At 71.5% G+C, this 110151-nt stretch carries 58 protein-coding genes (1 of these 58 cut by a window edge); 38 read left to right on the top strand and 20 right to left on the bottom strand.

What is annotated here, in order from left to right; translation table 11 throughout:
- The 3 genes from J2Z30_RS36885 to J2Z30_RS36745 all read right to left on the bottom strand — a co-directional run.
- Positions 1-17480 (bottom strand): type I polyketide synthase (locus J2Z30_RS36885; protein ID WP_209468997.1); only part of this gene is annotated, 17480 nt, incomplete at its 3' end.
- Positions 17481-47987 (bottom strand): type I polyketide synthase, encoded by a 30507-nt coding sequence (locus tag J2Z30_RS51140; protein WP_281062796.1) that lies wholly within the window; start codon positions 47985-47987, stop codon positions 17481-17483.
- Between the two features lie 642 nt (positions 47988-48629).
- Positions 48630-48917 carry an acyl carrier protein gene (locus J2Z30_RS36745; RefSeq protein WP_052701171.1) on the bottom strand — a complete coding sequence of 96 codons (288 nt, stop codon included), beginning with the start codon at positions 48915-48917 and terminating at the stop codon, positions 48630-48632.
- A gap of 243 nt (positions 48918-49160) precedes the next feature.
- Between J2Z30_RS36745 and J2Z30_RS36740 the strand changes: the two genes are divergently transcribed.
- Positions 49161-50564, top strand: coding sequence for an MmgE/PrpD family protein (locus J2Z30_RS36740; protein ID WP_052701172.1), 1404 nt, complete (start codon positions 49161-49163; stop codon positions 50562-50564).
- Between the two features lie 6 nt (positions 50565-50570).
- Here J2Z30_RS36740 and J2Z30_RS36735 read toward each other — a convergent pair whose 3' ends face one another.
- Positions 50571-51842 (bottom strand): cytochrome P450, encoded by a 1272-nt coding sequence (locus J2Z30_RS36735; RefSeq protein ID WP_044567283.1) that lies wholly within the window; start codon positions 51840-51842, stop codon positions 50571-50573.
- 73 nt (positions 51843-51915) lie between these two features.
- Here J2Z30_RS36735 and J2Z30_RS51135 point away from each other — a divergent pair, with 73 nt between their 5' ends.
- From J2Z30_RS51135 to J2Z30_RS36725, 3 genes are all read left to right on the top strand, one after another.
- Positions 51916-52050 carry a hypothetical protein gene (locus J2Z30_RS51135; protein WP_281062795.1) on the top strand — a complete coding sequence of 45 codons (135 nt, stop codon included), beginning with the start codon at positions 51916-51918 and terminating at the stop codon, positions 52048-52050.
- Positions 52051-52093: 43 nt separating this feature from the next.
- Complete coding sequence (locus J2Z30_RS36730; RefSeq protein ID WP_044567286.1) at positions 52094-52870, top strand: alpha/beta fold hydrolase; 777 nt, start codon at positions 52094-52096, stop codon at positions 52868-52870.
- A 189-nt stretch (positions 52871-53059) separates the two neighbouring features.
- On the top strand, positions 53060-53857 hold the full coding sequence (locus tag J2Z30_RS36725; RefSeq protein WP_044567288.1) for a class I SAM-dependent methyltransferase: 798 nt from the start codon (positions 53060-53062) through the stop codon (positions 53855-53857).
- A 14-nt stretch (positions 53858-53871) separates the two neighbouring features.
- On the opposite strand, the gene J2Z30_RS36720 is transcribed toward J2Z30_RS36725, so the two are convergent.
- A complete protein-coding gene (locus J2Z30_RS36720; protein WP_078956450.1) occupies positions 53872-55107 on the bottom strand; it encodes an FAD-dependent oxidoreductase in 1236 nt (411 codons plus the stop codon).
- A 150-nt stretch (positions 55108-55257) separates the two neighbouring features.
- On the opposite strand from J2Z30_RS36720, the gene J2Z30_RS36715 reads away from it, so the two are divergent.
- On the top strand, positions 55258-56019 hold the full coding sequence (locus J2Z30_RS36715; RefSeq protein WP_044567290.1) for a TetR/AcrR family transcriptional regulator: 762 nt from the start codon (positions 55258-55260) through the stop codon (positions 56017-56019).
- 141 nt (positions 56020-56160) lie between these two features.
- Here the strand turns inward: J2Z30_RS36715 and J2Z30_RS36710 are convergent, their stop codons facing one another.
- The 3 genes from J2Z30_RS36710 to J2Z30_RS36700 form a co-directional block, all read right to left on the bottom strand.
- Positions 56161-57591, bottom strand: a complete 1431-nt coding sequence (locus J2Z30_RS36710) for an amidase (protein WP_078956451.1) — start codon at positions 57589-57591, stop codon at positions 56161-56163.
- A gap of 335 nt (positions 57592-57926) precedes the next feature.
- Positions 57927-58628, bottom strand: a complete 702-nt coding sequence (locus tag J2Z30_RS36705) for an IclR family transcriptional regulator (RefSeq protein ID WP_245388854.1) — start codon at positions 58626-58628, stop codon at positions 57927-57929.
- A gap of 204 nt (positions 58629-58832) precedes the next feature.
- Positions 58833-59903, bottom strand: a complete 1071-nt coding sequence (locus tag J2Z30_RS36700; RefSeq protein ID WP_044567292.1) for an oxidoreductase — start codon at positions 59901-59903, stop codon at positions 58833-58835.
- Positions 59904-60407: 504 nt separating this feature from the next.
- On the opposite strand from J2Z30_RS36700, the gene J2Z30_RS36695 reads away from it, so the two are divergent.
- Both J2Z30_RS36695 and J2Z30_RS36690 read left to right on the top strand, forming a co-directional pair.
- Positions 60408-61604 (top strand): dipeptidase, encoded by a 1197-nt coding sequence (locus tag J2Z30_RS36695; RefSeq protein ID WP_044567294.1) that lies wholly within the window; start codon positions 60408-60410, stop codon positions 61602-61604.
- Positions 61605-61676: 72 nt separating this feature from the next.
- Positions 61677-62996, top strand: a complete 1320-nt coding sequence (locus J2Z30_RS36690) for an MFS transporter (protein ID WP_209468996.1) — start codon at positions 61677-61679, stop codon at positions 62994-62996.
- A gap of 18 nt (positions 62997-63014) precedes the next feature.
- Here the strand turns inward: J2Z30_RS36690 and J2Z30_RS36685 are convergent, their stop codons facing one another.
- A complete protein-coding gene (locus tag J2Z30_RS36685; protein WP_044567298.1) occupies positions 63015-64832 on the bottom strand; it encodes a sensor histidine kinase in 1818 nt (605 codons plus the stop codon).
- A complete protein-coding gene (locus J2Z30_RS36680; protein ID WP_044567300.1) occupies positions 64822-65541 on the bottom strand; it encodes a response regulator transcription factor in 720 nt (239 codons plus the stop codon). The genes J2Z30_RS36685 and J2Z30_RS36680 overlap by 11 nt, the downstream gene beginning before the upstream one ends.
- 103 nt (positions 65542-65644) lie before the next feature.
- On the opposite strand from J2Z30_RS36680, the gene J2Z30_RS36675 reads away from it, so the two are divergent.
- From J2Z30_RS36675 to J2Z30_RS36630, 10 genes are all read left to right on the top strand, one after another.
- On the top strand, positions 65645-66268 hold the full coding sequence (locus J2Z30_RS36675) for a hypothetical protein (protein WP_209468995.1): 624 nt from the start codon (positions 65645-65647) through the stop codon (positions 66266-66268).
- Positions 66261-67382, top strand: a complete 1122-nt coding sequence (locus J2Z30_RS36670; RefSeq protein ID WP_044567302.1) for a peptidoglycan-binding protein — start codon at positions 66261-66263, stop codon at positions 67380-67382. Before J2Z30_RS36675 ends, J2Z30_RS36670 begins: the two co-directional genes overlap by 8 nt.
- 23 nt (positions 67383-67405) lie before the next feature.
- A complete protein-coding gene (locus J2Z30_RS36665; RefSeq protein ID WP_044580820.1) occupies positions 67406-68131 on the top strand; it encodes an ABC transporter ATP-binding protein in 726 nt (241 codons plus the stop codon).
- A complete protein-coding gene (locus J2Z30_RS36660; RefSeq protein ID WP_044567304.1) occupies positions 68128-69339 on the top strand; it encodes an ABC transporter permease in 1212 nt (403 codons plus the stop codon). The genes J2Z30_RS36665 and J2Z30_RS36660 overlap by 4 nt, the downstream gene beginning before the upstream one ends.
- 178 nt (positions 69340-69517) lie before the next feature.
- The gene (locus J2Z30_RS36655) at positions 69518-71857 is read left to right on the top strand and encodes a pentapeptide repeat-containing protein (RefSeq protein WP_044567306.1); all 2340 of its coding nucleotides are present in this window, start codon (positions 69518-69520) and stop codon (positions 71855-71857) included.
- A 245-nt stretch (positions 71858-72102) separates the two neighbouring features.
- A complete protein-coding gene (locus J2Z30_RS36650; protein WP_044567308.1) occupies positions 72103-73533 on the top strand; it encodes an MFS transporter in 1431 nt (476 codons plus the stop codon).
- 186 nt (positions 73534-73719) lie between these two features.
- Positions 73720-75297: an FGGY family carbohydrate kinase gene (locus tag J2Z30_RS36645; RefSeq protein WP_044567318.1), complete on the top strand. Its 1578-nt coding sequence runs from the start codon at positions 73720-73722 to the stop codon at positions 75295-75297.
- A 74-nt stretch (positions 75298-75371) separates the two neighbouring features.
- The gene (locus J2Z30_RS36640) at positions 75372-77045 is read left to right on the top strand and encodes a glycerol-3-phosphate dehydrogenase/oxidase (RefSeq protein ID WP_044567320.1); all 1674 of its coding nucleotides are present in this window, start codon (positions 75372-75374) and stop codon (positions 77043-77045) included.
- Positions 77042-78595: an FAD-binding oxidoreductase gene (locus J2Z30_RS36635; protein ID WP_044567321.1), complete on the top strand. Its 1554-nt coding sequence runs from the start codon at positions 77042-77044 to the stop codon at positions 78593-78595. Before J2Z30_RS36640 ends, J2Z30_RS36635 begins: the two co-directional genes overlap by 4 nt.
- Positions 78596-78641: 46 nt before the next feature.
- Entirely contained in the window at positions 78642-79304 is a 663-nt protein-coding gene (locus tag J2Z30_RS36630; protein ID WP_044567323.1) for a glycerol-3-phosphate responsive antiterminator, read from the top strand.
- A 16-nt stretch (positions 79305-79320) separates the two neighbouring features.
- On the opposite strand, the gene J2Z30_RS36625 is transcribed toward J2Z30_RS36630, so the two are convergent.
- Together J2Z30_RS36625 and J2Z30_RS36620 are read right to left on the bottom strand one after the other, a co-directional pair.
- A complete protein-coding gene (locus tag J2Z30_RS36625) occupies positions 79321-79716 on the bottom strand; it encodes a hypothetical protein (RefSeq protein ID WP_209468994.1) in 396 nt (131 codons plus the stop codon).
- 453 nt (positions 79717-80169) lie between these two features.
- Complete coding sequence (locus tag J2Z30_RS36620; protein ID WP_044567327.1) at positions 80170-80886, bottom strand: GntR family transcriptional regulator; 717 nt, start codon at positions 80884-80886, stop codon at positions 80170-80172.
- A 360-nt stretch (positions 80887-81246) separates the two neighbouring features.
- Here J2Z30_RS36620 and J2Z30_RS36615 point away from each other — a divergent pair, with 360 nt between their 5' ends.
- From J2Z30_RS36615 to J2Z30_RS36605, 3 genes are read left to right on the top strand one after another with little or no spacing between them, the layout of a single operon-like run.
- Entirely contained in the window at positions 81247-81420 is a 174-nt protein-coding gene (locus J2Z30_RS36615) for a hypothetical protein (protein ID WP_209468993.1), read from the top strand.
- Positions 81417-82289: a DUF427 domain-containing protein gene (locus J2Z30_RS36610; protein ID WP_044567330.1), complete on the top strand. Its 873-nt coding sequence runs from the start codon at positions 81417-81419 to the stop codon at positions 82287-82289. The genes J2Z30_RS36615 and J2Z30_RS36610 overlap by 4 nt, the downstream gene beginning before the upstream one ends.
- Before the next feature lie 42 nt (positions 82290-82331).
- Positions 82332-82925, top strand: coding sequence for a gamma carbonic anhydrase family protein (locus J2Z30_RS36605; protein WP_044567332.1), 594 nt, complete (start codon positions 82332-82334; stop codon positions 82923-82925).
- Positions 82926-82964: 39 nt separating this feature from the next.
- Here J2Z30_RS36605 and J2Z30_RS36600 read toward each other — a convergent pair whose 3' ends face one another.
- Complete coding sequence (locus J2Z30_RS36600) at positions 82965-84536, bottom strand: AbgT family transporter (RefSeq protein WP_044567334.1); 1572 nt, start codon at positions 84534-84536, stop codon at positions 82965-82967.
- On the bottom strand, positions 84536-85837 hold the full coding sequence (locus tag J2Z30_RS36595) for a metal-dependent hydrolase family protein (protein ID WP_044567336.1): 1302 nt from the start codon (positions 85835-85837) through the stop codon (positions 84536-84538). The genes J2Z30_RS36600 and J2Z30_RS36595 overlap by 1 nt, the downstream gene beginning before the upstream one ends.
- Before the next feature lie 124 nt (positions 85838-85961).
- Here J2Z30_RS36595 and J2Z30_RS36590 point away from each other — a divergent pair, with 124 nt between their 5' ends.
- The 3 genes from J2Z30_RS36590 to J2Z30_RS36580 all read left to right on the top strand — a co-directional run bounded on the left by J2Z30_RS36590 (position 85962) and on the right by J2Z30_RS36580 (position 89437).
- Positions 85962-87023 (top strand): Lrp/AsnC family transcriptional regulator, encoded by a 1062-nt coding sequence (locus tag J2Z30_RS36590; protein WP_044567338.1) that lies wholly within the window; start codon positions 85962-85964, stop codon positions 87021-87023.
- A gap of 135 nt (positions 87024-87158) precedes the next feature.
- A complete protein-coding gene (locus J2Z30_RS36585; protein WP_044567340.1) occupies positions 87159-88430 on the top strand; it encodes an O-antigen ligase family protein in 1272 nt (423 codons plus the stop codon).
- A gap of 206 nt (positions 88431-88636) precedes the next feature.
- Positions 88637-89437 (top strand): alpha/beta fold hydrolase, encoded by an 801-nt coding sequence (locus tag J2Z30_RS36580; RefSeq protein ID WP_044567341.1) that lies wholly within the window; start codon positions 88637-88639, stop codon positions 89435-89437.
- Here J2Z30_RS36580 and J2Z30_RS36575 read toward each other — a convergent pair.
- The 3 genes from J2Z30_RS36575 to J2Z30_RS36565 are packed head-to-tail and all read right to left on the bottom strand — an operon-like array spanning position 89406 to position 94108.
- Positions 89406-90923, bottom strand: coding sequence for a crotonobetainyl-CoA--carnitine CoA-transferase (locus tag J2Z30_RS36575; RefSeq protein ID WP_044567343.1), 1518 nt, complete (start codon positions 90921-90923; stop codon positions 89406-89408). The two genes, J2Z30_RS36580 and J2Z30_RS36575, sit on opposite strands and share 32 nt — an antisense overlap.
- On the bottom strand, positions 90920-93220 hold the full coding sequence (locus J2Z30_RS36570; protein ID WP_044567345.1) for a CaiB/BaiF CoA-transferase family protein: 2301 nt from the start codon (positions 93218-93220) through the stop codon (positions 90920-90922). The genes J2Z30_RS36575 and J2Z30_RS36570 overlap by 4 nt, the downstream gene beginning before the upstream one ends.
- An 18-nt stretch (positions 93221-93238) precedes the next feature.
- Complete coding sequence (locus tag J2Z30_RS36565) at positions 93239-94108, bottom strand: alpha/beta fold hydrolase (protein ID WP_107073234.1); 870 nt, start codon at positions 94106-94108, stop codon at positions 93239-93241.
- 144 nt (positions 94109-94252) lie between these two features.
- On the opposite strand from J2Z30_RS36565, the gene J2Z30_RS36560 reads away from it, so the two are divergent.
- Both J2Z30_RS36560 and J2Z30_RS36555 read left to right on the top strand, forming a co-directional pair.
- The gene (locus J2Z30_RS36560) at positions 94253-94729 is read left to right on the top strand and encodes an FAS1-like dehydratase domain-containing protein (RefSeq protein ID WP_044567347.1); all 477 of its coding nucleotides are present in this window, start codon (positions 94253-94255) and stop codon (positions 94727-94729) included.
- On the top strand, positions 94726-95124 hold the full coding sequence (locus J2Z30_RS36555; RefSeq protein ID WP_044567349.1) for a hotdog family protein: 399 nt from the start codon (positions 94726-94728) through the stop codon (positions 95122-95124). The genes J2Z30_RS36560 and J2Z30_RS36555 overlap by 4 nt, the downstream gene beginning before the upstream one ends.
- Positions 95125-95150: 26 nt before the next feature.
- Here J2Z30_RS36555 and J2Z30_RS36550 read toward each other — a convergent pair whose 3' ends face one another.
- Positions 95151-96104 (bottom strand): quinone oxidoreductase family protein, encoded by a 954-nt coding sequence (locus tag J2Z30_RS36550; RefSeq protein ID WP_044567351.1) that lies wholly within the window; start codon positions 96102-96104, stop codon positions 95151-95153.
- Between the two features lie 103 nt (positions 96105-96207).
- Entirely contained in the window at positions 96208-96429 is a 222-nt protein-coding gene (locus J2Z30_RS36545) for a hypothetical protein (protein WP_044567353.1), read from the bottom strand.
- 23 nt (positions 96430-96452) lie between these two features.
- On the opposite strand from J2Z30_RS36545, the gene J2Z30_RS36540 reads away from it, so the two are divergent.
- The 10 genes from J2Z30_RS36540 to J2Z30_RS36495 all read left to right on the top strand — a co-directional run bounded on the left by J2Z30_RS36540 (position 96453) and on the right by J2Z30_RS36495 (position 105243).
- Complete coding sequence (locus tag J2Z30_RS36540) at positions 96453-97694, top strand: aromatic ring-hydroxylating oxygenase subunit alpha (RefSeq protein WP_044567355.1); 1242 nt, start codon at positions 96453-96455, stop codon at positions 97692-97694.
- 114 nt (positions 97695-97808) lie between these two features.
- On the top strand, positions 97809-99158 hold the full coding sequence (locus J2Z30_RS36535; RefSeq protein WP_044567358.1) for a M20 family metallopeptidase: 1350 nt from the start codon (positions 97809-97811) through the stop codon (positions 99156-99158).
- Positions 99155-100117 (top strand): DODA-type extradiol aromatic ring-opening family dioxygenase, encoded by a 963-nt coding sequence (locus J2Z30_RS36530; RefSeq protein WP_044567361.1) that lies wholly within the window; start codon positions 99155-99157, stop codon positions 100115-100117. Before J2Z30_RS36535 ends, J2Z30_RS36530 begins: the two co-directional genes overlap by 4 nt.
- Positions 100114-100977 (top strand): alpha/beta fold hydrolase, encoded by an 864-nt coding sequence (locus J2Z30_RS36525; protein ID WP_044567362.1) that lies wholly within the window; start codon positions 100114-100116, stop codon positions 100975-100977. The genes J2Z30_RS36530 and J2Z30_RS36525 overlap by 4 nt, the downstream gene beginning before the upstream one ends.
- 16 nt (positions 100978-100993) lie before the next feature.
- Positions 100994-101776, top strand: coding sequence for an IclR family transcriptional regulator (locus J2Z30_RS36520; protein ID WP_044567363.1), 783 nt, complete (start codon positions 100994-100996; stop codon positions 101774-101776).
- The gene (locus J2Z30_RS36515) at positions 101773-102309 is read left to right on the top strand and encodes a MaoC family dehydratase N-terminal domain-containing protein (RefSeq protein WP_044567364.1); all 537 of its coding nucleotides are present in this window, start codon (positions 101773-101775) and stop codon (positions 102307-102309) included. The genes J2Z30_RS36520 and J2Z30_RS36515 overlap by 4 nt, the downstream gene beginning before the upstream one ends.
- Positions 102306-102701 (top strand): hotdog family protein, encoded by a 396-nt coding sequence (locus tag J2Z30_RS36510; protein WP_044567366.1) that lies wholly within the window; start codon positions 102306-102308, stop codon positions 102699-102701. Before J2Z30_RS36515 ends, J2Z30_RS36510 begins: the two co-directional genes overlap by 4 nt.
- A 234-nt stretch (positions 102702-102935) precedes the next feature.
- A complete protein-coding gene (locus J2Z30_RS36505) occupies positions 102936-103958 on the top strand; it encodes an NAD(P)/FAD-dependent oxidoreductase (RefSeq protein ID WP_044567369.1) in 1023 nt (340 codons plus the stop codon).
- Position 103959: 1 nt separating this feature from the next.
- Positions 103960-104280: a ferredoxin family protein gene (locus J2Z30_RS36500; RefSeq protein WP_044567370.1), complete on the top strand. Its 321-nt coding sequence runs from the start codon at positions 103960-103962 to the stop codon at positions 104278-104280.
- A 150-nt stretch (positions 104281-104430) separates the two neighbouring features.
- Positions 104431-105243 carry an IclR family transcriptional regulator gene (locus J2Z30_RS36495; protein WP_044567372.1) on the top strand — a complete coding sequence of 271 codons (813 nt, stop codon included), beginning with the start codon at positions 104431-104433 and terminating at the stop codon, positions 105241-105243.
- 3 nt (positions 105244-105246) lie between these two features.
- Here the strand turns inward: J2Z30_RS36495 and J2Z30_RS36490 are convergent, their stop codons facing one another.
- Entirely contained in the window at positions 105247-106464 is a 1218-nt protein-coding gene (locus J2Z30_RS36490) for an ROK family transcriptional regulator (protein WP_044567373.1), read from the bottom strand.
- Positions 106465-106780: 316 nt separating this feature from the next.
- On the opposite strand from J2Z30_RS36490, the gene J2Z30_RS36485 reads away from it, so the two are divergent.
- The 3 genes in view from J2Z30_RS36485 to J2Z30_RS36475 are tightly spaced (at most 43 nt apart) and all read left to right on the top strand, a layout consistent with a single transcriptional unit that may run on beyond the window.
- A complete protein-coding gene (locus J2Z30_RS36485) occupies positions 106781-107884 on the top strand; it encodes a Gfo/Idh/MocA family protein (protein ID WP_044567375.1) in 1104 nt (367 codons plus the stop codon).
- A 43-nt stretch (positions 107885-107927) separates the two neighbouring features.
- Positions 107928-108815: a sugar phosphate isomerase/epimerase family protein gene (locus J2Z30_RS36480; protein WP_044567377.1), complete on the top strand. Its 888-nt coding sequence runs from the start codon at positions 107928-107930 to the stop codon at positions 108813-108815.
- A gap of 28 nt (positions 108816-108843) precedes the next feature.
- Positions 108844-110151, top strand: partial view of an ABC transporter substrate-binding protein gene (locus J2Z30_RS36475; RefSeq protein ID WP_044567379.1) — the 5' portion only. 198 nt of this gene lie beyond the right edge of the window; the window shows 1308 of its 1506 coding nt (coding positions 1-1308); it begins with the start codon at positions 108844-108846; its stop codon lies beyond the right edge, outside the window.

Genomic DNA, 110151 nt, shown 5'->3' with positions numbered 1-110151 from the left:
GAATGGCCCACCACCGCCGACGGGACCACCCCCGCCGCTTCCCACACCTTGGCCAAGCCGACCATCATCACGAACAACGCGGGCTGAACAACCTCCACCCGCTCCAACTCGTCCCCGGACACCAGCGCATCCCGCAGGGGAAAGTCCACCAACGGCTCGCACTCGGCCACGAACTCGGCGAACACCGACGAACAGGCCAGCAGCTCACGGCCCATCCCCACCCACTGCGACCCCTGACCCGGGAACACGAAAGCCACATCGCTGCCCGACGCCGACGGCGTGCCCGGCTCGACCCGCACCAGAGCCTCGTCCAGCTCCGCACGGTCAACGCCCAGAACCACCGTCCGGTACTCCAGCCCGGCCCGGCCACCAGCCAACGCACCCGCCACATCCGCGATGTCGGCACCGGCCGGGACATCCGAGGCCAGCTGCCCCGCCAGCGCCGCCAGCCCCGCACCCGAACGGGCCGACAGGACCCACGGCACCACTCCGCCAGTCACCACCGGCCGGCCGGACGTGGGTCGCGCGGGAACCGGCTCCGGGGGCGCTTCGAGGATCACGTGAGCGTTGGTGCCGCTGATACCGAACGACGACACGCCTGCCCGCCTCGGACGCCCGTCGGACTCCCAGGCCCGTGGTTCGGTCAGCAGGCGCACATCCCCGGCCGTCCAGTCCACGTGCGGCGACGGCTCATCGGCGTGCAGCGTCGGTGGCAGCATTCCGTGCCGGAGTGCCTCGACCATCTTGATCACACCGGCCACACCGGCCGCCGCCTGAGCGTGCCCGATGTTCGACTTCACCGACCCGAGCCACAACGGCTGGTCCTCGGGCCGCTCCTGCCCGTAGGTCGCCAGCAACGCCTGCGCCTCGATCGGGTCTCCGAGCGTGGTCCCGGTCCCGTGTCCCTCGACCGCGTCCACATCGCCCGGGGTCAGCCGGGCATCGGCCAGCGCCCGGCGGATGACACGTTCCTGGGACGGGCCGTTCGGCGCCGACAGGCCGTTGGACGCGCCGTCCTGGTTCACCGCGCTGCCCCGCAGCACCGCCAGCACCGGGTGCCCGAGCCGTTGCGCTTCGGACAGCCGCTCCAGTACCACCACGCCAACGCCCTCGGACAAGGCCGTGCCGTCCGCCGTACCCGAAAACGCCTTGACCCGCCCGTCGCCCGCAAGGCCGCCCTGCAGCGCGAACTCCGAGATCGTCGTCGGGGTGGCCATGACGGTGACCCCGCCGGCCAGCGCCAACGAACATTCGCCGTTGCGCAGTGCCTGAGCGGCCAGGTGCATCGCCACCAGCGACGACGAACACGCCGTGTCCACCGTCACCGCCGGACCTTCCAGGCCGAACGCGAACGCCACCCGGCCGGACACGACGCTCGACGCGTTACCGGTGAGCCGGAAACTGCCCCCGTCGGCCTCGGAGAGCCGCCATGCGTAGTCCTGCAAGGACAGCCCGGCGAAGACACCGGTGTCGGAGCCGCGCATTCGCGAAGGGTCAAAACCCGCGCGTTCCAGGGCTTCCCAGGACACTTCGAGCAGCAGCCGCTGCTGCGGATCCATCGCCACCGCCTCACGCGGCGAGATCCCGAAGAACTCCGCATCGAAGTCCGCCGCACCGGACAGGAAACCGCCCACGCGCGAATACCCGGCGGGCTCCGTCTCCCAGCCGCGGTCGGCCGGGAAGTCGCCCATCGCGTCCGTGCCGCCGACGACGAGCTGCCACAGCTCCTCCGGCGAGGCGACCCCGCCCGGGAACCGGCAGGCCATCGACACCACCGCGACCGGCTCCCCCGCCGAACGCGTCGGCACCACTTCCCCGGCGGTCCCTTCCACGCCGAGTGCCTGCCGCAGCAGGTACTCGGCCAGAGCCTGCGGCGTCGGGTAGTCGAAGACCAGCGTGGCCGGCAGCGTCAGCCCGGACGCGGCGGCCAACCGGTTACGCAGCTCCACCGCGGTCAGCGAGTCGAAACCGAGATTACGGAACGCCTGTCCGGCCTCGATGCCGCTCGCGTCGCCGTGGCCGAGGACCACCGCGGCGTGCTCGCGCACCAGGTCCAGCAGGACGCGGGACCGCTCGCCCTCGCCCAGCCCGGCCAGGCGACGGGCCAGCTCACCGCCGCCGGTGCCGGCCGCAGCCGTCCGCCGCGGCGCACGGCCGAAGCCCAGGAGCACCGCCGGCATCGTCTGTCCGGCGGCGATCGCGCCGCGGACCGCGGCCACGTCCAAGCCGGTGGCGACCACGGGCGAGCCGACCCCCAGCGCCTGGTCGAACAGGCTCAGCGCCTGCTCGATCGGCAGCAGCGTGCCTCCTACGCGGGCCAGCCGGGCCAGGTCGACGTCGGTGACGCCGGCGCCGATCGTGCTGCGTTGCTCCCAGAAGCCCCAGGCGATCGAGACGGTGGGCCGGCCCTGAGCCCGCCGGTGCGCGGCCAGGGCGTCCAGGTAGGTGTTGGCCGCCGTGTAGTTGCCCTGCCCGGCACCGCCGAGCAGGCCCGACAGCGACGAGAAGAGCACGAACATCCGCAGTTTCCGGTCGGCCGTCGCCTCGTGCAGGTGCCGGGCCGAGACCGCCTTGGACGCCAGTACCCGGTCCAGCGACTGCTCCGTCAGTGAGGTCACCGGGGCGTCCTCGACCACTCCGGCCGCGTGGACCACGGCGGTCAGGTCGGGGAGGTCCGCGACGAGCGCGTCAACCACGGCGCGGTCGGCCAGGTCGGCCGCGACGATCCGTACGCGGGCCCCGGCCGCCTCGATGTCGGCGACCAGCTCGTCGGCGCCGGGCGCGTCCTCCCCCGACCGGCTGACGAGCACCAGGTCCCGGACCTCGTGCCGGACGGCCAGGTGCCGGGCGACCAGGCCGCCCAGCGTCCCGGTCCCGCCGGTCACCAGCACCGTGCCGTCCGGTCCGAGTACGGGGGCCGGCTCATCGCTGGAGGCCGCCCGGCGCAGCCGGGGCACCAGCACCGCACCATCACGCAGCGCCAGTTCCCTTTCCCCAGTGGCCAGGGCGGCGGAAACCATCGCCTCGGACTCGGGACGGCCATCGTCGTCGAGCAGGGCCAGGCCCGCGTCAGGGTGCTCGGCCATCGCCGAACGGACCAGGCCCCAAACGCCCGACACGGCCAGCCCGGCGACCGAATCACCCTCAACCGCGGCAACCGCATCACGCGTACGGAACGCCAGCCGCGATCCCGCCGGATGCTCATCGGCCAGCCAGGCCCGCACCAAGGCCAACGCCGCCGGTATGTCGACGGGCTCCGCCAAGGCAAACAGCGGCCCGTCCGTTTCCGCGGGTAGGTCCGGGCCCACGCGTACCCACTCCTGCACCGCCGAGCTGCCGGCGGACAGGCGTACCGGCGCCCATTCGAGGGCGAGCAGGCCCGCGCCCGCGCTCAGAGCCGGGGCCAGACGGCTCGCCTCGGCCGGCCGGGAGATCATCGCGCCGACCGATACCACCGGCTGGCCTTCGCCGTCGGCGGCGAGCAGGCTGACCGCGTCCGACCCGGCCGGGCTCAACCGCACCCGCAGCGCCGACGCCCCGGTCGCGTGCAGCCGCACATCGCGCCACGCGAACGGCAAACCGATCTCGTCACCTTCCCCGGCCGCCGTGAGCAGCACGTGCAGGGCGGCGTCCAGCAGCGCCGGGTGGATCCCGAACCCGTCCTGGCCTTCGCCGACGGCGGGCAGTTCCACTTCGGCGTACAGGTCCTCGCCGAGCCGCCAGGCCGCTTGCAGACCGCGGAACGCCGGGCCGTACTCGTACCCGCAAGCCGCCATGACGTCGTAGGCGTCACCGACAGCGAGAGCCTGCGCGCCGGCCGGAGGCCACTGCCCTTCGAGGCCTTCCACCATTCCGGCGGGATCGTCCAGGGACGCGGTGGCGTGCCGGATCCACTGCTCCCCGGTGCGAGAGAACACACTCGCCCGGCTGTCTTCGACTCGCACCTGGACATCCACCACGCCGTCCAGCACCAACGGCTGCTCGAACGTGATCTCCCCGATCGCCGGAAGGCCGGCCCGATCCCCGGCGTGCAACACCAGCTCGGCCAACGCTGCGCCGGGTGCCAGCACCGTGCCCGCCACTACGTGATCGCCGAGCCACGGGCTTGTCCCGGCCGACAGCCGCCCCGACCACACCCAGCCGGCGTCCTCGGCCAGCCGCACCGCGGACTCCAGCAGCGGGTGGCCTACCCTGCTCCGGCCGGTCCCGCCACCGGACGCCCAGTAGCGGCGGTGCTGGAACGGATACGTCGGCAAGGTGACCGGCTTGCCCCCGGTGATGAGGCGGGTCCAGTCCACCGCCGCGCCGTGAATCCACGCCTCGGCCAGAGACATCAGCAGACGCCGCTGACCACCATCGTCGCGACGCAGCGACCCAACCCCCCAACGCCCCTCAATCCCCGGCACCAGCACCGGATGCGGGGACACCTCCACGAACCCGGCCACCGGCATCGACGCCACGGTCTGCGCGAACCGCACCTGCTCCCGCAGATTCCGCCACCAATACGCGACATCCAGGCCCTCGGTATCCACCACCGAACCGGTCACCGCCGAATAGAACGGCACCCGGCCCGGCCGCGGCGACACCCGCACCGCCAGCAACTGCTCCCGCACCTGCTCCACCAACGGGTGATGACTCGCATAATCCACATCAACCCGACGAGCCCGGATCCCGGCCCCCTCACACCGCACCGCCAACGCGTCCAACGGCTCCGGCGCACCCGAGACCACCACCTGACCGGGCGCATTGACCGCCGCGATCACCAACCCATCGGCCAGCATGCCCTCAACCACCTCGGGAGCCGCCGAAACCGACAACATCCCGCCCGTACCCGCCAACGCCACCAGCGCCCGACCACGCGCGGTCACCAGCCCGAGGGCGTCCTCCAACGACAGAGCCCCCGCGAAACACGCCGCGGCCAGCTCACCCTGCGAATGGCCCACCACCGCCGACGGGACCACCCCCGCCGCTTCCCACACCTTGGCCAAGCCGACCATCATCACGAACAACGCCGGCTGGACCACCTCCACCCGCTCCAGGCCGACCCCGGAGACCAGCGCGTCGCGCAGCGGGAAGTCCACCAACGGCTCGCACTCGGCCACGAAATCGGCGAACACCGACGAACAGGCCAGCAGCTCACCGCCCATCCCCACCCACTGCGACCCCTGACCCGGGAACACGAAAGCCACACCAGTGCCCGACGCCGACGGCGCGCCCGGCTCGACCCGCACCAGAGCCGCGTCCAGCTCCTCAAGGTCGATGCCCAGAGCTACCGCCCGGTACTCCTGCCCGGCGCGGCCCCCCGCCAGCGACACCGCCACATCCGCGATGTCGGCCCCGGCCGGAACGTCCGACGCCAGCCGCGCCGCCAGCGCCCGCAGGCCCGCACCCGACCGGGCCGACAGCACCCACGGCACCACACCGCCCGTCACCACCGGCGCCGCGTCCGAGACTTGCTCCGGGAGCGGATCCGGGGCCTGTTCGAGGATCACGTGCGCGTTGGTCCCGCTGAGCCCGAACGCGGACACCCCCGCCCGCCGCGGGCGCCCGTCGGACTCCCACGGACGCGCCTCGGTCAGCAGCCGTACGTCGCCGGCTGTCCAGTCCACATGGTGCGACGGCTCACCCGCGTGCAGCGTTACCGGGAACACCCCGTGCCGCATCGCCTCGACCATCTTGATCACACCGGCGACACCGGCCGCGGCCTGGGTGTGGCCGATGTTGGACTTCACCGACCCCAGCCACAACGGCCGGTCCTCGGGCCGGTCCTGCCCATAGGTCGCCAGCAACGCCTGCGCCTCGATCGGATCCCCGAGAGTGGTTCCGGTCCCATGCGCTTCCGCCGTGTCCACTTCCGCGGCGGACAACCCCGCACTGGCCAGCGCGGCCCGGATCACTCTCTGCTGCGAGGGACCGTTGGGGGCCGACAGGCCGTTGGACGCCCCGTCCTGGTTCACCGCACTGCCGCGTAGCACGGCCAGCACCGGATGTCCGAGCCGTTGCGCCTCCGACAGCCGCTCCAGCACCAATACCCCGACGCCCTCGCCCCAGCCGGTGCCGTCCGCGTCGTCCGAGAACGGCTTGCACCGGCCATCGGACGCCAGCCCGCCCTGCAGTGCGAACTCCGCGAACGCCGCCGGGGTGGCCATCACCGCCGCGCCGCCCGCCAGCGCAAGTGAGCACTCGCCGTTACGCAGCGCCTGCGCGGCCAGGTGCATCGCCACCAGCGACGACGAACACGCGGTATCGATCGTGACCGCCGGACCCTCCAGGCCCAGCGCGTAGGACACCCGGCCCGACGCCACGCTCGTCGAGTAGCCCGTCAGCCGGAAACCGCTGCCATCGCCATCGGGCAGTTGCGAGCCGTAGCCCTGGTAGTACAGACCGGCGAAGACCCCGGTATCGGAGCCGCGCAGGCCCGAGGGGTCCAGGCCCGCACGTTCCAGCGCCTCCCAGGACACCTCGAGCAACAGCCGCTGCTGCGGATCCATCGCCACCGCCTCACGCGGCGACACCCCGAAGAACTCCGCATCGAAATCGGCAGCACCGGACAGGAAACCGCCCACCCGCGCATACCCCACCGATTCGGGTTCCCAGCCCCGGTCCGCCGGGAAGTCACCCATCGCGTCCACACCGTCGGCGACCAGCCGCCACAAGTCCTCCGGCGAGGACACCTCACCCGGGAAACGGCACGCCATCGACACGATCGCCACCGGCTCACCGGTCACCGCAGAGGCCGGGACGACCTCCGCGGCGGCCGGAGCCGCACCAGTCACCCGCGCCACCAGATACTCAGCCAGAACCCGGGGCGTCGGATAGTCGAAGACCAACGTGGCCGGCAACGCCAAACCGGACGCCGCCGCCAGCCGATTCCGCAACTCCACCGCCGTCAGCGAATCAAAACCAAGATCCCTAAACGCCCGGTCAGCAGAAACACCATCACCGAGGCCAAGCACCACAGCCGCATGCTCACGCACCAAATCCAGCACAACCCGCAGATGCTCCGCCGACGGCAACGCGACCAGACGACGAGCCAGCGCCCCACCACCAGCCCCGGCAACAGCCGCCCGCCGCGGCGCACGACCCAGACCAAGAAGCACCGACGGCACCGGCGAACCCGCCGCGATCGCACTCCGGACCGCACCCACATCCAGGCCCGCCGCCAGCACCGGCCGGCCGGTGCCCAGCGCCCGGTCCAGCAGACCCAGCGCCTGCTCGGTACCCAGAACCACACCACCGCCACGCGCCAGCCGAGCCCGGCCGGTGCTCGTGACCCCGGCGGTCATGACACTCGCTTGCTCCCACAGACCCCAGGCAATCGAGACCGCGGGCAGCCCGAGCGCCTTCCTGTGCTCGGCGAGTGCGTCCAGGTAGGTGTTGGCGGCCGCGTAGTTGCCCTGCCCCGGGTTGCCGAGCAGCCCCGCCAGGGACGAGAACAGCACGAACATCCGCAGGTCCACATGCTCGGTCGCCTGATGCAGATGCCAGGCGGCGTCCGCCTTGGCCGCCAGCACCCGGCCCAGTGACTCGCCGGTCAGCGAGGTCACCGACATGTCCTCGAGCACCCCGGCCGCGTGCACCACCCCGGCCAGCTCCGGGATGTCCGCCACCAGCGCGTCCGCCGCGGCACGCCGCGACAGGTCCGCCGCGACGATCCGCACCCGAGCTCCGGCCGCCTCCAGCTCGGCGGCGAGTTCGGCCGCGCCGGGCGCCTCCGGTCCCGACCGGCTGACCAGCACCAGGTCCCGTACCCCATGCCGGTCCACCAGATGCCGGGCGACCAGACCGCCCAGCGTCCCCGTCCCGCCGGTGATCAGCACCGTACCGTCGTCCACACCGGGCAGGCGCAGCACGATCTTGCCCACATGCCGGGCCTGGCTCATGTACCGCAGCGCCGCGCCCGCCCGCGCCACCGGCCACACCGTGACCGGCAGCGGCACGATCTGCTCCAGGATCTGCTGCCACTTCTCCGCGAGCCGCTCGGGAGCGAAGTCCCCCAAGTCGAACGGGACCTGCCGCGGGTCGCGGATGTCGGTCTTGCCCAGTTCCACGAACCGGCCGCCCTCGGCCAGCATCCCCAATGACGCGTCCAGCAGCTCCCCCGTCAGCGAGTTCAGCACCACGTCGACCTGGCCGAACTCAGCGGCGAAGTCCGCCGTACGCGAGGAAGCGATGCGTGTCACGCCCAGCGCCGCCACCGTGGCCTGCTTGGCCGGACTCGCCGTCGCGAACACCTCCGCCCCCGCCGCCAGTGCCAGATGCACGGCCGCCATGCCCACGCCGCCGGACGCCGCGTGGATCAGCACCCGGTCCCCCGGCCGCACCCGGCCCAGATCGAACAGGGCGTGATGAGCGGTCAGATACGCGGTCGGCGCCCCCGCCGCCTCGACGTCGCTCCACCCGTCCGGGATCGGCACCAGCGGCCGTGCGTCAACCACCGCCAGCGGGCCGAACGCCTGGAACATCCCCATCACCCGGGTGCCGACCGGAAGGCCGGTCACCTCCGGGCCGGCCTCGATCACGACGCCGGCGCCGTCGGTGCCGGGCGGCCGGGTGTCGTTCGGCAGCATGCCCAGCGCCGACAACAGGTCGCGGAAGTTCACCCCCGCCGCGCGGACCGCGATCCGGACCTCATGCGCTCCCAGCGGCCGCTCCGCGTCCGGCGCCGGGACAGCCCGTACCCCGTCCAGGTCACCGCCCGCAGCCCACTCCAGCCGCCACGCCTCCGGGCCGACCGGCGCTTCCAGACCTGCGGGAACAGGGCGCAGCCGGGGCACCAGCACCGCGCCGGCCCGCAAAGCCAGCTCCTTCTCACCGGTGGCCAGGGCCGGGGCGACGACCGCGTCGGACTCGGAGCGGCCGTCGTCGTCAAGCAGCACCAGACCCGCATCCGGGTGTTCGGACTGCGCCGAGCGGACCAGCCCCCAGATCCCCGACGACTCCAGCCCAGCGACCGTGTCGCCCTCAGCCGCCGCAACCGCCTCACGGGTACGGACCACCAGCCGCGATCCCGCCGGGTGACCGGCCTCCAGCCACGCCTGCACGAGGGCCAGCGCCCCTGGCAGGTCCGCGGGCTCGGCCATAGCGAATACCAGCTCGCCCGTCGCGTCGGGCAGGTCGAGCTCTGGGCCGACCTGGGCCCACGCCCGCTCCGGCGCCGGCCCGAGGCTGAGCGGCGCCCATTCCAGCGCCAGCAGGCCAGTGCCCGCGTCGGGACCGGCGAGCCGGCCGGTGTCCGCGGGGCGGGACATCATCGCACCGGCGGACACCACCGGCTTGCCGTCACCGTCGGCGGCGAGCAGGGAGAACGCGTCCGGACCGGCCGGGCTCAGCCGGACCCGCAGCGCCGATGCCCCGGTCGCGTGCAGCCGCACATCCCGCCACGCGAACGGCAGCAAGACCTCCTGGCCGCTTTCCTCGATCGCGGCGACAAGGAGGGCGTGCAGCGCGGCGTCCAGCAGCGCCGGATGGATCCCGAACCCGTCCTGGCCTTCACCGGCAGCGGGAAGCTCCACCTCGGCATACAAGTCCTCGCCGAGTCGCCAGGCCGCCTGAAGGCCCCGGAACGTCGGACCGTACTCATATCCACGACCGGCCATGACTTCGTAAGCGTCGCTGACGGCAAGGGCCTGCGCGCCGGCCGGGGGCCACTGCCCTTCGAGGCCTTCCACCATGCCGGAGGGGTCGGCCAGGGTCGCGATCGCGTGCCGGGTCCACTGCTCCCCCGTCCGGGAAAACACGGCCGCCTGACCGCCCTCCACCGAAACCTGCAGATCAACCGGACTGCCGTTCAGGACCAGAGGCTGCTCAAAGGTGATCTCCCCGATCGCTGGCAGCCCGGCCCGGTCACCGGCGTGCAACACCAGCTCCGCCAGCGCCGCCCCGGGCACCAGTACCGTCCCCGACACGGCGTGATCAGCCAGCCACGGGCTCGTCCCCGCCGACACCCGGCCCGACAACACCCAGCCCGCGTCCTCGGCCAGCCGCACCGCGCTGTCCAACAGCGGATGACCCGCGGTGCCCCGGCCCGTGCCGCCACCCGACGCCCAATAGCGGCGGTGCTGGAACGGATACGTCGGCAACGCCACCGGCTTCCCACCGGCTGTCAGACGGGTCCAATCCACCGCCGCGCCACGAGCCCACGCCTCGCCCAACGAGGCCAGCAAACGCCGCTGCCCACCGTCGTCACGACGCAGCGAACCGACGGCCCAACGCCCCTCGATCCCGGGCACCAGCACGGGATGCGGGCTCACTTCCACGAACCCGGCCACCGGCATCGCCGCCACGGTCTGCGCGAACTTCACCTGCTCCCGCAGATTCCGCCACCAGTACGTGACATCCAGGCCCTCGGTGTCCACCACGGTGCCGGTCACCGCCGAGTAGAACGGCACCCGGCCCGGACGCGGCGACACCCGCACCGCAAGCAGCTGCTCGCGCACCTGCTCCATGAGTGGGTGATGACTCGCGTAGTCGACATCCACACGCCGGGCCCGGATCCCGGCCGCCTCACACCGCGCCGCCAACGTGTCCAACGGCTCCGGCACACCGGAAACCACCACTTGAGCGGACGCGTTGACCGCCGCGATCCCCAGCCCGTCGGCCAGCATGCCCTCGACCACCTCGGGAGCCGCCGCAACCGACAACATCCCGCCGGTGCCCGCCAGCGCCACCAACGCCCGGCCCCGCGCGGTCACCAGGCTCAGGGCGTCCTCCAACGACAGCGCCCCCGCGAAACAGGCCGCGGCGATCTCGCCCTGCGAGTGGCCCACCACGGCCGACGGGACCACCCCCGCCGCTTCCCATGCTCGGGCCAGGCCGACCATCATCACGAACAGCGCGGGCTGGACCACCTCCACCCGGTCCAGCCCTGCCCCGGACACCAGCGCGTCCCGCAGCGGGAAGTCCACCAACGGCTCGCACTCGGCCACGAACTCGGCGAACACCGGCGAACAGGCCAGCAGCTCACGGCCCATACCGATCCACTGCGAACCCTGACCCGGGAACACGAAGGCCACATCAGCGCCCGATACCGCCGGCCCGGCCGACTCGACCCGGATCAGAGCCTCGTCCAGCTCCGGACGGTCAACGCCCAGAGCCACCGCCCGGTACTCCAGCCCCGCCCGGCCTCGCGCCAGCGCCCCCGCCACATCCGCGATGTCGGCCCCGGCCGGGACATCCGACGCCAGCCGCCCGGCCAGCGCCCGCAGCGCCGGGGCCGACCGGGCCGACAGCACCCACGGCACCACGGCGCCGGTCACCACCGGCTCCGCCGACGGGACCACGGCCGAAGCAGCGGGGGCTTCTTCGAGAATCACATGGGCGTTGGTGCCGCTGATACCGAACGACGACACCCCGGCCCGCCTCGGACGGTCCGCCGGCTCCCAAGGACGCGCCTCGGCCAGCAGCCGCACCTCGCCGGCCGACCACTCCACATGCGGCGACGGCTCATCGGCGTGCAGCGTCGGCGGCAGCATCTCGTGCCGCATCGCCTCGACCATCTTGATCACACCGGCCACGCCGGCCGCGGCCTGGGTGTGGCCGATGTTCGACTTCACCGACCCCAGCCACAACGGCCGCTCCTCGGGCCGCTCCTGCCCGTACGTCGCCAGCAACGCCTGGGCCTCGATCGGGTCACCCAGCGCCGTCCCGGTCCCGTGCGCCTCCGTCACGTCCACGTCGGAAGGAGAAAGCCGCGCGTCGGCCAGCGCCCGCCGGATCACCCGCTCCTGGGACGGGCCGTTGGGGGCCGACAGGCCGTTGGACGCCCCGTCCTGGTTCACCGCGCTGCCGCGCAGCACCGCCAGCACCGGATGCCCGAGCCGCCGCGCCTCCGACAGACGCTCCAGCAGCACCACGCCGACACCTTCGCCCCAGCCCGTACCGTCGGCCGCGGCCGAGAACGGCTTGCACCGGCCGTCGGACGCCATTCCGCCCTGCCGCGTGAACTCGGCGAAAATCCCTTGCGTCGCCAGCACCGTCACGCCACCGGCCAGCGCCAGTGAGCACTCCCCGTTCCGCAGCGCCTGAGCCGCCAGGTGCATCGCCACCAACGACGACGAACACGCCGTATCGACCGTCACCGCCGGACCCTCAAGACCGAACGTGTACGCCACCCGGCCGGACGCCACGCTCGACGCGTTGCCCGTCATCCCGAACCCGCCCGCGCTCCCATCCGGCAGCCGCGAGCTGTAGTCCTGCATGGCCAATCCGGCGAAGACCCCGGTATCCGTGCCCTTCATCGCGGCCGGATCCAGACCGGCCCGTTCCAGCGCCTCCCAGGACACCTCGAGCAGCAGCCGCTGCTGCGGGTCCATCGCCACCGCCTCGCGCGGCGAGATCCCGAAGAACTCGGCGTCGAAGTCCGCCATGCCGGACAGGAAGCCGCCTATCTGCGCGTACTCCGCCGGATCCGTCTCCCAGCCGCGGTCCGCCGGGAACGCGCCCATCGCGTCCACGCCGTCCGCGACCAGTCGCCACAGATCCTCCGGCGACGCCACCCCGCCGGGGTAGCGGCACGCCATCGACACGATCGCGATCGGTTCACCGGCCGACCGTGCCGGCACCACCTCCGCCGAGGAGTCCGCCACCCCTGATACCCGCCGCAGCAGGTACTCGGCCAGGGCCTGCGCTGTCGGGTAGTCGAAGACCAGCGTGGCCGGCAACGCCAGCCCGGCCGTCGCGGCCAGCCGGTTACGCAACTCCACCGCCGTGAGCGAGCCGAAGCCGAGATCCCGGAACGCGCGGTCGGCCGGAATGCCACTGGCGTCGCGATGGCCGAGCACCAGGGCGGCCTGCTCGCGGACCAGATCCAGCAGGAAGCGGCGCTGCTCGGGAGCGGACCGGCTGCCGAGCTGACGGCCCAGTGCGCCGTTGTCCGCCACGCGGCGCGGAACGCGAACCAGACCGCGCAGCAGCGCCAGCTCGGGCAGGCCCGCGTCCACGCCGGCGCGAACAGCGGCAAGGTCCAGGCCCGCCGCCGACAGCGCGTCCCCGGCGGCCAGCGCGGCGTCGAACAGCCGCAGGGCGGTCTCGGTGGGCAGAGGTGCGCCACCGCGGGCGAGGCGGGCCCGGTCGGTCTCGCTGAGCCCGGTGGTGATGGTGCTGCGCTGCTCCCACAGGTACCACGCGATGGACACCGCCGGGCGGCCGGCGGCCCGGCGGTGCGCGGCGAGCGCGTCCAGGTAGGCGTTGGCGGCGGCGTAGTTGGCCTGTCCGGGGCTGCCGAGCAGGCCCGCGAGGGAGGAGAAGAGTACGAACGTGGTCAGGTCGCGATCCAACGTCGCCTCGTGCAGGTGCTGCGCGGAGACGGACTTGGCCGCGATGACCCGGGCCAGGGATTCGGGCGTCAGCGTCGCGAACAGGGTGTCCGCGATGAGGCCGGCCGTGTGCACGATGCCGGTCAGGTCGGGGATGTCGGCGACGAGCGCGTCGACGGCGGTGCGGTCGGCCAGGTCGGCGGCGACGACCCGTACGCGTGCTCCGGCGGCCTCCAGGTCGGCGGCCAGCGCATCGGCGCCGGGTGCGTCCGGGCCCGAGCGGCTGACCAGAACGAGGCTGCGCACCCCGTGCCGGGCGACGAGGTGCCGGGCGACCAGGCCGCCGAGCGTGCCGGTGCCGCCGGTGATCAGCATGGTGCCTTCGGTACCGGCGCCGCCGGCCTGCGTGGCCTGCTCGTCGGGGGGCGTCGGGCGCAGGCGCGGCATTCGGATCTCGCCGCGTCGTACCGCGAGTTCCGGTTCGCCGGAGGCGATGGCGGCGTGCCGGGCGGCGCTGGAAGCGTCGTGGCCGTCTTCGTCGAGCAGGATGAGCCCGGCATCGGGGTACTCCGCCCGTGCCGAACGCACCAGGCCCCAGACCGGTGCCTGGGCCAGGCCGGGCACCGCGTCGTCCGTCCCGGCCGCCACGGCCTCCCGGGTCGTCACCACCAGCCGTGACCCGGCCGGCCGGTCCGCCGCCACCCAGTCCTGCACGACGCCGAGCGCCCAGGCCACCGGGTCCTCGCCCTCGCACAGCGCGACCACCGTGCTCGGTTCCCCGTCCGGCGCGGCGACGGTCTCGCCCGGCCGGATCGTGCTCCACTCCGGAGACTCGCCCGCCGACACCGGTACGGGCTCCCAGCGCAGGCTGAGCAGCCGGCCGCGGCCGCGGGTGAACTCATCGGCCGTTGTCCGGCGGGTGCTCATCGCCCGGATCTGCAGGACCGGATCGCCGTGGCTGTCCACGGCCAGCAGCCCGGATCCGATCGAACGGGCCCGAATCTGCCGGGCACCGACGGCGAACAGCCGTACGCCCTCCCAGCGCTGGGGCACCTCGTCCGGGCCCAGGTTCAGCGCGGCCTGAAGCAATCCGGGGTGGATGCCGAACCCGTCCTGCTCCTCGTCGGTTTCCATCTGCACGAAGACGTCCCGACCGTCGGGCCCGGACGGCGGATCTTCGGCAAGATCGTCGGTCAGGGTCGCGGTGGCGTGCCGGATCCACAACTCCTCACCGACCGGCCGTGAGCTGACCGTGGCGTGCTCGCCGCGCACGCTGATCTGCAGATCGACCGCCTCGCGCTCCTCGCGCTCCGGCAGCACCAGGGGGCGCTCGAACGTGATCTGCTCGATCGCCGGCCGGCCGGCGCGCTCGCCGGCGAACAGCACCAGTTCGGCAAGCGCCGCCGCCGGCAACGCCGTGACGCCCGGCAGCTCGTGGTCGGCCGGCCACGACGCACTCGCGCCGGAAAGCCGACCGGTGAACAACCACTCGTCCGAGTCGGCCAGGGTGACCACCGCGGCCAGCAGCGGATGTGCCGCCGCCGCCAGGCCGGCGGCCCCCAGACCGGTCACTGCGCCAGATCCGGCCGGCCAGTAGCGGCGGTGCTGGAACGGGTACGTCGGCAACGCCACCCGACGGCCGGCCGGGACCAGGCGAGTCCAGTCCACCGCCGCGCCATGAGTCCACGCGTCGGCCAGGCCCTTCAGCAGACGACGTGCCCCCGCGTCCTCGTGCTCGGCCAGGCCGGCCGCCCACACCCCGTTCTCGTCGCCGTCGTAGACCGCAGCCGACAACACCGTGTCCGGGCCGAGCTCGAGGAACCCGGCGATACCCCGCTCGTGCAGGAACCGGACCACGTCGTGGAACCGGACCGTGCCTACCGCCTGCTCCACCCAGTGCCCCGGGTCGCCGAGCACATCCGCGCCCGCGACGGCACCGGTGACCGCCGAGACCAACGGGATCTGCGGCTCAGTGAACCGGATTCCCGTCACTACCCGCGCGAGCTCGTCGGCTATCGGGCGCATCAGCGGGGAATGGAACGCGTGACTGACCTCCAGCCAGTGCACCTTCCGGCCGGCCAGCCGCCCTATCGCCTCCTCGACCGCCTCCCGTTCTCCGGAGAGCACCACCGCCGACGAGCTGTTCACCGCCGCCACCGCGACCCGGTCCTCCAGACCGGACAGATCCACTTCCCGTACGCCGGCCTGCACCGCCGCCATCGCCCCGCCCGACGGCAACGCCTGCATCAACGCACCTCGCGCCACCAACAGACGCACCGCGTCTTCCAGCGACACCGCACCCGCCACATACGCGGCCGTCACCTCACCGACCGAATGACCGGCAACAAAATCAGGCTTCGAACCGGCCGCCTGCGCCACCGCGGCAAGCGCCGCTTCAAAGGCGAACACCGCCACTTGGGTAAAACCGGTCTGGTGCACCTCGGCGCCGGAGAACATCACTTCCCGCAATGAACGGCCCAGCAAGGGATCCGCCACCGCGCACACCTCATCCAGCACCGCCGCGAAAACCGGCGAGCATCCCGCCAGTTCCCGGCCCATGCCGACCCACTGCGACCCTTGGCCCGGGAAGACCCACGCCACCGGACCCCGCGTCACTGCCCCGGCCGACTCCACCGCCGCCAGACCCTGCTGCAGTTCCTCACGGTCAGCGCCCAAGACCACCGCGCGGAATTCCAGCCCCGCGCGGCCCGACGCGAGCGACCCCGCCACATCCGCGATGTCGGCCCCGGCCGGGACATCCGACGCCAGCCGGCCTGCCAGCGCCCGCAACCCCGCATCCGACCGCGCCGACAGCACCCACGGCACCACACCACCGGTCACCACCGGATCCGCCGACGGGGCCGGGGCCGCCTGAGCGGGAGCTTCTTCGAGGATGACGTGTGCGTTGGTGCCGCTGATCCCGAACGATGACACTCCCGCCCGCCGGGGACGCCCCTCGGCCTCCCACGAGCGCGCCTCGGTGAGCAGCCGTACATCGCCGGTCGCCCAGTCCACGTGCGGGGACGCCTCGCCCGCGTGCAGCGTCGCCGGCAGCGTCCCGTGCCGCATCGCCTCGACCATCTTGATCACACCGGCGACACCGGCCGCCGCCTGAGTGTGCCCGAAGTTGGACTTCACCGAGCCCAGCCACAACGGCCGGTCCTCGGGCCGTTCCTGCCCGTAGGTCGCCAGCAATGCCTGGGCCTCGATCGGGTCCCCGAGCGTGGTCCCGGTCCCGTGCCCCTCGACGGCGTCCACATCGGAGGTCGACAGCCTCGCGCCGGCCAACGCCGCCCGGATCACCCGCTCTTGGGACGGCCCGTTGGGAGCCGACAGGCCGTTACTCGCGCCGTCCTGGTTCACCGCGCTGCCCCGCAACACCGCCAAGACCGGATGCCCGAGCCGCTGCGCCTCCGACAGCCGCTCCAGCACCAGCACCCCGACGCCCTCGCCCCAGCCGGTGCCGTCGGCTCCGGCCGAGAACGCCTTGCACCGGCCATCGGACGCCAGCCCGCCCTGCCTCGCGAACTCCGTGAACGCCGCCGGGGTGGACATCACCGTCACGCCCCCGGCCAGCGCCAGCGAGCATTCCCCGTTACGCAGCGCCTGAGCGGCCAGGTGCATCGCCACCAGCGACGACGAACACGCCGTGTCGATCGTGATCGCCGGGCCCTCCAGGCCGAACGTGTAGGCCACGCGGCCGGACGCCACGCTCGACGCGTTGCCGGTCAGCCCGTACCCGCCCGCGTGACTGTCGGACAGCCGCGATTCGTAGTCCTGGTAGTACATGCCGACGAAGACCCCGGTGTCGGAACCGCGCAGGCTCGAGGGGTCCAGGCCCACGCGTTCCAGCGCCTCCCAGGACACCTCGAGCAATTGCCGCTGCTGCGGGTCCATCGCCAGCGCCTCACGCGGCGAGATCCCGAAGAACTCGGCATCGAAGTCCGGCGCGCCGGACAGGAAGCCGCCTTCGCTCACGTACTCGGACGGCTCGGTCTCCCAGCCCCGGTCGGCCGGAAACGGTGACACGGCGTCGGTGCCGTCGGCGACCAGCCGCCACAGGTCCTCCGGAGACGCGACGCCGCCCGGGTAGCGGCAGGCCATGGCCACAAGCGCGATCGGCTCGTGGGCCCGCTCCTCGACCGAACGCAGCTGTTGCCTGGTGCGATGCAGGTCGGCGGCGACCAGCCGCAGGTATTCCGCGAGTTCCTGTTCGGTCGCCATCTATTCCACCTCGCTGGAGCCGGCCTCGTCGCCGTATTCCTCGGCGACGAGCTGGATCACCTGATCGATGCTCGCGGACATTATGTGGTCCGCCATGCTTGTCTCATCCGGCTTGTCGTGATCGTCAAGCCGCCACAGCAGCGCCTTCAGCCGGTTGCGCACCTCGGTACGCAGCGGCGCGTCGTCCGCCGCCAGCCCATCGAGCGCCGCCTCGACCTCGTCAAGACCGCCGAGTACGGGCACCGGGGCCGGAGCGGCCTTCACCTCGGCCGGGGCCACACCGGTCACCTGGGCCAGCAGATACTCGGCCAGCACTTGCGGCGTCGGGTAGTCGAAGACCAGCGTGGCCGACAACGCCAGCCCGGACGCCGCCGCCAGCCGGTTACGCAGTTCCACCGCCGTCAGCGAGTCGAAGCCCAGATCCCGGAACGCCCGGTCAGCGGGGACACCCGCGCCCTCGCCATCACCATCACCGTGGCCGAGGACCACAGCGGCGTGTTCACGCACGAGTTCCAACAGGACAAGGGACCGCTCGGCCTCACCCAGACCACCCAGCCGACGGGCCAACGCACTGGTAGAGCCTGCGGCGGCGGCCGCGATGGCGCGACGTGGCGGACGGCCCAGGCCGAGCAGCACCGTCGGTACCGGCGTCCCGGCCGCGATCACACCCCGGACCGCACTCACATCCAAGCCCGCCGCCACCACCGGCCGGCCGATACTCAACGCCCGGTCCAGCAGGCCCAGCGCCTGCTCGGTACCCAGCAGCACACCGCCGCCTCGCGCCAGCCGCGCCCGGTCCGTCTCGGTCAACGTGCCGGTCATGCCACTCGCCTGGTCCCACAAGCCCCAAGCAATCGACACCGCGGGCAATCCAAGCGCCGTCCGATGCGCGGCGAGGGCATCCAGATAGGTGTTGGCCGCCGCATAGTTGCCCTGCCCCGCACCGCCCAGCAGCCCGGACAGGGAGGAGAACAGCACGAACATCCGCAGGTCCAGATCCCGCGTCGCCTCGTGCAGGTGCCAGGCGGCGTCCGCCTTGGCGGCCACCACCCGCCCCAGCGACTCCCCGGTCAGCGACGTCACCGGCATGTCCTGAAGTGCCCCAGCCGCGTGCACCACTCCGGCCAGCCCCGGGATGTCCGCCACCAGCGCGTCCACCGCGGAACGCTGCGACAGGTCCGCCGCGACGATCCGCACCCGCGCCCCGAGCTCCTCCAACCCGGCGGCGAGTTCGTCGGCGCCGGAGGCGTCCGGCCCCGACCGGCTGGCCAGCACCAGATCCCGTATCCCGTACCGGTCCACCAGATGCCGGGCGACCAGACCGCCCAGCGTTCCGGTGCCGCCGGTGATCAGCACCGCACCGTCGCCCTTGCCGGGCAGGCGCAGCACGATCTTGCCCACATGGCGGGCCTGACTCATGAACCGCAACGCCGCACCCGCCTGAGTGGCCGGGAACACCGTGACCGGCAACGGGACCGCCGTCTCCAGAACCCGCTCCCACATCACGGCAACCCGATCCGGATCCAAGTCCCCCAGATCGAAGGGGACCTGACGCGGATCACGGATATCGATCTTGCCCAGCTCCACGAACCGGCCACCCTCGGCCAGCATCCCCAGCGACGCGTCCAACAACTCCCCGGTCAACGAGTTCAACACCACGTCGACCTGGCCGAACTCAGCCGCGAAGTCCGCCGTACGCGAGGAAGCGATGCGTGTCACGCCCAGCGCCGCCACCGCCGCCTGCTTGGCCGGACTCGCCGTCGCGAACACCTCCGCCCCCGCCGCCAACGCCAGATGTACCGCCGCCATCCCCACACCACCGGCCGCAGCATGAATCAGCACCCGGTCCCCCGGTTGCACCCGGCCCAGATCGAACAACGCGTGATAAGCGGTCAGATACGCGATCGGCGCTGCCGCCGCCTCGACATCGCTCCACTCGTCCGGGATCGGCACCATCAGCCGCGCATCGACCACCGCCAACGGGCCGAACCAGGGGAACAGCCCCATCACCCGCATGCCGGGCACCAGACCGTCCACCCCAGGACCGACCTCGACCACCACCCCGGCGCCCTCACCGCCCGGTTGCCGGGAGTCGGCGGGGAGCATATCCAGGCCCTTCAGCACATCGCGGAAGTTCACCCCGGTCGCACGGACCGCGACCCGCACCTCGTACGCCCCCAGCGGCCGCTCGGCGTCCGGGGCCGGCACCGCCCGCACCCCGTCCAGGTCACCGCCCGCAGCCCACTCCAACCGCCACGCACCCGGACCGGCCGGCAACTCCAACCCACCCGAGATCGCACGCAGGCGGGGCACCAGCACCGCCCCCGCCCGCAACGCGATCTCCTTCTCCCCGGTGGCCAGGGCGGCGCCAAGGGACTCAGCGGATTCGGGGCCACCGTCATCGTCGAGCAGCACCAGACCCGCATCCGGATGCTCGGACTGCGCCGAACGCACCAGCCCCCACACGCCCGACGACTCCAGCCCAGCGACCATGTCACCCTCGACCGCAGCAACCGCCGCACGGGTACGGACCGCCAGCCGCGACCCCGCCGGATACGCGGCCTCCAGCCACGCCTGCACCAGCGCCAGCGCCCCGGGCAGATCCGCGGGCTCAGCCCAGGCAAGCACCGGCTCGTCCGTGGCCTCAGGCAGATCCAGCTCCGGGCCCACCCGCACCCAGGCCTGCTCCGAAGCCGATCCCAGGCTCAACGGCGCCCATTCCAGCGACAGCAGCCCCGCGCCCGTACTAGGCCCGGCGAGCTGGCTGGCATCGGCCGGGCGGGAAACCATCGCCGCCGCCGACACCACCGGCTGACCCTCACCATCGACGGCCAGCAGAGAAAACGCATCCGACCCGGCCGGGCTCAACCGCACCCGCAACGCCGACGCACCGGTCGCATGCAACCGCACATCACGCCACGCGAACGGCAACCGCACCTCCTGACCGTCCTCCGCGGCGGTGATCAGGACGTGCAGAGCGGCGTCCAGTAGAGCCGGGTGGATCGCGAACCCGTCCTGGGCATCGTCTGCGGGCAGCTCGACCTCGGCATACAGGTCCTCACCGAGCCGCCAGGCCGCCTGCAGACCACGGAACATCGGCCCGTACTCATATCCGCGACCGGCCATGACGTCGTAGAGATCGCCGACAGGGAGGGCCTGGGCTCCGGCCGGGGGCCACTGCCCGTCCAGACCTTCCACCGTCCCGGCCGGATCGGCCAGGGTCGCGGTCGCGTGCCGGGCCCACTGCTCGCCGGTCCGGGAGAACACGGCCGCCTGGCCGCCCTCGACCGATACCTGCAGATCGACCGGGCCGCCGTTGAGAACAAGAGGCTGCTCGAAAGTGATCTCCCCGATGGCGGGTAGCCCGGCCCGGTCACCGGCGTGCAGCACCAACTCCGCCAACGCCGCACCGGGAACGAGCACCGTGCCCGACACCGCATGGTCGGCCAGCCACGGACTCGTCGCGGCCGACACCCGCCCCGACAACACCCAACCCGCATCCTCAGCCAACCGCACCACACTCTCCAACAACGGATGCCCGGCACTACCCCGACCCATCGCGCCGCAGGACGCCCAGTAGCGGCGGTGCTGGAAGGGATACGTCGGCAACACCACCCGACGACCGCTCGGAATCAGACGCGTCCACTCCACAGAAGCGCCATGAGCCCACGCCTCAGCCAGACCCGCCAGCAAACGACGAGCCCCCGCATCATCACGCTCAGCCAGACTCGCCGCCCACACCTGCGCCCCACCATCATGGACCACAGACGACAGGACCCTATCCGGGCCGATCTCAACAAACCCGGCAACGCCACGCTCATGCAGATAACGGACCACGTCGTGGAACCGGACCGTGCCAAGCGCCTGCTCGACCCAATAACCCGGGTCACCCAGCACCACCGCATCGGCCACGCCCCCGGTCACCGCCGACACCAACGGCACCCGCGGCTCCCCGAACCGGATCCCCGCCACCACCTGCACCAGCTCATCGGCAATCGGACGCATCAACGGAGAATGGAACGCATGGCTGACCTCCAGCCAACGCACCTTCCGACCCGCCAGCCGCCCTATCGCCTCCTCGACCGCCTCCCGATCACCAGAAAGAACCACCGCCGACGAACCATTCACCGCCGCCACCGCAACCCGGCCCTCCACACCGGCCAAATCCACCTCATGCTCCCCCGCCTGCACCGCCGCCATCGCCCCGCCCGACGGCAACGCCTGCATCAACGCACCCCGCGCCACCAACAGCCGCACCGCATCCTCAAGCGTCAGCACACCAGCCACAAACGCCGCCGTCACCTCACCCACCGAATGACCAGCCACAAAATCCGGCTTCAAACCGGCAGCCCGCGCCACCGCCGCCAAACCAGCCTCGAACGCGAACACCGCCACCTGCGTAAACGCCGTCTGGTGCACCTCAACCCCACTGAACATCACCTCCCGCAACGAACAGCCCAACAACGGATCCGCCACCGCACACACCTCGTCAAACACTGCCGCGAACACCGGCGAGCACTCCGCCAGCTCACGACCCATACCAGTCCACTGCGACCCCTGCCCCGGGAACACCCACGCCACCGGACCGCTGGTGACCGGTCCAGCCGCCTCTACGACCGCCAGACCCCGATCCAGCTCTTCGCGATCCGTCCCGAGCACCACCGCACGGAACTCCAGCCCCGCCCTCGACGCCGCCAACGACCCCGCCACATCAGCAATGTCGACCCCAGCCGGGACAACCGACACCAGCCGATCAGCCAACACCCGCAGCGCCACATCCGACCGCGCCGACAACACCCACGGCACCACACCACCCGTCACCACCGGCAGCGCCGACCGGGTCCGCACCGGCTCAGCGGGAGCTTCTTCGAGGATCACGTGAGCGTTCGTGCCGCTGATCCCGAACGCGGATACTCCTGCGCGCCGGGGGTGGTCCGCCGACTCCCATTCCTGCGCCTCGGTCAGCAGCCGTATATCACCGGCCGACCAGTCCACGTGCGGCGACGCCTCACCCGCGTGCAGCGTCGCCGGGAGCGCCCCGCGCTGCAGCGACTCGACCATCTTGATCACACCGGCGACACCGGCCGCCGCCTGGGTGTGGCCGATGTTGGACTTCACCGACCCGAGCCACAACGGCCGCTCCTCGGGCCGCTCCTGCCCATAGGTCGCCAGCAGTGCCTGCGCCTCGATCGGGTCCCCAAGCGTCGTCCCGGTCCCGTGCCCCTCGACCACGTCCACATCAGCCGGGGACAACCGGGCATCAGCCAGGGCCCGGCGAATGACACGTTCCTGCGACGGACCGTTCGGAGCCGACAGACCGTTCGACGCGCCGTCCTGATTCACCGCACTGCCCCGCAGCACCGCCAGCACCGGATGCCCGAGCCGCTGAGCCTCCGACAACCGCTCCAGCACCACCACACCGACACCCTCACCCCAGCCGGTGCCGTCCGCCTCGGCCGAAAACGGCTTGCACCGGCCATCGGCCGCCAGCCCGCCCTGCAAAGCGAACTCCGCGAACATCACCGGCGTCGCCATCACCGTCACGCCCCCGGCCAGCGCCAGCGAGCACTCGCCGTTGCGCAGCGCCTGCGCGGCCAGGTGCATCGCCACCAGCGACGACGAACACGCCGTATCCACCGTCACCGCGGGGCCTTCCAGGCCCAGCGCATACGACACCCGGCCCGACGCCACGCTCGGCGTGTTCCCCGTCAGCCAGTAACCGTCGGCCGCTCGTTGGGAAGCGAGCGCGGAACCGTAGTCCTGGGCGGATAGTCCGGCGAAGACACCGGTGTCGGAGCCGCGCAACTCCGAGGGGTCCAGGCCCGCGCGTTCCAGGGCTTCCCAGGACACTTCGAGCAACAGCCGCTGCTGCGGGTCCATCGCCACCGCCTCACGCGGCGACACCCCGAAGAACCCGGCATCGAAGTCCGCCGCACCGGACAGGAACCCGCCCACCCGCGCATACCCGGCAGACTCGGTCTCCCAGCCGCGGTCGGCCGGGAAGTCACCGACCGCGTCAACGCCCTCGGACACCAGCCGCCACAGATCCTCCGGCGAGGCCACCCCACCGGGGTAGCGGCACGCCATCGAAACCACCGCGATCGGTTCTCCCGTCGGCACCCTCTCTGTGACGACTGCCGTCGGCGTCGCGGCGGCCACGCCGGTCACCTGAGCCAGCAGATAATCGGCCAGCACCTGCGGTGTGGGGTAGTCGAAGACCAGCGTGGCCGGCAACGCGAACCCGGCCGCCACAGCCAGCCGGTTACGAAGCTCCACCGCCGTCAGCGAGTCGAAGCCCAGATCCCGGAACGCCCGCCCCGACTCCACACCGCCCACATCACCGTGGCCGAGAACGGCGGCGGCGTGTTCGCGTACCAGATCCAGCAGGACATGCGACCGCTCGGCCTCGCCCAGGCCGGCCAGCCGGCGGGCGAGGGTGCCCCCGCGCTGTGTGGCCGCGGCGGCCGGGCGGGGCACACGGACCAGATCGCCAAGCACCGACGGCAGCGCGTAGCCGGAAGTGACCGCATCGCGGACCGCGCCCACGTCAAGACCGGCCGCCACCACCGGCTCGCCACCGGCCACCGCCGCGTCCAGCAGCCGCAGCGCCTGCCCGGTGGGCAGCGCCACACCGCCGCCTCGCGCCAGCCGGGCCCGGTCCGTCTCGGTCAGCGTGCCGGTCATGCCACTCGCCTGCTCCCACAAGCCCCAAGCAATCGACACCGCGGGCAATCCAAGCGCCGTCCGATGCGCGGCGAGGGCATCCAGATAGGTGTTGGCCGCCGCGTAGTTGCCCTGTCCCGCACCGCCCAGCAGCCCGGACAGGGAGGAGAACAGCACGAACATCCGCAGGTCCAGATCCCGCGTCGCCTCGTGCAGGTGCCAGGCGGCGTCCGCCTTGGCGGCCACCACCCGCCCCAGCGACTCCCCGGTAAGCGACGTCACCGGCATGTCCTGAAGTACCCCAGCCGCGTGCACCACCCCGGCCAGCCCCGGGATGTCCGCCACCAGCGCGTCCACCGCGGAACGCTGCGACAGGTCCACCGCGACGATCCGCACCCGCGCCCCGAACTCCTCCAACCCGGCGGCGAGTTCGTCGGCGCCGGGGGCGTCCGGCCCCGACCGGCTGGCCAGCACCAGATCCCGTATCCCGTACCGGACCACCAGATGCCGGGCGACCAGGCCACCCAGCGTGCCGGTGCCGCCGGTGATCAGCGCCGCACCGTCGCCCACCCCCGGCAGGCGCAGCACGATCTTGCCCACATGCCGGGCCTGGCTCATGAACCGCAGCGCCGCACCCGCTTGGGCGGCCGGCCACACGGTGACGGGCAACGGGACGGCCGTCTCCAGGACCCGCTGCCACATCGCGGCAACCCGGTTGGGGTCCAAGTCCCCCAGGTCGAAGGGGACCTGACGCGGATCACGGATATCAATCTTGCCCAGCTCCACGAACCGGCCACCCTCGGCCAGCATCCCCAGCGAGGCGTCCAACAACTCCCCGGTCAACGAGTTGAGCACGACGTCGACTTGGCCGAACTCACTCGCGAAATCCGCCGTACGCGACGAAGCGATGTGCGTCACGCCCAGCTCTGCCACCGCGGCCTGCTTCGGCGGGCTCGCCGTCGCGAACACTTCGGCCCCCGCGGCCAACGCCAGCCGGACCGCCGCCATGCCGACCCCGCCCGACGCCGCGTGGATCAGCACCCGATCCCCTGAACGCACCCGGCCCAGATCGAACAACGCGTGATAGGCGGTCAGGTACGCGATCGGCGCTGCCGCCGCCTCGACATCGCTCCACTCGTCCGGGATCGGCACCATCAGCCGCGCGTCGGCCACCGCGAGCGATCCGAACCACGGGAACAATCCCATCACCCGCATGCCGGGCACCAGACCGGTCACCTCGGGGCCGACCTCGACCACGACCCCGGCACCCTCGCCGCCCGGTTGCCGGGAGTCGGCGGGGAGCATATCCAGGGCCTTCAGCACGTCGCGGAAGTTCACCCCGGTCGCGCGGACCGCGACCCGCACCTCGTACGCCCCCAGCGGCCGCTCGGCATCCGGGGCCGCAACCGCCTGTACCCCGTCCAGGTTCCCGCCGGCAGCCCACTCCAGGCGCCACGCTCCCGGACCCTGCGGGAGTTCCAACCTGCCCGGAACCGTGCGCAGGCGAGGCACCAACACGGCACCCGCCCGCAAGGCCAGTTCCTTTTCCCCCGTAGCCAGGGCGGCGGCGACGGCCTCAGCGGATTCGGGGCGGCCATCGTCGTCGAGCAACGCCAGGCCCGCGTCCGGATGTTCGGCCATCGCCGACCGCACCAGACCCCAGACCCCAGACCCCGTCAAACCAGCCACGGTGTCGCCCGCCGCGGCCGCGACCGCGTCACGGGTACGGACTGCCAGCCGCGACCCCGCCGGATACGCGGCCTCCAGCCACGCCTGCACCAGGGCCAGCGCCCCGGGCAGATCCGCGGGCTCAGCCCAGGCAAGCACCGGCTCGTCCGCCACCTCAGGCAGATCCAGCTCCGGGCCCACCCGCACCCAGGCCTGCTCCGATGCTGACCCCAGGCTCAACGGCGCCCATTCCAGCGACAGCAGCCCCGCACCCGTACTAGGCCCGGCGAGCTGGCTGGCATCGGCCGGACGGGAAACCATCGCCGCCGCCGACACCACCGGCTGACCCTCACCATCGACGGCCAGCAGAGAAAACGCATCCGACCCGGCCGGGCTCAACCGCACCCGCAACGCCGACGCACCCGTCGCAAGCAACCGCACATCACGCCACGCGAACGGCAACCCGATGGGACCACCGTCCTCGGCGGCGGCGATCAGGACGTGCAGAGCGGCGTCCAGTAGAGCCGGGTGGATCGCGAACCCGTCCTGGGTATCCTCTGCGGGCAGCTCGACCTCGGCATACAGATCCTCACCGAGCCGCCAAGCCGCCTGCAGACCACGGAACATCGGCCCGTACTCGTATCCGCGAGCCGCCATGACCTCGTAAGCGTCATCAAGGGGCAGTGGCTGCACGCCTTCCGGGGGCCACGGCCCGTCCAGGGTCGCGACCGTCCCGCTCGGGTCGGCCAGAGTCGCGCTGGCGTGCCGGGTCCACTGCTCCCCGGTACGGGAGAACACGGCCGCCTGGCCGCCCTCGACCGATACCTGCAGATCGACCGGGCCGCCGTTGAGGACAAGAGGCTGCTCGAAAGTGATCTCCCCGATCGCGGCAAGCCCCGCCCGGTCACCGGCGTGCAGCACCAACTCCGCCAACGCCGCGCCGGGAACCAGCACCGTCCCCGACACCGCATGGTCCGCCAGCCACGGACTCGTCGCGGCCGACACCCGCCCCGACAACACCCAACCCGCATCCTCAGCCAACCGCACCGCACTCTCCAACAACGGATGCCCGGCACTACCCCGACCCATCGCGCTACCCGACGCCCAATAACGGCGGTGCTGGAACGGATACGTCGGCAAAGTGACCAGGCCGCCCTGGGGAACCAGACGCGCCCAGTCCACCCCCGCCCCATGAACCCACGCCTCAGCCAGACCCGCCAACAGACGACGAGCCCCCGCATCATCACGCTCGACCAGACTCGCCGCCCACACCTGCGCCCCACCATCATGGACCACAGACGACAGGACCCTATCCGGGCCGATCTCCAGGAACCCGGCCGTCCCGCGAGCGTGCAGGAAGCGGACGACATCGTGGAACCGGACCGTGCCAAGCGCCTGCTCCACCCAATAACCCGGGTCACCCAGCACCACCGCATCGGCCACGCCCCCGGTCACCGCCGACACCAACGGCACCCGCGGCTCCCCGAACCGGATCCCCGCCACCACCTGTGCAAGCTCATCGGCAATCGGACGCATCAACGGAGAATGGAACGCATGGCTGACCTCCAGCCAACGCACCTTCCGACCCGCCAGCCGCCCTATCGCCTCCTCGACCGCCTCCCGGTCTCCGGAGAGCACCACCGCCGACGAGCTGTTCGCCGCGGCCACCGCAACCCGGCCCTCCAGACCGGCCAAATCCACCTCATGCTCCCCCGCCTGCACCGCCGCCATCGCCCCGCCCGACGGCAACGCCTGCATCAACGCACCCCGCGCCACCAACAACCGCACCGCATCCTCAAGCGTCAGCACACCAGCCACAAACGCCGCCGTCACCTCACCCACCGAATGACCAGCCACAAAATCCGGCTTCAAACCCGCAGCCCGCGCCACCGCCGCCAAACCAGCCTCAAACGCAAACACCGCCACCTGCGTAAACGCCGTCTGGTGCACCTCAACCCCACTGAACATCACCTCCCGCAACGAGCAACCCAACAACGGATCCGCCACCGCACACACCTCGTCAAACACGCCCGCGAACACCGGTGAACACTCCGCCAGCTCACGACCCATACCAGTCCACTGCGACCCCTGACCCGGGAACACCCACGCCACCGGACCGCTGGTCGCCGGTCCAGCCGCCTCAACGACCGCCAGACCCTGCTCCAACTCCTCACGGTCAGCACCCAGCACCACCGCACGGAACTCCAGCCCCGCCCTCGACGCCGCCAACGACCCCGCCACATCGGCAATGTCGACCCCAGCCGGGACAACCGACACCAGCCGATCAGCCAACACCCGCAGCGCCACATCCGACCGCGCCGACAACACCCACGGCACCACACCACCCGTCACCACCGGCAGCGCCGACCGGGTCCGCACCGGCTCAGCGGAAGCCTGCTCAAGGATCACGTGTGCGTTCGTGCCGCTGATGCCGAACGAGGACACCCCGGCCCGTCGCGGACGCCCGGCGGACTCCCACGGCTGGGCCTCGGTCAGCAGCCGTACGTCCCCGGCCGGCCAGTCCACATGCGGCGACGCCTCACTCGCGTGCAGTGTCGGCGGCAGCATTTCGTGCCGCATCGCCTCGACCATCTTGATCACACCGGCCACACCGGCCGCCGCCGAAGTGTGCCCGATGTTCGACTTCACCGACCCGAGCCACAACGGCCGCTCCTCCGACCGGTCCTGCCCATACGTCGCCAGCAACGCCTGCGCCTCGATCGGGTCCCCGAGCGCCGTCCCGGTCCCGTGCCCCTCGACCACGTCGACATCCGAAGCGGAAAGCCGGGCATCGGCCAGGGCCCGCCGGATCACCCGTTCCTGCGACGGACCGTTCGGCGCCGACAGGCCGTTGGACGCCCCGTCCTGGTTCACCGCACTGCCCCGCAACACCGCCAGCACCGGATGCCCGAGCCGCCGCGCCTCCGACAAACGCTCCAGCACCAGCATCCCGACGCCCTCACCCCAGCCGGTGCCGTCCGCTCCGGCCGAGAACGCCTTGCACCGCCCGTCCGACGCCAGCCCGCCCTGCAGGGCGAATTCCGCGAACACCTCCGGCGTCGCCATCACCGTCACGCCCCCGGCCAGCGCCACCGAACATTCGCCGTTCCGCAACGCCTGCGCGGCCAGGTGCATCGCCACCAGCGACGACGAGCACGCCGTATCGATCGTGACCGCCGGACCCTCCAGGCCGAACGCGTACGCCACGCGCCCCGACGCCACGGAGGACATCTTGCCCGTCAGTCGGTAGCCCTCGCCGCCCGGCGCGGAACCGTAGTCCTGGCCGATCAAGCCCGCGAAGACGCCAGTGTCCGTGCCCTTCATAGCGGCCGGGTCCAGGCCGGCCCGCTCCAGGGCTTCCCAGGACACTTCGAGCAGGAGTCGTTGCTGCGGGTCCATCGCCGTCGCCTCACGCGGCGAGATCCCGAAGAACTCGGCGTCGAAGTCGGCCGCACCGGACAGGAAACCGCCCACCCGCGCGTATCGGGCCGACTCCGTCTCCCAGCCCCGGTCGGCCGGGAAGTCGCCGACCGCGTCAACGCCGTCGGCGACCAGCTGCCACAGATCCTCCGGCGAGGCCACCCCACCGGGGTAACGGCAAGCCATCGACACGATCGCGACCGGCTCATCGACCGACCGCGACACCGGAACGACCTCGGCACCGGCCGGGGCCGCACCGGTCGCCTGGGCCAGCAGATACTCCGCCAGCACCTGCGGCGTCGGGTAGTCGAAGACCAGCGTGGCCGGCAACGCGAATCCGGCCGCAACGGCCAGCCGGTTACGAAGCTCCACCCCTGTCAGCGAGTCGAAGCCCAGATCCCGGAACGCCCGGCCCGACTCCACACCGCTCGCATCACCGTGGCCGAGAACGGCGGCGGCGTGTTCGCGTACCAGATCCAGCAGGACGAGCAACCGCTCGGCTTCGCCCAGGCCCAGCAGGCGGCGGGCGAAGGTACTCGCGCCTTGCCCGCCCGCGGCCGTCCGGCGGGGCGCACGGACCAAGTCACGCAGCACCGACGGCGGCGGCGTCCCGGCCGCGGTCGCGTCGCGGGCCGCGCCCACATCCAGTCCCGCCGCGACCACCGGTCGGCCCGCGCTCAGCGCCCGGTCCAGCAGGCCAAGTGCCTGCTCGGTCGGCAGGGCCACACCGCCGACGCGGGCCAGCCGGGCCCGGTCGGTGGCGGTCAGCGCACCGGTCATGGCGCTGGCCTGTTCCCACAGGCCCCAGGCGATCGAGACGGCGGGCAGCCCCTGGGCCGTCCGGCGGGCGGCGAGAGCGTCCAGGTAGGTGTTGGCCGCCGCGTAGTTGGCCTGCCCCGCGCCGCCCAGCAGTCCCGACAGCGACGAGAACAGCACGAACATCCGCAGGTCCAGATCCCGCGTCGCCTCGTGCAGGTGCCGGGCCGTCTCGGCCTTGGCGGCCAGCACCCGGCCCAGCGACGCGGGGCCCAGCGAGGTCACCGCCATGTCCTCGACGACTCCCGCCGCGTGCACCACCCCGGCCAGATCCGGGGTATCCGCCATCAGCGCGTCCACCGCGGCACGGCCGGACAGGTCCGCGGCCGCGATCCGCACTCGTGCGCCGGTCGCCTCCAGTTCGGCAGCGAGTTCGGTGGCGCCGGGCGCGTCCGGTCCGGAACGGCTGACCAATACCAGGTCCCGCACGCTGTGCCGGTCCACCAGGTGCCGGGCGACCAAGCCGCCGAGCGTTCCGGTCCCACCAGTGATCAGCACCGTGCCGTCGAGGGCGGGCCCGATGGTCGACCGGCCGACTGGTACTGGTCGCAACCGCGGCGCCAGAACCGCCCCGCCACGCACGGCGATTTCCCTTTCCCCGGTGGCCGTGGCCGCGTCGGCGATCGCCTCGGACTCGGGACGGCCGTCGACATCGAGCAGCACCAGGCCCGCATCCGGGTGCTCGGCCATCGCCGACCGGACCAGGCCCCAGATCCCCGCCGACTCCAGCCCGGCCACGGTGTCCCCGTCCACCGCCGACACCGCGTCACGGGTGCGGACCGCCAGGCGTGAGCCGACCGGGTAGCCGGCCGCCAGCCAGCCCTGCACCAGGGCCAGAGCCGCGGGTACGTCCGCCGGTTCAGCCCAGGCGGTCAGCGGCTCATCCGTCATCTCGGGCAGGTCCCGTTCGGATCCCACCCGCACCGGCAGCCGCTCCGGCTCGGGTCCGGGGTTGACCGGTGCCCATTCCAGAGCCAGCAAGCCGGCGCCCGCGGCCTGGCCGGGGGCGGCCAGCCGGCTGATGTCGGCGGACCGGGAAATCATCGCGGCGGCCGATACCACCGGCCGGCCTTCGCCGTCGACGGCCAGCAGAGAGACAGCGTCCGGCCCGGCCGGGCTCAGCCGGACCCGCAGCGCCGACGCACCGGTCGCGTGCAACCGCACGTCCCGCCACGCGAACGGCAACAGCACCCCGTTGCCGTTCCCGGCGGCGATGAGGGCGTGCAGGACCGCGTCCAGTAGCGCCGGGTGGATCGCGAACCCGTCCTGCCCCTCCCCCACGGCGGCGGGGAGTTCCACCTCGGCGTACAGGTCCTCACCGAGCCGCCAGGCGGCCTGCAGGCCACGGAACGCGGGCCCGTAGTCAAACCCCCGCGCCGAGATGACCTCGTAGGTGTCCACGTCCGGCAGCGGCTCTGCCCCGGCCGGAGGCCACTGCCCGTCCAGGCCGGCCACCGTCCCGACCGGGTCGGCCAGGGTGGCAGTGGCGTGCCGGATCCACTGCTCTCCCGTACGGGAGAAGACGCTCGCCCTGTCCCCGTCGACCCGTACCTGGAAATCGACCGGGCCGTGGCCGTTGAGCACTATCGGCTGCTCGAACGTGATCTCCCCGATCGCCGGCAGCCCAGCCCGATCCCCGGCGTACAGCACCAACTCGGCCAGCGCCGCCCCGGGCACCAGCACCGTCCCCGACACGGCGTGATCAGCCAGCCACGGGCTCGTCCCCGCCGACACCCGGCCCGACAACACCCAGCCCGCGTCCTCGGCCAGCCGCACCGCGCTGTCCAACAGCGGATGACCCGCGGTGCCCCGCCCGGTCCCGCCACCCGACGCCCAATAGGGGCGGTGCTGGAACGGATACGTCGGCAGCGTCACCTGACGGCCGACCGGGATCAGACGGGTCCAGTCCACCGCCGCGCCATGAGTCCACGCCTCGGCGAGACCGGCCAGCAGACGACGAGCCCCAGCGTTTTCACGTTCGGCCAGGCCGGCCGCCCACACCCCGCTGCCGCCGCCGTCGTAGACCACGGCCGACAACACTCTGTCCGGGCCGATCTCAAGGAACCCAGCCGTGCCACGCCCATGCAAGTAGCGGATGGCGTCGTGGAAGCGGACCGTACCCACCGCCTGCTCGACCCAATGCCCCGGGTCGCCCAGCACGTCCGCGCCGACCACACCGCCGGTGACCGCCGATATCAGCGGCACCCGCGGCTCCCCGAACCGGATCCCCGCCACCACCTGTGCCAGCTCACCAGCGATCGGGCGCATCAACGGAGAGTGGAACGCATGACTGACCTCCAGCCAACGCACCTTCCGGTCCGCCAGGCGGCCTACCGCCTCCTCGACCGCTTCCCGGTCACCAGAGAGCACCACCGCCGACGAACTGTTCACCGCCGCCACCGCGACCCGGTCCTCCAGACCGGTCAAATCCACTTCGTGTACACCGGCCCGCACCGCCGCCATCACTCCGCCCGGGGGGAGCGCCTGCATCAACGCACCCCGCGCCACCAGAAGGCGCACCGCATCCTCGAGCGTGACCGCCCCAGCCACATGGGCAGCCGTCACCTCACCCACCGAGTGTCCGGCGACAAAGTCCGGCACCAAACCCGCCGCCCGCGCCACCGCGGCCAAAGCGGCCTCGAACGCGAAGACCGCCACCTGGGTGAATCCGGTCTGATGCACCTCGGCGCCGGAGAACATCACCTCCCGCAGCGAGCGGCCAAGCAACGGGTCCGCCACCGCACACACCTCGTCCAGCACGCCCGCGAACACCGGTGAACACTCCGCCAGCTCACGGCCCATACCGGTCCACTGCGACCCCTGGCCCGGGAACACCCACGCCACCGGACCCCGGGTGACCGTCCCGGCCGTCTCCACCGCCGCCAGCGCGCCGGCCAGTTCCTCCCGGTCAGCGCCCAGCGCCACCGCCCGGAACTCCAGGCCGGCCCGGCCCCGCGCCAGCGACCCCGCCACGTCCGCGATGTCGGCCCCAGCGGGGAGATCCGAGGCCAGCCGGCCGGCCAGCGCCCGCAGCGCCGGGGCCGACCGCGCCGACAGCACCCACGGCACCACGCCACCGGTCACCACCGGCTCCGCCGACGGGGCCGCGACCGGCTCGGCGGGGGCTTCTTCGAGGATCACGTGGGCGTTCGTGCCGCTGATCCCGAACGACGACACCCCGGCCCGGCGCGGCCGTCCATTGGCCTTCCAGGACCGCGACTCGTTCAGCAGCAGCACGTCCCCGGCTGACCAGTCCACATGCGACGATGCCTCATCGGCGTGCAGAGTCGGGGGCAGCGTCTCGTGCCGCATCGCCTCGACCATCTTGATCACCCCGGCCACGCCGGCGGCGGCCTGAGTGTGGCCGATGTTGGACTTCACCGACCCGAGCCACAACGGGCGCTCCTGCGACCGTTCCTGCCCATAGGTCGCCAGCAACGCCTGCGCTTCGATCGGGTCCCCGAGTGCCGTCCCGGTCCCGTGCCCCTCGACCACATCGATACCGCCCGGGGTCAGCCGGGCATCGGCCAGGGCCCGCCGAATGACGCGCTCCTGGGACGGACCATTGGGAGCCGACAGCCCATTGCTGGCGCCGTCCTGGTTCACCGCACTGCCCCGCAACACCGCCAGCACCGGATGCCCGAGCCGCCGCGCCTCCGACAGCCGCTCCAGCACCAGCACACCGACACCCTCACCCCAGCCGGTGCCGTCCGCCTCGGCCGAGAACGCCTTGCACCGCCCGTCCGACGCCAGCCCGCCCTGCACCGCGAACTCCGCGAACGTCCCCGGGGTGGCCATCACCGTCACGCCCCCGGCCAGCGCCAGCGAGCACTCCCCGTTCCGCAACGCCTGAGCGGCCAGGTGCATCGCCACCAACGAGGACGAGCACGCCGTATCGATCGTGACCGCCGGACCCTCCAGGCCGAACGCGTACGCCACCCGGCCGGACGCCACACTCGTCGTGTTTCCGGTCAGCCGGAAACCGCTGCCGTCGCTGTCGGACAGCCGCGATTCGTAGCCCTGGAAGGCCAGACCGGCGAAGACCCCGGTGTCGGAGCCGCGCAGCCCGGTCGGGTCGAAGCCAGCCCGTTCCAGCGCCTCCCAGGACACCTCCAGCAGCAGTCGCTGCTGCGGGTCCATCGCCACCGCCTCACGCGGCGAGATCCCGAAGAACTCCGCGTCGAAGTCGGCCGCGCCGGACAGGAATCCGCCCACCCGCGCGTACCCGGCAGGCTCGGTCTCCCAGCCGCGGTCCGCCGGGAAGTCACCGACCGCGTCAACGCCCTCGGACACCAGTCGCCACAAGTCCTCCGGCGAGGCCACCCCACCCGGATACCGGCACGCCATCGAGACGATCGCGACCGGCTCACCCACCGACCGTGACGCGGTCGCGACCTCCACCGCGGCCGGGACCGCACCGGTCACCCGCCCCAGCAGGTAATCGGCCAGCATTTGCGGCGTGGGGTAGTCGAAGACCAGCGTGGCCGGCAGCGTCAGCCCGGCCGCCGCGGCCAGCCGGTTCCGCAACTCCACCGCCGTCAGCGAGTCGAAGCCGAGATCCCGGAACGCCCGCCCGGACTCCACGCCGCTCGCATCACCGTGGCCCAGCACCACCGCCGCGTGCTCACGCACCAGATCCAGCAGGACAAGCAACCGCTCAGCTTCGCCCAGGCCCAGCAGGCGACGGCCCAGCACGCTGGTCGATCCCGTGGCGGCCGCGATGGCGCGACGTGGCGGACGGCCCAGGCCGAGCAGCACCGTCGGTACCGGCGTCCCTGCGGCGATGGCGCCCCGGACCGCGCCCACATCCAAGCCCGCCGCCACCACTGGCCGGCCGATGCTCAGCGCCCGGTCCAGAAGGCCCAGTGCCTGTTCCGTGCCCAGCACCACACCACCGCCACGCGCCAGCCGGGCCCGGTCAACCTCGGCCAGCGCACCGGTCATGGCACTGCGCTGCTCCCACAGACCCCAAGCGATGGACACCGCCGGCAGCCCAAGGGCCGTACGGTGCGCGGCGAGGGCGTCCAGACAGGAATTAGCCGCGGCGTAGTTGCCCTGTCCGGGATTGCCGAGCAGCCCCGCCAGCGACGAGAACAGCACGAACATCCGCAGGTCCAGATCCCGCGTCGCCTCGTGCAGGTGCCAGGCCGTCTCGGCCTTGGCGGCCAGCACCCGGGCCAGCGACTCGCGGGTCACCGAGGTCACCGGCATGTCCTCGAGCACCCCGGCCGCGTGCACCACCCCGGACAGATCCGCGATGCCCGCCACCAGCGCGTCGACCGCAGCGCGGTTGGACAAGTCCGCCGCGACGATCCGCACCCGCGCCCCGGCCGCCTCCAGCTCGGCGGCGAGTTCGGCCGCGCCGGGCGCCTCCGGTCCCGACCGGCTGGCCAGCACCAGATCCCGAACCCCGTGCCGGTCCAGCAGATGCCGGGCGACCAGACCACCCAGCGTTCCGGTCCCGCCGGTGATCAGCACCGCGCCGTCGCCCGTGCCGGGCAGACGCAACACGATCTTGCCCACGTGCCTGGCCTGGCTCATGAACCGCAGCGCCGCACCCGCCTGGGCTGCCGGCCACACCGTGACCGGCAGCGGCTCGACCTGCTTCAGGACCCGCTGCCACATCTCAGCGAGCCGGTCCGGGTCCAGATCCGCCACGTCGAACGGGACCTGCCGCGGATCACGGATGTCAGTCTTGCCCAGCTCGACGAACCTTCCGCCGTCAGCCAGCATCCCCAGCGAGGCGTCCAGCAACTCGCCGGTCAACGAGTTCAGCACGACGTCGACCTGGCCGAACTCGGCCGCGAAATCCGCCGTACGCGACGAAGCGATGTGCGTCACGCCCAGCTCTGCCACCGCGGCCTGCTTGGCCGGGCTCGCCGTCGCGAACACCTCGGCCCCGGCCGCCATCGCCAGCCGGACCGCCGCCATGCCGACCCCGCCCGACGCCGCGTGGATCAGCACCCGATCCCCTGAACGCACCCGGCCCAGGTCGAACAGCGCGTGATAGGCCGTCAGGTAGACGATCGGTATCGCTGCCGCCTCGACGTCGCTCCACCCGTCCGGCACCGGCACCATCAGCCGCGCGTCGGCCACCGCCAGCGGGCCGAATCCCTGGAACATCCCCATCACGCGCATGCCGGACACCAGGTCGTGCACCTCGGAACCGACCTCGACCACTACCCCAGCGCCCTCGCTGCCCGGTGGCCGGGTGTCGTTGGGCAGCATGCCCAGCGCCGACAACAGGTCGCGGAAGTTCACGCCGGCCGCGCGGACCGCGATACGGACCTCATGGGGACCCAGCGGCCGCTCGGCGTCCGGGGCCGGAACCACCCGCGTCTCGTCCAGGTCACCGCCGGCGGCCCATTGCAGCCGCCATGCCCCCGCACCGGTCGGCAGCTCGGGCGCGGCCGACACCGGGCGCAGGCGGGGCATCAGCGCCGCCCCCGCCCGCAACGCGAGCTCTTTCTCCCCAGTGGCCAGCGCTGCGTCGGTGATCCCGGCCGATTCGGGGCGCCCGTCGTCGTCGAGCAGCACCAGACCCGCATCCGGGTGCTCGGACCGCGCCGACCGCACCAGCCCCCACACCCCCGACGACTCCAGCCCGGCGACCATGTCACCGTCAGCCGCGGCGACCGCGTCACGAGTACGGACCACCAACCGCGACCCCGCCGGATACCCAGCCCCCAGCCACGCCTGCACCAGGCCCAGCCCGCCGGGCAAGTCCGCCGGCTCGGCCAAGGCGAACAGCGGCTCGTCCGTCGCCTCGGGCAGGTCGAGTTCCGGGCCGACCTGGATCCAGGCCTGCTCCGGTGCCGGGCCGAGGCTGAGCGGTGCCCATTCGAGTGACAGCAAGCCCACACCCGCGCTGGGGTCGGCGAGCCGGCTGGTGTCGGCGGGCCGGGAGATCATCGCGGCGGCCGACACCACCGGCCGGCCCTCACCATCGACAGCCAGCAGAGAGAACGCGTCCGGGCCGGCCGGGCTCAACCTCACCCGCAGCGCGGACGCCCCCGTCGCGTGCAACCGCACATCCCGCCACGCGAACGGCAGCAGCACCCCGTGGCTGTCCCCGTCCTCCGCGGCCACGACCATCACGTGCAAGGCGGAGTCCAGCAACGCCGGATGGATCGCGAACCCGTCCTGAGCATCCCCGGCGGGGAGCTCCACCTCGGCGTACAGATCCTCGCCGAGCCGCCAGGCCGCCCGCAGGCCACGGAACACCGGCCCGTACTCGTACCCGCGACCCGCCATGGCCTCGTAGGCGTCGCCGACCGGCAGCGGCTGCGCACCGGCCGGGGGCCACTGCCCTTCGAGGCCTTCCACCGTCCCGGCCGGATCGGCCAGAGTCGCGGTCGCGTGCCGGGTCCACTGCTCCCCGGTACGGGAGAACACGGCCGCCCGACCGCCCTCCACCGACACCTGAAGGTCAATCGGGCTGCCGTTCAAGACCAGGGGTTGCTCGAACGCGATCTCCCCGATCGCGGGCAGCCCGACACGGTCCCCGGCATTCAGCACCAGCTCGGCCAGCGCCGCCCCGGGCACGAGCACCGTTCCCGAGACCGTGTGATCAGCCAGCCACGGACTCGTCCCCGCCGACACCCGCCCCGACAGAACCCAGCCGGCGTCCTCGGCCAGCCGCACCGCCGACTGCAACAGCGGATGACCCGCGTCGCCCCGGCCCGTCCCGCCACCCGACGCCCAATAACGACGGTGCTGGAACGGATACGTCGGCAACACCACCGGACGGCCGACCGGAGTCAGGCGGGCCCAGTCCACCGCCGCACCATGAGTCCACGCCTCACCCAACGAAGCCAACAGGCGCCGCTGCCCACCGTCGTCGCGGCGCAGCGACCCAACCGCCCAACGACCCTCAATACCCGGCACCAACACCGGATGCGGGCTCACTTCCACGAACCCGGCCACCGGCACCGCCGCCACGGTCTGCGCGAACCGCACCTGCTCCCGCAGATTCCGCCACCAGTACGTGACATCCAGGCCCTCGGTGTCCACCACGGTGCCGGTCACCGCCGAATAGAACGGCACCCGACCCGCCCGCGGCGATACCCGCACCGCCAACAGGTCGTCCCGCACCGACTCCACCAACGGGTGATGGCTCGCGTAATTCACATCGACACGACGGGCCCGGATCCCGGCCGCATCACACCGCGCCGCCAACGCGTCCAACGGCTCCGGCGCACCGGAAACCACGACCTGCGCCGCGGCGTTGACCGCCGCGATCCGCAACCCGTCCGGCAGCAAGCCCTCGACCACCTCGGGAGCCGCCGCAACCGACAACATCCCGCCCGTACCCGCCAGCGCCGCCAACGCCCGGCCGCGCGCGGTCACCAGACCGAGGGCGTCCTCCAACGACAGAGCGCCCGCGAAACACGCGGCAGCGACCTCACCCTGCGAATGGCCCACCACCGCCGACGGGACCACTCCCGCCGCTTCCCACACCTTGGCCAGGCCGACCATCATCACGAACAACGACGGCTGGACCACCTCCACCCGGTCCAGCCCCACCCCCGACACCAGCGCGTCCCGCAGCGGAAAGTCCACCAGCTGCTCGCACTCGGCCACGAACTCGGCGAACACCGGCGAACAGGCCAGCAGCTCACGGCCCATACCGATCCACTGCGAACCCTGACCCGGGAACGCGAAGGCCACACCGCCACCAGCAACCGACGGTCCACCCGGCTCGACCCGCGTCAGCGCCTCGTCCAGCTCCGCACGGTCAACACCCAGAACCACCGCCCGGTACTCCAGCCCCGCGCGGCCCCCCGCCAGCGCCCCCGCCACGTCCCCGATGCCGACCCCGGCCGGGACATCCGACACCAGCCGCCCCGCCAGCGCCGCCAACCCCGCGCCCGAGCGCGCCGACAACACCCACGGCACCACGGCGCCGGTCACCACCGGCTCCGCCGACGGGACCACGACCGAAGCAGCGGGGGCTTCTTCGAGAATCACATGGGCGTTGGTGCCGCTGATGCCGAACGACGACACCCCGGCCCGCCTCGGACGGTCCGCCGGCTCCCAAGGACGAGCCTCGGCCAGCAGCCGCACCTCGCCGGCCGACCACTCCACATGCGGCGACGGCTCATCGGCATGCAGCATCGCCGGGAGCGTCCCGTGCCGCATCGCCTCGACCATCTTGATCACACCGGCCACCCCGGCCGCCCCCTGGGTGTGGCCGATGTTCGACTTCACCGACCCCAGCCACAACGGCCGCTCCTCCGGCCGGTCCTGCCCGTACGTCGCCAGCAACGCCTGCGCCTCGATCGGGTCCCCGAGCGTGGTCCCCGTCCCGTGCCCCTCGACAGCGTCCACATCGCCCGGGGTCAACCGGGCATCGGCCAGGGCGCGGCGAATGACGCGTTCCTGCGACGGGCCGTTGGGGGCCGACAGGCCGTTGGACGCCCCGTCCTGGTTCACCGCACTGCCCCGCAACACACCCAGCACCGGATGCCCGAGCCGCCGCGCCTCCGACAGACGCTCCAGCAGCACCACGCCGACGCCTTCGCCCCAGCCCGTACCGTCGGCCGCGGCCGAGAACGGCTTGCACCGGCCATCGGACGCCAAGCCGCCCTGCGCCGCGAACTCCGCGAACACCCCTTCCGTCGCCAGCACTGTCACGCCACCGGCCAGCGCCAGCGAGCACTCCCCGTTCCGCAGCGCCTGAGCCGCCAGGTGCATCGCCACCAGCGACGACGAACACGCCGTATCGACCGACACCGCCGGGCCCTCAAGACCGAACGTGTACGCCACCCGGCCGGAGACGACGCTCGACGCGTTCCCCGTCAGCCGGAAACCGCCCGCGTCGCTGTCGGACAGCCGCGAGCTGTAGTCCTGGCCGGACAGTCCGGCGAAGACCCCGGTGTCGGAACCGCGCAGCCCGGTCGGGTCAAGGCCCGCCCGTTCCAGCGCTTCCCAGGACACCTCGAGCAGCAACCGCTGCTGCGGGTCCATCGCCACCGCCTCACGCGGCGAGATCCCGAAGAACTCCGCGTCGAAGTCGGCAGCACCGGACAGGAAACCACCGACCCGCGCATACCCGGCCGACTCCGTCTCCCAGCCGCGATCGGCCGGGAAACCACCGACCGCGTCCACGCCCTCGGACACCAGCCGCCACAAGTCCTCCGGCGAGGACACCCCGCCCGGATAGCGACAGGCCATCGACACGATCGCGACCGGCTCACCCACCGACCGCGCCGACTCCATCTTCTTCTTCTGCGCGGCCACGCCGGTCGCCTGGGCGACCAGGTGCTCGGCCAGCACCTGCGGCGTCGGGTAGTCGAAGACGGCGGTCGGCGACAGCGCCACTCCGGTCGCCCTCATGAGGCGGTTGCCGAATTCGACACCGGTGAACGAGGTGAAGCCCTGATCGTGGAAGGGCAGCGCAGGCGTGATCGAACCGGGATCGTCGTGGCCGAGCACCGCGGCGGCGTGCCGGCGGACCAGATCGAGCACGAGCCGGGAGTGTTCGGCCCCGGGCGTCTCGGCCAGGCGGCCGGCCAGCTCACCCGTCGGGCCGGTGCCGGCCGTGACCGCGCGCCGCCGGGGGCGGCCGAGGGCGTGCAGCACGGGAGACAGCGGCAGCCCGGCGGCGAGCGCGGCCCGCACCGCGGCGATGTCCAGCCCGGCCGCCACCACCGGTTCCGGGCTCACCACCGCGGCATCCAGCAGGCTCAGCGCGTGCCCGGTCTCCAGTGCCACGCCGCCGCCACGGGTCAGCCGGTCCGCGTACACCACGGGCAGGTCTTCGGTCAGCGCGCTGGTCTGCTCCCACATGCTCCAGGCGATCGACACCGCCGGCAGCCCTTCCGCCCGCCGACGCGCGGCCAGCGCGTCCAGATAGACGTTGGCCCCGGCATACGCCCCGAAGCCGGCCGTGCTCAGCAGCCCGGACAGAGAGGAGAACAGCACGAACAGCCGCAGGTCCAGGCCGCGGGTCGCCTCGTGCAACCGCCACGCCGAAACGGCCTTCGCCCGCAGCGTACGCCCGAGCCCTTCCGGTGTCAGCGCCTGCACCGTCTCCGGGGCCAGCACTCCGGCCGCGTGCACCACCCCGACCAGGTCCGGGATGCCCGCGACCAGCGCGTCGGCCGCGTCGGGATCGGCCAGATCCGAGGCCACGACCCGCACCCGGGCCCCGGCCGCTTCCAGGTCGGCCACCAGACCGTCAACACCCGGCGCGCCCGCGCCGGACCGGCTGGCCAGGACCAGGTCCCGGACGCCGTGCCGCTCCACCAGGTGCCGGGCGACCAGACCGCCCAGCGTGCCGGTGCCGCCGGTGACCAGAACCGTGCCGCCCAGAGTGGGCCATTCGGGCAGCGCGGTGGCGGGCAGCGGGCGCAGCCGGGGTACGCGTACCTCGCCGCGGCGAACGGCCACCTCCGTGTCACCGCCGACCACCGAGGCGGCCAGCGGGGCCAGGTCGTCGGTGTCGGTGTCGGCCAGCACCAAGACGTGGCCGGGGTGCTCACCACGGGCCGCCCGCACCAGACCCCACACCGGTGCCTGAACCAGGCCGGAAACCATGTCACCCGGACCAGCCGCCACCGCCTGCCGAGTCACCACCACCAGCCGGGACCCGGCCGGCCGATCCTCGCCCGTCCACTCCTGCACAACGCCGAGCACCCAGTCCAGCGGATCCTCGCCCGCACACACCGCGGCCACGGTCACCGGCTCGCCGCCCGCCGGGGGGACGCTCTCGCCCGGCCGGATCACCGTCCACCCCACCGCCGCGAGCCGGTCCACCTCGCCCGCCGACGCCGGCTCCCAACGCAGGCCGAGCAGATCACCGTGGACCGGCCCGCCCCGGGGAGCCGAACGCGAGGTCATCCGCGCGATCTCCAGGACCGGCTGTCCGTCACCATCCACCGCGAGCAAACCCGACGCGCCTACGCGGACCCGCAGTTCCCGAGCCCCGGCCGCGTGCAGCCGGACACCCTCCCACCGCGACGGCACCTCATCCGGGCCCAGGTTCAGCGCGGCTTCCAGCAACACCGGATGAATCGCGTAGCCGGCCGCGTCGGGCACCTCCACGGCCACCTCATCGCCGGCGTAGTCCGGCACCGGCCGGATCTGCTCCGAGACGACCGCGCTGGCGTACCGCACCCACTCGCCCGCGGCGGACGGACGCGCGTACACCTCCAACCGCTGTCCCGCGATGCTCACCTGTACCTGCACCGGACCCTCCGGCGCCGGCACCTGCTCGAACTCAAGCTCCTCGAGCACCGGCCAACCGGCCTGCCCCGCCGCGTACATCGCCAGCTCGGCCACCGCCATCGACCCGTCGATCAGCGGATCAGCCGCCAGCCGCCCCGCGAACACCGTCCCGGCACCGCTCGCCAGTGGCACGCCCTCGCCCACCACGGGGTGGCCCGACCCCGATGCCGCCCGGCCGGCCGCCCAATAGCGGCGGTGCTGGAACGGATACGTCGGCAACACCACCGGACGGCCGACCGGGATCAGGCGGGTCCAGTCCACCGCCGCGCCATGAGCCCATGCCTCGGCCAGACCGGCCAGCAGACGACGAGCCCCGGCGTTTCCCCGTTCGGCCAGGCCGACCGCCCACACCCCGCTGTCGCCACCGCCGTGAACCACGGCCGACAACACCCGGTCGGGGCCGACCTCCAAGAACCCGGCCGTGCCACGCTCGTGCAGATAACGGACGGCGTCGTGGAAACGGACGGTGCCCACCGCCTGCTCCACCCAGTACTCCGGATCACGGAGCACGCCCGCATCCGCTACAGCCCCGGTGACCGCCGACACCAGTGGAACCCGCGGCTCCGCGAACCGGATTCCGGCCACCACCTGCGCCAGATCAGCAGCGATCGGACGCATCAACGGGGAATGGAACGCATGGCTGACCTCGAGCCGGCGCACCTTACGGCCCTCCAGCCGCCCGACGGCGACCTCGACCGCGTCCTCATCCCCCGACAGCACCACTGCCGACGAACCGTTCACCGCCGCCACGGCAACCCGGTCTTCCAGGCCGGACAGGTCCACCTCATGTTCGCCGGCCTGCACCGCCGCCATTACCCCGCCCGGCGGCAGTGCCTGCATCAACGCGCCCCGCGCGACCAGCAGCCGCACCGCGTCTTCGAGCGTGACCGCCCCAGCCACATAGGCAGCCGTCACCTCACCCACCGAGTGACCGGCCACGAAATCCGGCTCCGAGCCCGCCGCCCGCACCACCGCCGCCAACCCGGCCTCGAACGCGAATATCGCCACCTGGGTGAAGCCGGTCTGATGCACCTCGACGCCGGAGAACATCACCTCCCGCAACGAGCGGCCCAACAACGGATCCGCCACCGCACACACTTCGTCAAGCACGCCCGCGAACACCGGGGAGGAATCGGCCAGTTCCTGGCCCATGCCGGTCCACTGCGACCCCTGCCCCGGGAACACCCACGCCACCGGACCCCGGGCCGCCGCCCCGACCGGCTCCACCCGCGTCAGGCCCTCGTCCAGTTCCGCACGGTCGGCACCGAGCACCACCGCCCGGAACTCCAGCCCAGCCCTCGAACCCGCCAGCGACCCCGCCACATCCGCGATACCGGCCCCGGCCGGGACACCCGACGCCAACCGGCCCGCCAGCGCCCGCAACCCCGCGTCCGACCGCGCCGACAGCACCCATGGCATCACACCGCCCGTCACCACCGGACGGGCCGGCGCGGATCGCGCGGGAACCGCCTCCGGCGCCTGCTCCAGGATCATGTGAGCGTTGGTGCCGCTGATCCCGAACGCGGAGACTCCGGCCCGCCGCAGACGGCCCTCCGCCTCCCACCGCCGCGCCTCCGTCAGCAGGCGTACCTCGCCGGCCGTCCAGTCCACATGCGGCGACGGCTCACCAGCGTGCAGGGTCGCCGGGAGCGTCGCGTGCCGCATCGCCTCGACCATCTTGATGACACCGGCCACGCCGGCCGCGGCCTGAGCGTGCCCGATGTTCGACTTCAGCGATCCCAGCCACAGCGGCCGGTCCTCCGGCCGCCCCTGCCCGTACGTCGCCAGCAGCGCCCGCGCCTCGATCGGGTCCCCGAGCGTGGTCCCCGTCCCGTGCCCCTCAATCACATCCACGTCCGAAGCGGAAAGCCGGGCATCGGCCAGCGCCCGCCGGATCACCCGCTCCTGCGAAGGACCATTCGGGGCGGTCAGGCCATTGCTCGCCCCGTCCTGGTTCACCGCACTGCCCCGCAGGACCGCCAGCACCGGATGCCCGAGCCGCCGCGCCTCCGACAGCCGCTCCAGCACCACCACCCCGACACCCTCGGCCCAGTTGGTGCCGTCGGCAGCGGCTGAGAACGCCTTGACCCGCCCGTCGGCCGCCAGCCCGCCCTGCACCGCGAACTCCGTGAACATCCCCGGGGTGGCCATCACCGTCACACCACCGGCCAGCGCCAGCGAGCACTCGCCGTTGCGCAGCGCCTGCGCCGCCAGGTGCATCGCCACCAACGACGACGAACACGCCGTATCCACGGTGACCGCAGGACCCTCAAGACCGAACGTGTACGCCACCCGGCCGGACGCCACGCTCGACGTGTTCCCCGTCAGCCGGAAGCCGCCCGCGTCACCCTCCGGCAGCCGCGAGGCGTAATCCTGCGAGTACAGCCCCGCGAAGACCCCGGCGTCCGTACCCTTCATCGCGGCCGGGTCCAGGCCGGCCCGCTCCAGCGCCTCCCACGACACCTCGAGCAGCAGTCGCTGCTGCGGGTCCATCGCCACCGCCTCACGCGGCGAGATCCCGAAGAACTCCGCGTCGAAGTCGGCAGCACCGGACAGGAAACCACCCACCCGCGCATACCCGGCCGACTCCGTCTCCCAGCCGCGATCGGCCGGGAAACCACCGACCGCGTCCACGCCCTCGGACACCAGCCGCCACAAGTCCTCCGGCGAAGACACTCCGCCCGGGAACCGGCACGCCATCGACACGATCGCGACCGGCTCACCCACCGACCGCGGCCGAACCACCTCACCGGCCGTCCTATTCATACCCGACCCCAGCCGCACCAGATGCTCGGCCAGCGCCTGCGGCGTCGGGAAATCGAAGACCGCGGTCGGCGACAGCGCCACTCCGGCCGCTCGGGCCAGGCGGGTACCCAGATCGACACCGGTGAACGAGGTGAAACCCAGGTCGTGGAAGGCGAGCGTCGGGGCGACCGCACCCGGATCGTCGTGGCCGAGCACGGCGGCAGCGTGCTCACGCACCAAGTCGAGCATGACCAGCGTACGTTCGGTCGGTGCCAGCCCGGCCATCCGCCGGTCGAGGGCGGAACTGGTCGCGTCCGGCTCCGGCTCGGCCGCTGAGCCGAGCCAGTAGCGGGAGCGCTGGAACGCGTACGTCGGCAGGGGCACGTGGGCAGCCGGGGACGCGCCGAACACGGCGTTCCAGTCAATCCGTACGCCTCGGACGTGCATTTCGGCCAGAGCGGCGATCACGGACCGCGTCTCCGGCTGCCGGGCCTGAAGCACACTGACGAACACGGCGTCACGGCCGGGCAGACAGGTCCGGCCCATCGCGGACAGCACCGTGTCCGGGCCGAGCTCGACGAACGTGGTGACGCCGGCCTCGTCGAGGGCCCGGATGCCGTCGAGGAACCGTACGGTCTGCCGGATGTGCCGGACCCAGTAGTCGGCCGAGCTCATCTCGTCACCGGTGACGACGCGCCCGGTTACGTTGGACACGACCGGAATGCGCGGCCGGGCGTAGGTGAGACGCTCCGCGACCTCACGGAACTCGTCGAGAATCCGGTCGGTGTGCGAAGAGTGGAAGGCCCGGTTCACCTCCAGCCACTGGTATCTGCCACCGTCGGCGCGCCAGCGCTCGGCCAGGTCGGTGAGCTGGTCGCGGCTTCCGGCGAGGGTGGTGCTGACCGGACCGTTGAGGGCGGCGATCGAGACGTCCGTCGCCGCCGACTCGAGGAACGTGCGTACTTCATGCTCCTCGCCGCGCAGCGACAGCATGGCGCCGTCCGGGAGGCCCTGCATGAGCCGGCCGCGCTCGGCAACCAGCGTGCAGGCGTCGTCCAGGCTCAGAATGCCGGCCACGTGCGCGGCCGCGAGCTCACCGATGGAGTGCCCGCCCAGCAGGTCCGGGGCGATGCCCCAGCTCTCGTAGAGGCGGAACAGCGCGACCTCGACGGCGAAGAGGGCGGGCTGGCTGTAGGCGGTCTCGTTGACCAGGTCGGGGTCGTGCAGGATCTCGGCCAGGGAGTGGTCGAGGTGGGGATCCATGACCCTCTCGACCTCGGCGAAGGCGCGGGCGTACGCCTCATGCGCGGCGGCGAGTTCGAGGCCCATCCGAACGTGCTGGCTGCCCTGCCCGGAGAAGAGGAACGCGGTGCCGGCGGCGCCGGCCGTGCCACGGACGACGCCGCGGCGAGCGCGGTTGTCCGCGATGGCGGTCAAACCGGTGACTAATCCCTGGCGGTCGGGGGCGATCACGACGGCGCGGTGCGCGAACGCGGTGCGCGTGGTGGCCAGCGCGTGCGCCAGCTCCGGCAGGTCCGCTGCGGGCGGCTCCGGCCGATCGAGGTGCGTGGCGAGGCGCGCGGCCTGGGCGGACAGGGCCGCGTCGGTTGCTCCGGAGACGACCAGCGGAAGGACACCGAGCTCGGGACGGTCCGACGCGGCCGGCGCCGACGCGGTCGGCGCCAGCGCGGTCCACTCGCCCAGGACGACGTGGCAGTTCGTGCCACCGATGCCGAATGAGCTGACCCCCGCGATCAGCTCGTCCTGCGGGCGGGGCCAGGGGGAGGTCTCCCGCTGGACCCCCAGACCGAGCTCGTCCAACGCGATCGCCGGGTTCGGCCGCTCGAAGTTGAGGCTGGGCACCAGTTCCCGGTGGGCGATGCAGAGCACTGTCTTGATCAGTCCGGCGATGCCGGCCGCGCCCTCGAGGTGGCCGATGTTCGTCTTCACCGAGCCTATCCGCAGCGGGGCGTCCGCCGGCCGCTGCCGGGTCAGTGCGGCACCGAGCGCGACCGCCTCGACCGGATCGCCGACCCGGGTGCCGGTGCCGTGCGCCTCCACGTACTGGACGTCGCCGACCGTCACCCCGGCCCGCTGGTAAGCGCTGGTCAGCAGCGCCTCTTGGGCCGCCGCGCTCGGGTCGGTCAGGCGCTCACCGTCGCCGTCGTTGTTGATGGCGCTGCCCCGGATGACGCAGAGCACCCGGTCGCCGTCGGCTATCGCCGCGCTCAGCCGTTTGAGGACGACCAGACCGGCACCCTCGCCTCGGACGAATCCGTTGGCCCGCTCGTCGAAGGCGTAACAGCGGCCGTCGGGTGACATCGCGCCCATCCGGGCGGTGAGTCGGCCGCTGTCCGGGTCGGCGATGAGGCTGACGCCGCCGACGAGCGCCGTGTCGCACTCGCCGCGCCGTAGGCTCTCGACGGCCAAGTGGACGGCGACCAGCGACGAGGACTGTCCGGCGTCGACGGTCAGGCTGGGGCCGTGCACGCCGAGGAAGTGCGAGACCCGGTTGGCGATGATGCTGCGGTAGACGCCGGTGGCGCTGTACGCGCTCGGGCCGTCCGGGTCGCCCAAGGTCAGCCGGGCGTAGTCGTCACCCATCACACCGAGGTAGACGCCCGTCGTGGTGCCGTGCAGAGAGGCCGGGACGATACCGGCCTCTTCAAGCGCCTCCCAGGCCAACTCCAGGACGAGGCGCTGCTGAGGATCCATGGCGTGGGCCTCGGCCGGCGGGACCCCGAAGAAGCCGGCGTCGAACTCGTCGATCCGGCCGAGGAAGCCGCCCTGCGCCGGTGCCGTCGGATCGGCGGGAAGACGATCGCCGGAGGCTGCTCCGACCGCCTCGACGCCGTGCCGCAAAAGTTCCCAGAATGCCGTCGGGTTGTCCGCGCCGGGCAGCCGACAGGCGACGCCCACCACCGCTACAACGTTGTCATGACGGCCATGGTACTCGGAAGGCATAATGCGACCTTGTCCTGTGTGTCAGAGCGTTGGCGGGACTGCCGAAACGATGGCCGTACCCATGGTCGGCATCGAACCTGCGGTCGGCATCGAACAGTTCACCCAGAACGTCGCTACGAGCCGGGGATCTGAGCATGCCGCGGTGGAATTCGGCGCTCGAAATCAGGGTCCGAGAATGTATCTGCCGATCTGCTGCGGGCGTTGGCGCGGACAATCTGTCCGGGGTCGAGCAGCCTCGGCTGTACCCCGACACCCGGTCGCTCCAGCATAGATCCCGCGTACTCCGACGCGGCTGGATCGTGCTGATTCAGGGGGGTTCGGTGCTGGGTCAGGGGGGTCGGCACGATGACGCTGTGTCACCGCGGTCGGCGGCAGCGGTGCGTGTCCGATTCACCGGAGTGGACGGCGCGACTCGGCAACCATCCAAAATCTTCACTCAACTGAACCATGAACGCACCATATCGACCGGTTGATCGACAATCAATGTGGTCCACCCAACAGAGACGATCTACGGACTCAGGGTGACGCATAATCGCGCGACCAGGACATACCGGGAGGCCCGTCAGGGCACGTCACGACGGTCGATGGACCATCGTGACGTGCCCCGACAGGGTCGCCCGCCACCTCAGCGGCGGCCGACGCTCACACGGCGTCACCGCCCGGCTCCTGAGCGGGAGAGTGCACCCGGTCGTGCGCCGCCTTGGCCACCTCGTCGATGGTGGAAAAACGACTGAAGAAATCCGGCTCGATCTCGAACCCGAAGGTCTCCTCGATGCTCAGACCGAGCGCGACCATCGTCAGCGAGTCCACTCCGGAATGCATGAGGTTCTCGGTGCTGTCCATCTCCTCGGGCGACCTCTCCAGCTTCGCCGCAAGAAAATCCGTCAACCAGTCGCGGATTTCGGTGAGGGTAGCGGTACGCGCTTCCATTCCGTCCCCTTCGGTTTACGCAGACGCTTGCCGATCGGTACGTCGTGGATGCGCGGCACTCCCGAGTTCCATAACGCGGCTTCGCGTTGAGCCGCGCGGAGCACATCGCCGACCGGGGGGCACGAACCTATCACATACTCAAATACGATTGGCCGTACATGAATTGTTGGTATCTCCACCACGTCGAGTGGCCGACGTGAGACAAGCCCACCGGGCAGAGCGGAGCGACAGAGAGTGGAAGCGATGACCGGCCGGAAAGTGACCACAGCCGCCGCCCCCTCGGAGGCCGAGACCGGTTACACCGAGCACCTGGTGTCCGAGGTCGGCAAGATCTCATCTCGGGAGCTGACCGAGCGGGTGATCGAGCGAGCGCGGCATGCCGTGCTCGACTGGCTCGGGGTCAGCATCGCCGGGGCACAGGAGCCGTCGGCCCGCGCGATCCAACAGCTTCTGACGGCCGAGGGCGGCAGCCCCACGGCCCAGGTGATCGGCACTCCGCACCGGCTGACCGCGCGTCAGGCCGCGCTGGCGGGCGGCATCGCCGCCCACGCGCTGGACTACGACGACATGAGCATCGGCGGCCACCCGTCGGCCGTCGTCCTTCCCGCGGTGTTCGCCCTGGCCGAGGAGTTGGACAAGGACGGACCGACGACCATCCAGGGGATGCTCTTCGGCTATGAGGCCAGAAAGATGGTCGCCGCCGCGTGCGGCAGCGCCTCGTACGACCGCGGTTACCACGGCAGCAGCACCTTCGGCGCATTCGGCGCGGCGATGGGCGCGGGCCGCCTTCTCGAGCTGGATCCGCCGCGGCTGCGGCACGCGCTGGGGATCGCCGGAACCCAGGCGTCGGGCCTGCGGGCGAGCTTCGGGACCATGTCGAAGCACCTGAACGTCGGGAACGCGGCAGCGGTCGGAATCCTGTCGGCCCGGCTGGCGGAGGCGGGCTACACCGGGGACACCACCATTCTTGAGGCGCCGCAGGGATTCGCCGCCACGCACAACAACGGGCCCGCCGACTTCGACCCGACGGGCCCGGGAACGTCGCTGCGCCGGCGGCTGGCCGTCGAGTGGCTCGTGTTCAAGCCGCACGCGCTGTGCGGCGCCACCCACTCCGCGATCGACGGCTTCCAACTCCTGAGGGAGCAGCACGCGTTCTCCGCCGACGATGTCGACGAAGCCGAGGTGTTCGTCTCCGCCCAGCACCTGGAGGTGTGCGACATCGCGGAACCCCGGACCAGCGTCGAAGGGATGTTCAGCATCCGCTACGCCGCGGCGCTGGCCCTCGCGGGAAGCGCGACGGGACCCTCCGCGTTGACCGAAGAGAGGATCCAGGACCCCACCATGGTCGCCCTCCGCGGTCGCGTCCGGGTCACACCGGTCCCGCATGTCCGCAACATCACCATGCCGACCGAGGTCCGGGTACGACTCGGAGACGGCGAGGAGCTGAAGGCGCGCGTCAACGCGCTGGCCGTCAAGCCCGACAACGAGCTGCCCCGCCAGTGGGAGACGCTGAAAGCCAAGTTCGTCGGCCTCGTCAGCCCCGTCCTCGGCGCCGACCGCACCGACGAAATCATCGGCCTGGTGCAGCGCATCGAGACGCTCGGATCAATCCGCGAACTCACCGACCGAACCTCGACCGAGCGTTGACATCCGTCAGTTCCAGGCGACGGGCAGCGAGTGAACGCCGTAGACGACCATTTGCTCGCGCAGTGGGATCTCGCCCGCCGGGGTGGTGAGCCGGAGCCCTGGCAGGCGGGTGATCAGCTCCGCAAGGCCCGTGCGCAGCTCGACCCGGGCGAGTTGCTGGCCCAGGCACAGGTGGGCGCCGTGGCCGAAGGCGAGGTGGGACGTTCGGGGGCGGGTGAGGTCGAGACGATCGGGCTCGGGCCAGCGCTGCTCGTTGCGGTTGGCCACCGGTACGGCCATGACGACGGTGTCGCCGGCCGGGATGGTGACGTCGCCGACGGTCAGGTCCTCGGTGGCGAACCGTGTCGGGCCATTGTGGAAGACCGACAGGTAGCGCAGTAGTTCTTCGACGCCGTTGTCCAGCACGGTCGGGTCGTCGCATACGCGGGCAAGTTGGTCGGGGTTTTCCAGCAGGGCGAAGGCGCTCAGGGCGAGCATGTTGGCGGTGGTCTCGTGGCCGGCGCTGAGCAGGGTGGTGGCGATGTCCACCAGCTGCCGGTCGGTCAGCGGCGGGTCGTAGTCGTCGTGGATCAGTCCGGAGATGATGTCGTCGCCCGGGTGCCTGCGTTTGGCGCCCACCAGTCTGGCCATGAACTGGCGCAGCTCGCCGCTGGCCTGCCGGCGTTCCTCGCTGGGGCGTGACAGGTCCAGGGCGATCGCGGTGCGGTGGTGGAACTCGGTACGGTCGGCGTAGTCGACGCCGAGCAGTTCACAGATCACCAGTGACGGCAGCGGCAGCGCGAAGTCCTTGACCAGGTCGGCCTGCGTGCCGTCGGCCCGCATCACGTCGATGAGCTGCACGGCGAGTTCGCGGACGTGGTCTTCCAGGTGTTTCATGCGCTTGACGGTGAACTGGCCGGACAACAGCCGCCGCAGCCGCGGGTGCTGGGGCGCGTCCATGAAGATGAACATGCCGTCCTTGCGCTCCTGCGGGGCGGCGGGACACTGCCCGCCCGGCTGGGCCTGGCGGTCGGCCACTTCCTCGGGTGACATGCTCAATGTGCTCGGGTAGCGGAGGCGGTCGGAGCTGAAGCGGGCGTCGCCGAGTACGGCGCGCACTTCTTCGTAGCCGGAGACGATCCAGGCGTGGGCACCGTTGAGCAGGTCGATCCGGGTCACCGGGCCCCGGTCGTGTAAGGCCTTCATGGCGGCGGGCGGGTCGAAGGGGCAGCCGTTGCGCTCGAAGATCTCCGGCGGGATCGGCCGCTGCAGGTTGGTGTTCCGCGGGGTGGCCTTCACGGGGGATGAGCCTCCTTGCTACCTGGCCGATGATGATCACATCTGTCGCAACTGCACTGTATACGCTGCTTGCATGATGCAAGTCCGACGTCTGGGGAGACCTGCGGGCAGGCTCATCCGCGACCCGATCGCGCGAGCGGCCGACCAGCCGAACCTCCGGATCCGGTTCCGGTTCTCCGGCATCCGCGCCTTTCTCACCGCGCTCTAAGATCGTCCTCGACGGGGGTGGCCGACACTCGAAAGGCAGAACAGTGACGGTAAGTCTGCGGGGAATCCGCTTCGCCTATTCCGACGAGGGCTCCGGCCCGGTCGTCCTCACCGCCCATGGGCTGTGCGGCAGCCGGGCCTCCGAACGGCGGGCGAACCTGACCGACTATTCCGTGGTGACCTCCGCGGGCCGCCGCCTCATCTCCTACGACGCCCGTGGCCACGGCGAGTCCGAAGGGACCGGCGACCCGGCCGACTACTCGTGGAAGTCGCAGGGCGAGGACATGGTCGAGCTCGTCCGGCACTTCTCCCCGGCCGCGCCCGTCTCGGCGATCGGCTGCTCGATGGGCACCGGAGCGCTGCTGCACGCCGTGACGACCGATCCGGAGCGCTTCGACCGGCTCGTCCTCACCGCGCCTCCGACGGCTTGGGAGGCACGAGCCGCGCAGAGCGATGTGTACCGGCAGCTGGCGGACTACGCGCAGCAGAAAGGGGTGGAGGCCCTGGTCAAGGTGCTGGCGAAAGCCCCGGTTCCGGCCGTTTTCGCGGAGGTGGAGGGCTTTCCGCCCACCCCGGACGTCACGGCCGAATTCCTCCCGGCCGTCCTGCTCGGGGCGGGCATCAGCGACCTGCCACCGCTGGACACCATCGCGCGGATCACCCAGCCGACGCTGATCCTCGCCTGGGCCGACGACCCGGGCCACCCGGTGTCCCTGTCGGAGAAGCTCGCCGCCACGATCCCCGGCTCGACCCTGCACGTGTCCGAGACCCGCGCCGACCTCCGCACATGGGGCGAGCGGGCGGCCGATTTCCTCAAGTGAACCCCGTCGCCGCGACACGCACGCCTACGAGGGCGGAATCCAGGATCCCTGCGCAAGGAGACGAGAGGTATCCACGGGTGCGGCCGTCAACGCCCAACCGCCGCCTGGCCGTTCTGGTCGGACGCTACCGACGGGCAGAACGAGATCGTCGCCGTTGACCGGCGCGCATGCGGCCCTTAGCGTGTGCGCATGTCCACTTCGAGCGGCATGTTCCACCGGCACCGAGCGATGGCCGAGTCCTACGGCGCCGACGCCGAGCGCTATGACCGCGCCCGTACGAGCTTTCCCCCGGCCCTGATCGATGCCATCACCAGCTCCGCTCCGGCCACCGCGGTCGACGTCGGCTGCGGTACCGGCGTCGTCGCCCGCCTTTTGCAGGAGACCGGCTGCCGGGTCCTCGGCGTCGAACCCGACGAGCGCTCGGCCACCTACGCCCGCTCGCGCGGGCTCGACGTCGAGGTGTCCACCTTTGAGGCCTGGGACCCCGCCGGCCGCTTGTTCGACGCCGTCGTGGCGGGCCGGACCTGGCACTGGATCGACCCGCTGGCCGGCGCGGCCAAGGCAGCGACCGCCCTGCGCCCCGGTGGCCGGCTCACCATTTTCTGGAACGCCAGCGAAACCCCAAGTGAACTCGCCCAGGCGTTCCTCGAGATCAACCGGCGCATGTTCCCCGAAAACACCACGCTCCTCAAGAATTCCACCTCGACATTCGAGTCCTGTACCAGGAGCGTCACCAAAGCGGGCGACAACATCCGGGAAGCGGGTGGCTTCGCCGAACCGGACTTCCTGCGCTTCGACTGGGAGCGCACCTACACCCGCGACGAATGGCTCGACGTCCTTCCCACACTGAGCGCCTACACCCGGCTCCCATCCGGCAGACGCGAGGAACTTCTGGCCGCCATGGGCGACGCGGTCGACACGTACGGCGGCAGTTTCCCCATGCGGTACGCGACCCTGGCCGTCGCTGCCACCCGCACCGGCGGATGATTCGCGTGAATGGTTCAGCGCTCGACAGCGACCTGTGAGTCCGGCGGTTCACCCCCGGGCCGCCCAGCGCCGCTCACCTGGCCAGACCGCACGCCGCTGGCCGCCCTCCTGCGCCCTCTCCCCCGTATGCGTCGTTCCGGGTTCGGGACGAAGGCGGGTAGCGCGGCGAGGCTGTGGCGCACGGCCTCGCCCCCGTACTCGAACATCTGCCGCTCGTAGTCGCCGACCGCGCCGAGGAGGTCCTGGCGTCGCTCGACGGCCTCGATCAGGCAGCGGCGCAGCAGGTCGGCATCGCGCAGGGCGGTGTTCGCACCGTTGCCGCCGGTCGGGGAGGTGGCGTGGATGGCGTCTCCAAGCAGCGTGACCGGACCGGGCGTCCAGCGCTCGCGGGGCTCGACCACCCGGATGGGCAGCAGGGTGCTGTTGTCCGGGTCGGCCTGCTCGATGAGCGCCCGCAGGTCCGGATGCCAGCCCTCCATCCTGGACAGCACGGCCTCCTGCGCGGTTGGGGCGCCGAGCGAGCCGTTCGGTGGCAGGAGCATGGCCCAGCGCACGTAGTCGCGGATGTCGGGGAGGGTCACCTCGGGTGCCAGTTCCTCGGCGGCCTGCTTCGGCGGGGTACGGAAACGCATCGCTCCGAGCATCAGGCTCACCTCGTCCCCGGCGATCTTCGAGCCGAAGGCCGGCTCCAGGGCGGCAAAGCGCTCGGTCAGCGGCGTACGGCCGATGACGAACCGGGTGCCGGTGTCGGTCGCGGTGGTCTGCGGCGAGAGCACCGCGCGGACGGCGGAGCCGACCCCGTCCGCCCCGACGAGCAGATCGGCGGTGGTCGGGGCGCCGTGCGCGAACCGGGCTTCGGCCTTGCCGTCGTCCAGCACGTCGTAGCCGGTCAGCGCGGCCCCGGTGCGCACGGTGAGTCCGGTCAGCAGCAGGTGGCGCAGCACTTGCCGGTCGATCACGATGCCGGTCCTACCGGGGCCGAGCTCGCCGATCTGGTTCAGCTGCGGGTCCAGGATCAGCTGCCCGGCATAGGCGTCACCGACGATCGCGTCCAGCAGCGGGTGCCAGCGCAGCGGCAGACAGCCACGCAGCGCCTCGAACCCCACCGGGCTCAGCACGAGCCGGTAGCCCTGGAACCGCGCGGTGATCGCCGGGTCCCGCTCGTACACGTCGGCCTCGATCCCGGCGCCACGCAGACCCTGTGCCAAGCACAGACCTCCCAGACCGGCTCCGATCACGGAAACTCGCATCACACACCTCCTGAACGGACTTTCCGAACCCTGCCCAGGACCTGAGTCAGGGGGGTACGCGAACCACGCGGATACGAACTTAGTTCGTCCTGCACGATCTAAGCTCTACTCAATGAACTTAGATCGTGTCAAGCAGCTATAGTGATCGGTATGCCCTCCGATCCCCGGCAACGCCGAGCAGCTCGTCACGCCCAGCCCGCTGGGGAGCCCTCAGCGGCGTCACCACGCAAGAAGCCCATCACGGTGGACCGGATCACCGACGCCGCCCTGCAAGTCGTGGCCACCGAGGGCTACGACGCACTGACCATCCGTCGAGTCGCCGCGGTGCTCGGCACCGGGCCGTCGTCGCTGTACGCGCACATCGTCAGCAAAGAGGACATCGACGATCTGCTCGTCGGCCGGCTCTGCTCCGAGGTCGTGCTGCCCGAACCGGACCCGGCCGAGTGGCGCAAGCAGACCCTCGGCGTGTACGCGCAGATCCGCGACCAATACCTGAAATACCCCGGAGTCTCCCGGGCCGCGCTGGGCGCGGTCCCGACCAACCTCTCCACGTTGCGGGTCAAGGAAGGGCTTTTGGCGATCCTGCTCGCCGGCGGCATCGAACCGCGGAACGCCGCCTGGGTGCTCGATGCACTGTCCCTCTACGTCAGCGCCTACGCCTTGGAGCAGTCGCTGGTCCAGCAGCGGCGCAGACACCCGGACCAGGAGTGGGTCCTTGGCCGCGAGGAGCTGATCCGCCGGTTCACCGCGCTGCCGGCCGACACGTTTCCGCAGACCCGACGCTATGCCGCTGAGCTGACCTCCGGCACCGGACACGACCGGTTCGAGTTCACCCTGGGACTGATGCTGGACAACCTCACCCAGCTCCAGCCCCAGCCCCGGCCGACACCGGCATCCGACACCGCCGGATGAACGCCGCAGCCCGAGACGCGGCCGACCTCGTGGAACGCGGACCGCGCGGTCGCCGTAGGCGTGCGTGCCGACGCGCCAGCCGCGCCGGACCACGGCCTCGCGGCGGGCCCTCCACGTTCCGGGACTGCGAGTTCGCCCGTGTCAGGCGATGACCGGCGCGATGGCCTCACCCAGCCAGCGTGCGACAGCGACCATGCGGGCATCAGTGCCCGGTTGCCCCATCACCTGAAGGCCGAAGGGCAACCCGCCGACCGCCATGAGCGGAACGTTCACGGCAGGTGCGCCCAAGAGCGAGCTCGGGGTATTGAATACCGGGTCTCCGGTCGGCCACCGCGCCGGCGGCTCTCCGGCGACATCGCCAAGCCACTGCGGCGCCGAGCCGGTGGACGTCGGCGCGACGACGGCGTCCACGACGCTGCCCAGACCCGCGAAAGCCGCCTGCACGACTTCGCGGTCCTGCAACGCCCGCTCGTAGCCTGCCGCACCGAGCCTCTCCGCGGCTTCGATGAAGAAGCGTTTGCTTCGCGCGCTGATGCGGTCCGGGTGCGCCTCTACCAGGTCGCGGAAGGCCCACAGATGCTCGCGTGCGAGGATCAGGCTGGTCAACTCGGCAGCACCGACCAGTGCCCGCTCGAATCGCTCGATCAGTGGTTCGTCGCCTCGGCGGAGCACAGTCACGCCGCGGGCCTCGATCTGTCGAGTCACCCGGTCGAACGCCTCACGGCTCCGCTCGTCCAGACGGTCCCAGCCTTCGGTCTCCATGACGGCGAGGGTGAGGGGCTTTCGGGCCGGTGGCGGCGTGGCGGGCCCGCGCAACGCCGGCCAACCAGGGTCGCCGCCCACACGACGGGCGATCTCAATGGCCACCTGCCACATGTCCTCGGGACACGCCGCCACCACGCCGTGGGCCGTCGTGCTCGCGGTCTGCCGTTCACCGCGGTTGATGGCTCCGCGTGACGGCTTCAGACCCCAGTTTCCGCAAAAGCTCGCAGGCCGCATGAGCGAACCACCGGACTGTGTGGAGATCGTCGCGGGCACCATCGACGCCCCGACGGCCGCCGACGAGCCGGACGACGAGCCGCCCGGCGTGTGCTTCGGGTTGAACGGGTTGGTCGTCGGGCCGGGTTCCGGGCCCGCCAGTTCCGTGGTGACGGTTTTCCCGACCAGGACGGCGCCCGCCTGCCGCAGTGCCCACACCGCGGCGTTGTCCCGCTTCGGGAAGTTGCCCGCGTACGCGGCGCAGCCGTACTCGGTGGGCATGTCCTTCGTTTCGAGCACGTCCTTGATCCCGATGGGCATACCGTCGATAGGTGAGAGCGGCTCCCCCCGACGGTAGCGGCGGGTACTGGCGTCCGCCTGCTCGCGCGCACCCGATTCCTCGATCACGACCCAGGCTCGCACGGTCGGCTCGAGTTCGGCGATCCTCGAAAGGCAGCGCTCCAGGTAGTCGCGCGGCGTGTCAGCGCCACTGCGGAACTGCTCCACCGCCGTGTGGAACCGCAGTCCTGCGAACGTGACCGGGTCGTATGTGCCGACGGCCGAGCCAGCTGAAGAAGTCACGAATATCCCCATCGTCGCCGTTCCGGAAGGCGCAGCGTTCACTTCGGAGCGGTGGGCGTGTGTGCCAGATTGCGGCACAGCGTGTCTAGATACAGCACAGGCTAGGGACGGGCCGATCCGCATGTCAAGACTTGTCCCGCCGGTCCGTATCCGTGAGGTCGAGCCGCGGAACCGGATCGCCATCCCGCGCATGCGGCAGCACGGGCCCGGAAGGTACGACCGCCGGGCTGCGTGCGTGGTTCGTGGGGCACCCCTTGGGTGGGGTGGTGGTCATCGACGTCGGTCGGCTGCCGCCGGACACCGTTACGTCGTGGGCACACAGGGGACGAGCACGGCCCACTCGCCGGTCAGGCGGACGAGACCAACTTGCTGATCTCGTCCGCGGCCGCGACGACCATGCGCGCCAACGCCTTCTCCTGCGAGCGGACGTAACGCATCTGCGGAACCGCCAGCGTGACCGCCGCGATGGGCCGTCCGGCGGCGTTCGTGACTGCCGCTCCGATGGAGCAGACGTGGGGGCGGTACCACGACGACATGTCCAGCGCATATCCCCGCTTGACCGTCCGGACGATCTCCTTCCGGAGTTCCTCGGAAGTCAGCACCGGCGTGTCTGCGAACTCCTCCAGCTCGGGCTTCAAGAGTTCGTCCACCTCGCTCGGTTCCATGCGCGCCATCATCGCGCAACCGGCCGAGCTGGCGCGAAGCGGCACGCGCGTACCGACTTCCAGGAACACGCGGATGAGTTGTGTGCTGTCCTCCCGCGCGATGAGGAGGTACTCATCGCCGTCGCGCAGGCCGAGGAGGACGGTCTCGTCGGTCTCGGCGGCGAGGCGCTTGATGACCGGCCCTGCCAGTTCCCGCAGATCCTGCTCGCCGGCGCTGCGCAACCCGAGCACGAGAGCCTTGGTGGTCACCCCCCACCGCACGCGCTCCGGGTCGACGATCCTCAACCAGCCGGCTTGCTGAAGCGTCACCAGGCACCGCTGGGCAGAACTCTTCGGAATGTGCATCGCGCGCGACAGTTCCGACACACCGATCGGCTGGCGCATGGCAACTTCTTCAAAGACGCGAAGGGTGCTCAGCACACTGTTCATCGAGGAGCGGGGGCTGCTGCCGGCGCTTCCCCGGGCGGCCGGGCCGTCGGCCGAGTGATCTGTGCGCATGGCATGGTCAGAGTAACACCCCCAGGGGGTCATCGGACGTCGTTTCGGTACCATCACACCTGGTGGCGGCCCGCGGGCGATGCGCCTACGTCAGAACGCGCGATGGTATTGCTTCGGCCATGACGCGCGCGGCTCCGCGTCGAGGGCGCGCAGCGCCCAATAGGGGTCGCGCAGCATCGCCCGGCCGACCAGCACCGCGTCCACCAGCTCCGGGATCGCCTGATCGAGATGGCGCGCCTGTGAAATCATGCCGGACGCCGCCGTGAGGACTCCTGCCGTACGAAAGCGCGGACCGTACTGGGCGTTGTGCAGGGGCTCGGCAACCCGGAGGGCCTCCGGGACGAGCGCGCCGGTCACGAGGTCGATCATGTCAACTCCCGCCTCGCCCATGCGGGTCGCGACCAAGGCCATATCGTCCGTGGTGAGACCGCCCGCCAGCAGATCCGCGGCAGGCAAACGGACGAGGACCGGCTTGTCCTCCGGCCAGCCCGCGCGAACTGCCTTCACCATCTCCAGCGGGAACCGCATCCGCCGCTCCGGGTCGCCTCCCCACTCGTCGGTACGGTGGTTGGCCAGCGGCGAGAGGAACTCGTGGAGCAGATATCCGTTCGCCCCATGCAGTTCGATGGCCCCGTAACCCGCGCGATGGGCGTTGCGGGCGGCCCGCTCGATGTCCTCCAGCACCCGCGTTCCATCCTTCGTGGTCATCTCGGCCGGAACGGCCAGACCGGCGAACGCGACCGGGGAGGGCGCAAGCGACTGCCACCCGCCGTCGTCCGGTGATATCGAGTTCCGGGTCCCGTCGTTCGCCCACGGCACGCCGTGCGAGCTCTTGCGACCCGCGACCCCCAGCTGGATGGCCGCCACCGACCCGATGGAGGTGATGGCGTCCGCCAATCGCCGGTGGCCGATCACCTGGTCCTCGGTGTACAGCCCGAGATCCTGGGCCGTGGTGCGCATATCGGGAGCGACGGCGGTGCATTCGACCATGACCATGCCCACACCCCCTGCCGCCCGGGACCCGTAGTGGGCGATGTGCCAGTCGGTCGGGGCGCCGAACCTGTCCGCGGAGTACTGGCACATCGGTGAGAGCCATACCCGGTTGGGCACCGACAGCTCCCTGAGGCGAATCGGGGTCCAGGCCATGGATGCCGTCGTCATCGGCTATACCTCGCTGCTTCTTCCGAGTTGACGGCCGCGAGAGGGTCGGCGCGGGCTCCACACGACTCCTCGTGCCGCCAGACTGAACAGTGTATCGGGATACGGAACGATAGGGCCGGTGTCGCGCAATCGTCAATCGCCGGTTGCCGGCCCCGGCGAGCAGGGAAAACGGCCGAAGAGTCCCGCGCGGTGGTTGACAGAACCGCCGCGCTCCGTTCAGATTCGTTCCGGGATGCAGCACAGGCGTTCCGCATTTTTGAACGACAGACACCGAACCCAGCCGCGCCTCGTGGCCTTGCGGGCATCGCCCGGCGGGTCACCGTCACCGCCGCCGCGGTCACAGCAAGGCCGAGTCGCGTCGCTCCGGGGCCTTGGTGCCGCACGGCCCGAGCACGCCACAGGCGTCCCCGCCCTCGCCTCGGCACGGGCCCCTCACACGCGTCCCGCCGGCAGCACGCCGTTTCGCAAGCAGTACTCCCACACTCACATGGAGGCGAAGTCGCGATGGCAACCAAGCGCTACACCGGTTACCGGTCCTTCTCGTACCTGGAAGCCGGAAAGGACTACACCGAGTTCACCCCCTCGGCCGATGTGGACCGGCTGCCGGAGCACGACCTCGGACTGACCGCCGACGAACAGGCTCGGGCCGAGCGCCTACTGACCGACAACATCGCGGTATCGCTCCACGACCACCCGGTACGCCTCCCCCAGCGGGCCAAGACGGAACTGCTCCAGTGGAACCGCGAGGCCCGCCTCGCCTACGGCTACGAGGGACTGAGCCGGTCCGGACTGGACGCCGTGTTCGACAACCTCGGCTGGGGGGCCTGCGAGTCCCGGAACGGGTGGAAGTGGGACGACGTCATCACCGACCTGGGGATGCGCTGGTGCGACTTCGCCCACCAGGACTACGTCATCCGCGCCGAGTCGGTCGCCGACATCCGGCGCGCGCACGCCGAAGGCCAACTCGCCGTGGTCGCCGGCCTCGAGGGAGCGGCACTGATCGAGAACGAGATCGACCGGCTCGATGTGCTCCACGGACTGGGCATCCGGCAGATCGGCATCGCCTACAGCGACGCGAACTCCCTCGGCAGCGGGCTGCGGGAGGAGAGCGACGGCGGCCTGACCTCACTCGGACGGCGCGCGGTCCGCCGGATGAACCAGCTCGGCATCGCCATCGACCTCTCGCACGCCGGGGACCGGACCGCGCTCGAGGTGATCGAGGCCAGCGACAAGCCCGTACTGATCACGCACGCCGGTGCACGGGGGCTGTGGAACACCGCGCGGATGAAACCCGACGAGGTCATCCGCGCCTGCGCCGCGACAGGCGGCATGATCGGCATCGAAGCGGCCCCCTACACCACCGTCAGCCCGCAGCACCGCCGCCACACCATCGAGTCCGTGATGGACCACTTCCGCTACTGCGTCGACCTGGTCGGCATCGAACACGTCGGGTTCGGTCCGGACACCTTCTTCGGAGACCACCTGGACCTGCACCACGTGATGAGTCACAAATGGGGAGTCGCCGACACCATCCGGTCCGGCCCCGAATTCGAAACCATCGAATCCGTAGCCGGGTTGGAAAACCCCGGCGAATGCTTCCGCAACATCACCCGCTGGCTCGTCAAGCACGGGTACTCGGACAAGGACATCTCCGCAGTCATCGGCGGCAACGCACTACGGGTGCTCGAGAAGATCTGGTGAATCGCTGACACACGCGGCAACTCACGCCAGGAGCGTCTTCGCAACATCCAATCCTTCTCTCATGGAGCAGTGGTGCAAAAGAAAATTCTCGGCGCCGCTATGATCGGGCACGCCGTCGAGTCCTACGACTTCGTCATCTACGGCTCCTCGGCGACAATCATCGCCAAACACTTCTTCCCCGAGGACAAGCCGACCCTGGCGATCCTGTCGACCCTGGCCGTCTACGGCATCGCCTTCGTGGTCCGCCCCGTCGGCGCCGCCGTCTTCGGCAGTATCGGCGACCGTCTTGGCCGGCGCACCGCACTGTCCACCGTGGTACTGATCATGGCGATCTCGACCGCCGCAATCGCGCTGCTGCCCGGTTACACCACAGCCGGGATCGCCGCCCCGCTGCTGCTGCTGTGTTGCCGGCTCGCCCAGGGGATATCAATGGGAGCCGAATACACCAGCGCGGCGTCCTACGTCATGGAACAAGCCCCTCCGAACAGGCGCGGACTGTGGATCAGCGCCGTGGGCAGCGCCACCTTCATCGGCTCCGCATTCGCCGCCTTCGCGCTCCTCGCCCTCCACTCGGCGTCACCGCACGCCTATACGGAATGGACCTGGCGGATCGCCTTCCTCTTCGGAGGCCTCATGGCCCTGGTCGGCCTCTATATGCGCCTCAGCCTCGAGGAGACCAGCACCTTCCGGAACCTGGAAGCCCACGGCGAGACCTCGGCCAGCCCGGTCAGGGACTCATTCCGCGACTGGCGCCTCTTCCTCATCCTGTTCACCGTCTTCGCCCTACTCGCCGTCGTCGTCCACAACCTCCTGGGCTACCTGCCCACCTACCTCACGACCACCGGCGGCCTCACCGAGACCACCGTACTCGTCGCAGGCGGTATCGCCCTCCTCCTGTGTACAGGCCTGTGCGTCCTCACCGGCGCCCTCACCGACCGCATCGGACGCAAACCACTACTGATCACCGGAGTGGTCATCGCGGTCACGGGCTCCGTACCCGCCTACATCCTCGCCGGCGGCGGAACACTCCTCACCACACTGGCCGCAGAGACCCTGCTCGTCGTCCCCGCCGCCCTCATCGGCATGCCGGCGACCATCATGGCCGTGGAACTCGTCCCACCCCACATCCGCACCACCAGCACAGCACTCGCCTACAACACCGCCTACGCCGTATTCGGCGGCACCGCCCCACTCCTGGGAGCCCTCCTCACCCAACACTTCGGGCAACTGGCACCCGGCACCTACATCACAGCCATCGCAGCCATCGCACTCGTCATCATCACCACCGCACTACCCGAAAGCCGCAACCACACGACGACCACACCCCGGCCACACGAACACGACCACAAGCCCACCAGCCCGCGCCCCGCCCCCTTCGGGACGAACAGGTAGTCGGCATACTCCGGCCGGTCAGCGGGTGTGCGGCAGGCGGATCGTGAACTCCGAGCCCCCGCCCACCGCGCTCCTCACCGTCACCGTCCCGCCGTGCGATTCCACCAGCTTGCGCACGATGGACAGCCCCAGACCACTGCCCCCGGTCCGGCGGCTGCGGGATTTGTCCGCCCGCCAGAACCGGTCGAAGACGTGCGGCAGTTCGTCGGCCGCGATGCCGGAGCCGGTGTCCGCGACCTCGATCAGCACCTCGCCACCGGCAGGGCGGGCGCGGAGGGACACGGTGCCGCCGGACGGGGTGTGCCGCAGAGCGTTCGCCACCAGGTTGCCGAGCACCTGGCGCAGCCGTACCTGGTCGGCCTCGATCTCCGGGCAGTCGCCGGGTGCCTCCACCCGCAGGGCGACACCGGCGTTCTCGGCCGCGGCGCGATGGGCGGTGGCCGTGTGTGCCAGCAGGTGCGCGATGTCGACCGGCGCGAGGTGGAGCCGCAGCTCGCCCGCGTCGGCCGCGGACAGGTCCCGCAGGTCGTCGATGAGGTGCTGGAGGTGCAGCGCCTCTTCGAGTAGCGAGGACACCAGCAGGTCGCCGTGCGGTACGACACCGTCCTGCGCGCCTTCCAGCCATCCGCGGATGTTGCTGAGCGGTGTGCGCAGTTCGTGTGCGACATCGCTGACCATGTCCTTGCGTGCCGCCTCCAGTTGGTCACGTCGGCTCGACATCGAGTTGAACGCCGAGGTGAGCCGGCCCAGTTCGTCGTTGCTGGTGACCTTCACCCGGGCACCGGCCTCCCCGTCCGCCATGCGCTGCGCCGCGTCGGTCAGTGCGCGAAGCGGCCGGACCAGCCGGATCCCGGCCAGGGTGGTGGCGGTGACGGTCACCAGCAGGACGAGTACGGTGCCACCCGCGATGCGGGCGCGGTTGCCCGCGGACAGGTCGAAGAAGGTGGTGGCGCTCCGGCCCGGACTGGTGACGTACAGCGCCGCCGCGGGCCCGACGTACGGCGCGAGCTGCTGGGCGCGGCCGCTCGCCAGGCACGAGCTGACCAGTGAGCCGTCGGCGTCCCTCCCCCGCGGCCGCGAAGGCGGCTCGGCGCGTGGCTCGGCGCGTGGTCTCCCGTAGTCGTCCAGGGCGAGTTTCACCTGGGCCGCGTGGCGCCGGGACAGGCATGTGTTGACGAGCTCGTTGAGGGCGGACAGCGCCCTGGCCTCGGTCGGGGTGGCGGAGTCGAGCGTCGCGGAGGCACAGCGCGGGGTGTCCGGGACGCGGGAGTCGTCGGTTGCCACACGTGACCGCCCGCTCGGCTCCTCCACCACGGTCATCTCCTGACCGAAGACGGTGCGCAGGCATGCGGCACGGTGTCGCGCGGCGCGGCGCAATCGCGCGCGTTCGTCCTCGCTCAGCCTGAACGGCCCGACGGCGCGCGGATCGATCCGGTCGGAGGCGGCGCCCGGGAGCAGATCGGGGCTGACCGCCAGCGGGTCGATGACCGCGGTCGCCTTGTCGGGCGGCCGGTAGGGGGGCCGCGCGGCGGACTGCGAGTCGGCGACCCGCCGACCGTCGCTGATCACGATGACGCGGTGCCCGGTCTCCCGGGCCAGGGCGCGTACGGTCGGGCCCACGCCGTCCCACCGCGGGTGGCGGGCCGCGTAGCCGAGCAGACTGTCGTAGATCCGGGTGTCGTCGGCGAGGGCCTGGCCCCGTTGCTCACGGATGGCCACCGCGGTCGTCCGGATGGCCAGCCAGGCGGTCGCGGCGACCGAACAGGCGGACACCAGCGCGGACACCGCGAGCAGACGCAGCAGCAGGCTGCGGCGCAGCGGTACGTCACGGCGCACGGTGGGACTCTCCGTCGGTGGCCCCGTTGACGAGCTTGTAGCCGACGCCGTAGACGGTGACCAGGAAGCGGGCCCGGCGCGGATCGTCCTCCAGTTTCCTGCGGAGGTTCATCACATGTGCGTCGACGGTCCGGGTGGTGACGTACCGGTCGAACCCGTGCAGCCGTTCCAGGATCCGGGGGCGGGTGAACACGTGGCCGGGACTGGCTGCCAGCATCTCCAGCAGCCGGAATTCACCGGGTGTGCAGTCCACCGGCCGGCCGTGCATCGAGACCTCGTGCCGTGCCGGGGCGATGGTCAGGGGGCCGACGGTGAGCACCGGTTCCGGCGGCGTGGCGGTGATGGCGGCGTTGCGGCGCAGCAGCGCGCGTATCCGGGCCATCAGCTCGCGCGGGCTGAACGGCTTGGTCACATAGTCGTCGGCGCCGAGGTCCAGGCCCAGGAGCAGATCGTCCTCGGTGGAGCGGGCGGTCAGCATCAGCACCGGCAGGGCCGATTCCGCGCGCAGCACACGGCACACGTCGAGGCCGTCCACCCGGGGCATCATCACGTCCAGGACGAGCAGATCGGGCGGTTCCCGCCGGACCGATTCGAGCGCGGCTCGCCCATCGTGCACGACGGTCACCCGGTGGCCCTCGTGCTCCAGATAGCGGCGGACCAGTTCGGCCTGCTTCCGGTCGTCCTCGGCGACGACCACGTATGCGCACATGAACGGCGAGTTTAGGAACACCGGCGGCGGGTGGAGGCGGGGAACATCACCTGGGCAAGGGTTCCTGACAGGTTCCTCAAAAGGATCCGTGATGGTCGTCGGCATGCGGAACACGAAGACAGCCGCCCTGCTGTGTGCCACGGCCATGCTGAGCCTGGCCCTCACCGCGTGCGGCGGCGGCAGCGGCGTCAAGACCGACAAGGGCGTCGACTCCGTCAACAGCGATGCCCCGGCGGCGGGCGGCAAGGCGGACACGGACCAGCGCGAGGGCAGGGACGACGTCACCGCGGACCGCCCCCAACTGCGCCTGGACAGCTCGGAGGAGGAGCGGGCCCGGCTGAACGACGCGTACAACGCCTGCCTCGAGGCCAAGGGCGTTCCGATGAACCACGAGCGCGCCCAGGCCGCGGGCGCCGAACAGGCGCCCCCGGTACAGGATCCGGCCGTCGTGGAGAAGCACAAGGCCGGCTACGACGCCTGCCTGGTGAAGCTGCCGCGTCAGCCACCGGAGACCGAGCCCGACACCAACCCGCGCTACGCCGACGACTACCGGGCCTACGTCAAGTGCCTCAACAAGAACGGCATGCGGGTCCACATGGTGTCCGATACGAGCGTCAGCCCCGACGGTCTCGCCTGGCGGTACGACGACGGCAAGCAACAGCGGCTCTCCGAAGCCGAGCAGACCAAGGTCGACCGCAGCTGCGAGCTGGAAGCCTTCAGTGACTGACCCCGCCACCGACACCGAGCCCGCGCCGCGGCGGGCGAACCGACGGCGCCTCGTCCTCGCGGCAGCGGCGCTCGTCACCGCCACCGGGGCCGGCGCCGGTGCTCTGGCGCTGTCCGCTCACGGCGAGGCGAAGGCCGAACGACCGGGGTCCGCCGCGCCCTCCGCCGCGCTGGCCACGGTCGTCCGCGGGGATCTCTCCGACAGCCGGACGCTGGCCGGGACGCTGGGCTTCGCCGGCCAAAGGACGGTCAGGGGCACCGGGAAGGGCGTGGTGACCCAGCTGCCCGAACCCGGCGCCGGCGTCACCCGCGGCAATCCGCTGTACCGGGTCGACGACCGGCCGGTCATGGTGTTCTTCGGGGACACCCCGGTCTTCCGCACGCTGGTCAAGCCCGGCGTCAGCGGCCGGGACGTGACCGTGCTGGCGGACAACCTCCAGGCGCTCGGCTACGACATCGGGGCGCGCGGGCGGACCTCCGGACGCGGCACCGAGTTCACCCCGTCGCTCGCCGCCGCCCTCAAGCGGTGGCAGCGCGACACCGGGCAGCAGCAGACCGGCACCCTGGACCCCGGCCGTGTCGTCGTCCTGCCGGGGGAAGCCCGGGTCGGCGACGTCAAGGCCCAGTTGGGCGACCCTGCCACCGGCGACGTGCTGACCGTCACCTCCGCCGCCAAGACCGTCGGGGTGAAGGTGGACGCCGCCGACGCCACCCCGATCCGGGTGGGGGACGAGGTGAGCATCGCGCTGCCGAGCGCGAAAACCATCCCCGGCAAGGTCACCGCGGTGAGCCACACCGTGCAGGGCGGCGGCGACGAGCAGGACGAGGAGGTCACCGGCCCGCCGAGCCTGCGGGTCACCGTCACTCCCGCCCACGGCGCCGATGTGAAGCGGCTGGACTCGGCATCGGTACGGGTGACCTTCACCGCCGAGACCAGGAAGAACGTGCTGTCCGTGCCCGTCGGCGCGCTGCTGGCGCTCCGGGAGGGCGGATACGCGCTCCAGCACCGCGACGGCGGGTTGCTCGCCGTCGACACCGGGCTGTTCGCCAAGGGCATGGTCGAGGTGTCCGGGAAGGGCGTCCGCGAGGGCCTGCGGGTGGTGACCACCTCGTGACCGGTCCCGCACCCGCCCTCGCCATACCCGCACCCGGCGCCGCCGCCACCCCGGGCGCGCCCGTGCTGGCCGTTCGCGGCGCGAGCAAGGCGTACCGCGGCGGGGTGCTGGCGCTGGACGACGTCTCGCTCACCGTCCACACCGGCGAACTCCTCGCCATCGTCGGCCCCTCGGGCTCCGGCAAGTCGACCCTGCTCAACATCATGGGCACGCTGGACCTGCCCACCAGCGGTTCCGTGGAGATCGCCGGGCGGGACGCGGCGGCGCTGTCCGACCGCAGGCTGTCGGCGTTGCGCGGCCGCTGGCTCGGCTTCGTCTTCCAGCACTTCCACCTCACCGAAGGGCTCACCGCGGCGGAGAACGTGGCCACCGGCCTGCTGTACGCCGGGGTGCCGCGCCGCCGGAGACGGCCGCTCGCCCTCGCCGCCCTGGCACGGGTCGGCCTCGGCGCCCGGACCGCGCACCTGCCGCACCAGCTCTCCGGCGGGGAACGCCAGCGTGTCGCCATCGCCCGTGCGCTGGTCAACGACCCCGCGCTGGTGCTCGCCGACGAGCCGACCGGAGCACTCGACTCGGGCAATGGGCGGGCCGTACTCGATCTGCTGGTCAACCTGAACCGCGAGGGAACCACCATCGCCGTCATCACCCACGACCGGGACATCGCCGCCCGGATGCCGCGCCGCGTCGAGATCCGCGACGGCCGCGTCGTCTCCGACACCGAACCGGGGACCGGGCGGGGGCGCGAATGATCCACCCCACCGACATCCGGCCGGTCCGACTTGCCCCCTCCGACGTGCTGCGCCTCGGCCTCCTCGGTCTCCGCACCCGCAGGATGCGGGCCGCGCTGAGCGCACTCGGCATCTCCATCGGCATCGCCACGCTGGTCCTGGTCACCGGCATTCCGGCGTCCAGCCAGAAGCACCTGGACGAGCAACTGTCCGCGCTCGGCACGAACATGCTGCGCGCCCAGCCGCAGGCGGACCAGAAGCCGCCCGTCCTGCTGCCGGAGCAGGCCCACCGGATGGCCGCGCGGATCCGCCCGGTCACCGAGGCGAGCGCCGTCGCCAACACCCACGCCCTCGTCCGCCGCTCGGACCGCACCGACCCGAACGACGGCCTCGGCCTCAACGTCCTGGCCGCCAGGACCAACCTGCTGCCCGCCGTGAGCGGCACGGTCCGCTCCGGCCGGTTCCTCGACGCCTCCACCTCGTCGTTCCCCACCGCGGTCCTCGGCTACCAGGCCGCCGCCCGGCTCGGCATCCCCCGGCTGGTCCACGGCCGGCAGCCGCCGCAGGTCCTCATCGACGACCGGTGGTTCACGGTTGTCGGAATCCTGGACCGCATGCCGCTCGCCCCCGAGCTGGACCGCTCCGTCCTCGTCGGCTGGCAGGCCGCCAAGAGCGCGCTGGGCTTCGACGGGCACCCCACGGTGATCTATGTGAAGGCCGAGGAGGACAGCATCGAGGACGTCAGCGCGGTCCTGCCGGACACGCTGTATCCCCAGTTGCCCGGCCTGGTCCAGGTCAGCCGCCCGTCCGACGCCCTGCTCGCCAAACGCGCCACCCGGACGACGTTCTCGGCCCTGTTCCTGGGTCTGGCGGGGGTGGCGCTGCTGGTCGGCGGGATCGGCGTGGCCAACACGATGTACATCTCGGTTCTGGAGCGCCGCACGGAGATAGGTCTGCGCCGGGCGCTGGGAGCCGGGCGGGGCCAGATCCGCGCCCAGTTCCTCACCGAGTCCGTGGTGCTCAGCACGCTCGGCGGTGTCACGGGTACGGTCCTCGGTGTCCTCGCGACCCTCGGCTACGCCACCTACCAGGGCTGGCCGACCGTGATCCCCCTCCCCGCGCTCGCCCTGGGCACGGCGAGCACGGTCCTGATCGGCATGGTGGCCGGCGTCTACCCGTCGATCCGGGCCTCGAGGCTGCCCCCGACCGAGGCGCTGGCGGCGGCCTGACCGGCGAGGGCGGGCGAGAACAGGACTCCGTCGTCACCCCGTACTTGGGTCTTGCCCCTCGTTCCCATCAGGATGGCCTCGACTGATATCCGCACCAGGCAGAGAGTCGGCGTCATACGCCCGAGCAGGTACAGCCGTTCAGCCCGTCACGAGTGAAAGCCCCGGAGTTCCCAGGCCAATGAGTACACCCCCGGACCCCGCACCGTCCGCCCCCTCCTGGCCGTACTGCGGACATGGTGCCGAGGAGGCCACCGACCCCGTCGGCTGCCCCGGAATCCACGTCCCTGGCCGAACCGCGTGTCTGGCCCACCTGAACAGCGCCGACCGCGACGCGTACCTCACCGGTCTGGCCCCCGGCACAGACATCGACCACCGCGGCACCCGCTTCACCGCGCCACTTCTCAACGCTCTCCTCCAAGCCCTCCGGGATCCCACCACCGGAAAGCCCCACTTCGGTACCGCGAGGTTCGAGGGGGCGGAGTTCGCGGAGGAAGCCGGATTCCACCGGGCGCGGTTCTCGGGCCCAAGCCAGTTCGGCGGGGCGAGGTTCTCCGGTACCGCCAGGTTCGGCGGAGCGCGCTTCGCCCACGACGCCGGGTTCGAGGGTGCCCAGTTCACCAGCACCGCCTGGTTCGACGGTGCGCGCTTTGGTGGTGGCGCCCTGTTCCGCCAGGCACAGTTCGCCGAGGCCGCCTGGTTCGGCGGGGTGCGGTTCGCGGGCGCTGCCAGGTTCGGCGGAACGTGGTTCCGGGACGATGCCAGGTTCGGCGGAGCGCACTTCTTGGGCAGCGTCGGGTTCGCGAGCGCGCGCTTCTCCAGCACCGCTTGGTTCGAGGGCGCGCGGTTCGCGGACGACGCCCGGTTCGAGGGGGCGCTCTTCTCCGGCACCGCCGGGTTCGGCGGGGCGCGGTTCGCCGACGATGTCTGGTTCGGTGGAGCGCGGTTCGCGGGCAGCGCCGGGTTCGGTGGGGCGCGCTTCTGCTCCACCGCCAGGTTCGGCGGAGCGGATTTCAGCGAGGAGGCTCGGTTCGATGGGGCGCGCTTCTCGAGCACGGCCTGGTTCGACGGGGCGCGGTTCGCGGGCGACGCCCGGTTTCACCGGACGCAGTTCGCCGATGATGCCCGGTTCGGCGGGGCGCGGTTCGCCGGCATCGCCGGGTTCGACCTGGCCCGGTTCCGCGGTGGCGCTCTGTTCTCCCAGGCGCAGTTCACCGATGTCGCCCGGTTCGACGCAGCGCTGTTCTCGGGCACCGCCAGGTTCGAGGGGACACAGTTCGCCGGCGACGTCTGGTTCCACCTGGCCCAGTTCTCCGGTGACGCCCTGTTCCCCCAGGCCCGATTCACGGCGATGTCGTGGCTCGGGCCGGTGGTGTGCGCGAAGACGGTTGAGCTGTCCGGTGCGCTGTTCGAGGTACCGGTGACGCTGGAGATCGCAGCGAGTGAAGTGCGCTGCGAGAGGACTCGGTGGGAATCGACGGCCACGTTGCGCCTGCGCTACGCCACGTTGGACCTCAGCCACGCCGTGCTCTTCTTCCCCGTGGCAGTCAACGCTCACCCCGTCCCCTTTGCACACAGCGGCACAATGGCGGACGAGAACCTGCTGGCAGCATCCCAGCACGGCGTACGGGTGGCCTCGGTGCGCGGGGTGGACGCCGCATACCTGGTCCTGACCGACACCGACCTGAGCCAATGTCTGTTCTCCGGTAGCTTCCACCTCGACCAACTCCGCCTGGAAGGCCGCTGTGCCTTCGCGGCCACCCCCACCGGCCTCCACTTCCGCCGCTCCATATGGCCTTACTGGTGGACCCGGCGACGCACGCTGGCCGAAGAGCACCACTGGCGCGCCCAGACGGCCGGCCGCCCGCCCTCGCCTTCGCCCTCGCCCTCGCCTTCGCCTTCGGGGCAGACGCCCTCACCCCGGCACTGGCGCACCGGGCCGCACCACCCCGACCCCAACCGCACTCCCGACCCGGAACACCTGGCCGCGCTCTACCGGCAACTGCGCAAGACCTTCGAAGACAGCAAGGACGAGCCCGGCGCCGCCGACTTCTACTACGGCGAGATGGAGATGCGCCGCCACGACCTCGTCGGCACCCCGCCCGGCGAACGGGGCTTGCTGTGGGGCTACTGGCTGACCTCCGGCTACGGTCTGCGCGCCTCCCGCGCCCTGGTCTGGCTCGCTGTGGCCATGACCGCCACCATCGCGCTGATGATGGGCCTGGGCCTGCCCGACTCCGCCCCGAAACAGACGGCGTCCGGCACCGTCCCCGCCGATGGCGGACGAGTGACACTGGTCGTGGACGAACAGGACCCGCGGTTGACCCTGCCCGCCGGCGACCGCTTCACCATGAAACGCTTCGACAAGTCGCTGCAAGTGGTGCTGAACTCCGTCGTCTTCCGCTCCAGCGGTCAAGATCTCACCACCTGGGGAACCTACACGGAGATGGTCAGCCGCTTCACCGAACCCGTACTGCTCGCTCTCGCCGTCCTCGCGATGCGCAGCCGTATCAAACGCTGAGCTGGCTCGAGGCCCGGTGCTGGACACTCGTCACGTTTCGGCGACCTGGCCGGAACCCTTGACGTTTCTCATGGCTGGTTCTTACTCTCGCTGCACCGCGCTTTTGGCGGTTCCAGCAGTTCACGTGCTGCGGCGCTTTCCGCAGTTTTTTGGCAGGCACAGACACAGACCACCTGTCGGTGGCTTCGTCGTGCCTTTTTCTGTGCTCCCCGTGCCGCCGGTAGGTCTTCCTCAAAGGCGGATTCATGGCACAACGTCCGAGCGTCAGAAGCGTCGCCGACGTCGTTGCGCTCATCGATGGGCTCGGAAAGATCACCGGCCGGGCGCAGATCATCTGGTTCCTCGTGTTCGGCGGGCTGTTCCTCGACGCCTACTCGAACGCGGCGCTGAGCGCCGGTCTGGGGCCCATGACGACCCAGATGGAGCTCACCAGCACCCAGGTCTCGGTCCTCACGGCCACTGCCCCGGCGCTGGCCATCGTCTTCAACCCCCTCGGTGGCTGGCTCGCCACCCGCATCGGCCGCGTTCCCCCACTGCTCATCGCCAAGGTGTTCGCGCTCGCGGGTGGCCTGCTCGCCGCGTTCGCCGGTGGCTTCACCGTCGTGTGGCTCGGCCGGGTCCTGGTGGGTGTCGCGTACGGCATCGACTTCGCGGTCGCCATGGCGCTGCTCGCCGAGTACACGCCCGCGAAGCTGGGCGGCCGGCTCAACCTGTGGCAAGCCGTCTGGTACGTCGCCACCACCAGCAACCTCGCCCTGGCCCTGGTCTTCTTCAACCTGGACATCGGCGCCGACATCTGGCGCTGGTCGGTCGGCTCGGCCGCGGTCGTCGCCGTCGCGCTGCTGCTGAGCCAGGCGCTGATGCTCAGGGAGAGTCCCACCTGGCTGGCCGGTAAGGGCCGACTGGACGAGTCCGTCACCAACCTGGACCGGATCTACGGGATCAAGGCCGTGGTCGGCACACCCGACGCGATGACCCGCACCGCGGCTGAGGCACCGGTCATCGGTTTCCGCCAGACCGGTCTTCTGTTCAAGGGCGAGTATCTGCCGCGTACGATCCTCTCATCGGTGATCTCGCTCGGGCAGTCGATGCAGTACTTCGCGGTCGGCTGGTATCTCCCCCTGATCAGCCTGACGATCTTCGGCGAGAGCTTCGAGAAGGCCACCGTCGGCTCGATGGTGTTCAACGCCTTCGGTATCGCGGGCGGACTGCTGTCCGCGTACTTCGGCCGCCGCCTCGGGCTGCGGCTCAGCTCCGCCGCCGGTTTCGCCGGGGTCTTCGTGGCCCTGGTGGCGATGGGGCTGACCTTCGAGAAGGTGCCCATGGCTGTGGCGTTCCTGCTGCCGGTGCTGTTCATCCTCTGCCACTCGGCGGGGCCCGGGGCCAACGGCAAGTCCATCGCCGCGCTCTCTTACACCAGTGACGTCCGCGCCCTGGGCACCGGTGTCACCGGTATGATCGGTAGTTTCGGCAGTGTCGCCGGCTTGTATGTGTTTCCGCAGATCAAGGACTCGCTCGGGCTCGCCGACACCTTCCTGGTGCTGTCCGTCGTGCCGCTGCTCGGCCTGATCACCTGCCTGGTGATCAAGTGGGACCCGACGAAGGCCGCCTCGCCCGACGAGGTCGCCGGACAGGACCGCGACGCCGCTGCGGCGCTCTCCGTGACCGCGCCCTGACCCGCCGCCGGACCTGGCGCACCGCGCGGTGGCCCCCTCCCCCTCGGTGTACGTCTCCCCTCCGTGCGTGTCCCTTCCATACCCGTCCCTTCCATACCCGTCCCTTGCGTACTCCCTCCCTCCGCCTCCGTCCGCTCTCCATCCCTCCGCACGGCTCGCTCGCGGTGCTCGAATGAAAGGGCTGCCATGACCCAGACGTTCCCCGGCGCCTCCCCACGGCGCGGTGTGCTGTCCATCGACGAGGGCACCACGGGCACCCGGGCCGGAGTCGTGCTCGACTCGGGCGCCACCCACAAGGTGTTCTACCGGCCGATCAAGGTCAGCCATCCGAATGACCTCTCGGTCGAGCAGGACCCGATGGAGATCTGGACCGCCACCCTCGAGGTGGCGCGTCGGGCCGTGGGCGGGGCGCGCGAGGACGGCATCGAGATCACCTCGGTCGCGCTGTCCACCCAGCGTGCCACGGCGATGCTGTGGGACCGGGCCACCGGACGGCCGCTACTGCCCGCGGTGGTGTGGCAGGACCGCCGGTACGCGCATGAGCTCGCCGCCTACGAGGCGGAGTGGGACGCCGTGCTGCTGGCCCGGCAGGGCCGGCCGGTCGGCGCCCGCGCCCCGTTCCTCTGGGCTGCCCGGCAGATCGCCGCGCACCCGGAGGTGGCCGCCGCGCACCGCCGGGGCCGACTGCTCTTCGGGACCGTCGACACCTGGCTGATCTGGCGCCTCACCGGCGGTGCCGTCCACGCCACCACCCCGACCAACGCCGCGTCCACCGGTGGCTACCTGCTGGAGCGGCACGCCTGGGACGAGGCATGGATCGACCGCCTCGGCTTCCCCCTCGGCCTGCTGCCGGAGCTCCGCTCCGACGACGCCGGTTTCGGTACGACCGACCCGGCCGCCCTCGGTGTCGCCGTCCCGCTGGCCGCCTCCATGGGCGACCAGCACGCCGCGCTCGTCGCGCTCGGCGGTCTCGCCACCGGGCAGGGCATGTGCATGTACGGGACCGGCGCGTTCGTCGACGCGGCGACCGGCACCACGCCCGCCCTGCCCCGGCCGGACATCGCCGGGGTGCTCGCCCAGCCCGGCCGGCGGCAGGGCGACATCAGCCACTACAGCCTGGAGGCGTACACCTCCACCGTGGGTTCGGCGCTGCGCTGGCTCTGTGACAATCTGGGCCTGTTCGCGTCGCCGAAGGAGCTCGGTGAGGAAGCGGGCCGGGTCCCCACCCGGCCGGGCCGCACCCCGCGTTTCGTCCCGGCGCTCGCCGGGGTCCGTACGCCGGTCTGGCGCCCGGAGGCCACCGCGTCCCTCACCGGGCTCACTCTCGCCACCACTCGCGCCGATCTCGCCCGCGCCGTGCTCGACGGAATCGCGCACTCGGTGTGCGACCTCATCGACGGGGTCGCCGACACCATGGGCACCGCGTTCACCCGGCTCCGGGTCGGCGGCGGCGTCTCCGGCAGCGACCCGCTGATGCGGATCCAGGCCGACCTGACCGGCCTGCCGCTGGAACGGGTCTCCGACTCCGCCACCGCGAGCCTGCGCGGCACCGCGTATCTGGCCGGGGTCGCCCAGGGCCTGTGGTCCTCGCTCGAAGAGGTCGTCGCGGCGCAGCCGCGGGGCCGGGTCTTCGAACCGTCGATCACATCGGCCGAGCGCGCCGAACTGCGCACCGCCTGGCGCGATGTGCTGATCGCCCATCTGAACGACCCCGCGCCGCTCCCCCGGCGGGAGGGTACGCCCGAATCTCACACCCCCCACTGACGGCCCCCCGCCGTCGCACCGGCGGCCCGCACACGATGGCGGGCCGCCGAACCGAAACACCAGGAGTTGATGTTGTGATCACCATGCCCGCCCGGAAACCGCGGCGCAGCGCCGCGGCGACCCGCCGGACTCCTCTGCTGCTCGACCGGGCCGCTCTCAAGCGCCGACTGGCCGACGACATGTACGACGTGCTCGTCATCGGAGGTGGCATCACCGGGGCGTACGCCGTGCTCGACGCCGCCTCGCGCGGTCTGCGCGCGGCCCTGGTCGAGAAGGACGACTTCGCCTCCGGCACCTCGTCGAAGTCGTCGAAGATGGTGCACGGCGGTCTGCGCTACATCGAGCAGGGCAACGTCAATCTGGTCCGCCACTCGCTCCTGGAGCGCCACCGCTTCCGGAAGAACGCCCCGCACCTGGTGCACCGGCTGCCGTTCCTCTTCCCGATCCTGGACAAGGAAGGTGTCTTCGACGCCCGCCTCGCCAAGGGCTTCGAGGGCCTGCTGTGGACGTACGACCTGGTCGGCGGATGGCGGATCGGCAAGCTCCACCAGCGGCTCACCGTTCCCGAGGTGCTCGCCCAGGCTCCGTCGCTGCGCGCCGAGAGCCTCAAGGGCGGGCTGATGTACTTCGACGCCCGCACCGACGACGCCCGGCTCGTCCTCACCATCGTCCGCACCGCCGCCGCGCTCGGCGCGACGGTCCTCAACGGAGCCAGGGCAGAGGGTCTGCTGACGCGGATGGGCAAGGTGTCCGGTGCCCGGGTCTCGGCGGACGGCGACACCATCGACATCCGGGCGCGGGCCGTCGTCAACGCCACCGGGGTGTGGACCGACGAGCTGGACGCGAAGGCGGACGAAGGTCACAGGCCGCGGGTCCGGCCCGCCAAGGGCGTCCATATCGTGGTGCCTTGGGACAAGCTGCGGATCAACTGCACGGTCACCGTGCCGGTTCCCGGCCGGGCCCGCCGCGCGACCTGCACCCGCTGGGGCAACAACGTCGTGCTGGGCACCACCGACGAGGACTACCAGGGCTCCCCGGATGATGTGCACTGCACCCGCGAGGAGATGGACTTCCTGCTGGAGGGCGCCAACACCGCCTTCGAGGGAAAGCTCACCGCGGACGATGTGGTCGGCTCCATCGGCGGTCTGCGCCCGCTGGTCGGCGGCAAGGAGGGCGCCACTCTCGATATGCGCCGCGACCACCACATCACCGTCGGCCGCACCGGCATGGTGACGGTGACCGGCGGGAAGCTCACCACCAGCCGGCACATGGGCGAACTCGTCATCGACAAGGTGATGACGGTCCTCGGCCGCAAGGGGAGGAGCCGCACCACCGGCCTCCCGCTCCTCGGCGGCGCCGGTTACGACTCCGAGGCCGTCGCCGCGTCCGGTGGCATCGCCGCCCACCTGGGCGAGCGCTTCGGCACCGAAGCCCGCTTCGTCGGCGACCTCATCCAGGACGACCCGTCGCTGGCCGAGCCGGTCGTCGCGGGACTCCCGTACACCAAGGCGGAGGTCGTGTACGCGGCCCGTGCCGAGCTGGCCCGGTCGGTCGACGACGTCCTCTCCCGCCGCACACGCGCCCGGCTGTTCGCCCGGGACGCCTCCGCCGACGCCGCCGGGGCCGTCGGCGCGATTCTCGGCCAGGAACTGAACCTCACGGAGGCGGAGGTCGAGCGCTCGGTCGCCGAGTACCTCGTCGCCGTCCGTCGCGAAAAGTCCGTACTCCTCGAAGGGGCAGCAGCATGATCAGCCGTCAGACCATCACCCACCCGTTCAACCGGGGTAACTACACCGTCGGCGCCCCCAGCTTCGCCACCTGGGCGCGGAACACCCCGATCGGTGACGGCGAGGCCGCGCTCCAGGTGAACCCGGTCGTGGTCCCCGGGTCCGTGGTCGAGGCGCTGCGCGAGGCCGCGCATGCGGTGCACACCTCCCGCGACGAGGTCGTCACCCGGACCCGTGACTGGTGGGCCGGTTCGATGATCGGCGAGACCGAGGGCCGTCCCGCCACCCCGAACGCCGTGATCGTCGAGGCCGCCGACGCGGACCAGGTCGCGGCCGTGCTGCGGATCTGCCACGGGGCCGGTATTCCCGTCACCCCGTCCGCGGGCCGCTCCAACGTCACCGGTGCCGCGCTCCCCGTCTTCGGCGGCGTCGTCCTGGACATGTGCGGGCTGAACCAGATCATCGGCTTCGACGCCGAGTCGAACGTCGTGGACGTCCAGGCCGGCATGTTCGGCGACCTCTTCGAGAAGCAGCTCCAGGAGGAGTACGGCGTCACCACCGGCCACTGGCCGTCCGCGTTCGCCGTCTCCACCGTCGGCGGCTGGATCGCCTGCCGCGGCGCCGGTCAGCTCTCCACGCGTTACGGCAAGATCGAGGACATGGTCATCGGCGTCGACGTCGTACACGCGGACGGCACCCGCGCCACGTACGGCGACTACGCCCGCGCGGCGGTCGGCCCGGACCTGCGCCAGCTGTTCATCGGCTCCGAAGGCACCCTCGGAGCCATCGTCGCGGCCCGGCTGCGGGTCCACCCGCTGCCGGAGTACGCGAGCGCCGCCGCGTACGGCTTCACGACCTTCGCGGAAGGCCTGGACGCCTGCCGCAGGATCATGCAGCGCGGCGCCACCCCGGCCGTCCTGCGCCTGTACGACACCCTGGAGTCCGGTACCCACTTCGGCCACCCGGAGACCAACCTCCTGCTCATCGCCGACGAGGGCGACCCGGCCGTCGTCGACGCCTCGATCAAGGTGGCGAAGGAGGTCTGCGAGGAGTACGGACCCGAGCTGGACAGCCAGGCCGTCTTCGAGCGCTGGCTGGACGAGCGGATGCTGGTCGGCAAGTCCGCCGAAGGCTTCAAGCCGGGTCCGGGCCTCGTCGCCGACACCCTGGAGATGGCCGCGTCCTGGACCGACCTCCCAGTGATCTACGACGAGGTGGTAGCCGCGGTCCAGGCGGTGGACGGCACCCTGGCCGCCTCGGCCCACCAGTCCCACGCGTACACCGACGGCGCCTGCGTCTACTTCTCGCTACGTGGCGATGTGGCGCCGGAATCGCGCCGCGGCTGGTACCGCTCGGTGTGGGACGCGGCCAACGCCGTACTCATCAAGCACGCCGCGGCGCTCAGCCACCACCACGGCTGCGGTCTGCTGCGCGGCCCCTACCTGGAGGAATCCCTCGGGGCGGGCTTCGCGACGTTCGTCGCGGTGAAGAAGGCCCTGGACCCGGCCGGCATCCTCAACCCTGGCAAGCTGGGCCTTCCCAGCCGCTTCGGTACGTCTCCGCTGAGCTGACCTCAGCAGCCACAGCCCCTTGACCCCCACCAGGTAGGCCCTTGCCATGACTCCTTCGCCGTCCCGGTCCGGTGCCCCACTCGACGCCCGGCTGGCCTCCGCGCTGGCCGAGATCCCGGTCATCGCGTCGGTCGTCACCACCCAGCCGCTGCGGCAGTTCCTGACCGCACCGGCCAAGGTGTGCATCGTCGCGTCGCTCACAGTGGGGCAGCTGCCCCAGGTCGTGCCGACGCTGGTCCGGGCGGGGAAGACCGTGTTCGTGAACGTGGACAGCAGCCCCGGTCTGGCCCAGGACCGGGGCGCGCTGGAGTTCATCAAGAGCATGGGCGCGCACGGCGTGGTCAGCACCCGGCTCTCGCTGATCGAGAAGGGCCGGCCGCTCGGTCTGCTGACGATGATGAAGGTGTTCGTCACCGATCGGTCCAATCTGCGCCGCTCCACGGACGCGGTCTCGCGCGGCGCGCCCGACCTGGTCGAGATCATGCCCGCCCCGATCGTCGCCCGGATGAGCGGGCAGGCACAGCGCGCGATGTCCCCGTCGGTCGCCGCGGGCTTCGTGGAGACCCCCGCGGACGTGGCGCTCGCGCTGGCCCTCGGGTCCGTTGCCGCCGCCACGTCCGACCCCCGCCTCTGGCACCTGCGCCGGGACCAGCTGCCGCCGGTTCCGCCCACCGCACGCAAGCGACCTGCCGCACCCTCCCAGGAGTAGGCCCACTGCCGCGACGTCAGCCGACGGAGAGACCCAGGTCCGTCACGTACCAGCGACCCGCCACGACGCCGGCCTCGATCCTGACACCGACCTGGTCCTCCTTCACTCCGGTGGAGTGCGACACGACGATGGCCTCCAAAGTCTGACCATCCACGGTGATCTGCTCACCGTCGACTGTCGCCTTCTTGTCCGTGACCGGGACCTCGGCCACCTTCACCGTCGGGGGACTCTTCGGCTGGTCAGGCGTGAACGAGGTGTGCATGCGGTGAATTTGATCCGCCATCTGTTGCGCCTCCGGCCCATCGCCTCCGCACATCGCCTCAGTGCCGGGCTTCGCGGGAGACCCGCCGGTGGCCGGTGTCGCCATGGCCAGGCAGGCCTCCTTGGGACGGTCCTCGACGACCGCCGTCACCCACGTGGCCACCACCCCTTGCGCCGTGGACTGATCACCGGACTGTCCCTTCGGGGACGGAGTGGCCCTGACGGTCGAGGTCGAACCCTTCGTCTCCTTCACGTCCTTCGTGTCTTCCGCCTTCGTCGAGTCCGCCGAACACCCCGTGAGGACTGGCCCCGCGGCCATCACACATATGCTGACGATCCAGCCGACGGCGTTCTTCTTCGCCCTGGTCATTCCCATTTGCTCACGCTTCCTCAATGGTTCCTCATGGTCCGGCGGCCCCGGAATGAATTGCGCGCGTTCCCCAGGTGGGGAGGCCAGCCTCCCGGTACTCCCGCCAGGAGAGTGGTCGTTTCGCGTTATGTCTGGGCGATTTCCATGTCCATGAGTGGGGCGTACTGCCGACCAGCGCTCCTATTGCTACATGCTATAGCATGATGGGGATGTGGAGTGTCTGCCGCTCGGGGATCAGCCGCCGGACAACTGGCCGAGGGCGGCGCGGTGATGCCGCGCGGCAAGCTCCTCGGCACGGCCCTCATCCCGTTCAAGGAGAGCGTCCAGCAACTCGCGATGCTCGTGATAGCGGGCGCGGAACGCCTCGGCACGCTCGCGCGCGAGCCTCATCGTCAGGTCAAGCCGCTCCTCGTCGCTGAAGGCGCGGGCCTGATCCAGCAGGCCCTCCAGGACAGGGTTGCCCGCGGACGCCTCCACCTGGCGGTGAAACAGGCGCAGCTCATGGAAGACGGCCGCGAGCCCTTCGGTCACATCGGCTTCCACGCCCTGCCCGGCGACGGCCTTCTCGATCCCGGCGACGATCTGGTCGGTCTGGGCGAGCAGTGAGACCAGGCCGGTGAGCTGCTCCGCGGTGGCGTTGCGGGCCGCGAGGCGCGCCATGAGCGCGGACAGGCGGACCTCGGCCTCCACGATCTCGGAGCGGGCCGCCGAGGAGTGGTCGGCGATCCGCAGGGCGCGCGGCCCCGCCCTTTCGACGACCTTCTCGTGCACCAGCTGCCGCAGCGCCTCCCGGACCGGGGTCGGGCTGACGCCGAGGCGGGCGGCCAGATCGCGTTCGGTGATCTTCTCACCCGGCCGCAGGACACCCCCACGGATCGCGTCCCGAAGCCGACGGTACGCCTGGTCGGCCAGCGACGTGGTCTCCACGGAACCCAGGGCGTCAGCGCTCATACCGACGAGCCTATTTCTGCTATAGCAAACAGTCAATGTGTCCAAGCTTCTGCCGCAACGGCGGGCGGCAGCCCAACTCCCTCGGGGTCGCCGTGCGTTTCGGGCCCCGCAACGCGCATGAGCCCGGGAAGCGGGCTTACGGTGGAAGGGTCATCGCGCGGATGTCCGCCATAGGCCGATGAGCTGATTGAACGGATCGAAGCAATGGCCGAAGCGACCAAGACAGCCCCTCGTACCAGCGCATCCTCCCGGAAACAGGCATCGGCTCCGGCCGCGAGGAGACGATCCCCCGGCCCCCGCGCCGCGGCCGAGGACGTGTGCGCGCGACATTCGGTGACCGTCCAGTTCGATGGGCGGCGGGTGGAGCTGCCATCGGCGGACCAGCTCTGCTTCCTCGCCGGACTCGGCGTCATCGCCGCCGTCGGGATCATCGAATGGCCGGTGGCGGCGGCCATAGCGGTCGGACACGGGCTGGCCCACAGTCAGCACGGCAAGGCCCTGCGCGAGTTCGGAGAGGCCCTGGAAGAGGCATGACACAGCAGACACCGAACACGCCGGACACGCCGAACACACCGGACTACCCCGCGATGATCGTTCCGGTCGGGCATGTGGAGCCCGTACCGCGCCGCATCCGTGGCTTCGTGGCCGGACGCCCCGTCTTCGACACCGTGCGGGCGCGCTATGTGTGGCTCTGGCCGGGCTATCCGCAGTACTGCGTGCCCCGCGACGACATCGCCGAGGGGGCGCTCGTCGACGAGGGCCGGAGCATGGCGCTGAAGGTCGGCGGAGCGCACCGCCGGACCCTCCAGGTGGGCTCGCTCACCCGGCCGGGCGCGGCCTGGGAGTGGGGCGAGGACGCACCCTCCGGCATCATCGGCCATGTCAGCTTCCGGTGGGAGGCCATCGACGCCTGGTTCGAGGAGGACGAGCAGGTGTTCGTGCACCCCAGGAGCCCGTACACCCGCGTCGACGCGCTCCGGTCGGGCCGTGCCGTGCGCGTCGAGCTGGACGGCGCCGTGATCGCCGACGCCCCGAGCTCGGTGATGGTGCTGGAGACGGGGCTCCCGACGCGCTACTACCTGGACCGGGTGTATCTGGACTGGACGCGCATGGAGCCCACCGAGACCGTCACCAGCTGTCCGTACAAGGGCATGACGAGCGGCTACTGGTCCGTCCGGACCGACACCGCCACCCACCCGGACCTCGCCTGGACCTATGACTTCCCGACCCGCCAGGTGTCCCCCATCGCGGGGCTGGTCGCCTTCTACAACGAGAAGGTCGACCTCTACCTGGACGGCCGGCCCCTTCCCCGGCCCGCCCCGGTCTCCAGGGCGAACTGGGAGAAGGAGCGGCGTGAACATGATGAACCACGGCGGCACCCCGGCCGGCCGACCGCGTACTGACCGCCGCGGGCCCCACCGGTCGCCGTCGCCTAGGGTCGGAGCATGTTGCTCGAACATCGTGGCAAGCGGCCCGTGGTTCCCGAATCGGCGTATGTCGCCCCCACCGCCGTCCTGTGCGGTGCCGTCGTCCTCGGCGAGCGGGCGCGGGTGCTGCACGGCGCCGTGCTCACCGCCGAGGACGGTGAGGTACGCACCGGGGCGGATGTGGTGGTGATGGAGAACGCGCTGGTCCGCGGGCGGGCCGGGCATCCGGTGACGCTGGGCGACGCGGTGCTGATCGGGCCGCACGCGCATGTGAACGGGGCGACGGTCGGGGACGAGGTCTTCGTGGCCACCGGCGCGTCGCTGTTTCCCGGGGCGGTCGCGGGGGCGGGCGCCGAGCTGCGGATCAACAGTGTGCTGCAGGTGAACTCGCGGCTGGCGCCCGGCACTGTGCTGCCCATCGGCTGGATCGCCGTCGGGGATCCGGCCCGGCTGTTCTCCCCCGATCAGCACGACGAGCTGTGGGAGGTGCAGCGCGCTCTCGGCTTTCCCGAAACCGTCTACGGTGTCGCGCGCGGCACCTCGATGCGCACGGTCATGTCCCGGCAGGCCGACTTCTACGGGGCCCACCGGGACGACCGCCTCCTCGGCTGAGTCCCGGGCACACGGTGTCCACCATGTGCTCGGGAAGCGTCATTTGACGCCGATGTGCGCTCCGGGGCCGAGCGGCAGATCCAGGCCGTAGAAGATGCCGAGGATCGCCAGCCACACCAGCAGGAACGGCACCACGAAGATGGCGAGCCGGGAGATGAGGGTCCCGAGGCGGGCCTCCGGTTCGTATTCGCGGACCATCGCCAGGACCAGGAGGAGATACGGGTTCATCGGGGTGATGGCGCCGGTGGCCGAGTCGCCGATGCGGAAGGCCGCCTGGCTGAGTGCCGGGCTCATGTCCATGAGCATGAAGGCCGGGATGAAGACCGGGCCGACCAGGGACCACAGGGCGGATCCGGAGAGGATCACCAGATTGAGGCAGGAGGCCAGCAGGACGAACGCGATGATCGCCCAGAAGCCGGTCACGCCGATGGAGTTGAACAGCGCGGCCGCCTTCACCGCCAGCAGCACCCCGAGGTTGGACCAGGTGAAGACCGCGATGACCTGGGCGGCGAAGAACATCATCACGATGTAGCCGGACATGTTCTTCACCGAGTCGGTCATGGCGGTGACCACGTCCTCGGTACCGGTGAGCTTCTTGACCGTGAAACCGTAGGTGAGCCCGGCGAGCAGGAAGGCGCCGAAGAGCACCGGGACGACACCGTTCAGCACCGGCGAGGGCACGAAGGCGCCGCCCTCCCCGCGCAGCGGGGCGCCCGGCGGCAGCCACAGCGCGAGGACCGCCGCCAGATACCCACCGACGACCGCGCAGGTGACCGCGAGCCCCTTGCGCTGCACCGGAGTGAGCGTCAGGTCCTCACCCGTGGCCTCGCCTTCGGCCGCCTGGTAGGTGCCCAGGCGTGGTTCGAGGACCCGGCTGATGAGGAATCCGCCGAGCAACCCCAGGACGACGCTGCTGGCGGCGGTGAAGAAGTAGTTGATGAGCACATGGATATGGAGGCCCTCGGCGGCCGGGAGCACCGAGGCCGCCTGCTGGGTGATGCCCACGTACAGGGCGTCCAGCGAGCCGATGGTGAACCCGGCGGCGTAGCCCGCGGTGACACAGGCGAAGCCGCCGATGAGGCCCGCCACGGGATGGCGTCCGGCGCTCTTGAAGACCAGGCCCGCCAGGGGTGGCAGCACGATGGCGCCGACATCGCTCATCATGTGCGCCTGGCTGGCGATGACCGCCACCGCGTACGGCAGCACGGCGCGCGGCACCCGGGCCAGCGTGGCCCGCATCGCGGTCTCCAGCAGACCGGTCTTCTCCGCGAGCCCGACCACCATCATCAGCACCAGCACGGCGCCGATCGGCGGGAAGGTGGCGAAGTTGGGGATCAGGTTCTCCAGCAGCCAGCGCAGCCCCTCACCGGTGAGCAGCCCGCCGATGGACTTGGTGTCATCGGTGCCGGGGACGGTTACGGAGACACCGGCGAGGGCGAGGACGGTGGAGAGGACGGCCAGCAGCACGAAGAGCCCGGCGAACAGGACGATGGGATTGGGCAGGGCGTTGCCGGCGCGTTCGATGAAGGAGAGGACACGGTCGAGCCGGCCACGCCGCTCCTTGTCAGGCGAGGTGCCCCCGGGGGCGGGGAGCCCGGTCACCGCGGGCATCAGGGCCGCCCTCCGGCCGGCGGGGCCGAGGGCAGGAGGCCCTTGGTGTCCTTGCGGACGTGTCCGTCCTGCACGACGCACACCACGTTGGCGGGATCGCCGAGCACACCGATGTCCGCGAGCGGATCGCCCTCGCAGACGACGAGGTCGGCGACGCGGCCGGGGGCCAGCGTGCCGAGCCGGTCGGCGACGCCGAGGAGTTCGGCGGCGGTCCTGGTGCCGGCCACGATGGCGTCCATGGGGTCCATGCCCAGGTCCACGAGGTAGGAGAGCTCCATCAGGTTCTGTCCGTGCGGACAGACGGCGGCGTCGGTGCCGAGCGCGATCCTGGCGCCCTGCTCGATGGCGCGGGAGATGTTCTCCTTGGTGATGCCGGACCAGCGCACCTTCTTCTCGTAGTGATAGTGCTCCATCGTGGCCTTGTTGATGCCCGCGTAGACGGTGGAGAGGGTCGGGACGACGAAGACGCCGCGCTCCCCCGCCATCTCCAGGGCCCGGTCGTCCAGCCCGTAGCCGTGCTCGATGCTGGTCACCCCGCCGCGGATGGCGTTGAGGATGCCCGCGTTGCCCTGGGCGTGGGCGGCCACCGGCTTGCCGCCGTGGCGCCGGCACTCGTCGACCACGGCGCGGATCTCCTCCTCCAGGAGCCCCTCGTCGTCCGGCTGATCATAGGGGCTGCCCATGCCACCGGTGGCGCAGATCTTGACCAGGTCGGCCCCCGCGCGCAGCACCTTGCGCACGGCCAGCCGCGCCTCGTCCTCGGTGTCGGCGAGCTCGGACATCTCACCGCCGCTGAGGTCGGTGCCGTCGGGCAGGCGCACATCGGCGTGGCCACCGGTGTGGCTGATGATCCGTACGGCGGTGTGCAGCCGGGGGCCCGTGATCCGCCCGGTCTCGACGGCGGTGCGGTACCCGGTGGACAGGCCGCCCAGGTCCCGGGCGGTGGTGATGCCCGCGTCAAGGGTCTGCCGCATGCGGGTGGCGGTGTCGAAGGTGACCAGGACCGGGTCGAGTTCACCGCGGCGGCCGGGCGGTGTGGCGTGGCCGTAGGCGAGGTGGGTGTGGCAGTCGAAGAAACCCGGCAGCACGGTGCGGCCGCCCGCGTCGATGACACGGCCGGTGAAGGCGTCGCCGGAGGACGGGGGCGCGGTTGCCGCCGGGCCCGCGTAGGTGATGGTTCCTTCGGCGTCGGCGATGACCACGGCGTCCGCGATCGGGGCCGCCCCGGTACCGTCGATCAACGTGGCGTTCTCCACGCGCAGAGCGGTCCTGGTGGTCTCGGACGTGGTGGGTTCCGTCATGAGCTCGATCTCACTCCTCGTTGAGAGAACTGGTGGGGAGGAGTGTCGATCCATCGTGTGTTTCGGGTGTTATCCTGCAGCATTCCATCGAGATTCACATGCGATACGCAGAAAAGCGCCGCCCATGCACACGCAGGATTTCGCCGCGCATGACCTGGACGAGCTGGATCGCGGCCTCATACACGCATTGCAGATCCACCCCAGGGCCCCATGGACTCTCGTCGGTGATGTCCTCGGGGTGAACCCGGTGACGGCCGCGCGACGCTGGCACCGGCTCCAGGAGGCGGGGCTGGCCTGGGTGACCGCCTACCCCCGGCTGTCGGACTCCCGGATCGTGGTGACCGGCATCGTCGAGGTGGACGCCGAGCCCGGGGTCGGGGAGGACGTGGCCGAGGCCCTGGCGGCCGACCCCTCGGTGGCGAACGTCAAGGTCACGGCGGGAAGCCGGGATCTGGTGATCGCGCTGCAGGCTTCCGACCTGGGTGAGCTCTCCCAGCTCAGCACCCTCCTCTTCCGGGGCGCGCCGGGGGTGCGGGCGACCCGTACCCATGTGACGACGGCCCTGCCCTTCGAGGGCAGCCGGTGGCGGCTGCGCGCCCTGGACGCCACGCAGTGTGCCCGGCTCCAGGAGGCGCTCCCGCCGACCGAACCGCTCCCGTCGGGGACGACCGGCTGGGACCCCCTGGATGTCCGGCTTCTGGAACTGTTGAGCGTCGACGGCCGCATGGCGATCAGCGACCTGGCGGAGCACGCCGACGCGCCCCTGACCACGGTCCGCCGAAGGCTGCGGACGCTGCTCTGTTCACGGGTGTCACTGCGCTGCGACCTCGCCCGGCCGCTGTCCGGGTGGCCGCTGTCCGCGGTGTACTTCGCGTCCGTACCGGCCGAGCGCCTGGAGGAGACCAGCCGGGCGCTGGCCGGGGTGCGGGAGGTGCGGTCGTGTGCGATCACGGCGGGCCCGCACAACCTCGTGATCGACGTCTGGCTGCGCGCGTCCGGCGATGTGCACGCCTTCGAGGCGCATCTGTCGAGGCGGCTGCCGCGGCTGACCATCGAGGACCGCTCGGTGGTGCTGCGCACCGTCAAGCACATGGGCCGGTTGCTGGACCGCGACGGTCACAGCGTGGGCATCGTCCCGCTGCGCCCCTTCGCCGCCCCCGCTGCCGGGAGTGCCACCGCCACCTGAGGCGCGGGCGCGCGGCCCGGCGCCGCGGCCACCTCGCCGGAGACGGCCGAGGGGGCGCACCGGACGTGAAGGCGCTGTCCGGTGTTCGCGTGGGTGCCATCTGCCGGTACCCGCCGCCGGACACGCTGGGGCGCCATGGCACCTGTGCGCGCGACAGTCCAAGCCGTTCCGCTGGTGGCTACGGCCATCGTCATGCTCGACGCGGCCACCGACTTCTTCCCGGACGCCCCGCTGGTCGGCGTCATCACACCGGTGCGCCTCGCCGTGCCGGCGGGGCTGGTCGCGACGGCGGTGACGGCCCCGCGACTCGCCACGTTCCGCACCCGGCTCGACCTCGCCATCGCGCTGCTCCTGCTCAGTGCCATCGCCACCACCTACGCCGGCGGCCACCCCGACGCGCCGCTGCGCGCCCTGATGACCGCTCTCGCCACCTTCTATCTGCTGGTCGGGGTGCGGCGGTCGCAGCCCGAATCGTGGCGCGCGGTGGCGCTGCTCGCGCTGGTCTGCGTGGCGGCCGCGGCCACTTCGGCGTTCGCCCAGGTGACCAATGAGGTGCCGACCGGCTTCTGCCGCACCGGGCTCTTCACCGACGTCGACTGCGACAGCGGCGGGGCCGGTGCGATGATCCGCGCCACGGGCACCTTCGCCAACCCCAACCTGCTCGCCGCGTTCCTGGTGCTGCTCACCCCGGTCGCCCTGCTCACGGCGGTGACGGTGGCCGAGCGCACGGCCCGGGTCGCCGTCGTGGCCGTGGGCCTCCTCGCTTACGGCGCGGTGCTGACCATCTTCTCCCGGGCTGGCTGCGTCGCGGCCGCGGCGGGTCTGCTGGTGCTCGGTGGCGCGTACTGGCTCGCCCCCCGCCTCGGCCGGTGGGGGGTGCGGACGCTGACGACCGTGGGGTCGGCCGGGCTGGCGGCGGTGACGGTGGCGCTGTGGGTGGTGTCGCGGGCCGGTGACGCGCTCGGGGTCCGGGGCCAGGCCTGGAAGGCGGCCGTGGACCTGGCCGTGGACCATCCGCTCGGGGTCGGTCTTGGGCGGGCCGGCGACGCCGTCTCCGCCGCCGTGCCCGGCGGCAGGACGTTCGTCCACGCGCACAACATGTGGCTGAACTGGCTGGCCGAAGCGAGCGTGGCCGGTCTGCTCGGCATCCTGCTGGTGACCGTGATCGCCATCGCCTCGGCGGTCCGCGCCGCCCGGGAGAAGTCCGTGGCCGGTGTCGTCGGGCTGGCCGCCCTGACGGGGTTCTTCCTGGCGGCCACGGTGGACCATCCGGCCAATCTGGACCGGATCGCCATGCTCTTCTGGCTGGTCCTCGGCCTCGTCATGGCCGAGGTCCCGGGCGGGTGGCGGGAGTCCGGGACGCCCGCGCGGGCCACCGGCCGGTCGGGCCGCCGCGCGCGGCGCTAAGCGCTCCGCTGGATGTGCCGCCATGCGTCGTCGACCGTCCGCGGCGTCGTCGTGGCTGGTCGCGCAGTTCCTCGCGCCCCTTCGGGGCGCTGCCGACGCTCTATCACGTACGGGGTCCGGACAGCGGACCGTATCCCTGGTCCCGCCCGTCGGCGGCTACGAGAGTGGGCGGGCGGTTCGCGTCAACCGGAAGGCGGGGCACAGCCATGGCGGACACGGTGCGGCGGGGCTACTCGCCCAGCCCCTTCGGGCAGTTGCACTACGCGGAATGCGGGTCCGGCGAGCCGGTGCTGCTGCTGCATCAGACACCACGTTCCTGGACCGAGTACGCCGATGTGCTGCCCCTGGTGGGCCGGGCGCACCGGGCGATCGCCATGGACACCGTGGGGTTCGGCGCCTCGGCCAAGCCCGAGGGGCCGCACTCGATCGAGCGGTTCGCCGACGGGGTGGAGGCGCTGGCCGACGGGCTCGGACTGGACGCGTTCCATTTGGTGGGCCATCACACGGGCGGTGTGGTGGCCGTGGAGGTGGCCGCCCGGCTGGGCGACCGCGTCGGCAGTCTGCTGCTCTCGGCCACGGCCTTCGTGGACGAGGCCAAGCGCGCGGCGGCTCCCGCGCGCCCGCCGGTCGACCATGTCGACCCCGAGCCGGACGGCTCACATCTGGTGGAGGTGTGGAACCGGCGCCGCGCCTTCTACCGGGCGGGCGAGGAGGCCGCGCTGCACCGCTATGTGATCGACGCGCTGACCGTACTGGGCCGGGTGGAGGAGGGACACGAGGCGGTGTACCGGTACCGGATGGAGGAGCGGCTGGCGCACATCACCGCCCCGGTACTGGCCGTGTGCGCGCCGGAGGACCACTACTCGCTGCCCGCGCTGGAGAAGTTCGCGGCGGCGCTCGGCTGTGAGACCGCGGCTCTGTCCGGCGGCCACGTACCGGCGCCCGAGCAGCTGCCCGGGGAGTTCGCCGATGTCGTCACCGCGTGGGTGGACCGGCATCGGCGGTGACCCGGTCCCACGTCGTCTCGGTGACACCCCGCCTCCGCAGCGCCGCCTTGCGCACCTTGCCGGTCTCGGTGAGCGGCAGTTCGCCCAGGATGTCCACATAGCGGGGGACGGCGAACGGTGGCAGCTCGCGCTCGCAGTGGCGGATCACATCGGCGAGGTCCAGGGTGCCGCCCGCGCGGGGCACCACGGCGACCATCACCTCGTCCTCCGCCAACTCGGACGGCACGGGGAAGACGGCCGCGTCGGCCACCTCGGGATGGCCACGGACGACCGTCTCGACCTCGCACGAGGAGATGTTCTCCCCCCGGCGGCGGATCACGTCCTTGATGCGGTCCACGAACCGGAACCAGCCGTCGGGTTCGCGGACCACCCGGTCCCCCGTGTGCCGCCACGCGTCCACCGGCTCCGCCAACTCGCCCAGGTAGCCGGTGGCGAAGGCGTACGGCCGGTGGCTGCGCACGACCAGCTCCCCCGGGGTGCCGTCGGGGACGGGCGTGAGCAGTTCGTCCACGACGCGGGCGTCGAAACCCTCGCGCAGGGTGCCCATGTAGCCGGGCCGCTGCTCCTCGGGGGTCGTGCCGATGACCAGGTTGGTCTCGGTGGAGCCGAATCCGTCGATCAGTGTGACGCCGAACCGCTCGCGGAACGGCCCCCAGGCGTGGGCCGGTGTCGCCGGGGAGAGGCCGCGGACGGCCCGGTGCGCCCGGTCGTGCGGGCCCGGCGGCTGGGCCAGCAGCATCGGCACCATGGCGCCCAGCAGATAGACCACTGTCGCCCCGGCCCCGGCCGCCTCGGTCCAGTAGCGGGAGGCCGAGAAGCGGGGCGCCAGGGTGATCGACGCCCCTACGGTCATCGCCTGCGCCAGCGCGTTCAGCGCGTTGGTGTGGAACAGCGGGAGACAGGTGTGCAGGACGTCGTCCGCGGTGAGGTGCAGCGCCTCGGAGACGTTGCGCCCCCACCAGACGAACTGGGCGTGGGGGCAGCGCACCCCGCGCGACGTGCCGGTGGTCCCGGAGGTGAACAGGACGCACGCGGTGTCCTCCGGGCGGACGGGCGCCGCCGGGAAGGCCGGGCCGCCGCCCGGCCGGGGCGTGCCGTCCGCACCCGCGCGCCACAGCGTCCCCCGGTACCCAGCCGCCCGCACGCGCTCGGCCGTCTCGTCCTCCGCGAGCAGATGGGTGGCGCGGGCCTGGTCCAGGACGTGTCGCAGCCCGCCGCCGCGCAGTCCCGTGTTCAGGGGGACCAGCTCGGCGCCGAGCCAGGCGGCGCCGAGGAACAGGTCCACGAGTTCGATCCGGTTGCCCGTCATCGCCGCGATGCGCTCGCCCGGCCGGCAGCCCTGGACCGCGAGGGCCCCCGCCATGGTGGCGGCGGCCTCCCGCGTCTCGCGGTAGGTGCGGACCGTGGTCCCGATCCGCAGGAAGGGGCGGTCCCCGTGGTCCCGGGCCGCGGTCTGGAGCAGCCCGGGAATCGTCAGGGTGGTCACCGCAGCACCTCGCGCTCGCGCAGTGCGCGGATCCGCTCCGGTGACAGGCCCGCGACCTCGCGCAGCACATCGTCGGTGTCGGCGCCGAGCACGGGCGCCGCCTTACGGATGCCACCGGGTGTGCGGATGAGCCGGACGGGCGGCCCTTCGTGCAGGAAGGCCCCCGCCACCGGGTGTTCCGCGCGGACGTAGAAGCCCCTGGCCCGCAGCTGCGGATCGTGTTCCACGAGGTCGCGGCCGTCCCGCACCGGGCCCGCGGGTATGCCGTGCTCCTGGAGGAGTTCGGCGGCGGCGTCGGCCGGCAGGGTCCTGGCCCAGGTGGCGAGGGCGCCGTCCACCAGCTCGGTGTGGTGTGCGCGCCTCTCCGCCGTGCGGGTGCGTTCGTCGGTGGCGAGGTCGGGGCGGCCGATCACCGTGCACAGCCCGGCCCATTCGGTGTCGTCGCGGACGCTGACGGCCAGCCAGCTGTCGGCGCCCAGGCAGCGGTACACGCCCTGCGGACTCCACCGCGGATCGGTGTTCCCGGCGGGCTCGATGGGATGGAGCAGGCTGGTGCCCATATGGGAGGCGATCGCCTCGAGCTGGGACAGGTCGATGTGCTGTCCGCGCCCGGTCTCCTCCCGGTGTTCCAGGGCGGCGACGGTGGCGAGCGCGGCCTGCAGCCCCGCGACGATGTCGCCGTGGCCGTAGATCACCCCGACCACGTCGTCCGGGCCCCATCCGGTCAGGCCGGTGAGCCCCGAGCTGGCGGACACGGTGTCCGCGTACGACACCCAGCCGCTGCGCGGGCCGGTGTGCCCCATGCCGGACATGCTGATGTACACCAGCCGGGGGTTGATCTCGCGCAGGGTGTCGTAGCCCAGGCCGAGTTTGGTCATCACGGTGGCGCTGAAGTTCTCCACCAGGACGTCGCAGGAGGCGATGAGGTCGCGCAGTACGGCGATGCCGTCCTCGGTGCGGGTGTCGAGGGCCAGGCTGCGCTTGTTGCGGTTGACCTCGTTGAAGTAGCCGTTGGTGTTGGGATCGGTGTGCGGGCCGCGCGAGAGGTGCATGAAGGGCGCGAACCGGGTGGGGTCGGGACGGCCCAGGGACTCCACCTTGATGACATCGGCGCCGTGGTCGGCGAGCACCTTGGTGCAGTACGGCCCGGCGAGCACCCAGGTCAGATCCAGGACGCGGACGCCGTGCAGGGCGGGCCGCACGGGTTCCGCTGACGCCGCGGGTACCCGCGGGGCCGGGCGGTGCTCGTGCAGCAGCCGCTGGTCCGCGCCCCGTTCCGGGACGTCCAGCTCCTTGATCCGGTGGCCTTCGGGAAACGCGAAGGGGAACCCCAGGTCGGTGCGGTCCCCGGCGCGGAGGAAGAAGTCACGGGCGGCCAGCTGCGGGTTGCCGGGCAGCTCATGCGGCAGGTCGACCGCCGCCCACGGCAGCTTCCTGGACTGGGCGAGCTCGGCGAACTCGGCCTTCGGCCACCGGCCCGCGAACTCCTGCACCACCGCGAAGACATGGTCCTGGTGCTTCTTGCGCTCCACCGGATCCTGCCAGCGCGACTCGGCGAGGTCGGCCTCGGAGCCCTCCTCGCGCAGCCAGGCGAGCAGCGCGTCCCACATGCGGGGGCTGCCGCCGAGGCCACCGCCCAGATGGCCGTCGGCGGCCCGGAACAGCCCGTGCGGCACCAGCGGATGCACCCGGCCGGGGCGCGCGGGCACCCGGTCCTCGTGCAGATAGGCGAGGGCACCCGCCTCCAGGGCGGCGGCCACGCACGCCTGGGCGGACACGTCGGCGAGCTGGCCCGGCCCCGTGCGCCTGGCCCGCAGCCCGAGCAGCGCGGCGATCGCGGTGTGCACACCGGCGAGCTGCTCCGCCTGGTTCTCCGGAAGGCGCAGGGGCGGACCGTCCGGGTCGCCGACCTGCGCGAGCATGCCACCGAGCGCGGCGACCACCAGGTCGGTCCCCTGCCAGTGGCTTCGGGGGCCCACGGTCCCGAAGGGGGTGACGCGGACGTGGACGAGGTGGCCGAGTCCCGCGACGGCCTCCGGCGCGCCGTCCGGTGTCCCGTCGAGGAGGACATCGGCTCCCGCCACCAGGCGCCGCAGCTCCTCCGGGGACGCGGGGGTGACGGACCGCTTGCCCGCGTGCCAGTGGACGAAGGCGTCGCCGTTGAGTTCGCGCCGTGTCGGATCGCCCTCCTCGGGCTCGACCAGGACGACCTCGTGTCCGAGGCCGACCAGGAGCCGGCCCGCGAACCGGGTGAAGGGGCTGGGCAGTTCGACGACGCGTACGGCCGGGTTGCTCACTTGTCCTCCGCGGGATGCTCAGTCGTGCTGCTGGTTCAGGAAGCCGGTGACCGCCGTGTAGTAGGCGTGCGGCCGCTCCTCCTGGGGGTGGTGGGAGGCGTGGTGCATGATGTGCAGATTGCCCTTGGGGACCATGCGGGCGAGCATCAGCGGATAGTCCGGGGTGAGGAACGCGTCGTACATGCCCCAGAGGAACAGGGTGGGGGCCTGGATGGCGCCGAGCTCCGCGGTGAGGTCCTGCCAGTCGCCGCGCGGATTGTCGGAGGCGCCGGCGAGGGCGGTCTCCTCCGGGTCCAGGCTCTGCTCGTGGCGCAGGGTGACGGTGTCGTCGGGGATGGCGTCCGGGTCGTACCACTCCAGGCGGGCGATCAGCTCCCGCATCTTCTCCCAGGAGGGGCCGGTGCCGCCGTAGTACACATCGCGGGCGTTGCGGCCACGCCGCCCACCCTCCGGCAGCGGGGCCAGCGGGCCGTGGAAGACGGGCATGCTGCCGGTGATGGTCAGCGACCGGACCCGCTCTGGGTACTTCGCGGCCAGGTTCAGCGCGATGGTTCCGCCCCATGAGTTGCACACGAAGTCGGCGCGCTCGATGCCCAGGGTGTCGAGCAGGGCGACCGTCTTGGCGGCGTGGTAGTCCCACATCGGGCCTTCGATGACGGTCTTGGCGGACTTGCCGTACTGGAGGATGTCCACGAGGTAGCAGTGGCGGTCCTCGGCGAACAGCGGTGCCACCTGCCCGAAGTCGGACCAGCCCGTGCACCCGGGGCCGCCGCCGTGCAGGAAGACCGTCGGCCTGCCCGTCGTGCCCAGTTCGGTGTAGTGGTACGTGACGCCGTCCGCTTCCGCGTAGGCGCCCTCCGGCGGCTTCTGGATGGTCATGAGGTCCATGTCCCGATGGTGTGCGGCCGGTGATCTCCGCCCAAGCGGACCGGTCCGCTGAGCGGGCCGGTCCCGTGGTGAGGGCCTCCGGGCAGTGGCTAGCCTCCCGGCTCATCGAGTCCCCGATGATTCGCGTCCACAGAAAGGCAGCACATGTCCGCGTGGGAAGTGGCCGAGGAACGGGCCAGGGCGGTGATCGACCGCCCGGACCACCGGGATCTGGGGGTCGTACGGGCCGAGGACGCGGCGGAGTTCGCGCGCGCGGCCGGGGAGACCAGCCCACGGCTGACCGACCCCGGGCACCCCGGATTCACCGTCCATCCCCTGTACGTGGTGAGTCTGCTGCGGGGAGCGGGCGGCGCCGGCCCGTGCGAGTTCCGGCCGGACGGGATGTACCGCGACGAGGTCCCGGGCACCGACGGCCTGGACGTACGGCTCATGGCGGGCGGCCAGGAGGTCCGGTTCACCGGCGAGGTGCGGGCGGGCGACCGGATCGCGGTCCGCCGTGTCCTCACGGATGTCGAGCGCAAGGGCAGCGGTGCCCCGTTCCTGCTGCTGACCGTCGAGAAGACGTACTCGGCGGAGCGGGGCACGCTCGCCCGGGTGCGGGAGAGGTTCATCGTCCGATGAGGGTGCACACGGGACAGCCCGTACCGCCGGTGGAGTTCACCCCGGACGCCGTCACGCTGCTGCGGTTCGGGGCGGTCACCCGCAACGCCCATCGCATTCACTACGACACCGGGTTCGCGCGGTCCGAGGGGCTGGAAGGGCCGGTCGTCATGGCGCAGTTGCACGGCTGTCTGATGCACCGTGCCGCCATGGCGTTCGCGGGTCCGGGCGGACGGGTCCTGGAGGTCGAATGGCAGAACCGGGCACCGGCCCTGGCCGGGGAGCGGCTCGTGGTGAGCGGCACGGTCGGCGCCGTCGATCCGGCGACGGGGCGGGTCACCCTGGATCTGGTCGAGCACGGTGGGCGGGGCGACGTGGTGTGCTGCCGGGGCCGGGCCGTGGTCCTGATGGAGTGAACGGCCCCGGCCGGACACGGGACCGTTCAGCCGAGGTCGAGGACGACCTTGCCCACCGCCTCCCCGGACCGCAGACGTGCCACGGCCTCCGCCAGGCCGTCGATGCGATGGCGCTCGATGGGCAGGGTCAGCTCGCCGGAGGTGAGGTCGCCGAGCAGCCGCTGGGTGTCGGCGGCCACTTCCTTCCCCCGGGTCATGAGGTTCACGGGCAGCAGCGAGACATCGGCGAGGAGGAAGTCCGCGAGGTCCACGGTGAACTCACGGCCGGCGGTGTAGCCGACGAGAGCGACCCGGCCGCGGGGGCGCACCAGCGGCAGGGAGTCGCGCAGGACCGGCCCGCCCACGGTGTCGACGACGACGTCCACCGGGCCGCCGATCGCGTCGGCGGACAGATCGGAGGCGAGCAGTGCCTTGGCGGGGGCCGGGACGTGCGGCAGTTTGGCGGGGCGGCCCACCACGCCGATCACCTCGGCCCCGGCTCGGGCCGCGACCTGCACGGCGAGCGCCCCCACCGCACCGGCCGCCCCGGTCACCAGGACCCGCTCCCCGGGCCGGACGCCCGCCACGGTGTGCACCGAGGCCCACGCCGTGCCCGCCGGGGAGAAGTAGCTGCAGGCCAGAGCGGGGTCCGTGGACTCGGGCACGGCCTCCACCGCGGCGTCCGGGACCAGCGCGTGGGCCCCCCAGGTGCCGTCGCGGCGCAGTCCCAGGGCCTTGCCGCTGAGGCGGACGAGGCTCCCCTCGCGGTGGACGTCGGAGGCGATGACGATTCCGCTGCCCGCGGTGCCGGGCACCGCCGGCAGGTCGGGGAGGATACCGAACTTGCCGTCCACGACGTTCAGGTCGAGGTGGCTGACGGCGGCCGCCTTCACCCGCACCAGGGTGTGGCCGGGGCGTGGCTCGGGCACGGGCCGCTCGACGAGCCGCGGCAGGGTGCCGAACTCCTCCAGCACCAGGGACTGTGACGTCGGGTGGCTCACGTTTTCGCTCCGTATCCACGGGCTCACGGCCCGGTTCGGTGAGGGGGCGGACCCGGCGCACGCTAGACCGCGCCCCACGGTCCGCGCACCGGGCGGGGTCCGCTCAGCGGGACGCCCCGCCGTGGCCGTCGCTCCGGTGGCCCGCCGTCCGGTCGCCCGGCATCCGGTCGATCGGCATCCGGTGGCCCGACATCCGGTCGATCGCCGTTCGGTCGCCCCGCGGTCCGGCCGCCCCGCCGCCCGCCGGGAAGGGCGCGGTCTGCTCAGCGGACCGGATCTCTTGGGCGGATCCGCGCCGGGCCGGATGCTCGGGTCCACCGTTCACCCGGTATCAGGAGGACACGCACGATGACGGTCGAGGACTCACCCGACACGGCCACCCCCGTCCGGAGCCGCCGCGGAAAACCGGCCGAGCCCGGCCGCCAGGACTGGTCGTCCTGGCCCCACTACGACGGTGCGGCCGCGGGCTTCCGCGGCTACTGGTACCCGGTCACCTGGTCCAGCCAGATCACCGGCAAGCCGATGCCGTTCACCATCTGCGGCGAGCGGATCGCGCTGATCCGCGACGGCGGCACCGCGTACGCCCTGCACAACCGGTGCCCGCACCGCGGTGTGCCGCTTTCGGAGGGCGATCAGCAGTTTCCGGGCACGGTCAGCTGCCCGTACCACGGCTGGACCTTCGACCTGCCCACCGGGCGGCTGTCCGCGGTCATCACCGACGGCCCCGGATGCCGGCTGACCGGGAAGCTGGGTGTGCGCACCTATCCGGTCGAGGAGCGCCTCGGCATGGTGTGGGTGTACATCCCGATCGCCGACGAGGAGCCGCATCCGATCGACTCCCAGCTTCCGGAGGAGCTGGTCGGCAACGCGTTCGTGATGGGCGGACGGATCGAGCCGCGCGGTGGCAACTGGCGGTTCGCCTGCGAGAACGGCTTCGACGAGGGCCACGCCAAGTATCTGCACCGCACGGCCCTGTGGCGGCTGTTCAAGCCCATGCCGACCTGGAACATCACCCGGATCGTGCCGCGTGGCCGCTGGATCTTCCGGGTCCAGGACGAGGTCCACTGGGAGGCCGAGTACCCCGGCGTGGGCCGCTGGACCAACAAGCGCTGGTGGAAGATGCAGCCGCCCAAGGAGACCTTCAACATCGGCAACACCGGCAAGGCCGACAGTGTCGACCCGACGATCGAGGCCCAGGAGTTCCCCGGCTTCGCGTCCCTGTCGATGCCGGGCGTGCTGCGCATCGCCTACCCCAAGTTCATCCACTACGAGTTCTACGTCCCGGTGGACGAGAACAACCACCGCTACGTCGGGGTGATGGTCAACTTCACCGAGGGCTGGGACACCCTGCGCTTCTACGCCAAGTACCTCGGGGCGATCCGCTGGCTGTTCCACGGTCAGTTCTCCGGCCAGGACGCGTGGATGGTCGATGTCACCGACGCGCCGCCGGAGAAGCTCTACCGCCCCGACGTCTCGCTCACCGCCTGGCGGAACCTCAGCGAGGAGGAGTACGGCAAGAAGCTGGCCGCGGTCGGCGGCGCATCGGCATCCGCATCCGCATCCGCATCCGCATCCGCAGAGAAGGCATGACATGTTCCGTACCCTGTTCACCCTGTTGCTGGGCGCGGCGATCGCCGTCGGGATCCCGCTGGCCACGAAGCGCGTCGCGCGGACCACGATGACCCAGGTCCACAGGATCAACCAATGAGCGCCGACGGCCTGGCGGGCCTGGACGAGCGGCGGCGCGCCTGGGCGCTCGACGCCGCCCGCCACATCAGCGCCGGCCGGCTCCGCGAACTGATCACGGGTCTGGTGGACATTCCCAGCCCCACCGGTGACGAGGGCCCGCTGGCCACCCATATCGCCGACACTCTGCGGGCCACCGGCTGCCACGCGGCCGCCCAGCCCCTCGACGACCGGCAGGCCAACGCCTGGGGCCGGCTGACCGGTGACGGCACCGGCCCCGACCTCATGCTCTACGCCCCCATCGACACCCTGACCGTGGGCGAGGAGAGCGAGGACGTGCCGTGGATCGGCCCGGAGCTGCGCGAGGACATGCGGCCCGCGGCCACCGTCTACGGCGACCTGGTGACCGGGCTCGGCGCCTCCAACCCCAAGGGCCACGCGGCATGCGTGATGATGGCCGTCGAGGCGATCTCCCGGGCCGGTGTCCCGCTCACCGGTGATCTGGTGGCGGCCTTCGGCGCGGGCGGGATGCCCACCAACGCCCGGCCCGTGGGGACGCGTCACAACACCGGCCAGGGCGCCGGGTGTTCGTTCCTGCTGGAGCAGGGCGTATGGACCGACTACGCGGTCATCGCCAAGCCCGGCTGGACCGTCTCGTGGGACGAGGTCGGGCTGGTCTGGTTCGAGGTGACGGTCGGCGGCATCCACACCTACGCGGGCTCCCGCCACCGGCTCCCGTACGACAACGCCATCGCCCGCGCCGGGGAGGTGGCCGCGTATCTGGAGAAGTGGTTCGAGGAGTACGCCGAGCGGCACACCTCGGGCACCGTGGCGCCGCAGGGCATCGTCTCCTCGATCCGTGGCGGCTGGCCGCGCATGGCGGCGGTCACCCCCGCCGTGTGCACCTTGATGGTGGACCTGCGGATCAGCCCGGACATCACACCGATGCGGGCCAAGCGGGAGTTCATGGACGCGCTGGCCGCCCTGCGGGCCGCCTCGCCCGGTCTCGACGTCCGGGCGGAGATGGTGCTGGCCATCCCCGGCACCCGCACACCGCGCGGGTCGTGGATCCAGCGCAGTGCCACGGCCGCCTGGGAGGCCCTGGAGGGGCGTGCGCACGAGGTGATCGCCGGGAACAGCGGTGCCACCGACGCCAACATCCTGCGCGGCCGCGGCATCCCCACGGTGCGGATCGGCATGCCCAAGGTGGCGGAGGCGCCCTTCGAGATCGACTTCGCCCGCGGCATGAACACGGTGTCGCTCCGGGCCATGGAGCGGCTCACGCGCCATCTGATCCGCACGGCCGTGGACACCGTCACCCGGACCCGCGCCGAGGTGGCCGGGGCCGAGGAAGGAGCAGTGGCATGACGGAGATCGTGCTGGGGGTCGGGGCGTCGCACAGCACGCTGATGAACACCCACTGGGAGGAGACGCACCACAAGGACCGCGCCGAGCGGTTCCGGGACGCGCTCGGCGAGGCGCGCGACGCGCTGGCCGCGGCCCGCCCCGACACGGTGGTCCTGATCGGCTCCAACCACTTCCGGGGATTCTGGCTCGACCTGATCCCCAGCTTCACCATCGGGGTGGACGAGTGCCTCGCCAGCGGCGAGTCCGGCACCCCGAAGGGCCCGCAGCCGGTGGACCGGGAGCTGGCCCTTTACCTGGCCAACGCGCTGGTGGAGCGGTCGGGGTTCGACGTGGCGTTCTCCGCCCGGATGCAGATCGACCACGGCCAGTCGCACGCCGTCCAGTATCTGCTCGACGGGCTCGACGTCGACCTCGTACCGCTCGTGGTGAACGTCTTCGCGCCCCCGCTGCCCACCCTCGACCGCTGCGAGCGGCTGGGCCGGGCGATCCGCGAGGCGGTCCTGGCGTTCCCCGGCGACCGCCGGGTGGCGGTCATCGGCTCCGGCGGGCTGTCCCACCGGCTGCCCTGGCCGGACTGGCGCGACCCGCGGGGCGAGGACGAGGAATTCATGGTCGGCGCCTGGAGAGACGGCCGGGAGAACTGGCAGGACTACGACGCCCGGCGGCGCGAGATCATCCGGGCCGCCGAGGCGGCGCTCAACCCGGAGTTCGACGAGGAGTTCCTGTCCTGGCTGGAACGCGGACAGGCCCATCGCCTCACCGAGTACACCACCGCGGAACTGGAGAAGGTGGCCGGCAACGGCGCACAGGAGCTGCGCACCTGGCTGCTGATGGCCGCGGTGCTCGACCACGCCCCGGGGCGGCGGCTGTCCTACGAGCCGATGCCCGAGTGGCTCACCGGCATGGGGGTCGCCGTGCTCGACCCCGCGCAGACACAGAACAGCGAAAGGCAGTCATGAGCATCTGGACCGAACTGTCGGGCATCGACTACCGGCACGCCTATGTGAAGACCGGCGACCTCACGACCCGCGCGCTGCAGGCCGGCCCGGAGGACGGCGAGCATGTGGTGTTCCTGCACGGCACCACCGGCCACTTGGAGGCGTTCGTACGGAACATCCCGGCGCACGCCGGGCGCTACCGCTGCCACTCCATCGACATGCTGGGCCACGGCTACACGGGCAAGCCCGACCGCCCCGGCGAGATCCCGGCGTATGTCGAGCACCTGATGGCCTATCTGGACGCGGTCGGCGCCGAGCGCGCCCATCTGGTCGGCGAGTCGCTGGGCGGCTGGGTGGCGTCGTGGGCCGCGAGCGAGCACCCGGACCGGGTCGCCTCCCTCCAGTTGCTGTGCATGGGCGGCACAAAGGTCAGTCCGGCGGTGATGGAGCGGCTGAAGAAGTCCACCCGCAGCGCCTCCCTGGAGGACGACATCTCCTTCACCCGGGACCGGTTGCGGCTGCTGTGGGCCGACTGGGACGAGGAGCTGGGCGAGGAGCTGACGCGGATCCGCTACGAGATCTACCACCACCCCGACTTCCAGCGGAACCTGCACAATCTGCTGGCGCTCCAGGAGACGGACACCCGCGAGCGCAATCTGCTGCGGCCCGACCGCATGGCCCGGATCAAGGCGCCGACGCTGGTGGTGTGGGGCAACAAGAACCCGTTCGGGGACGTCCCCGAGGCCGAGGCCATCGCCACCGCGATCCCCGGCGCCCGTCTGGAGATCTTCAACGAGTGCGGTCACTGGCCGCAGCACGAGAAGGCGGATCTGTACAACCCGCTCAGCCTGGAGTTCCTCGCCGCGTCCTCCACCACCTGATCGTGAGGTGCCTGCCATGACCGTCGTCCCCATCGACCACGCCACCAGAGCCTGTCCCGACTCGATGAACTCCGTCCTCGGCAAGGTCCGGTCCATCCTGGAGGCGTTCACGCCCGACGACGACTCGCTGTCGCTCGCCGATGTGGTGCGCCGTTCGGGCGTGGCGAAGGCGACCGTCCACCGGCTGTCCCAGGAGCTGGTCGCATGGGGGCTGCTGGAGCGGGCGGGCTGCAACTACCGGCTGGGGCTGCGGCTGTTCGAGATCGGGCAGCGGGTGCACCGGCAGCGGATCCTGCGGGAGGTGGCGCAGCCGTACATGGAGGATCTGCTGCTGGCCACGCGGGAGACCATCCACTTCGCCATCCACGACGGGCTGGACGTGGTGTACCTGGAGAAGATCCTGCCCCACCGGGGGCTGAGCGAGGAGTCCCGGGTGGCGGGGCGGCTTCCGCTGTACTGCACGGCCACCGGCAAGGCGATCCTCGCCCACTCCCCCGGCGCCCTGTTCGGCGAGGTGATCAAGAACGGCCTCAAGCCGTTCACCCGCCACACCATCACCTCGCCGGGCCGGCTGCGCGGCCAGCTGGACCGCGTCCGCGAGCAGGGCATCGCCACGGAGGCGGAGGAGGTGCGGCTCGGCTATATGAGCATGGCGGTACCGGTCTTCGGGCGGCAGAACGCCCTCGCCGGGGCACTGTCGATCACGGCGCCGACCTATCGCGTGGACGCGATCGCCCACGCCAGCGCGCTGCGTACGGCGGGTCTCGGCATCAGCCGCTCGCTGAGGTCCGCGCTGTGACGGCACCCGTCGTGTCCTCCCCCGCGCTGGAAGAGGTGCTGACACGGGCGCGGGAGCTGATCGGCCGGTGGCGGGACGAGGACTGCGGCACCCCGACGGTCAAGGACTTCTGCCGTTACGCGGCCGCCCTCAACGACGGCGGGTACATCCGCCGGGCCCGCGCCCTGGAGGCGGACGGCCGGCCCGTCGAGGCGCCCGCCCTGTTCCTCGCGGCCACCATGAGCTGGGAGGACGGCCCGCCGGAGGACGAGCTGCGGCCGGACGGCCTGGCGCGGCGGGAGTCGCCGTGCACCGAGGGCCTCCCGGTGCGCCAGGTGCACGGCGGCCAGTCGGTGCGCCTGGTCCGGCCCCCGGTGGCCGGGACGCGGATCACGGCGGCCCGTGCGGTCGTCTCCGCGCGGCACAAGCGCGGGCGGTCGGGTGAGTTCGTCCTGCTGGGCGTCCGCACCCGGTTCCTGTCCCCGGACGGGAACGAGCTGGCGGCCGTGGACGAGACGATCGTGGTGCTCGACGCCACCGGAGGTGACCGATGACGGCGTCCGCTGTCGGGGCGGAGTGTCCACCGCGCCGGTACGCCCACACCAGTGTGCAGCTGTTCCGCTTCAGCGCCGTATCGTGGAACGCCCACCGGATCCATTACGACGCCGCGTACGCGGCCACGGAGGGGTTTCCCGACGCCGTCGTGCAGTCCACGCTGCACGGCGAGATGCTCAGCCGGTACGCCCTGGAGTGGGCCGGGCCGGGCGCCCGGCTGGAGTCGGTGGCATGGCGCAACGTCGCCACGGCGGTGGCCGGGGAGCGGCTGACCTGGGCCGCGACGGTGTCGTCTGTCGAGGGCGCCCGGTTCCGGCTCGACGCGCGCATCCTCAAGGCCGACGGCTCGGAGTGCGTCACGGGGACGGTGGAGGTGACGCGCGCGGGGTGACGGCCCGGCGCGTCCGGGCGCGGGAGCGGTGGCACTCAGGGCTGCGGGGGGCCTTGGGTTCCACCGCTTCGGCGTGTCCGGGGTGGCTTCCGCGTGTCCGGGGCGGCTTCCGCGTGTCCGGGGCCCGCTTCCGCGTGTCGGGAGTGCGGCGCCCGAGCGGGTTCTGCGCCGTTGTCCCGGCAGGCGGACCGATTCCATTGGACCGTGATCGCGGCCTGCCTACGCTCCTCGACCATGAGCGTTCTCAACGATGAGCCGGTCGCCGCGGAGGACACGGCGGTGGTCGAGACGGACATCCTGATCATCGGCGCCGGACCGTCGGGCCTGTACGGCGCGTACTGCGCGGGCTTCCGAGGCTTGCGCGTGGCCGTGATGGATGTGCTGCCCCAGCGGGGCGGCCAGATCAGCGCGATGTATCCGGAGAAGCCCATTTTCGACATCGCCGGATTCGCCTTGGTGCGCGGTCGCGACCTGGTGGACAGCCTGGTGGCGCAGGCCGAGGCACACGGCGCCCGCTATCTCCTCGGCCACCGCGCGGTGGCGCTGGACTACGACGGTGACGGCCTGCCCGTGGTCCGCAGCGACCGGGGGACGGCGGTACGGGCCGGGGCCGTCGTGATCACCGGGGGCGTGGGTACCTTCACCCCCCGTCCGCTCCCGGCCGGGGAGGACTTCCTCGGCCGCGGTCAGGTGTACTTCGTGCCCGACCCGGCCGCCCACGCCGGGCATGACGTGGTGGTCGTCGGCGGTGGCGACAGCGCCTTCGACTGGGCGGCCCTGCTGGCCCCCGTGGCGCGCTCGGTCCGCCTGGTGCACCGCACCGCCCGGTTCCGCGCCCACCGCGCGTCGGTGGAGAAGGTCCGGGCGCTCGGCATCGACCTGCTCACCGACTCCGAGGTCAGCGGCCTGTACGGCGCCGCGCACCTGGAGGAGGTCGAGATCCGCCACCGGACCACCAAGGACACCACGCGCCTCCCGGCACAGACCGTGGTGGCGGCGCTCGGCTTCATCGCGGACCTCGGCCCGCTGCGGGAGTGGGGCCTGACCCTGCAGGCGCGCCGGATCGCCGTGGACACCCGTATGGCCACCAACCTGCCCCGTGTCTTCGCGGCCGGCGACATCACCGACTATCCGGGCAAAGTGCGCCTGATCTCCGTCGGCTTCGGCGAGGCCGCCACGGCCGTCAACAACGCCGCCACGGTCATCGACCCGGAGGCGGCGCTGTTCCCCGGGCATTCCACCGAGAAGGAGAACTGACATGGCCTACGTCATCGGCGCGTCCTGCGTGGACATCATGGACCGGTCCTGCATGGAGGAGTGCCCGGTCGACTGCATCTACGAGGGCGAGCGCAAGCTGTACATCAACCCGGTGGAGTGCATCGACTGCGGCGCCTGCGAGATCGCCTGCCCGGAGCAGGCGATCACCGTGGACCGCAAGGCGGACCCCGAGTACCGCGCCGACAACCGGCGGTTCTTCGAGGAGGCCCTGCCCGGCCGGGACGCCCCGCTGGGCACCCCCGGTGGCGCCGGGGCGGTCGGCCCGCTGGGTGTGGACACGGCCCTGGTGGCGGGCCGGTGAGCGGATCACCGGCCGCGAGATCGGGTTGACCCCCGCCGAATTCCGACCCCTCCCACCATTCCTACCAGGCAAAAAGATATCTATATTGGCCATCCTCAGCACACATGGCGGCCTTGATCGAGGCACCCCGGCAGGCGAGGAGGGCATGTCGTGACGACTGCGGCGGTACCTCGTGGCAACGGCGAGGAAGCCGAGCCGGACGGGCGGTCCCCCAAGTCCGTCCTCGGCAAGGTCGGGCTGATCCTTTCGGCCTTCGGCGACGGCGACCTCTCCCTCAGCCTCACGGAGCTGACGGCGCGCACCGGGGTCGCCAAGGCCACGGTGCACCGGCTGTGCCAGGATCTCGTCTCCAGCGAGCTGCTGGAGCGGGACGGCTCCCACTACCGGCTCGGCCTGCTGCTGTACGCGATCGGCCTGCGCGCGCCCCGGCAGCGCACCCTGCGCCACGCCGCACGGCCGGTGATGGAGAACCTCGCGCAGGCCCTCGACAGCCCCGTGAGCCTGTCCGTGCCGAACGGCACCGACCTGCTGTGCATCGACAACGCCGGCCGCCACCGCAACCGGGCGGGTGCCTCGATCGGCGGACGGCTGCTCCAGCTGCACAGCACGGCCCCGGGAAAACTCACCCTGGCCCTGCTGCCCGACCAGTACCCGCTGGCGCGGCTGACCCCCCATATGCGCCGGATGACCGCCCGCACCCTCACCGCCGACCGGCTCCCGGGCGAACTCGCCCGTATCAAGGAACAGGACTACGCCACCGACTCCGAGGAGCACCGGCTCGGCTATTCCGCCGTGGCCGTGCCCGTGCGCGGGCCACGGGACGGCGCCTATCTGGGCGCGCTGTCGGTCGTCGCCGCCACGGCACGCCACAACGCCCCCCGTACGCTGGCGGCGCTGCGGAACGCCTCGGAGGCCGTCACCACCCGTCTCGCGGTCATCGAGGCGTACCGCACCGAGCCGTAGACCTCAGTCGACGAGCAGCCGGGCTATCCCGCGTTCGCTGAAGACGTCCCCGGTGGCGAGGGCCACCGCCCCGTGCACGGCCGAGGCGGCGCCGAGCCGTGTCGTGGTGATGGTCAGATTCCGGGTGGCCAGCGGCAGGGCGCGCTGGTACACCACGGCGCGCACCCCGGAGAGCAGGTCGTCGCGCAGATCGCTGAGCGGGCCGCCGAGGATCAGGGTGCGGGGGTTGTACATGTAGACGAGCATGGCGGCGAGTTCGCCGATCTCGGTGGCCGCCTGCCGCAGGGCCCGGACGGCGGGCGGGTCGTTGTTCGCGACGCGCTCCGCGAGCTCGTGAACCCCGTGCAGCGGGTCCTCCTCGGTGGACTCGGGGATGTCCAGGGTCCGCAGGACGGCGCGGTGAGAGGCGATGGCGCGCACACAGCCGACGTTGCCGCAGGTGCACAGGGCGGTGCCGCCGCCGAGGGACCGGATGTGGCCGACATCGCCGGCCGCGCCGTCCGCGCCGCGGTAGATCCGGCCCTCCGCGGTGATGAGCCCCGCTCCGATCCCATTGCCGATCTTGAGGCAGAGCACCGGGGTTTCGGTCCTGGCCTGAACGGCCTCGCCGAGGGCCATGAGGTTGGCGTCATTGTCCACCTGGGCGGGGGCCCGGAACCGTGCGCGCAGCCGTTCGGCGACCGGGTAGCCGTCCCAGCCCGGCATGCCGTTGGGCCTGAGCGGGCAACCGCGGTCCCGGTCCACGGGAGCCGGCAGCCCCATCACCACCTGACGCACCCGGTCCGGATCGCGCCCCGACCGTTCCAAGAGGGCGTGCAGCCGATCGCACACCACCTCCAGAACCGATTCCGGCCCCGTGTCGATGCGCACGGTCACCGTGTCCTGGGCGATGAGACGTCCGCCGAGGTCGGCGATCGCGATCCTGGTGTCCAGGGTGTCCACGTCGGCGACGGCGATGGTCCCCGCGTGCGGGCTGAGGGTCAGCAGCCGCGGCGGCCGCCCGCGCACCGATTCGCCGGACTCCAGCTCCTCCAGGATGTCTCGGCCGAGGAGTTGGTCCACCTGCTGGCCGACGGTGGAGCGGGCCAGACCACTGCGCCGCGCGATCTCGGCCCGGTTGGTCGCCTCACCGGCCAACACGAGGTCCAGCACCCTGCGCAGTCCGGCGGGAACCGCGGGCAGCAGCGTCTGATCGGCGGAATAACCGTCACCTTCACGCATTTCCCCAACCTAGCTGTCGTGGATCACCCCGGAACAGCCCTCCTTTAAGACGTTATTAGTTTGCAAGAAAAATTAACAACGGCCCCTTGTTCGGGGTAACCGAACTAAACGAAGGTGTTAGGCGACGCGAACACGCCTTACTCAACGGCTGGAAGCGGGCGGTCCGCTGGCGCCCCCGTTGCCGAAGGCAAGGGCGGTGGACCGCTCGACGCGACACCGCGGGGCCCGGCAAGGCACCACCACACCGCACACGTTCGCGGATCACCGGCAAACCCGACCATCCCCCGCACCACTCCTGGGAGAGGAACCCACGGCCATGGCCAAACAGACCCATCGCATCGGCATCCTGGGCAGCGGCAACATCTTCGGCCGGTATGTCACCGGTCTCGCCCGCTACCCGGAGCTGGAGATCGTGCGGGTGGCCGATATCGATGTGGCACGGGCGAAGCGGGCGGCCGCCGAGCATTCCATCCCGGTCTGGGGTGACGACCGCGAGCTGTACGCCGACGACTCGGTGGACATCGTGGTCAACCTGACTCCGCCGGTACACCACGCCCGTACGATCATCACGGCCCTGGAAGCGGGCAAACACGTCTACGTCGAGAAGCCGCTGGCCACCACGGTCACGGACGGCGAGGCGGTCCTCGCGGCGGCCGCCCGCACCGGGCGTGTCCTCGGATCGGCACCGGACACCTTCCTCGGCAGCGCCGCCCAGACGGCACGCAAGGCGATCGACTCGGGCCGGATCGGAACGCCCATCGGCGCCTCCGCCTTCATCGGGCACAGCAAGGCCGAGACCTGGCACCCGAACCCGGCTTTCCTGTTCCAGCCGGGAGGCGGCCCGGTGATGGACATGGGTCCGTACTACCTGGCCGTCCTCGTCAACTGCCTCGGTCCCGTCTCCACCGTCTCGGCGGCCGCCCGCATAGGCGTGCCCGAGCGCACCGTCACCGCGCCCGAACGGACCGTGGACACCGTCGAGGTCACCATCCCCACCCACACCGGTGCGGTGCTCACCTTCGCCTCCGGTGTCATCGCCACCACCCAGATGAGTTTCGACGTCTGGGACAGCGACCTGCCGTACCTGGAGATCTACGGCAGCGAGGGCACCCTCTCGCTGGCCAACCCGAACCACTTCGACGGCGATGTGCGGCTCCGGCGGCACGGAGACGGCGACTGGACGGTCCTGGAACCGGCCCTGGAGCTCTTCGGCGCCGTCGGCACCCGCGAGCAGGCCCGCCGCGGGCTCGGGGTCCGCGACCTCGCGAACGCCGTCGAGGGCGGCCCGCACCGCGCCAACACCGCCTTCGCCTTCCATGTGCTCGAAGCGCTCCGCGCGTTGGAGGGCTCCGCCCAGCAGGGCCGGTCCGTGACATTGAACAGTTCCTGCGAGCGCCCCCAGCCCCTTTTCACCGTCTGACACCCGCCCGTCCCACCGCCCCGCCCTCAGGGAAAGGACCCCCATGACCATTCGCCACGACAGGATCGCGATCAACCCCCTCCAGTGGATCGCCACCGACGACGGCTGGATCGACCCCGCTCTGGCGCCGCCCCTGCCCGAGCGCCTCAAGGTCATCCACGAGGCCGGCATCGCCGCCGTACACGCGGACGTGCCCGCCGGGATGACGGCCGCCGAATACGGCCGGCTGCTGGACGAGCACGGTCTGGCGCCCGCCCCGGGCTATGTCTCGGGCCCCCTCCCGGAGGACGAGAGCAGCCTGCGCGAACTGCTCGACAAGACCGACCGCATCAGCACCCAGATGGCCGAACTGGGCCTGCCCACGGTCTTCGTGGCCACCGGCATGAACAAGCAGGCCCCCCGTGTGCACCGCCCGGCCGTGGGCGCGGAGGCGACTCCCGAACGGCTGGAGCGGGTGCGCGAGGTGTTCGCCCGCATGGGCGAGACCACCAGGGCGAACGGTGTCGCCGCCGCGTTCCACCCCCACATCGGCACCTGGGCGGAGACCGAGGAGGAGACCCGCTTCATCCTCGACGGCGTGCCCTCGGACGTCCTCTCCTTCGGCCCGGACATCGGCCACCTCGGCTGGACCGGCGCCGATGTCATCGGCCTCATCCGCGACTACGCCGACCGGGTCGCCGCCCTCCACGTCAAGGACTTCCACGCCGAGGTCGCCGAGCGGGGCCGCGCCGAGGGGTGGACGTACCAGAAGACCGTGCTGGCCGGTCTGTGGGCCGAGCCCGGCCACGCCTCGGTCGACATCCCCGCCACCCTCGCCGCCCTGCCCGAGACCTTCGACGGCTGGCTGGTGATCGAGGTCGACCGCGGCGCCCAGGCCACCCCCGAGGAAAGCGTCCGGCTCTGCGGCGAGTGGGCCCGGCGGCAGCGCTGAGCACGGCATCCGAGAGCAGAAGGACGACATGCGAAGAATGGTCATGGCAGGGGTGGCCCTCACCCTCGTGGCCGCGTCGGCGTGCGGCCGCTCCGGCGCCACGGCGTCCGCCACCGGAGACGACACGCTGACGCTGTCCATCGGCAACGCCCACACCGGCTGGGACCTGGCCTCCGCCGCCCTGGGCGACAACATCCAGTACTACGAGCCCGTCTTCGACTCCCTGGTCCGGCTGGACCCCAAGGCCCGTCCCCACCCGAACCTGGCCACCTCCTGGTCCTATGACCGCGACCGCACCGCGCTGACCATGAGGCTCAGAAAGGACGTGAGGTTCACCGACGGCACCGCGCTCGACGCGACCGCCGTACGGAAGAGCCTGCTCCACACCAGGGAAGGCACCAACGAGGCGGCCGGCAAACTGCGCGCCATCGACTCGGTCGAGGTCGTGAACCCCCGGACCGTGGCCATCCACCTGTCGGCACCCGACCCCCAGCTCGTGGTGAACCTCGGCGACCCCTCGGGCATGATCGCCAGTCCCAGGGACCTGACGGCGAAGGGCGGTCCGGTCGGCTCGGGCCCCTACGTCCTGGACAAGGCCGCCACGACCAACGGCAGCACCTACGCCTTCACCCGCAACCCGGACTACTGGAACCCGAAGGCATACCCCTTCGACAAGATCGTCATCAAGAACATCAGCGATCCCACCGCTCGGCTGAACGCCCTGCTCAGCGGGCAGGTCGACTGGGCCCGTATCACCCCGCAGACCGCCCAGTACGCCAAGGGCCGCGGCCTCGAGGTGCGGGCGCACGCCGACAGCGTCGAAGGCCTCTACATCTGGGACCGCACCGGCAGGATCGTGCCCGCCCTGGGCAAGGTGAAGGTGCGCCAGGCCCTGAACCACGCCTTCGACCGGAAGACCATCGTCGAGAAGCTCAACCTCGGCTACGCCACGGCCACCTCGCAAATGGCGACCGCGGGCAGCACCTGGTACGAGAAGTCCCTCGAGAGCGACTACGCCTACGACCCGGCCAAGGCCAGGAAGCTGCTCGCCGAGGCGGGTTATCCACACGGCTTCACCGTCACCATGCCCGACGTCTCCTCCGTCGCGCCGGGCCAGCAGGTCGTCATGGTCCAGGCCCTGGAGGACATCGGCATCAAGGTCAAGGTGGACAAGATCCCGTTCACCCGGCTGTTCACGGCCCTCCAGTCCGGCGAGTACCCGATGTCATGGTTCAAGCTCCAGTCCGGCCAGCCCTGGGACTTCATCCAGTCCGAGCTGGCCAAGGGCGCCGCCTGGAATCCCGCCAAGGACTTCGACCCGAGGCTCAACCGCATG

The sequence above is a fragment of the Streptomyces iranensis genome (assembly GCF_017874715.1).
Taxonomy (GTDB): Bacteria; Actinomycetota; Actinomycetes; order Streptomycetales; family Streptomycetaceae; genus Streptomyces; species Streptomyces iranensis.
Note: the sequence above shows the minus strand (reverse complement) of the source record. Positions and strands in the feature narration are given on the sequence as shown.

Excerpts from the sequence above, each read along its gene's own strand:
- J2Z30_RS36585 (WP_044567340.1), top strand. The coding sequence starts at position 87,159 with ATGGCACCTGTGCGCGCGACAGTCCAAGCCGTTCCGCTGGTGGCTACG.
- J2Z30_RS36525 (WP_044567362.1), top strand. The coding sequence starts at position 100,114 with ATGAGCATCTGGACCGAACTGTCGGGCATCGACTACCGGCACGCCTAT.
- J2Z30_RS36600 (WP_044567334.1), bottom strand. The coding sequence starts at position 84,536 with ATGCCCGCGGTGACCGGGCTCCCCGCCCCCGGGGGCACCTCGCCTGAC.
- J2Z30_RS36490 (WP_044567373.1), bottom strand. The coding sequence starts at position 106,464 with ATGCGTGAAGGTGACGGTTATTCCGCCGATCAGACGCTGCTGCCCGCG.
- J2Z30_RS36675 (WP_209468995.1), top strand. The coding sequence starts at position 65,645 with ATGCGGAACACGAAGACAGCCGCCCTGCTGTGTGCCACGGCCATGCTG.
- J2Z30_RS36590 (WP_044567338.1), top strand. The coding sequence starts at position 85,962 with ATGCACACGCAGGATTTCGCCGCGCATGACCTGGACGAGCTGGATCGC.
- J2Z30_RS36530 (WP_044567361.1), top strand. The coding sequence starts at position 99,155 with ATGACGGAGATCGTGCTGGGGGTCGGGGCGTCGCACAGCACGCTGATG.
- J2Z30_RS36555 (WP_044567349.1), top strand. The coding sequence starts at position 94,726 with ATGAGGGTGCACACGGGACAGCCCGTACCGCCGGTGGAGTTCACCCCG.
- J2Z30_RS36580 (WP_044567341.1), top strand. The coding sequence starts at position 88,637 with ATGGCGGACACGGTGCGGCGGGGCTACTCGCCCAGCCCCTTCGGGCAG.
- J2Z30_RS36560 (WP_044567347.1), top strand. The coding sequence starts at position 94,253 with ATGTCCGCGTGGGAAGTGGCCGAGGAACGGGCCAGGGCGGTGATCGAC.
- J2Z30_RS36650 (WP_044567308.1), top strand. The coding sequence starts at position 72,103 with ATGGCACAACGTCCGAGCGTCAGAAGCGTCGCCGACGTCGTTGCGCTC.
- J2Z30_RS36635 (WP_044567321.1), top strand. The coding sequence starts at position 77,042 with ATGATCAGCCGTCAGACCATCACCCACCCGTTCAACCGGGGTAACTAC.
- J2Z30_RS36725 (WP_044567288.1), top strand. The coding sequence starts at position 53,060 with ATGTCCACTTCGAGCGGCATGTTCCACCGGCACCGAGCGATGGCCGAG.
- J2Z30_RS36745 (WP_052701171.1), bottom strand. The coding sequence starts at position 48,917 with ATGGAAGCGCGTACCGCTACCCTCACCGAAATCCGCGACTGGTTGACG.
- J2Z30_RS36485 (WP_044567375.1), top strand. The coding sequence starts at position 106,781 with ATGGCCAAACAGACCCATCGCATCGGCATCCTGGGCAGCGGCAACATC.
- J2Z30_RS36715 (WP_044567290.1), top strand. The coding sequence starts at position 55,258 with ATGCCCTCCGATCCCCGGCAACGCCGAGCAGCTCGTCACGCCCAGCCC.
- J2Z30_RS36620 (WP_044567327.1), bottom strand. The coding sequence starts at position 80,886 with ATGAGCGCTGACGCCCTGGGTTCCGTGGAGACCACGTCGCTGGCCGAC.
- J2Z30_RS36605 (WP_044567332.1), top strand. The coding sequence starts at position 82,332 with ATGTTGCTCGAACATCGTGGCAAGCGGCCCGTGGTTCCCGAATCGGCG.
- J2Z30_RS36510 (WP_044567366.1), top strand. The coding sequence starts at position 102,306 with ATGACGGCGTCCGCTGTCGGGGCGGAGTGTCCACCGCGCCGGTACGCC.
- J2Z30_RS36480 (WP_044567377.1), top strand. The coding sequence starts at position 107,928 with ATGACCATTCGCCACGACAGGATCGCGATCAACCCCCTCCAGTGGATC.
- J2Z30_RS36680 (WP_044567300.1), bottom strand. The coding sequence starts at position 65,541 with ATGTGCGCATACGTGGTCGTCGCCGAGGACGACCGGAAGCAGGCCGAA.
- J2Z30_RS36645 (WP_044567318.1), top strand. The coding sequence starts at position 73,720 with ATGACCCAGACGTTCCCCGGCGCCTCCCCACGGCGCGGTGTGCTGTCC.
- J2Z30_RS36720 (WP_078956450.1), bottom strand. The coding sequence starts at position 55,107 with ATGCGAGTTTCCGTGATCGGAGCCGGTCTGGGAGGTCTGTGCTTGGCA.
- J2Z30_RS51135 (WP_281062795.1), top strand. The coding sequence starts at position 51,916 with ATGATGCAAGTCCGACGTCTGGGGAGACCTGCGGGCAGGCTCATCCGC.
- J2Z30_RS36740 (WP_052701172.1), top strand. The coding sequence starts at position 49,161 with ATGACCGGCCGGAAAGTGACCACAGCCGCCGCCCCCTCGGAGGCCGAG.
- J2Z30_RS36610 (WP_044567330.1), top strand. The coding sequence starts at position 81,417 with ATGACACAGCAGACACCGAACACGCCGGACACGCCGAACACACCGGAC.
- J2Z30_RS36520 (WP_044567363.1), top strand. The coding sequence starts at position 100,994 with ATGACCGTCGTCCCCATCGACCACGCCACCAGAGCCTGTCCCGACTCG.
- J2Z30_RS36535 (WP_044567358.1), top strand. The coding sequence starts at position 97,809 with ATGAGCGCCGACGGCCTGGCGGGCCTGGACGAGCGGCGGCGCGCCTGG.
- J2Z30_RS36710 (WP_078956451.1), bottom strand. The coding sequence starts at position 57,591 with ATGGGGATATTCGTGACTTCTTCAGCTGGCTCGGCCGTCGGCACATAC.
- J2Z30_RS36655 (WP_044567306.1), top strand. The coding sequence starts at position 69,518 with ATGAGTACACCCCCGGACCCCGCACCGTCCGCCCCCTCCTGGCCGTAC.
- J2Z30_RS36595 (WP_044567336.1), bottom strand. The coding sequence starts at position 85,837 with ATGACGGAACCCACCACGTCCGAGACCACCAGGACCGCTCTGCGCGTG.
- J2Z30_RS36565 (WP_107073234.1), bottom strand. The coding sequence starts at position 94,108 with ATGGACCTCATGACCATCCAGAAGCCGCCGGAGGGCGCCTACGCGGAA.
- J2Z30_RS51140 (WP_281062796.1), bottom strand. The coding sequence starts at position 47,987 with ATGCCTTCCGAGTACCATGGCCGTCATGACAACGTTGTAGCGGTGGTG.
- J2Z30_RS36540 (WP_044567355.1), top strand. The coding sequence starts at position 96,453 with ATGACGGTCGAGGACTCACCCGACACGGCCACCCCCGTCCGGAGCCGC.
- J2Z30_RS36705 (WP_245388854.1), bottom strand. The coding sequence starts at position 58,628 with ATGCGCCAGCCGATCGGTGTGTCGGAACTGTCGCGCGCGATGCACATT.
- J2Z30_RS36505 (WP_044567369.1), top strand. The coding sequence starts at position 102,936 with ATGAGCGTTCTCAACGATGAGCCGGTCGCCGCGGAGGACACGGCGGTG.
- J2Z30_RS36660 (WP_044567304.1), top strand. The coding sequence starts at position 68,128 with ATGATCCACCCCACCGACATCCGGCCGGTCCGACTTGCCCCCTCCGAC.
- J2Z30_RS36700 (WP_044567292.1), bottom strand. The coding sequence starts at position 59,903 with ATGACGACGGCATCCATGGCCTGGACCCCGATTCGCCTCAGGGAGCTG.
- J2Z30_RS36500 (WP_044567370.1), top strand. The coding sequence starts at position 103,960 with ATGGCCTACGTCATCGGCGCGTCCTGCGTGGACATCATGGACCGGTCC.
- J2Z30_RS36630 (WP_044567323.1), top strand. The coding sequence starts at position 78,642 with ATGACTCCTTCGCCGTCCCGGTCCGGTGCCCCACTCGACGCCCGGCTG.
- J2Z30_RS36695 (WP_044567294.1), top strand. The coding sequence starts at position 60,408 with ATGGCAACCAAGCGCTACACCGGTTACCGGTCCTTCTCGTACCTGGAA.